At 63.4% G+C, this 115,343-nt stretch carries 96 protein-coding genes, 1 tRNA gene, 1 other RNA gene and 1 riboswitch (2 of these 99 only partly in view); of the genes, 42 read left to right on the plus strand and 56 right to left on the minus strand.

The window, feature by feature from the left end:
* The 3 genes in view from ABV518_RS00820 to argS are tightly spaced (at most 5 nt apart) and all read right to left on the minus strand, a layout consistent with a single transcriptional unit that may run on beyond the window.
* Window positions 1-803, minus strand: the 5' portion of a protein-coding gene (locus ABV518_RS00820; RefSeq protein ID WP_367764961.1) for a homoserine dehydrogenase. It extends 514 nt beyond the left edge of the window; 803 of the gene's 1,317 nt are visible here — the first part of the coding sequence; its start codon is at window positions 801-803; the stop codon falls past the left edge of the window.
* The gene (gene lysA / locus ABV518_RS00825; RefSeq protein WP_367764962.1) at window positions 796-2,271 is read right to left on the minus strand and encodes a diaminopimelate decarboxylase; all 1,476 of its coding nucleotides are present in this window, start codon (window positions 2,269-2,271) and stop codon (window positions 796-798) included. The genes ABV518_RS00820 and lysA overlap by 8 nt, the downstream gene beginning before the upstream one ends.
* 5 nt (window positions 2,272-2,276) lie before the next feature.
* Complete coding sequence (gene argS / locus ABV518_RS00830; RefSeq protein WP_367764963.1) at window positions 2,277-3,926, minus strand: arginine--tRNA ligase; 1,650 nt, start codon at window positions 3,924-3,926, stop codon at window positions 2,277-2,279.
* Between the two features lie 183 nt (window positions 3,927-4,109).
* Here argS and ABV518_RS00835 point away from each other — a divergent pair, with 183 nt between their 5' ends.
* From ABV518_RS00835 to ABV518_RS00850, 4 genes are all read left to right on the plus strand, one after another.
* Window positions 4,110-4,601: an FMN-binding protein gene (locus ABV518_RS00835; protein WP_367764964.1), complete on the plus strand. Its 492-nt coding sequence runs from the start codon at window positions 4,110-4,112 to the stop codon at window positions 4,599-4,601.
* A 3-nt stretch (window positions 4,602-4,604) separates the two neighbouring features.
* On the plus strand, window positions 4,605-5,477 hold the full coding sequence (locus ABV518_RS00840; RefSeq protein ID WP_367764965.1) for an FAD:protein FMN transferase: 873 nt from the start codon (window positions 4,605-4,607) through the stop codon (window positions 5,475-5,477).
* Window positions 5,474-7,027, plus strand: a complete 1,554-nt coding sequence (locus ABV518_RS00845; RefSeq protein ID WP_367764966.1) for a ferredoxin--NADP reductase — start codon at window positions 5,474-5,476, stop codon at window positions 7,025-7,027. The genes ABV518_RS00840 and ABV518_RS00845 overlap by 4 nt, the downstream gene beginning before the upstream one ends.
* Window positions 7,028-7,106: 79 nt before the next feature.
* Window positions 7,107-7,179: transfer RNA gene (locus ABV518_RS00850), tRNA-Arg, on the plus strand.
* A gap of 97 nt (window positions 7,180-7,276) precedes the next feature.
* On the opposite strand, the gene ABV518_RS00855 is transcribed toward ABV518_RS00850, so the two are convergent.
* The 3 genes from ABV518_RS00855 to ABV518_RS00865 form a co-directional block, all read right to left on the minus strand.
* Complete coding sequence (locus ABV518_RS00855) at window positions 7,277-7,873, minus strand: hypothetical protein (protein ID WP_367764967.1); 597 nt, start codon at window positions 7,871-7,873, stop codon at window positions 7,277-7,279.
* A gap of 330 nt (window positions 7,874-8,203) precedes the next feature.
* On the minus strand, window positions 8,204-8,860 hold the full coding sequence (locus tag ABV518_RS00860; RefSeq protein ID WP_367764968.1) for a DUF6318 family protein: 657 nt from the start codon (window positions 8,858-8,860) through the stop codon (window positions 8,204-8,206).
* Between the two features lie 378 nt (window positions 8,861-9,238).
* The gene (locus ABV518_RS00865) at window positions 9,239-10,750 is read right to left on the minus strand and encodes a DUF222 domain-containing protein (RefSeq protein WP_367764969.1); all 1,512 of its coding nucleotides are present in this window, start codon (window positions 10,748-10,750) and stop codon (window positions 9,239-9,241) included.
* A 202-nt stretch (window positions 10,751-10,952) separates the two neighbouring features.
* On the opposite strand from ABV518_RS00865, the gene ABV518_RS00870 reads away from it, so the two are divergent.
* Together ABV518_RS00870 and ABV518_RS00875 are read left to right on the plus strand one after the other, a co-directional pair.
* Window positions 10,953-12,011, plus strand: a complete 1,059-nt coding sequence (locus tag ABV518_RS00870) for a M4 family metallopeptidase (protein ID WP_367764970.1) — start codon at window positions 10,953-10,955, stop codon at window positions 12,009-12,011.
* 60 nt (window positions 12,012-12,071) lie between these two features.
* The gene (locus ABV518_RS00875; RefSeq protein ID WP_367764971.1) at window positions 12,072-12,377 is read left to right on the plus strand and encodes a protealysin inhibitor emfourin; all 306 of its coding nucleotides are present in this window, start codon (window positions 12,072-12,074) and stop codon (window positions 12,375-12,377) included.
* Window positions 12,378-12,426: 49 nt separating this feature from the next.
* Here the strand turns inward: ABV518_RS00875 and ABV518_RS00880 are convergent, their stop codons facing one another.
* Window positions 12,427-13,395, minus strand: coding sequence for a GlxA family transcriptional regulator (locus tag ABV518_RS00880; RefSeq protein WP_367764972.1), 969 nt, complete (start codon window positions 13,393-13,395; stop codon window positions 12,427-12,429).
* A gap of 81 nt (window positions 13,396-13,476) precedes the next feature.
* Between ABV518_RS00880 and ABV518_RS00885 the strand changes: the two genes are divergently transcribed.
* Window positions 13,477-13,644 (plus strand): hypothetical protein, encoded by a 168-nt coding sequence (locus ABV518_RS00885; protein WP_367764973.1) that lies wholly within the window; start codon window positions 13,477-13,479, stop codon window positions 13,642-13,644.
* Between the two features lie 273 nt (window positions 13,645-13,917).
* Complete coding sequence (gene hrpA, locus ABV518_RS00890; RefSeq protein ID WP_367765315.1) at window positions 13,918-17,877, plus strand: ATP-dependent RNA helicase HrpA; 3,960 nt, start codon at window positions 13,918-13,920, stop codon at window positions 17,875-17,877.
* A gap of 40 nt (window positions 17,878-17,917) precedes the next feature.
* Here hrpA and ABV518_RS00895 read toward each other — a convergent pair whose 3' ends face one another.
* The 3 genes from ABV518_RS00895 to ABV518_RS00905 all read right to left on the minus strand — a co-directional run bounded on the left by ABV518_RS00895 (window position 17,918) and on the right by ABV518_RS00905 (window position 20,396).
* Window positions 17,918-18,349, minus strand: coding sequence for an HIT family protein (locus ABV518_RS00895; protein WP_367764974.1), 432 nt, complete (start codon window positions 18,347-18,349; stop codon window positions 17,918-17,920).
* Window positions 18,346-19,494 (minus strand): NAD(P)-dependent alcohol dehydrogenase, encoded by a 1,149-nt coding sequence (locus ABV518_RS00900; protein ID WP_367764975.1) that lies wholly within the window; start codon window positions 19,492-19,494, stop codon window positions 18,346-18,348. The genes ABV518_RS00895 and ABV518_RS00900 overlap by 4 nt, the downstream gene beginning before the upstream one ends.
* Before the next feature lie 62 nt (window positions 19,495-19,556).
* Entirely contained in the window at window positions 19,557-20,396 is an 840-nt protein-coding gene (locus ABV518_RS00905; protein WP_367764976.1) for a sulfurtransferase, read from the minus strand.
* 86 nt (window positions 20,397-20,482) lie between these two features.
* Here ABV518_RS00905 and ABV518_RS00910 point away from each other — a divergent pair, with 86 nt between their 5' ends.
* Entirely contained in the window at window positions 20,483-21,562 is a 1,080-nt protein-coding gene (locus ABV518_RS00910; protein ID WP_367764977.1) for a PLP-dependent cysteine synthase family protein, read from the plus strand.
* A gap of 10 nt (window positions 21,563-21,572) precedes the next feature.
* On the opposite strand, the gene ABV518_RS00915 is transcribed toward ABV518_RS00910, so the two are convergent.
* Complete coding sequence (locus tag ABV518_RS00915; RefSeq protein ID WP_367764978.1) at window positions 21,573-22,229, minus strand: MBL fold metallo-hydrolase; 657 nt, start codon at window positions 22,227-22,229, stop codon at window positions 21,573-21,575.
* 111 nt (window positions 22,230-22,340) lie between these two features.
* On the opposite strand from ABV518_RS00915, the gene ABV518_RS00920 reads away from it, so the two are divergent.
* Complete coding sequence (locus tag ABV518_RS00920; RefSeq protein WP_367764980.1) at window positions 22,341-22,820, plus strand: Fur family transcriptional regulator; 480 nt, start codon at window positions 22,341-22,343, stop codon at window positions 22,818-22,820.
* A 43-nt stretch (window positions 22,821-22,863) separates the two neighbouring features.
* Here the strand turns inward: ABV518_RS00920 and ABV518_RS00925 are convergent, their stop codons facing one another.
* The 5 genes from ABV518_RS00925 to ABV518_RS00945 all read right to left on the minus strand — a co-directional run bounded on the left by ABV518_RS00925 (window position 22,864) and on the right by ABV518_RS00945 (window position 28,062).
* Window positions 22,864-23,739, minus strand: a complete 876-nt coding sequence (locus ABV518_RS00925; RefSeq protein ID WP_367764981.1) for a metal ABC transporter permease — start codon at window positions 23,737-23,739, stop codon at window positions 22,864-22,866.
* A complete protein-coding gene (locus tag ABV518_RS00930) occupies window positions 23,739-24,554 on the minus strand; it encodes a metal ABC transporter ATP-binding protein (protein ID WP_367764983.1) in 816 nt (271 codons plus the stop codon). Before ABV518_RS00930 ends, ABV518_RS00925 begins: the two co-directional genes overlap by 1 nt.
* Entirely contained in the window at window positions 24,555-25,544 is a 990-nt protein-coding gene (locus tag ABV518_RS00935; RefSeq protein WP_367764984.1) for a zinc ABC transporter substrate-binding protein, read from the minus strand.
* Between the two features lie 110 nt (window positions 25,545-25,654).
* Entirely contained in the window at window positions 25,655-26,725 is a 1,071-nt protein-coding gene (locus tag ABV518_RS00940) for a hemolysin family protein (protein WP_367764985.1), read from the minus strand.
* Window positions 26,722-28,062 (minus strand): hemolysin family protein, encoded by a 1,341-nt coding sequence (locus ABV518_RS00945; protein WP_367764986.1) that lies wholly within the window; start codon window positions 28,060-28,062, stop codon window positions 26,722-26,724. Before ABV518_RS00945 ends, ABV518_RS00940 begins: the two co-directional genes overlap by 4 nt.
* 526 nt (window positions 28,063-28,588) lie before the next feature.
* Here ABV518_RS00945 and ABV518_RS00950 point away from each other — a divergent pair.
* The 4 genes from ABV518_RS00950 to ABV518_RS00965 all read left to right on the plus strand — a co-directional run bounded on the left by ABV518_RS00950 (window position 28,589) and on the right by ABV518_RS00965 (window position 34,697).
* Window positions 28,589-32,392, plus strand: a complete 3,804-nt coding sequence (locus ABV518_RS00950) for a multifunctional oxoglutarate decarboxylase/oxoglutarate dehydrogenase thiamine pyrophosphate-binding subunit/dihydrolipoyllysine-residue succinyltransferase subunit (RefSeq protein WP_367764988.1) — start codon at window positions 28,589-28,591, stop codon at window positions 32,390-32,392.
* Window positions 32,393-32,560: 168 nt separating this feature from the next.
* Complete coding sequence (locus ABV518_RS00955) at window positions 32,561-33,160, plus strand: GDSL-type esterase/lipase family protein (RefSeq protein WP_367764989.1); 600 nt, start codon at window positions 32,561-32,563, stop codon at window positions 33,158-33,160.
* Window positions 33,161-33,255: 95 nt separating this feature from the next.
* Window positions 33,256-34,083, plus strand: a complete 828-nt coding sequence (locus ABV518_RS00960; protein ID WP_367764990.1) for a DUF4097 domain-containing protein — start codon at window positions 33,256-33,258, stop codon at window positions 34,081-34,083.
* Window positions 34,083-34,697, plus strand: a complete 615-nt coding sequence (locus ABV518_RS00965) for a PadR family transcriptional regulator (RefSeq protein ID WP_367764991.1) — start codon at window positions 34,083-34,085, stop codon at window positions 34,695-34,697. Before ABV518_RS00960 ends, ABV518_RS00965 begins: the two co-directional genes overlap by 1 nt.
* A 270-nt stretch (window positions 34,698-34,967) precedes the next feature.
* On the opposite strand, the gene rsrA is transcribed toward ABV518_RS00965, so the two are convergent.
* Both rsrA and ABV518_RS00975 read right to left on the minus strand, forming a co-directional pair.
* Complete coding sequence (gene rsrA, locus ABV518_RS00970; protein ID WP_131131627.1) at window positions 34,968-35,228, minus strand: mycothiol system anti-sigma-R factor; 261 nt, start codon at window positions 35,226-35,228, stop codon at window positions 34,968-34,970.
* Window positions 35,225-36,052 (minus strand): sigma-70 family RNA polymerase sigma factor, encoded by an 828-nt coding sequence (locus ABV518_RS00975; protein ID WP_367765316.1) that lies wholly within the window; start codon window positions 36,050-36,052, stop codon window positions 35,225-35,227. The genes rsrA and ABV518_RS00975 overlap by 4 nt, the downstream gene beginning before the upstream one ends.
* A 241-nt stretch (window positions 36,053-36,293) precedes the next feature.
* Between ABV518_RS00975 and ABV518_RS00980 the strand changes: the two genes are divergently transcribed.
* The 11 genes from ABV518_RS00980 to ABV518_RS01030 all read left to right on the plus strand — a co-directional run bounded on the left by ABV518_RS00980 (window position 36,294) and on the right by ABV518_RS01030 (window position 45,043).
* Window positions 36,294-36,842, plus strand: coding sequence for a DoxX family protein (locus tag ABV518_RS00980; RefSeq protein ID WP_131131624.1), 549 nt, complete (start codon window positions 36,294-36,296; stop codon window positions 36,840-36,842).
* Window positions 36,843-36,848: 6 nt separating this feature from the next.
* Entirely contained in the window at window positions 36,849-38,231 is a 1,383-nt protein-coding gene (aroA, locus tag ABV518_RS00985; RefSeq protein WP_367764992.1) for a 3-phosphoshikimate 1-carboxyvinyltransferase, read from the plus strand.
* On the plus strand, window positions 38,231-39,346 hold the full coding sequence (locus ABV518_RS00990) for a ribosome small subunit-dependent GTPase A (protein WP_367764993.1): 1,116 nt from the start codon (window positions 38,231-38,233) through the stop codon (window positions 39,344-39,346). The genes aroA and ABV518_RS00990 overlap by 1 nt, the downstream gene beginning before the upstream one ends.
* Before the next feature lie 98 nt (window positions 39,347-39,444).
* On the plus strand, window positions 39,445-40,257 hold the full coding sequence (gene hisN, locus ABV518_RS00995; protein ID WP_131131618.1) for a histidinol-phosphatase: 813 nt from the start codon (window positions 39,445-39,447) through the stop codon (window positions 40,255-40,257).
* A gap of 161 nt (window positions 40,258-40,418) precedes the next feature.
* Window positions 40,419-40,532: riboswitch (SAM riboswitch) on the plus strand.
* 35 nt (window positions 40,533-40,567) lie between these two features.
* Window positions 40,568-42,010, plus strand: coding sequence for an aminotransferase class V-fold PLP-dependent enzyme (locus ABV518_RS01000; RefSeq protein WP_367764995.1), 1,443 nt, complete (start codon window positions 40,568-40,570; stop codon window positions 42,008-42,010).
* Window positions 42,011-42,078: 68 nt separating this feature from the next.
* The gene (locus tag ABV518_RS01005) at window positions 42,079-42,837 is read left to right on the plus strand and encodes a class I SAM-dependent methyltransferase (protein WP_367764996.1); all 759 of its coding nucleotides are present in this window, start codon (window positions 42,079-42,081) and stop codon (window positions 42,835-42,837) included.
* 31 nt (window positions 42,838-42,868) lie between these two features.
* Complete coding sequence (locus ABV518_RS01010; RefSeq protein ID WP_367764997.1) at window positions 42,869-43,582, plus strand: metal-dependent transcriptional regulator; 714 nt, start codon at window positions 42,869-42,871, stop codon at window positions 43,580-43,582.
* The gene (locus ABV518_RS01015; RefSeq protein WP_367764998.1) at window positions 43,583-44,002 is read left to right on the plus strand and encodes a CrcB family protein; all 420 of its coding nucleotides are present in this window, start codon (window positions 43,583-43,585) and stop codon (window positions 44,000-44,002) included.
* Window positions 43,999-44,409: a CrcB family protein gene (locus tag ABV518_RS01020; protein WP_367764999.1), complete on the plus strand. Its 411-nt coding sequence runs from the start codon at window positions 43,999-44,001 to the stop codon at window positions 44,407-44,409. The genes ABV518_RS01015 and ABV518_RS01020 overlap by 4 nt, the downstream gene beginning before the upstream one ends.
* A 44-nt stretch (window positions 44,410-44,453) precedes the next feature.
* A complete protein-coding gene (locus ABV518_RS01025; protein ID WP_367765000.1) occupies window positions 44,454-44,822 on the plus strand; it encodes a hypothetical protein in 369 nt (122 codons plus the stop codon).
* Window positions 44,823-44,905: 83 nt separating this feature from the next.
* Window positions 44,906-45,043 carry a hypothetical protein gene (locus ABV518_RS01030; RefSeq protein ID WP_310161748.1) on the plus strand — a complete coding sequence of 46 codons (138 nt, stop codon included), beginning with the start codon at window positions 44,906-44,908 and terminating at the stop codon, window positions 45,041-45,043.
* Between the two features lie 8 nt (window positions 45,044-45,051).
* Here ABV518_RS01030 and ABV518_RS01035 read toward each other — a convergent pair whose 3' ends face one another.
* From ABV518_RS01035 to ABV518_RS01100, 14 genes are all read right to left on the minus strand, one after another.
* Window positions 45,052-46,032 (minus strand): S1C family serine protease, encoded by a 981-nt coding sequence (locus ABV518_RS01035; RefSeq protein ID WP_367765002.1) that lies wholly within the window; start codon window positions 46,030-46,032, stop codon window positions 45,052-45,054.
* A 235-nt stretch (window positions 46,033-46,267) separates the two neighbouring features.
* Window positions 46,268-46,636: a transfer-messenger RNA gene (gene ssrA, locus ABV518_RS01040) on the minus strand.
* A gap of 89 nt (window positions 46,637-46,725) precedes the next feature.
* The gene (smpB, locus tag ABV518_RS01045) at window positions 46,726-47,196 is read right to left on the minus strand and encodes an SsrA-binding protein SmpB (RefSeq protein WP_131131597.1); all 471 of its coding nucleotides are present in this window, start codon (window positions 47,194-47,196) and stop codon (window positions 46,726-46,728) included.
* An 87-nt stretch (window positions 47,197-47,283) separates the two neighbouring features.
* Entirely contained in the window at window positions 47,284-48,687 is a 1,404-nt protein-coding gene (locus ABV518_RS01050; protein ID WP_367765004.1) for a peptidoglycan DD-metalloendopeptidase family protein, read from the minus strand.
* 27 nt (window positions 48,688-48,714) lie between these two features.
* Window positions 48,715-49,629, minus strand: coding sequence for a permease-like cell division protein FtsX (ftsX, locus tag ABV518_RS01055; protein ID WP_367765005.1), 915 nt, complete (start codon window positions 49,627-49,629; stop codon window positions 48,715-48,717).
* The gene (gene ftsE / locus ABV518_RS01060) at window positions 49,626-50,420 is read right to left on the minus strand and encodes a cell division ATP-binding protein FtsE (protein ID WP_367765006.1); all 795 of its coding nucleotides are present in this window, start codon (window positions 50,418-50,420) and stop codon (window positions 49,626-49,628) included. The genes ftsX and ftsE overlap by 4 nt, the downstream gene beginning before the upstream one ends.
* 180 nt (window positions 50,421-50,600) lie before the next feature.
* Window positions 50,601-51,716, minus strand: a complete 1,116-nt coding sequence (gene prfB / locus ABV518_RS01065; protein ID WP_310161735.1) for a peptide chain release factor 2 — start codon at window positions 51,714-51,716, stop codon at window positions 50,601-50,603.
* Between the two features lie 76 nt (window positions 51,717-51,792).
* The gene (locus ABV518_RS01070) at window positions 51,793-52,239 is read right to left on the minus strand and encodes a Tad domain-containing protein (protein ID WP_367765007.1); all 447 of its coding nucleotides are present in this window, start codon (window positions 52,237-52,239) and stop codon (window positions 51,793-51,795) included.
* Entirely contained in the window at window positions 52,236-52,757 is a 522-nt protein-coding gene (locus ABV518_RS01075) for a hypothetical protein (protein ID WP_367765008.1), read from the minus strand. Before ABV518_RS01075 ends, ABV518_RS01070 begins: the two co-directional genes overlap by 4 nt.
* A complete protein-coding gene (locus ABV518_RS01080) occupies window positions 52,738-53,184 on the minus strand; it encodes a TadE/TadG family type IV pilus assembly protein (protein ID WP_367765009.1) in 447 nt (148 codons plus the stop codon). The genes ABV518_RS01075 and ABV518_RS01080 overlap by 20 nt, the downstream gene beginning before the upstream one ends.
* Window positions 53,185-53,186: 2 nt before the next feature.
* On the minus strand, window positions 53,187-53,423 hold the full coding sequence (locus ABV518_RS01085; protein ID WP_367765010.1) for a hypothetical protein: 237 nt from the start codon (window positions 53,421-53,423) through the stop codon (window positions 53,187-53,189).
* Window positions 53,424-53,539: 116 nt separating this feature from the next.
* Window positions 53,540-54,484: a type II secretion system F family protein gene (locus ABV518_RS01090; RefSeq protein ID WP_367765011.1), complete on the minus strand. Its 945-nt coding sequence runs from the start codon at window positions 54,482-54,484 to the stop codon at window positions 53,540-53,542.
* Window positions 54,481-55,335 (minus strand): type II secretion system F family protein, encoded by an 855-nt coding sequence (locus ABV518_RS01095; protein ID WP_367765012.1) that lies wholly within the window; start codon window positions 55,333-55,335, stop codon window positions 54,481-54,483. Before ABV518_RS01095 ends, ABV518_RS01090 begins: the two co-directional genes overlap by 4 nt.
* Window positions 55,335-56,558: a CpaF family protein gene (locus ABV518_RS01100; protein WP_367765013.1), complete on the minus strand. Its 1,224-nt coding sequence runs from the start codon at window positions 56,556-56,558 to the stop codon at window positions 55,335-55,337. Before ABV518_RS01100 ends, ABV518_RS01095 begins: the two co-directional genes overlap by 1 nt.
* A 411-nt stretch (window positions 56,559-56,969) precedes the next feature.
* On the opposite strand from ABV518_RS01100, the gene ABV518_RS01105 reads away from it, so the two are divergent.
* Window positions 56,970-58,565, plus strand: coding sequence for an FG-GAP-like repeat-containing protein (locus ABV518_RS01105; protein WP_367765014.1), 1,596 nt, complete (start codon window positions 56,970-56,972; stop codon window positions 58,563-58,565).
* A 185-nt stretch (window positions 58,566-58,750) separates the two neighbouring features.
* Window positions 58,751-60,097, plus strand: a complete 1,347-nt coding sequence (locus tag ABV518_RS01110; RefSeq protein WP_367765015.1) for a hypothetical protein — start codon at window positions 58,751-58,753, stop codon at window positions 60,095-60,097.
* Between the two features lie 666 nt (window positions 60,098-60,763).
* Here ABV518_RS01110 and ABV518_RS01115 read toward each other — a convergent pair.
* Complete coding sequence (locus ABV518_RS01115; protein ID WP_367765016.1) at window positions 60,764-61,516, minus strand: hypothetical protein; 753 nt, start codon at window positions 61,514-61,516, stop codon at window positions 60,764-60,766.
* 183 nt (window positions 61,517-61,699) lie between these two features.
* Here ABV518_RS01115 and ABV518_RS01120 point away from each other — a divergent pair, with 183 nt between their 5' ends.
* On the plus strand, window positions 61,700-64,825 hold the full coding sequence (locus tag ABV518_RS01120; RefSeq protein WP_367765017.1) for a chitobiase/beta-hexosaminidase C-terminal domain-containing protein: 3,126 nt from the start codon (window positions 61,700-61,702) through the stop codon (window positions 64,823-64,825).
* 241 nt (window positions 64,826-65,066) lie between these two features.
* Here the strand turns inward: ABV518_RS01120 and ABV518_RS01125 are convergent, their stop codons facing one another.
* Complete coding sequence (locus ABV518_RS01125) at window positions 65,067-65,459, minus strand: hypothetical protein (RefSeq protein ID WP_367765018.1); 393 nt, start codon at window positions 65,457-65,459, stop codon at window positions 65,067-65,069.
* Here ABV518_RS01125 and ABV518_RS01130 point away from each other — a divergent pair.
* The 4 genes from ABV518_RS01130 (at window position 65,452) to ABV518_RS01145 (ending at window position 70,886) form a co-directional block, all read left to right on the plus strand.
* Window positions 65,452-67,635: a GH25 family lysozyme gene (locus tag ABV518_RS01130; RefSeq protein ID WP_367765019.1), complete on the plus strand. Its 2,184-nt coding sequence runs from the start codon at window positions 65,452-65,454 to the stop codon at window positions 67,633-67,635. The genes ABV518_RS01125 and ABV518_RS01130 overlap by 8 nt on opposite strands.
* A 201-nt stretch (window positions 67,636-67,836) precedes the next feature.
* The gene (locus ABV518_RS01135) at window positions 67,837-69,429 is read left to right on the plus strand and encodes a DUF2142 domain-containing protein (protein WP_367765020.1); all 1,593 of its coding nucleotides are present in this window, start codon (window positions 67,837-67,839) and stop codon (window positions 69,427-69,429) included.
* Window positions 69,422-69,916 (plus strand): GtrA family protein, encoded by a 495-nt coding sequence (locus ABV518_RS01140; RefSeq protein WP_367765021.1) that lies wholly within the window; start codon window positions 69,422-69,424, stop codon window positions 69,914-69,916. The genes ABV518_RS01135 and ABV518_RS01140 overlap by 8 nt, the downstream gene beginning before the upstream one ends.
* Complete coding sequence (locus tag ABV518_RS01145) at window positions 69,909-70,886, plus strand: glycosyltransferase family 2 protein (RefSeq protein ID WP_367765022.1); 978 nt, start codon at window positions 69,909-69,911, stop codon at window positions 70,884-70,886. Before ABV518_RS01140 ends, ABV518_RS01145 begins: the two co-directional genes overlap by 8 nt.
* A gap of 92 nt (window positions 70,887-70,978) precedes the next feature.
* Here ABV518_RS01145 and ABV518_RS01150 read toward each other — a convergent pair whose 3' ends face one another.
* Together ABV518_RS01150 and rfbB are read right to left on the minus strand one after the other, a co-directional pair.
* On the minus strand, window positions 70,979-72,388 hold the full coding sequence (locus tag ABV518_RS01150; protein WP_367765317.1) for a sugar nucleotide-binding protein: 1,410 nt from the start codon (window positions 72,386-72,388) through the stop codon (window positions 70,979-70,981).
* Entirely contained in the window at window positions 72,385-73,383 is a 999-nt protein-coding gene (gene rfbB, locus ABV518_RS01155) for a dTDP-glucose 4,6-dehydratase (RefSeq protein ID WP_367765023.1), read from the minus strand. The genes ABV518_RS01150 and rfbB overlap by 4 nt, the downstream gene beginning before the upstream one ends.
* Window positions 73,384-73,440: 57 nt before the next feature.
* On the opposite strand from rfbB, the gene rfbA reads away from it, so the two are divergent.
* Window positions 73,441-74,310, plus strand: coding sequence for a glucose-1-phosphate thymidylyltransferase RfbA (gene rfbA / locus ABV518_RS01160; protein ID WP_367765318.1), 870 nt, complete (start codon window positions 73,441-73,443; stop codon window positions 74,308-74,310).
* A gap of 1,463 nt (window positions 74,311-75,773) precedes the next feature.
* Here rfbA and ABV518_RS01165 read toward each other — a convergent pair.
* Window positions 75,774-78,017 (minus strand): hypothetical protein, encoded by a 2,244-nt coding sequence (locus tag ABV518_RS01165; RefSeq protein ID WP_367765024.1) that lies wholly within the window; start codon window positions 78,015-78,017, stop codon window positions 75,774-75,776.
* Window positions 78,018-78,255: 238 nt separating this feature from the next.
* On the opposite strand from ABV518_RS01165, the gene ABV518_RS01170 reads away from it, so the two are divergent.
* The 4 genes from ABV518_RS01170 to ABV518_RS01185 all read left to right on the plus strand — a co-directional run bounded on the left by ABV518_RS01170 (window position 78,256) and on the right by ABV518_RS01185 (window position 81,733).
* Window positions 78,256-79,311 carry a glycosyltransferase gene (locus ABV518_RS01170; RefSeq protein ID WP_367765025.1) on the plus strand — a complete coding sequence of 352 codons (1,056 nt, stop codon included), beginning with the start codon at window positions 78,256-78,258 and terminating at the stop codon, window positions 79,309-79,311.
* Window positions 79,301-80,260: an NAD-dependent epimerase/dehydratase family protein gene (locus tag ABV518_RS01175; RefSeq protein WP_367765026.1), complete on the plus strand. Its 960-nt coding sequence runs from the start codon at window positions 79,301-79,303 to the stop codon at window positions 80,258-80,260. Before ABV518_RS01170 ends, ABV518_RS01175 begins: the two co-directional genes overlap by 11 nt.
* A gap of 109 nt (window positions 80,261-80,369) precedes the next feature.
* The gene (locus tag ABV518_RS01180; protein ID WP_367765027.1) at window positions 80,370-80,876 is read left to right on the plus strand and encodes a GtrA family protein; all 507 of its coding nucleotides are present in this window, start codon (window positions 80,370-80,372) and stop codon (window positions 80,874-80,876) included.
* Window positions 80,873-81,733: a glycosyltransferase family 2 protein gene (locus tag ABV518_RS01185; protein ID WP_367765028.1), complete on the plus strand. Its 861-nt coding sequence runs from the start codon at window positions 80,873-80,875 to the stop codon at window positions 81,731-81,733. Before ABV518_RS01180 ends, ABV518_RS01185 begins: the two co-directional genes overlap by 4 nt.
* A gap of 77 nt (window positions 81,734-81,810) precedes the next feature.
* Here ABV518_RS01185 and ABV518_RS01190 read toward each other — a convergent pair whose 3' ends face one another.
* From ABV518_RS01190 to ABV518_RS01225, 8 genes are all read right to left on the minus strand, one after another.
* Window positions 81,811-84,009 (minus strand): hypothetical protein, encoded by a 2,199-nt coding sequence (locus tag ABV518_RS01190; protein WP_367765029.1) that lies wholly within the window; start codon window positions 84,007-84,009, stop codon window positions 81,811-81,813.
* Window positions 84,006-84,788, minus strand: coding sequence for an ABC transporter ATP-binding protein (locus ABV518_RS01195; protein ID WP_367765030.1), 783 nt, complete (start codon window positions 84,786-84,788; stop codon window positions 84,006-84,008). The genes ABV518_RS01190 and ABV518_RS01195 overlap by 4 nt, the downstream gene beginning before the upstream one ends.
* A gap of 1 nt (window position 84,789) precedes the next feature.
* On the minus strand, window positions 84,790-85,659 hold the full coding sequence (locus ABV518_RS01200; RefSeq protein ID WP_367765031.1) for an ABC transporter permease: 870 nt from the start codon (window positions 85,657-85,659) through the stop codon (window positions 84,790-84,792).
* Entirely contained in the window at window positions 85,660-87,651 is a 1,992-nt protein-coding gene (locus ABV518_RS01205) for a glycosyltransferase (RefSeq protein WP_367765032.1), read from the minus strand.
* The gene (glf, locus tag ABV518_RS01210) at window positions 87,648-88,835 is read right to left on the minus strand and encodes a UDP-galactopyranose mutase (RefSeq protein ID WP_367765033.1); all 1,188 of its coding nucleotides are present in this window, start codon (window positions 88,833-88,835) and stop codon (window positions 87,648-87,650) included. The genes ABV518_RS01205 and glf overlap by 4 nt, the downstream gene beginning before the upstream one ends.
* 95 nt (window positions 88,836-88,930) lie before the next feature.
* A complete protein-coding gene (locus ABV518_RS01215; RefSeq protein WP_367765034.1) occupies window positions 88,931-89,917 on the minus strand; it encodes a Gfo/Idh/MocA family oxidoreductase in 987 nt (328 codons plus the stop codon).
* Complete coding sequence (locus ABV518_RS01220) at window positions 89,917-91,008, minus strand: DegT/DnrJ/EryC1/StrS family aminotransferase (RefSeq protein ID WP_367765035.1); 1,092 nt, start codon at window positions 91,006-91,008, stop codon at window positions 89,917-89,919. The genes ABV518_RS01215 and ABV518_RS01220 overlap by 1 nt, the downstream gene beginning before the upstream one ends.
* On the minus strand, window positions 91,005-91,595 hold the full coding sequence (locus tag ABV518_RS01225) for an acyltransferase (protein ID WP_367765036.1): 591 nt from the start codon (window positions 91,593-91,595) through the stop codon (window positions 91,005-91,007). The genes ABV518_RS01220 and ABV518_RS01225 overlap by 4 nt, the downstream gene beginning before the upstream one ends.
* Before the next feature lie 187 nt (window positions 91,596-91,782).
* Between ABV518_RS01225 and ABV518_RS01230 the strand changes: the two genes are divergently transcribed.
* Window positions 91,783-95,910 (plus strand): FtsK/SpoIIIE domain-containing protein, encoded by a 4,128-nt coding sequence (locus ABV518_RS01230; RefSeq protein ID WP_367765037.1) that lies wholly within the window; start codon window positions 91,783-91,785, stop codon window positions 95,908-95,910.
* Here the strand turns inward: ABV518_RS01230 and ABV518_RS01235 are convergent.
* Window positions 95,871-96,272 (minus strand): hypothetical protein, encoded by a 402-nt coding sequence (locus tag ABV518_RS01235; RefSeq protein WP_367765319.1) that lies wholly within the window; start codon window positions 96,270-96,272, stop codon window positions 95,871-95,873. The genes ABV518_RS01230 and ABV518_RS01235 overlap by 40 nt on opposite strands.
* A 339-nt stretch (window positions 96,273-96,611) precedes the next feature.
* Here ABV518_RS01235 and ABV518_RS01240 point away from each other — a divergent pair, with 339 nt between their 5' ends.
* Complete coding sequence (locus ABV518_RS01240) at window positions 96,612-96,860, plus strand: WhiB family transcriptional regulator (protein WP_003804966.1); 249 nt, start codon at window positions 96,612-96,614, stop codon at window positions 96,858-96,860.
* Window positions 96,861-96,963: 103 nt separating this feature from the next.
* Here ABV518_RS01240 and ABV518_RS01245 read toward each other — a convergent pair whose 3' ends face one another.
* Genes ABV518_RS01245 through ABV518_RS01260 form a run of 4 tightly spaced genes read right to left on the minus strand, consistent with a single transcriptional unit; the run spans window position 96,964 to window position 105,318 of the window.
* Window positions 96,964-98,433, minus strand: a complete 1,470-nt coding sequence (locus ABV518_RS01245) for a sensor histidine kinase (RefSeq protein ID WP_131131515.1) — start codon at window positions 98,431-98,433, stop codon at window positions 96,964-96,966.
* Between the two features lie 28 nt (window positions 98,434-98,461).
* Entirely contained in the window at window positions 98,462-103,315 is a 4,854-nt protein-coding gene (locus ABV518_RS01250) for an NAD-glutamate dehydrogenase (RefSeq protein ID WP_367765038.1), read from the minus strand.
* 57 nt (window positions 103,316-103,372) lie between these two features.
* Entirely contained in the window at window positions 103,373-104,677 is a 1,305-nt protein-coding gene (locus ABV518_RS01255; protein WP_367765039.1) for a CpaE family protein, read from the minus strand.
* Window positions 104,674-105,318 carry a hypothetical protein gene (locus ABV518_RS01260; protein WP_367765040.1) on the minus strand — a complete coding sequence of 215 codons (645 nt, stop codon included), beginning with the start codon at window positions 105,316-105,318 and terminating at the stop codon, window positions 104,674-104,676. Before ABV518_RS01260 ends, ABV518_RS01255 begins: the two co-directional genes overlap by 4 nt.
* Window positions 105,319-105,473: 155 nt before the next feature.
* Between ABV518_RS01260 and ABV518_RS01265 the strand changes: the two genes are divergently transcribed.
* On the plus strand, window positions 105,474-105,689 hold the full coding sequence (locus tag ABV518_RS01265) for a helix-turn-helix domain-containing protein (protein ID WP_367765041.1): 216 nt from the start codon (window positions 105,474-105,476) through the stop codon (window positions 105,687-105,689).
* Between the two features lie 33 nt (window positions 105,690-105,722).
* Here the strand turns inward: ABV518_RS01265 and ABV518_RS01270 are convergent, their stop codons facing one another.
* Complete coding sequence (locus ABV518_RS01270) at window positions 105,723-106,295, minus strand: hypothetical protein (RefSeq protein WP_367765042.1); 573 nt, start codon at window positions 106,293-106,295, stop codon at window positions 105,723-105,725.
* Window positions 106,296-106,442: 147 nt separating this feature from the next.
* Between ABV518_RS01270 and ABV518_RS01275 the strand changes: the two genes are divergently transcribed.
* Together ABV518_RS01275 and ABV518_RS01280 are read left to right on the plus strand one after the other, a co-directional pair.
* Entirely contained in the window at window positions 106,443-107,231 is a 789-nt protein-coding gene (locus ABV518_RS01275) for a LysM peptidoglycan-binding domain-containing protein (RefSeq protein WP_367765043.1), read from the plus strand.
* A 42-nt stretch (window positions 107,232-107,273) separates the two neighbouring features.
* On the plus strand, window positions 107,274-107,738 hold the full coding sequence (locus ABV518_RS01280) for an Rv3235 family protein (protein ID WP_367765044.1): 465 nt from the start codon (window positions 107,274-107,276) through the stop codon (window positions 107,736-107,738).
* 76 nt (window positions 107,739-107,814) lie between these two features.
* Here the strand turns inward: ABV518_RS01280 and secA are convergent, their stop codons facing one another.
* The 5 genes from secA to ABV518_RS01305 form a co-directional block, all read right to left on the minus strand.
* A complete protein-coding gene (gene secA / locus ABV518_RS01285) occupies window positions 107,815-110,553 on the minus strand; it encodes a preprotein translocase subunit SecA (RefSeq protein ID WP_367765045.1) in 2,739 nt (912 codons plus the stop codon).
* Window positions 110,554-110,599: 46 nt separating this feature from the next.
* Window positions 110,600-111,868: a winged helix-turn-helix domain-containing protein gene (locus ABV518_RS01290; RefSeq protein WP_367765046.1), complete on the minus strand. Its 1,269-nt coding sequence runs from the start codon at window positions 111,866-111,868 to the stop codon at window positions 110,600-110,602.
* 32 nt (window positions 111,869-111,900) lie between these two features.
* Window positions 111,901-112,629 carry a ribosome-associated translation inhibitor RaiA gene (raiA, locus tag ABV518_RS01295; protein ID WP_367765047.1) on the minus strand — a complete coding sequence of 243 codons (729 nt, stop codon included), beginning with the start codon at window positions 112,627-112,629 and terminating at the stop codon, window positions 111,901-111,903.
* A gap of 143 nt (window positions 112,630-112,772) precedes the next feature.
* Complete coding sequence (locus ABV518_RS01300; RefSeq protein WP_367765048.1) at window positions 112,773-113,714, minus strand: ComF family protein; 942 nt, start codon at window positions 113,712-113,714, stop codon at window positions 112,773-112,775.
* A gap of 73 nt (window positions 113,715-113,787) precedes the next feature.
* A protein-coding gene (locus ABV518_RS01305) for an LpqB family beta-propeller domain-containing protein (RefSeq protein WP_367765049.1) crosses the window boundary here: on the minus strand, window positions 113,788-115,343 show its 3' portion. It continues 163 nt past the right edge of the window; 1,556 of the gene's 1,719 nt are visible here — the last part of the coding sequence; its start codon lies beyond the right edge, outside the window — the gene reads right to left on this strand; the stop codon is at window positions 113,788-113,790.

Genomic DNA, 115,343 nt, shown 5'->3' on the forward strand with positions numbered 1-115,343 from the left:
CGCACCGAGACGCCTTCGCCGCCGTCGGAATCGGTGAGCTTTTCGGCGATGGCCAGCAGCTTGATAACAAAACCGGCGTCCTTGGCGGCCGCGATGTCTGCGGCGCTGACGGACGTGATGCCTTCACAGTGGACGTTCTCCAGGGCGAACCGGGTGTGGAACGACAGCGAGGCGAGGATGGCTGCCTTGGCGGCGGCGTCATGGCCTTCGACGTCGGCGGTGGGGTCGGCTTCCGCGTAGCCGAGGCGCTGGGCTTCGGCGAGGGCGTCCGCGAACTGGGCGCCGGTGGAATCCATCTGGTCCAGGATGAAATTGGTGGTGCCGTTGACGATGCCCAGCACCCGGGTGATCCGGTCGCCGGCGAGGCTGTCGCGGATGGGGCGCAGGATGGGGATGGCACCGGCCACGGCTGCTTCGTAGGACAGCTGCACGCCGGCCTTGTCCGCCTCTTCATAGAGGGTGGGGCCGTCCTGGGCGAGCAGGGCCTTGTTGCCGGTGACCACGCAGGCACCGTTGCGGAGCGCCGAGAGGATCAGGGTGCGGGCAGGCTCAATGCCGCCCATCAGCTCGATCACGAGGTCGGCGTCCTTGACCAGGGTCTCGGCGTCGGTGGTAAACAGTTCCTGCGGAAGCTCCACGTCCCGCTTCGCATTGACGTTGCGTACGGCGATGCCACTGAGCTGCAGGCGCGCACCGGTCCGGGCGGCAAGGGCGTCGGCGTCCTCAATGAGAATCCGCGCAACCTGGGCCCCAACGTTGCCACAGCCCAGCAGGGCTACTTTCAGGGTTCGCAATTCAGTCATTCGGCACTCCCATGTCGCGGTTAAGCAGATCTTCTTCGGTTTCCCCGCGGACAATCAGCCGGGCAGATCCGTCGCGCACCGCGACAACGCCCGGCCGGGCCAGATAGTTGTAGTTGCTTGACAGGGCCCAGCAGTAGGCGCCGGTACCCGGTACAGCAAGCAGATCACCGGCTGCCACGTCCTCGGGCAGATATACATCTCTAACAACTATGTCGCCGCTCTCGCAATGTTTGCCCACTACGCGGGACAGCTGCGGGGACGCCGCCGACGTGCGGGAGGCGACAATCGCCGAATAATCAGCGTCATAGAGCACCGGGCGGGCGTTATCGCTCATCCCGCCGTCCACTGACACATAGCGGCGAGGATACGTAACGTTCTCCTCACCGTCCGCCGCGGCCGGGGCGTCGACGCGGACGGTTTTCAGGGTGCCCACCTCGTAGAGCGTGAAGGTGGTGCTGCCCACGATGGCGCGGCCCGGCTCGATGGAGATCCGGGGTGCCGTGATGCCCAGTTCGGCGCAGGTGGAACGCACGACGGCGGCCATCGCCGTCGCGATGTCGGCTGCGGGGCGGGGGGTGTCAACGGGGGTGTAGGCAATGCCGTAGCCGCCGCCAAGGTCCAGCTCGGGCAGTTCGATGGAGTATTTCTCCTGCATCGCCGCGAGGAACCGCAGGAGCTTCTCGGCGGCCAGCGCGAAACCGTCGGGCTCGAAGATCTGCGAGCCGATGTGGCAGTGCAGGCCCAGCAGGTCGATGCCGGGGTGGGCGGAGGCAGCCGCCACCGCCTCCTCAGCCGCGGAGAGGCCCGCCTTGTCGGTGGAGTCTCCTGCCATGGACAGGCCGAATTTCTGGTCTTCGTGGGCCGTGGCAATGAACTCGTGCGTGTGGGCGTGGACGCCGGGGGTGAGCCGGAGCATGACCTTTGCCTGCTCGCCTCGGCCGTGCGCGATAGCGCCGACGCGGACGAGTTCGTCGAGGCTGTCCACCACGATGCGTCCCAGGCCCATGTCCAGCGCCCGGTTGATTTCGGCGTCGGACTTGTTGTTACCGTGCAGGGCCACCCGCTCACCGGCGATCCCTGCGCGCGCGGCCACTGCCAGTTCGCCGCCGGAGGCGGTGTCCAGGCGCAGGCCTTCTTCCTCCACCCACTTAACGACGGTGGTGCAGAGGAAGGACTTGCCGGCGTAGTAGACGTCCACTCCGCCGCAGATGTCCTGGAAGGCGGCGTCGAAGGAGTCCTTGAACGCGCGTGCCCGGGCACGGAAGTCGGCTTCGTCCATCACAAAAAGCGGCGTTCCGAACTGTTCCTTCAGGGCGGTGACGTCGAGGCCGCCCACCGTGAGGACGCCGTCGTTGTTCCGCTGTACGCTGCCGGCCCACATGGGTTCGTGCAGGGCGTTAAGGTCCGCCGGCACCGTCAGCCAGTCTGGAGCAAGCGGGGACGCTGCATTTCCGGTCTGCACTGGCATGGGAATCACATCCGTTCCGGCGCGGAAACGCCAAGGAGGTCAAGGCCGTTGGCCAGCACCTGGCTGGTGGCGTCGTTGAGCCACAGCCGGGTGCGGTTGACGTCGGTAACCGGCTCGTCGCCCATGGGGGCGATGCGGCAGGCGTCGTACCAGCGGTGGTAGGCGCCGGCAATGACTTCGAGGTGGCGGGCCACACGGTGCGGCTCACGCAGCTCCGCGGCCTTGGCCACGATGGAGGGGTAGCTGCCCAGATAGGAAAGCAGCTCATTTTCCGTGGCGTGGTCCAGCAGGGAGGCATCGAACGCGGTCCGGTCCACACCGGCAGCGACGGCGTTGCGGGCCGCGCCGCGGGTACGGGCGTGGGCGTACTGGACGTAGAAGACCGGGTTCTCGTTGCTGTGCTTCTTCAGCAGGTCCGGATCCAGGGTGAGCGGGGAATCTGCAGGGAAGCGGGCCAGGGAGTAGCGGACGGCGTCCTTGCCCAGCCAGGAGATCAGGTCCTTGAGCTCGATGATGTTGCCGGCACGCTTGGACAGCTTGGCGCCGTTGACGGAAACGAGCTGGCCGATCAGCACTTCGATGTTCACCTCGGGGTCATCGCCCGCGCAGGCCGCGATGGCCTTGAGACGGTTGATGTAGCCGTGGTGGTCCGCGCCCAGGAGGTAGATCTTTTCGGTGAAGCCGCGGTCCTTCTTGGACAGGTAGTAGGCGGCGTCGGCGGCGAAGTAGGTGGGCTCGCCGTTGGCCCGGATCATCACCCGGTCCTTGTCGTCGCCGAAGTCGGTGGTGCGCAGCCAGACGGCACCGCCGTCGTCAAACACGTGGCCCTGCTCGCGAAGGCGGGCTACGGCACTTTCGATGGCGCCGGCGTCGTGCAGTTCCTGCTCTGAGAAGTAGACGTCAAACGCCACGCCGAAGTCCGCGAGGGTGGTCTTGATGTCCTTCATCTGTGCCTTGTAGGCGGCGGAGCGGATGACGGGGAGGGCTGCCACCTCTGTCAGCTCGCGGATGTCGGGGTGCTCGGTCAGCACGTCATGGCCAAGGTCCGCGATGTACTGGCCGGGGTAGCCGCCGTCGGGCACGGGGCGTCCGTGCAGGCGCGAGTAAACGGAGTTGGCAAAGACGTTCATCTGCGAGCCGGCGTCGTTGATGTAGTACTCGGCGGTGACCTCGGCGCCGGAGGCACGCAGGACCCGGGCGATCGCGTCGCCCAGGGCGGCCCAGCGGGTGTGGCCGATGTGCAGCGGTCCGGTGGGGTTGGCGGAGACAAATTCCATGTTGACCACGTGGCCGGCGAGCGCGGTGTTGGTGCCGTATTCCCGTCCGGCCTCGACGATGGCCTTCGCCAGGGCGCCGGCCGCGGCGGCGTCCACGGTGATGTTCAGGAAGCCTGGACCGGCGATGTCCACGGCTGAGACGCCGTTGATGGACTTCAGCCGGGCGCTGAGGATGGTGGCGAATTCGCGCGGGTTGGTGCCGGCCTGTTTGGCGAGCTGGAGGGCGATGTTGGTGGCCCAGTCGCCGTGGTCCCGGTTCTTCGGTCGCTCCACGCGCACCTCATCAGGGACAGCTGATGCGGAAAGCGCGATTTCGCCAGCGGCGACGGCGTCTTTCAGGCAGGCGGATATGGCGAGGGAGAGTTCTTCGGGAGTCACCCCTCTAGCCTACCGGGGGGCGCCACGTGGACGAATTTGAGCGTTGCCTGTGACCGGTCAGCCGGGCAGGTCAGGCGTTGACCGTGCCACAGGAGGTGCTGGGCTGAATCACAGGCTGAACCATTACGCTGAATCCGACGTTGAGTACACCGTAAGCACCCAGCCCACGAAACGAGACCGTTCATGAGACCGTCAGTCCGCAAGAGTGTTTTCGCCGGAATCGCCGGCCTTTCCCTCGCAGGAACGGTGGCCGGCTGCGCGCCGTCCGCCACCCAGACCACCCCGGCCGCCACCAGCGGCAGCTCCACTGAAACATCGGCCGCCGCGCCGTCCACAGCCAGCCCCACAAGCACTTCGTCAACGCTGGCCAGCAGCGGTTCCGTCTACCAGGACGGCACATACAGCGCCGATGGCACCTATGTCTCCCCCAACGGCACCGAAACTGTCGGCGTAGAACTGACCCTTGCTTCAGGCACGGTCACTGCAGTTAACATCACCCAGCATCCCTCCAACCCGAACACCCGCAAGTTCCAGGGCGAATTCGCCGGCGGGATCGCAGCGCAGATCGTTGGAAAAAGCATCGACGAGCTGAACGTCTCCAAGGTGGCGGGGTCCTCGCTCACCAGCGGCGGCTTCAACAAGGCCGTGGAAAAGATCAAGGCGGAGGCCCAGTAGGCCGTGCCGCAGCCGGACCGGGACGGGTTCAGTTTCGACGGGATCGGCACCCGTTGGGAAATCTCCACGCCCCGGCCCCTTGATGCCGCCCTCCGCGGCCGGCTGCTGGCGGTGGTGGAAAGGTACGACGGCGAGTGGTCCCGTTTCAGGTCGGATTCGACGGTCAGTGCCATGGCCAGGCAGCCCGGCCGGTTTAAGCTTCCGGCGGAGGCCGCCGCCCTGGGCCGGCTGTACCGCAGGCTGTACGACATCACGGCCGGGGCCATGACCCCGCTGATCGGCGGCAGCCTGGAACGGCTGGGGTACGACGCCTCGTATTCCCTTCAGCCTGCAGGTTCACCGGTTCCGGCGCCCCGCTGGGAGGATGCCCTGGACTGGGACGGCAGCGAACTCACCACCGCTGTCCCCCTGGTCCTGGACATAGGAGCCGCCGGCAAGGGCCAGTTGGTGGATCTCCTGGCAGCCGAATTGCGCTCCCATGGCGAGGAGACCTTCCTGATCGATGCCAGCGGTGACCTGCTGCACAGCGGCCCTGAACCCGTGACCGTGGCACTGGAGCATCCATACAATCCGTCCGAGGCCATCGGCACTGTGTCACTGGCGGGCGGCGCGTTGTGTGCGTCGGCCTCGAACCGCCGGGCGTGGGGCGACGGCCTGCACCATGTGCTCGACGGGACCACAGGGCGTCCCGTTACGACGGCGGTGGCCACCTGGACCATGGCTGACAGCACCATGGTGGCCGATGCGCTGGCGACGGCGCTGTTCTTCGCACCGGGCGCTGTGCTGGAAGAGTCCTTCGACTTTTCCTGGCTGACGGTGTTTTCTGACGGTAGTGCCGCCTATTCGACCGGATTTGAAGGGACACTGTTCACATGAGCCCCGTTGACGCACCCAAGAGAGGCACAGCCATTTCCCCTGCCGGGCGGCTGGACACCCTGCTGGGCAAGTACACGATGTACCGCCTCATCCTGCTGGTGCTGGCCGCCCTTGCCGTGTACAGCCTCCTGCTCAACGCCCTCGGCTGGCTGACCTTCGGCATTCCGCAGATGCTGGTCCACCTGGTGCTGTGCCTGGGCCTGACCTACGTCTCCAACCGCGGACTGGCCGCCCTGTTCCATGTGCGTCCGCATTCGGAGTCTTCACTCATCACCGGCCTGCTCCTCTACTTCCTGTTCTGGCCCACTTTTGCGCCTATGGACATGGCAGGGGTGGCGCTGGCGTGCGTGCTGGCCTCAGCTTCCAAGTACGCGCTCGCCTGGCGCGGCCGGCACATCTTCAACCCGGCGGCAGCGGGCGCGTTTGTCACCGGGCTGACCGGTTTGAACATCGCGACCTGGTGGGCGGCCACCCCGGCCATGCTGTGGCTGCTGGTGCCCGGCATCCTGCTGGTGCTGTACCGCACCCGCAAATTTTTGATGGCTTCGGTATTCCTGGTGGTTGCCACGGCGATCATCAGCGCCGAGCTGCTGCAGGCGGGGCTGTCCTTCGGCAGCTCACTCTGGCAGGCCCTGGCGCAGCGGCCCCTTCTGTTTTTTGTGGGCTTTATGCTGACCGAGCCGCTGACCCTGCCGCCGCGCCGCTGGCAGCAGCTCGCGCTGGCCGCGGTGGTGGGCGTGGTGTTTGCGGTGCCGTACAACTTCGGGTTTATCGCCAACTCGCCGGAACTGGCCTTGCTGCTGGGGAACCTGCTGGCGTTCCTGGTGGGCCAGCGGGGCGGGCTGAAACTGCGCTTCACCGGTTCCCGGCCCCTGACGCCCAGCACCACAGAGTTTGTTTTCGAGCCGTCCCGGCCCGTGCGATTTGTGCCGGGCCAGTTCATGGAGCTCGATCTTCCGCACGCCAAGTCGGACGGGAAGGGCCGACGCCGGACGTTCAGCCTTACGAGCACGCCCGGGTCTTCCGCCGTGAAGTTCGGGGTCCGGACGGCGGAGCCGCTGTCTGCTGCCAAGAAGGTGCTCCTGGCCCTGAAGCCGGGCGATCAGGTGAGGGCCACGTCCGTGGGAGGCGACTTCGTCCTGCCGCGGGATCCGGCCCAGCCGCTGCTGCTGATGGCTGCCGGGATCGGCATCACGCCCTATCTGGCGCATCTGTCCTCCGGTGCAGCGCAGGACCGGGACGTGGTTCTCCTGCTGCTGGCCAGAAATGCTGAAGAGATTGCCTACGCCGAAGAGCTCCGCATGTCTGGGGCGCGGATCATTGCCCGCCTCGCTGACGGTTCCGTCCCGCCGTCGTTCATCACGGCAGCCGGAACCGGGGTTGGCGGGGGCGCCCGGCTGGACGGGGCAGCGCTGCAAGCCCTCGTGCCTGACATTGCGGCCCGCACGGTCTACGTCTCCGGATCTCCCGCCAGCGTGGCTTCACTCCGCCGCGCGGCCAGGAAGGCCGGGGCACGTCGCGTACATGTGGACTCTTTTTCCGGCTACTGAGGCGAGCCGTTTTTCATTGCAGGCCACCTTCCTGCTAAGCTCTAGGACGTCCCGCTGGCAACGGCAGGAACCCTGGATTGCCCTCGTAGCTCAGGGGATAGAGCGTCTGCCTCCGGAGCAGAAGGTCGTAGGTTCGAATCCTATCGAGGGCACAACAAAACCCCCGCCACTTGGAAAAGCGGCGGGGGTTTTTGCGTTTTCTCCCCTACCCCCTTGCGCGAACGAACACTTGCGGCCCGGGCTTCGGCTTTATGGGACCGACGGCACTCCTGGGCAGCCTTGGCCTTGGGGATTCTGGTTGCAGTCGTCGGCGTAATTACGGGTGACGGACCGCCAGACGCTGATGGTCTGGGGCGGAGCGCTGAACTGCCCCTGGCCCGGGATGGGCAGCGGCGGCCCGCTGTTCACGGAATACGTTCCTTGAAATGAAGTGGTCAGGATGACCTGGAAATCGCCGGTTTGCGTGTAGGCGTGGCTGGTCCGTGTCTTCTCGCCCCAACGTTCCTGTGGAAGCGGTCCGCCCATGGACGGCTGGGGGCCAAAGACTGTGCCGTCGCCATAGTTCCACGTGTACTGGACCGGCGTGGCGACAACGTGGACTTTCTGGTCGAACATCGTGACATCGAACTGCTGCTCTGCGGCGTCGGCGTAAAAGTTTGTTTCAGCTCCGCGGAGCGTGTGCGGGCTTGGCTGGGCGACGACCGAGCCGGCGTTGACCGGCAAGTTCTGAAACTGGCGCTGGATGTCGGCGGCAATGCGGGGCAGCAGGTCTTCAGGCTTCGCGTCGTACAGGCACGTCGGGCCGGAGTGGTACGACCAGATGGCACCTGGAACACCTCGGGGCATTGATAGCCAGATGACTGGGATGCCTTCTTCTTTGCCTTCTGGACCGTTCTTGCACTCAACTTGCCTCGCGAGACAGGGTGTGTCGAAGTCTCCGCCGCCTAGATGGCATTGAAGTTCGTACTTATATTGATTGGGGTCACTGGGAGTCTGCCCCGCTAGTACCGGCACAAGTTCTCCGGAATCCTTGTCAACGGTCCACTCATCCGCACCAACACCCAGGCCCTTCTCCTCATACCCCACTGCGATTTCAGCGTGCGCGATCGTGGGACTGACAGCAAGAAAGAACAGGGACAAACAAAAGACTCTCAGTGCACGGGGGGTCAACTCTTGCTACCTAATTAAGCCGAGATCAGTGACTATCCATCCCGTGGCCCCGTAAGTAGCACCTGCCCGGCTTCCAGTATTCGTGGCAGCCGTAGGAGCTTGGTAAAGACTCCCGTCCGGGTTTCGGATCTCAATTGTTTGTTGTAAAACCTGGATCACTGCGTACGGCTGAGTTCCGGGCTCTAATGTCGCCGTGATGGCCGGCGTCTGAATTTGACCGCCCGATATCCACCGGCCCTCCTTCCATGCCTCCTTCACCACGTCTTTCAACCCTGCGCAAAAAACGCAATCGGGGCCACTGAGTCTTTCCAATCCCTGGGCATCACCGGTCTCGTACGCATAGCTAAGAACGGCGTACCAGTGATGCACGAACGCTTCCAGCCCCTCCTTCGTCTCCGTTTTGGCGACCTCCGGCAGGACAGGGACGGGGACATTCTGCGCGGGGCCTGTCGCGTCAGCGGGCTTGTAGGCAGCGGTAGGCGTCGGCTTCGCTGTGGCGCTCGGTGTTGCCGACTCGGTGGCAGTTGAGGCTGGCGATGTTTTACCGCCGGAGTTGGGATCGCCGCCGGCGTTGCAGCCAGAGAGCGATAAGGCAGCCGCGAGGACCACTCCAACTGCGGTCACGCGTATGGGCCGGGACGCAAACAAAATGTGCGATGTCATGGGCAGCTAATCCCCCGATAGTTTCAAGACGCCTCGCTCCGAACAATTCCTTAAGGGTAGCCCAGGTCACATTTCAGCGCTAAAAGTTATCCACAGCCACAGAGGTCGGTTCTATCACCGACCCATTCAGATTGAAAGTCACATCCGCATGGACGAAAGCCGTTATTCGCCGTGCGATTGCAGCGTCCAATTCGTCCACTCACGCCCACAGGCAGGAGCCGGCAAGGGCGCGACTCGAACCCGTCGATGAGGGCACGGCGACACAATTCTCCCATCACGACACCTGGTACGAACGATTCACGTCCTGGGCGACCGACCTATCGACAGCCGGCAAACGTGCAGATTGCTCGTGTTGGGCGGCGCTGCACCCGCCGTGAGCTAAGGGGGCGTCGTGTTCCAGCCCACTGGTGTTAACTGCGCCGGCAACAAGGGTGGTTCCCAGTCCTGGTGTTCACTGGCGTATCGGCGGCCGGTGGGCGAGGTCCATCCGGGCGGTTCGTCTTTGGTGGCCGAGCAGGGCGTCCAGGCCGTGCCGTGTTTCAGCCGGTGGTGTTTGCGGCACAGTGACTCGAGATTGGTGATACCGGTGTTCCCGCCGTCGGCCCAGGCGAGGATGTGGTCGGCTTCGTTGTCCAGGGAGTGGTTGTTGCAGCCGGGGAAGGAACATTTACCGTCCCGGAGTCTGAGCCATCGCCGCATCGCCGGTGGGATGCGGTAGTTGGCCCGTCCGATTTCCAGCGGTGCGCCATCCCGTGGATCAATGAGGACCCGGCGGAATGAGGATGCCCCGTCGGCTACGAGTTTGCGGGCCATGGAGGCGGGGATTGGCCCGTAGCCGTCGAGGTCGGCCGGTTCGTCGGTGAGGCCCATCAGGGCGAACACCGGCACGGTCACGAGGACCTGGGCCGCCGGCGAAGGCACACGGCCCGAATCGACCCCGTCAGGGGCCGGAACCAGGCCGGCCACGGCATCATTGCTGGTGCTGGTGGTCGCTACATCTGTCTTGCTGCCGGCGGCGGTGTCTGTGTTGCCGCCCGTTGGGTTGCTGGTGGTGAAGCCGGCGCTGAGGAGTAGTTTGGCGGCGACGTCTGCCCGGAGCTGGGTCAGTGTCCGGTCCTCGGCGGGGCTTTGGAGGGCCCGTGCTGTGGCGGTGACGCCGTTCCAGATCCCGGCCGCCTGATCGGCGGGCAGGTAGGCGGAGAGCCAGGCCATCCCGTCCCGGTCCGGGGCGTACTCCAGCCTCCGGTCCAGGACACTCCTGGCGTGGCGTTTTTCGATGCTGACCGGGTGGTGCCGTTCCCGCCACGTCCGGGCCTTGTGCCGGAACCGGGACGGAACCATCTCCCCGGCCGGGCACGTGGCGGGGTTGGGTGCGTCCGGGTCCAGGAAATGCGCCTCCAACGCCGCCGCCCCGGCTGGATCCAGACTTGCAGCCTCGTCCACCATGACCCGGGCGTGCTGCCACGACAGGTCCCCGGCCTGCAACGCGGCCAGCGTCAGCGGCAGCGTGGTGGTAAGTTCACGGGACTGGGCCAGCAGGGCCGAGGCCGAGCGTTCACTGACCGTCAAGGCACACGCGACCTCCGACACGACGCCCATCTCCTGGGCTGTGTGCTGGCCCGGACTCATGGCCGGCGCTGCCATGGCCTCGGACGTCCCGGCGAACCCGGAAACCAGACGCACCCTCAATCCAGCCACCATGGCATCAACCCGCGCCGAAACGGCCAGCCCGTCCAGGCACGCATCCGCCTGCTCCCGCAAAGGATCCGCACCGCCGTAACCCGCACCGCCCGAACCCCGACTGCCAACCCCGCGGCGCACACAGTCAGCCAACTCCGCAGCCGACGCCAAGAAAGCCCCCACCGCCTCCTCAACTGCCCTGCTTTCCATACCCAAATCATCCCGCGAGGGTCCGACAAAAACGGCGAAGCAGAAGACCTATGTGGATAACCTCCGACCATCCGGGTCTCCACTTCGGTCAAGCGTTTCAGGCAAGGGCCACAAACTGTGCGTTCGCGCCAGGGAGGTGTGGCTGCAGTACTTTGTCGGTGGCCCCTCGTAGGCTGTTTCAACCAACTCAAGGGGGTAGGCCATGCATACTTCAGCCACATTCTGTTCCATCATTCCGCCCTACATACTGCGCCGGCTGGCCCGCCAGGACGCGCCGCAGTTTTCCGCCGCCGCCCGGGCAGCGAAAGAGGCCCTAAGCCATGTCCGGTCGGTCCAGGCGTCCCGTGCGCAGCCGTCCGCGGTCACTCCCCCGGGGCTCCGGCAGGTCCAGCCGGGGCCGTCCAACCGAAGCGTCTACGACACAGCCGGCAGCGAGAACCTACCCGGCCATCTTGTCCGTAAAGAGGGCGAACCAGACTCAGGCGATGCATCGGTGGATGAGGCCTACGACGGCCTGGGCCACACGCACCGGCTCTACGCGGAGGTCTTCGGCCGGAATTCGATCGACGGATTGGGGCTTCCCCTCGACGCCACAGTTCATTTCGGAAAGCTCTACGACAACGCGTTCTGGGACGGCAACCAGATGGTTTTCGGCGACGGCGACGGCGAAGTCTTCGAGCGCTTCACCCGGTCGCTCAGCGTTATCGGCCATGAACTGGCCCACGGCGTCACCCAGTACTCGGCGGGGCTGGCGTACCGGAACCAGGCCGGGGCCATCAACGAATCCATGTCGGACGTCTTTGGCGCGCTGGTGGAACAGTACGTGAAGCAGGAGTCTGCAAAGGAAGCCAGCTGGCTCATCGGCGAGGGGCTCTTCACGGAGCGGGTGGAAGGTTCAGCCCTCCGATCCATGAAAGCTCCCGGCACAGCGTACGACGACGACGTCCTCGGCAAGGACCCGCAGCCGGACTCCATGGACTCGTACGTGCGCACCAGTGCCGACAACGGCGGTGTCCATATCAACTCCGGCATTCCCAACCGGGCGTTTTATCTCCTCGCGGAGGCCCTCGGAGGCAACGCCTGGGAGTCCCCCGGCCGGATCTGGTACGAGACGCTCACCGGCGGCTCACTGCCGCCCACAGCCACCTTCAGTGTTTTCGCGAGGGCGACGGCGGCATCCGCCGTCGAGCTTTTTGGCACCGGTTCCCCGGAACATGACGCCGTGCGGCAGGCGTGGGAAACTGTGAAGGTCAAGCTTTAGTTGAATGCCTGGCCGCTGTCCCTTCAGCGGCCAGGCTGCAGGAAAGCCCGGGATCCGGCCATGAAGATCAGCGTGGAGCGCAGCGGCGGCGTCGCCGCCATGACTCGAGTATGGACAGTGCACGCCCAGACCGAGAGCGCCAAAAGCCAGTGGCAGCCCATTGTCGAAGCTTGCCCATGGGACGCCGTGCCCAAGACCGTCAGGGCAGCAGCCGCGGAAGCGGCGGGGAACCAGGCTGACCGTTTTATCTACGCGATCAAGGCCGGCCAAAGAAGGGCGGCGCTGCCCGAGCAGGCCGTTACCGGTCCTTGGCGTGTGTTGGTGGACAGCGCCCGGGCAGCCTCCGAGGACCACCCGGGCCAGTAGGAACCAGCCGCCAGTAGAGCGCCAGGCCCGCCTAACCCGCCGACCCCGCCTAGCCAGCCGTCGCCAGCTGCCCCCGGAATGCGCGGCGGTAGGACTGCGGGCTGGTATCCAGCACCTTGGCGAAGTGGTGCCGGAGCAGCACCGGGTGGCCAAATCCGGCCTCCCGGGCCACTTCGTCGATGTTGAGGTCCGTGGATTCCAGCAGTTCCTGGGCCCGGAGGACGCGCTGGGAATTGAGCCACGCGGCCGGTGTTGCCCCCGTCTCCGAACGGAAGCGGCGGGCGAATGTCCTGGCCGACATGTGCACGCGGGCGGCGAGCTCATTGACTGTGTGCTCGCGGTCCAGGTTCTGCACCATCCAGCGCAGCAGAGCCTCCATCGGCGCGGATCCGCACGTGGGCATGGGCCGGTCGATGAACTGCGCCTGACCGCCGTCGCGGTGCGGCGGAACCACCATGTCCCGCGCAATGGTGGCGGCTACGTTCGCGCCAAGCTCCACGCGGACCAGATGGAGGCAGGCGTCAATCCCCGCTGCCGTGCCTGCACTGGAGATGATGTTCCCGTCCTGGACATAGAGGACGTTTTCGTCCACCTGTACGTCCGGGTACCGGCTCGCGAGCTCATGCGAGTAGTGCCAGTGCGTGGTGCAGCGCCGGCCGTTGAGCAGGCCGGCGCGGGCCAGCGCAAATGCTCCGGAGCAGATGGACATCACCCAGGCTCCCCGCTGGTCCGCGGCGCGCAGCGCCTCCATCACGGACTCGGGAACGTCATTATCCCGCCCGTACGGAGCCATGATCACCAGGTCCGCGTCCGCAGTTGCTTCCAGGCCCAATGTGACGTTCATGGACAGGCCCGATTTGAGCCTGACGTCTCCAGGCTCAGGCGTGCAGACCCGGAAGTCGAACGCCGGCACGTTGCCGCCGCGTTCAGATCTGTCGATGCCAAACACCTCGCAAGCGGTGGCGAACTCGAAGATCGAGAAGTTGGGAACCACGATGACTGCCACTGATTTCAGCATGCTTCCATTATGGCAGGAATTATAGTTTTTTGGGCATTTCTGCCACTGTTTGTTGAGGCGGCACCGGAGCAGCATTGAGGCATGGAAATCTTCGGAATCATCATCGCGGTACTGCTCCTCCTCGTCCTCGCCGCCACCGTCTCCGCGGTCCTGCGGGACGGCCTCGGCCACACCCCTCCTGCCAACTCCCACCAGGCCTGGTCCGCCCTGGACCTGCCCAGCACCAGCTACACACTCCGCATCTTCTGACCAGGACCCCAACCCAGCATCATCCAACCGGCAAGGACCCGGCTCGCCAGAGCCGGGTCCTTTTATGTGCGGCGGCCGGCGGTGGCCGGCGGTGAGCAGCGGTGTGCGGCGGCCGGCGGTGGCCGGCGGTGAGCAGCGGTGTGCGGCGGCCTGCGACACCCGGAGTGGGGCACGGTGCCCCGCGGCAGATCCGCAAGGAGATTACGACGGCGTCATCCGCACCCGGGTGCCTGGCGTAACAGCGTCACAACGGCCGGCGCGGCCCACAGTAGACTGGTTCGAGCCATGACCTTTCACATCTCCTACCCCGCAGAGCTGCCCGTTTCAGAGCGCCGCGAGGACCTGATGGCCGCCATCGCCGCCAACCAGGTGACCATCATCGCCGGCGAGACCGGCTCCGGTAAGACCACCCAGATCCCCAAGATGTGCCTGGAACTGGGCCTGGGAGAGAACGGCCTCATTGGGCATACGCAGCCCCGACGGCTTGCCGCCCGGACGGTGGCCGAGCGCATCGCGGAGGAACTCGGCGTCGAAATCGGCCAGGAAGTTGGCTTCCAGGTCCGGTTCACGGGCGAAGTCAGCCGTTCCACCAAGGTCAAGCTCATGACCGACGGCATCCTGCTGGCCGAAATCCAGCGCGACAAGCTACTGCGCAAGTACAACGCCATCATCATCGACGAGGCCCACGAGCGAAGCCTCAACATCGACTTCATCCTTGGCTACCTGAAGCGCATCCTGCCGCAGCGGCCGGACCTGAAAATCATCATCACCTCGGCAACGATCGATCCGGAGCGCTTCGCCAAGCACTTCGGGTCCGAGGACGAGCCCTCCCCCATCATCGAGGTCTCCGGCCGGACGTTCCCGGTGGAAATCCGCTACCGGCCGCTGTCCCAGCCTGCCGGCGGACCCGCCGACAGCGAAGATGCAGACGCCTCCGACGACGAACTCGAAGAGGACCGCGATCCGCTCGACGCCGTCTGCGACGCCGTGGACGAACTCGCCACCGAGGCTCCGGGCGACATCCTGGTCTTCTTCTCCGGCGAGCGTGAAATCCGCGATGCAGCCGAGGCGCTCAACGCCAGAATCCAGTCAAACCGGCGCCTGGCCGGCACCGAGGTCCTCCCGCTGTTCGCCAGGCTCAGCCTGCAGGAACAGCACAAGGTCTTCCACCCGGGCCGCAACCGGCGCATTGTGCTGGCCACCAACGTAGCGGAAACTTCCCTCACCGTGCCCGGCATCAAGTACGTCATCGACACGGGCACCGCCCGCATCTCCCGCTACTCCCACCGCACCAAAGTCCAGCGGCTGCCGATCGAACGCGTTTCGCAGGCTTCCGCGAACCAGCGTTCCGGCCGCTGCGGCCGCGTCTCCGACGGCATCGCCATCCGGCTGTACTCGGAGGAGGACTACGAGTCCCGCCCGCAGTTCACGGACCCCGAGATCCTGCGCACCAACCTCGCGGCAGTCATCCTGCAGATGACAGCCATGGGCGTGGCCCGCGGGCCCAAGGACGTGGAGAACTTCCCGTTTGTGGAGCCGCCGGACTCTCGCGCAATCAACGACGGCGTCACGCTCCTGCGCGAGCTCGGCGCTTTGAGTGCCGTTCGCCCAGGTGACGCGAAGAGCGGCGGCCTGACCGCCGTCGGGCAGCAGCTTGCCCAGCTGCCCGTCGATCCCCGGCTCGGCCGGATGATTGTCGAAGCCGGCAAACGCGGCTGCGTCCGCGAAGTGATGATCCTCGCAGCGGCGCTGACTATCCAGGACCCGCGCGAACGTCCGACGGACAAGCAGCAGCTGGCCGCCGAGAAGCACGCCCGATTCCGCGACGAGAACTCGGACTTCACAGGCTTCCTGAACCTGTGGAACTACCTGCAGGAGAAGCAGCAGGAACTCTCCTCCACCCAGTTCCGCCGCCTGTGCCGCACCGAGTTCATCAACTACCTGCGGGTCAGGGAATGGCAGGACCTGTTCGCCCAGCTCCGGCAACTGGCCCGACCGCTCGGCATCAGCCTGGACAACAAGCGCCTGGCCGACCCCGTGGGCAACCACGAGGGCATCCACATCAGCCTGCTCTCGGGCCTGCTCAGCCACATCGGCATCCTTGACGAACGCAAGCGCGAGTACGCCGGCGCGCGTGGCAGCCGTTTCGCGATCTTCCCGGGCTCGTCGCTGTTCAAGAAGTCACCGACCTTTGTGATGGCTGCCGAGCTTGTGGAGACCAGCCGACTCTGGGCACGCGTGGCGGCAAAGTTCGATCCTGTCTGGGCCGAGCAGGTGGCACCGGACCTCGTCAAACGCAGCTACAGCGAACCGCACTGGTCCACCAAGATGGGCGCGGTGATGGCGTACGAGAAGGTCACGCTGTACGGCGTGCCCATCATCCCGCAGCGCCGGGTCAACTACAGCCGCGTGGATCCGGTGCTGGCCCGCGAGCTCTTCATCCGGCACGCCCTGGTGGAAGGCGACTGGAAAACGCACCACAAGTTCTTCCACCGGAACCGCGCCCTCCTCCTGGAGGTTGAAGAACTCGAGGCCCGGATGCGCCGCCGCGACCTCCTCGTGGACGACGAAACACTGTTCGAGTTCTACGACGCCAGGATCGGGCCCGACGTGGTGTCCGAGCGGCACTTCGACAAGTGGTGGAAGGACGCGCGGCAGAAGAATCCGGACCTCCTGGACTACGACAAGTCGCTCCTGCTGAATGACGACGCCGATGACTTGGACGAGGCCGCATACCCCAAGACGCTGCTGCACAAGGGTTTCGAGCTGCCGCTCAGCTACGAGTTCCACCCCGTGGCGCCCGGCTCACCGCCCAACCCGTCCGACGGCGTCACCGCCGAAGTGCCCGTGCTCTTCCTCAACCAGCTCGATGATGCCGCCTTCCGCTGGCTGATCCCTGGCCAGCGCGCCGAACTCGTGGCAGCCCTCATCAAGTCCCTGCCCAAGCAGGTCCGGAAGAACTTTGTTCCAGCCCCGGACGTGGCCAGGCAGGCCGTGTCTGCGCTGGAATCCGACTTCGACCCTGCCCGCGACGAGCTGGAAGCATCGCTGGAACTGGCCCTGCGCCGGATCCGCGGCCATGTCATCCCGCCCGGGTCATGGAACTGGGATGCTGTGCCGTCCCACCTGCGCGTGAGCTTCAAGGTGGTGGACAGCAAGGGCAAGGTGCTGGACGAGGGCAAGGACCTGGCCGCCCTGCAGGAGCGGCTCGCTCCGGCGACGCGCCGGGCAATCGCGGAATCCCTGGGGGCAACGCCCGGAACCACCGCGCTGAAGTCGGCCGGCAAGGCTGCCGGCAAGGCCTCCGGAGCCGCCGCTGCGACGCCGGGAACAGGAAACGCCAACGGCGCAGCCCCGGGCTTCCGGGAGCAAAGAGGCCTCACGGCCTGGACGTTCGGCACCGTGCAGCGGCAGGTGAGCAACACCGTCAAGGGCCACACGGTGACGGGCTACCCTGCGCTGGTGGATGAAGGGACCTCGGTCGCGCTTCGCGTCTTCCAGACCTCCTCGGAACAGCTGGAGGCCATGCGGGGCGGCGTGATCCGGCTCCTTGCCCTGCGGGTTCCGGCACCGGACCGCTACGTGCTGGAGCACCTTAACAACACCGAAAAACTGACCTTCAGCCAGAACCCGCACGGTTCAGTGTCAGCCCTCATCGCCGACTGCGCCCTGGCCGCCGTGGACAAACTGACCCCGGCCGAACTCCCCTGGGACCAGGCATCCTTCGATGCGCTCTACGAACAGGTCCGCGCCGAACTAATCGACACCGTGTTCAGCGTGACGGCCGTAGTGGAGCGCATCCTGGCCAGCACGCGGCGCATCGAGAAGCAGCTGAAGGGCACCACGAGCCTTGCCCTGATCAGCGCCCTGAACGATATCAAAAGCCAGCTCGAGCAGCTGGTGTTCCCGGGTTTTGTGGCCCGCACTGGCTACGCCCAGCTGAGCCAGCTGCCGCGCTACCTGGCTGCCGTCGAAAAACGGCTGGAGCGGCTGCCGGGCAACGTCCAGCGCGATGCCCTCAGCATGGCCGCCGTCCAGCGCCTTGAAGACGATTACGACGACGCCGTGTCGGCCCTGTTGCCGGGCCGGCGGGCGGGTGCGGAGCTGGCGCAGGTGCGCTGGATGATCGAGGAGCTCAGGGTGAGCCTCTTCGCCGTCGAACTCGGGACCGCGTACTCCGTGTCCGAAAAGCGCATCCGCGCCGTGCTCAACAAGGCACTCGCACCGGCCTAGCCAGCGGCGCAGGTGCCGGGGCAACGGTGCTGGTGCCGGCCTAGGCGCTTTCCGGCACGAACTCCGCGTACCCGGCGGTCCGCAGCCCCTCACGCAGCCTCTCCGCGTTGGCGTCCAGTACCGCAGGGTCGGGGTGCTGGTCGGCCGAGGCGAAATCGAAGTCGGCCATGCTCCTGGACGGCCACACGTGGACGTGGAGGTGGTTGATTTCGTAGCCGGCCACAATCAGCCCTGCCCGTTCGGCCGGGAAGATCTCCAGCTGCACGGCGCCGATCCGGCGCGCTACCTCCATGACCTTGGCGAGCGTCTCGGGCCGCGCATCGGTCCAGCGGTCCACTTCCTCGGTGGGGACCACGAGGGTGTGGCCGTCGGCCAGGGGCCCGGTGGTGAGGAACGCGGCGACGTCCGGCTCGCGCCAGACAAAGCGTCCCGGGATCTCGCCGTTCAGGATCTTGGTGAACAGGGTGCTCATGCGTCTGCCTCCTCGGCCGCGGCCTGCAGGGTGCTGGTGTCCAGCACAAACCGGTATTTAACGTCGCCTGCCACCATGCGGTCGTAGGCCTTATTCAGCTGGTCAGCCCGCACCAGTTCGATGTCCGCCACCACTGCATGCGCGGCGCAGAAATCAAGCATCTCCTGGGTCTCGGCGATTCCGCCGATGAGCGAACCTGTGTAGCTGATCCGCCGCCGGATCAGGGCGCCCGGATTGACGGGCGGCATGGCGTCCGACGGCAGCCCCAGCTGGAAGAGGGCCCCGTCCCGGCGAAGGGTGCGGAAGAACGGGTTCAGGTCGTGCGGAGCAGCTACGGTGTCGATGATGACGTCGATGCTGCGGTCGGCGGCTTCCATGGCCTCAGCATCGCGGGACAGCACCACTTCATCGGCTCCCAGCTCAAGCGCGGCGGGGACCTTTGACTCGGAGGTCGTGAACACCACCACCCGGGCGCCCATGGCTTTGGCGAGCTTTACCGCCATATGCCCCAGGCCGCCGAGGCCCACGACACCTACGGAGTCGCCTTCCTTGACGCCGAAATGGCGGAGCGGCGAAAACGTGGTGACGCCGGCGCACAACAGTGGCGCCACGGCAGCGGGGTCCAGGTTTTCCGGCACCCGGAGCACGTACCTGCGGTCCACCACCACCGACGTCGAGTAGCCGCCCTGGGTGATTGCTCCCCCGTTGCGGTTATCCCTCGCCCCGTAGGTCCCGGTCAGGCCGTTTTCGCAGTACTGTTCCTGGCCGTCCAGGCAGCTCCGGCATTCCCGGCAGGAATCGACCATGCAGCCGACACCCACCAGGTCCCCCGGTGCGAGATCATCCACAGCGGACCCGACGGCGCTGACCCTGCCCACGATCTCGTGCCCGGGAACCAGGGGGTAGTGCTGGGTGCCCCATTCGCCGCGGGTGGCGTGCACGTCCGAGTGGCAGAGCCCGCAGAATTCGATGGCAATCTCGACGTCGTCCGCTTTGGGTGCCCGCCGGGCCACGGTCAGCGGCACGAGACCGCTGTGCCCGGACGTTGCGCCGTAGGCGGCCGCCATCCGGTCAGTTCCACGTGCGGCGGGGGCTGGCGGGAGGGGGCGGGCAAGGGGCGGCGGTACGGGTCGTCCAGGGGTCATACTGCGACGCTACCCCCGCGCTGCCGGATATTTCCACTTGGCGGCGTTTCCACCCGGCAGGCTCAGCCGGGCTGGCCGCCCGTCACCACAGGCAGTTCCGGTTTGTTGGACCACTCGGAGAACGAGCCCGGATAGAGTGCCGCCCGGATGCCGGCGATCTCCAGAGCCGCGACTTCGTGGGCGGCCGTGACACCGGAACCGCAGTAGACCGCCACAGGGATGTCCCCGGACACTCCCAGCTTCTCGAAACGGCGCCGCAGCTCATCGGCTGGCAGGAACCGCCCTGATTCGTCAACGTTCTCCGTTGTCGGGGCGCTGACGGCTCCGGGGATGTGGCCAGCGCGTGGGTCCACGGGTTCGAATTCGCCGCGGTACCTTTCGCCGGCCCGCGCGTCGAGGAGGATTCCGGTGCCAGCCCAGCTGCCGGCGGCTGCCGCATCTATGGCGGGCATTGCCCCCTCGCGAAGGGAGACATTGCCCGGGACTGCCTCGACGTTGCCGCCCTGCACCGGCAGTCCGGCGGCGCGCCAGGCGGCCAGGCCGCCGTCGAGCAGGTAGACCTCCGGGAAGCCGGCGTTCCGCAGCATCCACCAGAGCCGGGCAGCGGCCATGTTTCCGCTGTCATCGTAGGCAACCACGACGTCGCCCTCGTTGATGCCCCAGCCCCGCGCGGACGCCTGGAACTGGTCGAGGGTCGGCAAAGGGTGCCTGCCTCGTTCCGGTGCGGCGGGGGCAGCCAGTTCCGAAGCCAGTTCCACGAAGACGGCCCCTGGCAGGTGCGCCTCAAGGTAGTGTTCCCGGCCGTGCGGATCGCCCAGCTTCCACCGGACATCCAGCAGCACCGTGGACTGTCCGGCCTTGACCCGGGCTTCCAGTGCGGCCACATCGATAAGGGGTCCCATGAGGCTCCTTGGGGTTGGTCTTGATCGGGCCTGTGCCCCGTTTACTCTAGCCCTTGCCACGAGATCGGCGCGGGTAGGCTGGTGCGGTGAAGAACGCGCGCGCGGACAGGGCCTGGGCTGACCGGGCCATCAGGAAAATCACCGCTGAAAACAACCGGTCCGCCGATACGCATCTGTACTCGGTGCCGCTCCCGGAACACTGGGGCGTCCAGCTCTACCTCAAGGACGAATCAACCCACCGTTCCGGAAGCCTCAAGCACCGGCTGGCCCGTTCCCTGTTCCTCTTTGGCCTGGTAAACGGCTGGATCCGGGAGGACACCACCATAGTGGAGGCGTCCAGCGGCAGCACCGCCGTCTCCGAAGCGTATTTCGCGCAACTGCTGGGCCTGCCGTTCGTGGCAGTGATGGCACGCACCACGAGCCCGGAAAAGATTGCCCTGATCGAACAGTTCGGCGGCTCGTGCCTGCTGGTGGACCATGCCTCCGAGGTTTACGCGGCTGCGGAGGAGGTGGCAGCCACAAGCAATGGGCACTACATGGACCAGTTCACGTACGCGGAGCGGGCCACGGACTGGCGAGGCAACAACAACATCGCCGAGTCCATCTTCGACCAACTGGGCATGGAGGAGCACCCGGTCCCGCGCTGGATCGTCGTCGGTGCCGGGACAGGCGGAACCAGCGCCACGATCGGCCGCTACCTCCGGTACCGCTCCCATGACACGGCCCTGGCAGTGGTTGACCCGGAAAATTCCGCTTTCTACCCCGGCTGGCGGGACGGCGTACCGGGATTCACCACCGGGATGCCTTCACGGATCGAAGGCATCGGGCGGCCGCGGATGGAACCCAGCTTTGTCCCGTCCGTCATCGACCGCATGATCCAGGTCCCCGACGCCGCCTCCGTCGCCGCCATGCGGCATCTGCGCGAGCTCACGGACCTGCACGCGGGTCCCTCCACCGGCACCAACCTGTGGGGCGTCTGGCAGTTAGTCGCGGAAATGGTCGCCGAAGGCCGGCGCGGCAGCATTGTTTCGCTAATGTGCGACGGCGGCGAGCGCTATGCAGGCAACTACTACAACCCTGCGTGGCTGGCCGGCCAGGGTCTTGACCCCGAGCCGCACCACGCAGTCATCGGCCGGTTCTTTGAAACGGGCGTCTGGCCGGCCTAGAAGCCGGGGATCAGACGTCCACCGATTCGCGGACCGCCAGGTGGGTGAATTCGGTGCCGTATTTGGCCCCGATCCGAATCACATGCGATTCCACGATCTTCAGGCCCATCTCGTTGAGGAGCCCGTCATGGATCTGGAAGGCCCGCGGTGCCCGGACGCCGATGACGAAGTCGACCACTTCACTGGCCTTGTTCCACGGTGCGTGGATGGGAACCAGCAGGGTCTTTACGCTGATGCCATCCGGGACGATGAAGGAGTCGCCCGGGTGATACACGTTTTCGTTGACGAGGTAGCCGACGTTTGCCACCACGGGAACCTGGGGATGGATCAGGGCATGCTGGCCACCGAAACTGCGGACGCCGAACCCGGCCGCGTCGAAGGAAGACCCTGGTTCAACCGTGTGGATCCGCCCCGCCGCCTGAGGCGCTTCCTCGCGCAGGTGGCCCGCCACCCCCGCGGGAGCGAACACCGCCAGATCACCGTCACCCCGCAGGGCATTGACCATGGCGGCAACGTCGACGTGGTCGCCGTGCTCGTGCGTGATCAGCACGGCCTGCGCGCCATCCAGCGCTTCCTTCGTTTCGGAGAATGTGCCAGGGTCGAGGACCAGCACACGTCCGTCCTCTTCGAGCCGGACGCAGGCGTGGGTGTACTTAGTCAGCTTCATAGCGCCAGCCTAGGGTCCGGTCCGCGGAGGTGTCCACGCAACTCCTGCCAGCCAGGGTCCGGCTGGTAATCTGGATCTTTGCCACCATCCCTCAGGGAAGCGAGTCCATCCATGCCGTTAGGCACCAAGGCTGACGAATCCACACCGTCAACCCCCGCGCCGGGTTCAGGCACCGGAGCGGTCAAGGAGCAGCGCGTCACCAAGCAGCGGCTGGCCGTCAGTGCTGCCCTGGACGAACTGGATGACTTCGTCAGCACGCAGGAGCTTTACCGCATCCTGCAGAACCAGGGTGTGTCCGTCTCCCTCGCCACGGCGTACCGGATCCTGCAGTCGCTGGCAGACGAGGGGCTGGTGGATGTGCTCCGCAACGGTGAAGGCGAGGCCGTTTACCGCCGCTGCGCGGTCACCGGCCACCATCACCACCTCCTGTGCCGCAATTGCGGGAAGGCAGTGGAGGTCGAGGCTCCGGCAGTTGAAACCTGGGCTGCCAGGACGGCCAAGGAGCACGGCTATACCGAGGTGGCGCACACCGTCGAAATCTTTGGGCTGTGCCCCGACTGCACGGCACGCAAGGCGGCCGGCCTGCTCTGACGCGGCCCGCCGTCGAACGCTGACCGGAGCCCGCTCCAGCCAGTCAGGCCGCGTGCAGCAACCTGCCGTTGAGCCCACGTTTGGCGCGGACCGTGCCGATGACCCGGCACACGACGTAGATCAGGAATGACAGCGTGGTGACGTAGGGGCTGATCGGAATGCGGCCGCCGAGGGCCAGCAGGATGCCGCCCACGGTCGCAACCATCGCAAATGCCACGCTCAGCACCACCACAGTCACCGGTGAGGACGTGACCCGCAGGGCAGCTGCCGCGGGGGTAATGAGCAGGGCCAGGACCAGCAGGGCACCCACCACCTGGATGGACAGCGCCACGCTGACGCCCAGCAGGACCATAAACACCAGGGCCAGCGTCCGCACCGGAACCCCGCGGGCTTCCGCGAGTTCAGGGTCGACGCTGGCAAAGTTCAGCGGCCGCCAAATGATCACCAAAGCCACCATGACAACCACGGCTGTCCCGGCGAGGGCCTGCAGCTGGACGGTGTCAACGGAAACGATCTGGCCCGTCAGCAGGCCGAACTTGTTGGCGGCCCGGCCTTCGTAGAGGGACAGGAACAGGATGCCCAGTCCCAGTCCGAACGGCATGATCACGCCGATGATTGAATTCTTGTCCCTGGCCCGGACGCCCATCAGCCCGAGGAGCAGCGCGGCCGCCACGGACCCGATGAGCGAACCGAAGACGATGTCCGCGCCGATGAGCAGTGCGAAGGCCGCCCCGGCGAAGGAGAGTTCGGAAATGCCGTGGACTGCGAAGGCGAGGTCCCGCTTCATCACAAACGTCCCCACGAGCCCGCCCAGCAGGCCCAGGACAGCCCCGGCCCAGATGGAGTTCTGGACCAGGACGAGGAGTTCGCCGTAGTTTTCGAAGCTGAAGATTGACCCGATGATGCTGTCGGCGTCCATCACGCCACCTCGCCGGCGGTGGCGTGGACATCGGCATGGTGGTGTGTGGTTGCGTCCGGAAGCCCGACGACGACGATGCGTCCGTTTGCGTGGATGACTTCCACGTGGCTGCCGTACAGGTCGGAAAGGACTTCCGTGGTCATGACTTCCTGCGGAGTTCCGACCCGGAACCGGCCTCCGGCCAGGTACAGCACGCGGTCCACGTAATCGATGATCGGATTGATCTCGTGCGTAACAAAGACCACGGCGCTGTTCTGTTCGCGGCACTGCTTGTTAATGAGGGCACTGACCGCTTGCTGGTGGTGGAGGTCCAGGGACAACAGCGGTTCGTCGCACAGCAGTACCTTCGGGTCCGTCGCCAATGCCTGGGCGACGCGGAGGCGCTGCTGTTCACCGCCGGAGAGCTGCCCCACCGGAACCTTGGCATAGTCGGCGGCACCGACGAGTTCCAGGAGCTCATCGATCCTGCGGTTTGCCCTGCCGGACCCGAGCCGCAAGCCCCAGCGGTGGCCGTCGACGCCAAGGCCCACCAGGTCCCGGGCCCGCATTGGAGTGTCCGGGGCAAACGACTTCTGCTGCGGGATGTAACCGATCATCCGGCTCCCCCGTTCCACCGGATGGGCTCCAAGGCTGGCGGTGCCGGAGTGCAGCTGCTGGAGGCCGAGCAGTACTTTCAGGAAACTGGTCTTGCCGCTTCCGTTGGGCCCCAGCACGGCAAAGAATTCACCGGGCCGGATGTCCAGGTCGAGATCCTCCCAGAGCGCCCTCTTACCGAACTGCAGGGACGCCCCGCGGAGGCTCACAACCGGTTTCAACTACTTTTTCTCCAAAACTTTGCTGATGTTCTCCACATTGTCCGTCATCCACTGCAGGTACGTCTTGCCCTCAGGCAGTGTTTCGCTGAAGTCGACGACCGGAACACCCGCTGTTTCCGCCGCTTTTTTCAGCGCCTCGGTCTGGGCGCCTTCGGTCTGCAGGTTGTACGCCAGGAAGCCCAGGTCCTTGGAACCGGCAAGGTCGGTGGCCGCCTTCAGAACGGCGGGCGGCACGTCCGTGCCTTCTTCGATCGCAGCAGTGTAGTCCGCCGGCGTTTTGTTCTCCAGCCCGGCCGCCTCAAACAGATACAGCGGGACGGGCTCGGTCACCGCCACGGGAGTTCCGGCCCCCGCTGCGGACAGGGCTGCCAGCTTGCCGGTGAGTTCCTCCAGGCCGGACTTGAACGTGGCAGCGTTGGCCTCGAACGTGGCCGCTGAACCCGGCTCCGCTTCGCCGAACTTGGCAGCGAGTTCATCTGCCAGTTTCCCCATCGCTGGAAGGCTGTACCAGACGTGTTCGTTGAAGTCACCGTGTTCATGCGTATGTCCGTGATCGTCGGCCGGTGCGCTGGATGCGGCTGTGGAGGACGCCGAGGCGTCCTCCTCCGGTGCCAGTCCCGATATTTCCACGGCACTGACAATGCTGCTGTGCGGGATGTTGCTGTCGTCGGCCAGCGTGTGGATGAACCCGTCGTACCCGCCGCCGTTCTCGATCACCACTTCGGCCTTGGACACCAGCAGCCGGTCCTGGGCCGTGGCCTCGTAGGAATGCGGGTCCTGGCTGGTCTTGTTGATGATCGCCGTGACGTTGACCTTGTCGCCGCCGACAGCTTTGGCGATGTCGCCGTAGACGTTCGTTGAGGCAACAACGTTGATTCCGCCAGCCGACGAGGAGGTGCCCGAGGGCGAACCCTCAGCGGAACAGGCGGACAGCAGCAGGCCCAGTCCAGCGAGGGCGGCCAGGGATGTACGGACGGCAGGACGGCGCACGGAAACCTCAGATCATTTCAGGAATGGAAGCAAAGCAACTCCGGAAAGTCTAACCCTAAATGGGAATGATTCCTATTTAGAAAAGTCCCCGGCGCCTCCAGGGAGACGAATCAGTCGCCGTTGGGCTGGCCGAGCCGCCGGATGCCGGTGGCCTGCGTTGCGTCCCGGATTTCACCGACCAGCTGCTCGATCACGTCCTCCAGGAACAGCACTCCCTGCGTCTGGCCGTCCGGGCCGATGACGCGGGCGAGGTGCGAACCGGTGCGCTGCATCACGGACATTGCCTTTTCGATCTCGTCCCCCAGCGCAAGGTTGGCCAGCGAACGGATCCGGCTTTCCGCGATGGGATGCTGATAGTCCGTGTCAGGGATGGACAGCACGTCCTTCACGTGAAGATAGCCGTAGAGCATGTCATCGTCATCCAGCATGGGGAACCGGGAAAAGCCGGTTCTGCTGACTGCCTTCTCGAAGTCCACCGGCGTCGTGGCAGCCTTCAGCATGACCAGCTTCTCCAGCGGCACCATGATGTCGGAGGCCGTGTGTTCGGAAAATTCCAGCGCACCGGTGATCAGCCCGGCGTCGTCATCCACCAGCCCGTGGCGGGTGGACTCCTGAACGATCGACTGGACTTCCTCGAGGGTGAACGATGAGTTCACCTCGTCCTTGGGTTCAATCCGGAGGAGCTTGAGGATGTGGTTGGCCGACCAGTTCAAGGCTACGATCACAGGCCTGACCAGGCGGGCAACAAACATCAACGGCGGCGCCAGAAAGAGTGCAGCCTTGTCAGCCACGGATACCGAGATGTTCTTCGGCACCATCTCACCGAAGGTCACATGGAGGAAGGTCACCACCATCAGGGCAACCGCAAAAGCCGCCACATCCGCAATTTCCATCGGCAGTCCGACGGTTTCCAACGGAGCAGCCAGCAGGTGGTGGATGGCAGGTTCGGCCACCAGCAGGATCAGCAGCGAACAGACTGTGATGCCGAGCTGGGCGCACGCCAGCATGAGCGACACGTTCTCCATGGCCCGAAGGGTGGTCTGCGCCCGCTTCGAACCGGCGTCGGCCAGCGGTTCAATCTGGCTGCGCCTGGCCGACATCACCGCGAACTCGGCAGCGACAAAAAACGCGTTGCCCAGCAGCAGGACGATCAGCCAGAAGATTCCGGCCCAGTCACTCATCGTTCGGTCCTGTCATTCGGGGCAGCTTCAGCGTCTGTGTCGGGCGCGGCCGGGCGGAAACAGATCCTGTCGATCCTGCGCCCGTCCATGCGGGTGACGCTGAGGGTTCCGCCGCCCACCGCAACGGTATCCCCGACGGCGGCGATGCGGCCCAGTTCGCTCATGACGTAGCCGCCCACGGTTTCGTAGGCCGCTTCGTCGGGAACGGTCAGGCCTGGAATCTGCTCCGACAGTTCGTCCGGACGCAGGAGCCCGGGGAAGTACCAGTCCCCCGACGCGCTCTGGAGGAGCCCGGGCCGGACCTTGTCATGTTCGTCCGCCACCTCGCCCACGATTTCCTCGACCAGGTCTTCGAGGGTTGCAATGCCCGCGGTACCGCCGTACTCGTCGAGGACGACGGCGAGCTGGAGGTTTCCCTCGCGAAGTTCCGCCAGGAGGGCGTCCAGGTGGATGGTCTCCGGGACCCTGAGGACGTCGGTCATGATGGCGCCGGCTTCCAGGTTGGGCCGGCGGTCCGAGGGAACCGCCACCGCCTTCTTGACGTGGACCAGGCCCCTGATGTCATCGGCCGATTCGCCGATGACCGGGAACCTCGAGTATCCCGTGCGCCGGGCGGCGTCCACGATGTCCGAAACGGGCTGGTCGGCGTCGATGGTTTCCACGCGGATCCGCGGGGTCATCACGTCCGCCGCGGTCCGGGCCGAGAAGTTCAGTGTCCGTGCCACGAAGTTGGCAGTGCCGGCGTCGAGCGTTCCCATGGCAGCGGAACGCCGTACCAGGGAGGCGAGCTCGGCAGGGGTCCGGGCACCGGAAATCTCTTCCTTGGCTTCAAGGCCGAAAACGTTGAGCACCTTGTTGGAGAACCCGTTGAGGACCACGATGGCCGGTCTGAAGATGGCCGTGAACATGAGTTGCGGCCTCGCGAGGGCCCGTCCCACACGGAAGGACAAAGCGATGGCCATGTTCTTGGGCACCAGTTCGCCCAGCAGCATGGACAGCAGGGTAGCCAGCACCATCGCGATGACCAGGGACACGGACGCGGCCGCCGTTGCAGGAATCCCGACGGCGGTCAGTGGCCCCTCGAGGAGCTTGCCGACGGACGGTTCCATGACGTAACCGGTCAGGAGAGTGGTCAGCGTGATGCCAAGCTGGCAACTGGAGAGCTGGGTGGAAAGGGACTTCAGGCACTTGAGCAGCGGAACGGCACGGGTATCACCGTTGTCGATCGCGCGCTGGACAGTGGCCTGGTCCAGGGCAATAAGGGAAAATTCGACGGCGACGAAGAAGCCGGTGCCGGCGATCAGCAGGAGTCCTGCCGCGAGGAGCAACCATTCCATTCAGCATCCCGCCCGGTGATGCTGGGGCGGATTGCTGGCGCAGGTCACTGTCGCAGGATGGATCCGGGGCCGACTGCCCGGCGGAGGATGGTCCGCCGAAGCGGACGCTGTTTCCTTGAAGGCTCCGGCGGCGTGGAGCGACGGAGTGTGATGGGCGCGTGTTCGGGGTTTGCCGGCTCGGCGGGTCGGCTGCGCGGTGCTGTACTTCGTGCTCCGCTGACAGCCCCCAGGCCGGCACCTAGATTTACTGTCCATAAGAATTTCAGTCTACAGGAGCAGATCCCGGCCTCCGGAGGGGCTGCCAGCCGCAGGCATCCATCAGCCTCCGGCGAGGTTCACCGCCGCCATATTTGGCATTCTGCGCGTCACTTCATGATTTGGGTCACCCTTATTGGCAGTTAATACAGAATGCTCATTAGACTGGCAAAGGTCTGGGTTCAGAGGACGCAGAGACTGGTTCGGATGTTGTGCTGAGGCACCGTGGCGGCCAGAGAGAAATCAAACTCATGGAAGAGGCGTATTTCAAGTGCCAGAGCAGCCTAGCCACCGTCTACCAGAGGAATTTGGCGGAAACGAGTGGCTCGTTGACGAACTGTACGAGCAGTATCAGCAGGACAAAAACGCGGTGGATGCCAAGTGGTGGCCCCTGTTCGAATCCTTCGACTCGGGCAGCGGTTCTTCCTCCAACGGGAATTCGGCCCTCGCGGTTGCACATCCCGCAACCCGCGAAATGCCCGTCGTAGCCCAGGCCTCCGCAGCTCCGGCAACGTCGCCGGCAGCGCAGCCGGCCGCACCTGCCGAAGCGGCACCTGCCCCCGCTGCTCCCCCGGCACCCGTTAAGAAGGCACCGGCCACCGTGGCGCGCGACGGCGCGAAGAAGACCGAGCCTGGAACCGGATCCCAGCCGATCCCCGCCCAGCTCCCCAAGAATGTCAAGGCACCCACCGCGCCTGAGGAAGACGTCATCTCCGTCCTTCGCGGCCCGGCCAAGGCCATTGCCACGAACATGGTGACCAGCCTTGAGGTCCCCACTGCTACCAGCGTCCGTGCGATCCCGGCCAAGCTGCTGATCGACAACCGCGTGGTCATCAACTCCAACCTGGCGCGTGCCCGCGGCGGCAAGGTCTCCTTCACGCACCTGATCGGCTACGCCGTCATCCGGGCCCTGTCCCAGTTCCCGTCCATGAACGTGTACTACGACGAGGTGGACGGCAAGCCCGTCGCGGTCCAGCCGGCCCACGTGAACTTCGGCATCGCCATCGACATGCCCAAGCCCGACGGAACCCGCCTGCTGATGGTTCCGAACATCAAGAAGGCGGAGACCCTCAACTTCTCCGAGTTCTGGCACACGTATGAGGACCTCATCAAGCGTGCCCGCAACGGCAAGCTGACCGCTGACGACCACCAGGGCACCACCGTCTCCCTGACGAACCCCGGCGGCATCGGCACCGTCCACTCCGTGCCCCGCCTCTCCAAGGGCCAGGCCGCCATCATCGGCGTCGGCGCGCTGGACTACCCGGCCGAGTTCCAGGGTGCGAGCGAAAAGATCATCGCGCACAACGCGATCAGCAAGGTCCTCACACTGACCTCCACGTATGACCACCGCGTCATCCAGGGAGCCGGCAGCGGTGAATTCCTGAAGCTCGTGCACCAGCTGCTGCTCGGTGCACAGAACTTCTACGACGAGATCTTCGAAGCCCTGCGCATCCCGTACGAGCCCGTCCGCTGGAGCCCGGACCTGCAGGTTGACCCCGCCGACCAGATCAACAAGGTCGCACGCATCCAGCAGCTGATCCACTCCTACCGTGTGCGCGGCCACCTGATGGCTGACACCGATCCGCTGGAGTACGTCCAGCGCAAGCACCCCGACCTTGACGTCCTCACGTACGGCCTGACCCTTTGGGACCTGGACCGCGAGTGGCCCACCGGTGGGTTCGGCGGCAAGCCGATGCTCAAGTTCCGCGACATCCTCGGCGTCCTCCGCGATGCCTACTGCCGCACCACCGGCATCGAATACATGCACATCCAGGAGCCTGAGGAACGCAAGTGGTTCCAGGACCAGCTGGAGCACGCGTACTCGAAGCCGAGCCGCGAAGAGCAGCTGCGCATCGTATCCAAGCTGAACGCTGCGGAGGCCTTCGAGACCTTCCTGCAGACCAAGTTCGTGGGCCAGAAGCGCTTCTCGCTGGAAGGCGGCGAGTCCCTGATTCCGCTGCTTGACGCGATCATCTCCGACGCCGCTGATGACGGCCTCGACGAGGTAGCCATCGGCATGGCCCACCGCGGCCGCCTGAACGTGCTGACCAACATCGCCGGGAAGACCTACGCCCAGGTCTTCCGCGAATTCGAAGGCACCCAGGACCCCCGCTCCGTGCAGGGCTCCGGTGACGTGAAGTACCACCTCGGCACCGAAGGCACCTTCACCTCGGACAACGGCAAGGAAACCAAGGTTTACCTCGCCGCCAACCCCTCGCACCTTGAGGCCGTGGACTCCGTGCTCGAAGGCATCGTCCGCGCCAAGCAGGACCGCCTGGACCAGGGCGAGGCCTTCCCGGTCCTGCCCATCATGGTCCACGGTGACGCCGCTTTCGCCGGCCAGGGCGTGGTTGCAGAAACCCTGAACCTGTCCCAGCTGCGTGGCTACCGGACCGGTGGAACCATCCACGTTGTGGTAAACAACCAGGTCGGCTTCACCACGGCTCCGTCATCCTCGCGCTCGTCCACGTACTCCACGGACGTCGCCAAGATGATCCAGGCCCCCGTGTTCCACGTGAACGGTGACGACCCGGAGGCAGTGGTCCGCATCGGCCAGCTCGCCTACGAGTTCCGCCAGCGCTTCCACAAGGACGTTGTGATCGACATGGTGTGCTACCGCCGCCGTGGCCACAACGAGGGCGACGACCCCTCGATGACCCAGCCGCTGATGTACAACCTGATCGAAGCCAAGCGTTCCGTACGCAAGCTGTACACCGAGTCGCTGATCGGCCGTGGCGACATCACCGAGGAAGAAGCTGAGCAGCTGCTCCGCGACTACCAGGAGCGCCTGGAGCGGGTCTTCGCCGAGACCCACGCCGCCCAGACCTCCCCGATCCCGATCATCACGGCGGACTCCGCAGCCGTCTCGGATATCGAGCGTCCCATCGCCCAGCAGTCCGACTTCGGCACCAACGCACCGGCGTCCACGGCCATCTCCCCGGAGACCCTGGCCCGGATCGGCCAGGCTCACCTTGAAATTCCCGAGGGCTTCACCGTCCACTCGAAGCTCAAGCAGCTCCTCGAGAAGCGCGAACAGATGTCCCGTGAAGGCGGCATCGACTGGGGCTTCGGCGAGATCGCAGCCTTCGGTTCGCTCATCATGGAAGGCGTTCCCGTCCGCCTCGCCGGCCAGGATTCACGCCGCGGAACCTTCGTGCAGCGCCACGCCGTGTTCCACGACCGTTCCAACGGCAACGAGTGGCTGCCCCTGGGCAACCTCTCAGACAGCCAGGCCAAGCTGTGGATCTACGACTCCCTGCTGTCCGAATACGCGGCAATGGGCTTCGAATACGGCTACTCCGTGGAGCGTCCGGACGCCCTCGTGCTCTGGGAAGCGCAGTTCGGCGACTTCGTCAACGGCGCGCAGACCATCATCGACGAGTTCATCTCTTCCGCGGAGCAGAAGTGGGGCCAGCGTTCGTCGCTGGTGCTGATGCTGCCGCACGGCTACGAAGGCCAGGGACCGGACCACTCTTCAGCCCGCATCGAGCGGTTCCTGCAGATGTGTGCCGAGGAGAACATGATCGTGGCCAACCCGACGACGGCCGCATCGCACTTCCACCTGCTGCGCCGCCAGGCCTACAGCCGGCCACGCAAGCCGCTGATCATCTTCACGCCGAAGCAGCTGCTCCGCCTCAAGGGCGCCGCATCCTCGGTTGAGGACTTCACCACCGGCAGCTTCCGCCCGGTCATCGCGGACCACGAGCAGCTTGCGGCAGACGCCGTCGAACGCGTGCTGTTGGTGTCCGGCCGCCTGTACTACGACCTCCTGTCCACCCGGCAGAAGACCGAGGACAAGACCACGGCGATCGTCCGCGTGGAGCAGCTCTACCCGCTGCCCGCGGCGGAAATCGCGGCAGAGCTGGCCAAGTACCCGAACGCAGAGGTTGTCTGGGCACAGGACGAGCCCGCCAACCAGGGGCCGTGGCCGTTCATGGGCCTCAACCTCCCGGGCGAGCTTGACCGCAAGGTCCGGCTCGTGTCCCGTCCGGCGTCGGCATCCACTGCCGCCGGTTCCATGAAGCGGCACGCCGCCGAGCAGGACACCCTCCTGAAGCAGGCATTCGCCCGTTAGTGACCACCATGGCTGCCCGGCCGGACGTCGAAATACCAGACTCCGGCCGGGCAGTTCTGTTTAATGGGGTGCGAGGGTATCCAACGGGCAGTGTGCCCGGCCCGTCCCGCGCTGCCGGCATTGCCACCGGCACGGGACGCCATTCAGTACGGAAGTAAAGAGGAACTTGTGGAAGACAGGAAGCTGCGCATCGCAGCTGTTGGAGATGAACTGCTGGCCGGGCTGGGCGACCCCAGGGCCCTCGGCTGGCTGGGCCGCGTCCTGGCCCGCACTCCGCACGACGGCATGGCGTTGGAAAGTTATGCCCTCCCCTGCCCGCAGGAAGGAACCGAGGGCCTGGCTGCCCGCTGGCTTGAGGAAGCCGGCCGGCGGTTCAGCGACCACCACGAGAACCGGCTGGTCATCGGACTGTCCGGCCGCGACATTGAGTTCGGCCTCTCCACCGCACGCAGCCGCCTGAACCTGGCCAACATCTTGGATTCAGCGTCACAGAACCGGATCGAAGTGTTTGTCGTCGGCCCGCCGCCAACCCTGGATCCCACCCAGAACCGCAGGCTGGGGGAACTCAACACCGCCTTCGCCGACGTCACCACCAGGCGGAAGCACCTTTACGTCGACACCTTTTCACCGCTGCTGAACCACGAGCAGTGGCGCCAGGACCTTGCAGCGAACGGCGGCACGCCCGGCCAGTCCGGCTACGGCCTGATGGCCTGGCTGGTCCTTCACCGGGGCTGGTTCCAGTGGCTGGGAATGGACGCCCCCGAATAGTCCGCGTTCCCCAATTCGCGATATATCTTGACCGTCCCGCCGCGCCGTTGTACCGTGGGGTATCAAACACGATATATCTCGATCTTGGAGGATCCATGGCAGAGACCAGCTGGACGGTCACCGTCCCCCGGGTAATCGACGTTGACGGCGTCACGTCGCTGAAGCTGGGAATGGTCCGCGGACGGTTCGACGTCGTGACCCACTCCGAGGCCGTTGCGCGGGTTGAAGTATCCGACGTCCAGGGCGACCCCGTCGCCATCAGCGTTGTGGACGGCCGGCTGGAGGTCCGGCACCAGCTGCACGGGCCGCAGGGGTGGTTCAAGAACCTCATGGGGACGGTCAACCACAACAGCAACAACTCGGCTGTCATCAGCATTGCCCTGCCCGAAGGCGTTGACGTGGAAGCGGGGACGGTCAGCGGTGACGGCCTGGTGTCCGGCATCAGCGGGCACACCCGGCTGAACACCGTGTCCGGCTCTGTGATGGCGGATGGAACTGCCGGCGACCTCCACGTCAACACCATCAGCGGCGAAGTGATCGCACGCAACCACGACGGCGTCCTGACCGCCAAGAGCGTCTCAGGCGAAGTCACCGCTTCGGGCAGGTTCACCAACATCCGGGCGAATACCGTCTCCGGAGAGATGAGCTTCGACCTCCTGGGTTTTACCCACGACTTCGGCGCCAACTCCGTTTCCGGCGACCTGACCATCCGGCTGCCGCACGACGTCGGCGTGGACATCGTGGCCAAGTCGGCCAGCGGGACCCTGATCATCGACAACCAGCAGTACTCCCAGCCCGGCGGCAAGGTGGAAACGATCGCCGGCCCGGACGGCAAGCTGATGATCGTCCGGACCAACTCAGTCTCGGGCAAGACCTCGATCTTCCACAGCCAGCCCGCCGGGACCCCGGAAACAGGGCACTGATGCCTCCTGTCTTCGCCCACGGCGCCCTCCGCCTCTACCTCCTGGCCCTCCTGGAGTCCGGGCCGAAGCACGGTTATGAGCTCATTAAGGCGCTCAACGAGCGGTTCGGCGGCACTTACTCCCCCAGCGCCGGCACCATCTACCCGCGGCTGGGGAAGCTGGAAGAGGAAGGGCTCGTGGCCACGGAATCGGCCGGCCGCCGCACCAACTACCACATCACCCAGGCCGGCCTTGCTGAACTGAACACGCGCCGGGCTGAGCTCGCCGGCGTCGAAAATGACATCTCCGCCTCCGTCCGGCGGTTGGCGGACAACCTCCGCGACGATATCCGCACCAACATGCGCGGCCTGAGGGCAGACCTCGCCGCAACGGCCGAGGCAGCGAGGGCATCGGTCCGCAACGGCGAGTTCAGCACAGCAGGCGCCCGGCAGTCCCCCGAGGGACACCGGACGCTCAAGGAGGCCGAGATGCTGCTCCAGGCGTTCCGTGACGACCTCCGCGTCGAGCTGCGGCTGCAGGCAGGCAGGCAACCGCTCAGCCCGGTGGCACTCGAAACGGTCCGGACGGTGCTGGACCAGGCGCGCATTTCCATCCGGAATTCCCTGACCGGCTGAGCCGCCGCTTCACAGGCGGTTCCGGTTCGCGGCCTGTGCCTTCATGTGGGAGACTTGAGGGCAGCTCTTTTGAGTACCAACATTAAGGAGGCCAGCTATGAGCAAGCGTGCACGTAAACGTCGTGACCGTAAGCGTGGCGGCGCGAACCACGGCAAGCGCCCCAACGCCTAAGCAAAAGCTTTGGTATGACGGTTCAAACGAAGAACCCCGGAAGTCACATGGCTTCCGGGGTTCTTCGTCTCTTACGGCGTGTGGCCTGCAGCCGGCCCTTAGGCCTCGACCGGGCGGATTGAGTGGATCCGGTCCAGGATGGCGTTTTTCAGGTTCTCCGGAGCGGCTTCCGTGCAGGAGCGCTTGACCATGTTGCGGATGACACATTCAAGGTCATACTGCTGGGTGCACTCCGGGCAGTCGTCAAGGTGGTGCTTGATGTCCGTGATGTCCTCACGGGTCAGTGCCCCATCAAGATATTCGTAGATGCGTTGCATCCGGGCGTCATCGCAGTCGCCCAATCCCTGGCAGTCGCTCATTTCCTGTTCTCCTGTTGTGTGCTTCCGGCCGTGTCCTGAGGATCAACGGCGGTTTTGAATCCCCGCTCGGCGGCATACTCCGCCAGCATGTCCCGCAACATTTTCCGGCCGCGGTGGAGCCGGGACATCACCGTGCCGATGGGGGTGTTCATGATGTCTGAGATTTCCTTGTACGCGAAGCCTTCCACGTCAGCGAAATACACTGCCAGTCTGAACTCTTCGGGAATGGCCTGCAGCGCCCTCTTAACGTCAGTGTCCGGCAGATGGTCCAAAGCCTCGGCTTCGGCTGACCTCAGCCCGCTGGACGTGTGGGACTCCGCCCTGGCCAGTTGCCAGTCCTCGATGGTGTCCGAATTCGACTGCAGCGGCTCGCGCTGCCGCTTGCGGTACAGGTTGATGTAGGTGTTGGTCAGGATGCGGTATAGCCACGCTTTGAGGTTGGTGCCGGGCTTGTACTGGTGGAACGCAGAAAACGCCTTGGTGTAGGCCTCCTGGACGAGGTCCTCGGCATCAGCCGGGTTCCGCGCCATCCGCATGGCCGCCGAGTACAGCTGGTCGACATACTGCATGGCATCGCGCTCGAAGCGGATCCGGCGTTCTTCCGTGCTTTCGGTGGCAACGTCCACCGCCTGCTCAGCCTGCTGCGGGCCTGGCTCCACCGCGCCCGATTGCACGTTGGTGGTCTTGGCGTCGCTTCCGGAGGCCTCATACATGGCCTCGAGGGCCGGATCCAGGGTGCTCATTGCCCTCAAGTCTACTGTCAGGCCCTGCGCACGCGCTGACCCATACTCCGGGGCACCGGATTCCAACGCGTCCATCGCCACGGGGCCTGCCACTTCCATACCGTCCTTCACCAACCCCAAAGGCCAACTCCGTTCCCTGTCCTGTTCAGCGCGTCCGGGCCTGCTGCCCGCCGCCGAGGGGGCGCGCCGTGCGCCGCATTTGTCCGGCACTGCCGGACCCGCAATCCATAACCCCTGGCGGCAGGCAAATATTCCCCAAAAGTGCAAGACTAGAACCGACTCCGCCGCATTCGACGCGGTTCGTCCACCCAGGAGGAAATCCATGTCCTTTGTCCGTACTCTCGCCCGGCCTATGCTGGCATCCAGCTTCGTACTCGCCGGACTGGACAAGCTCAGGAACGCCGACGACACTGCCCAGCAACTGTCGCCGCTCCTGCGCAAAGCCACAGCCTCACTGCCTTTCCGTACCGAGGAGAAGACACTGGCACGGGTCATCGGCGGAGTGCAGGTGGGCGCCGGTGTGCTCTTCGGCCTCGGCAAGTTCGCGCGTCTCTCGGCAACGCTGCTCACTGTCATCTCGGCCCTTAATACTTTTGTGGAGTGGCGCAGCGCGGACATCAGCACCAAGGACGCCCGCCTGGCCCGGCGCAACCAGCTCCTGAAAAACCTCTCCCTGAGCGGCGGGGCCCTCCTGGCCTCGGTGGATACGGCCGGCAAGCCCGGCCTGGCCTGGCGCGCGGAACACCTCGCCGCCGACGCCAGGAAGGGTGCTTCACACCTTGCGGCGGACGCCCGGAAGACCACCGGCAAGAAGCTCCACAAGGCTGACAAGGCCGTGCGCCGTGCAGTGGACCAGGCAACGGGGGCATAAGGACGCATGACCGGATCCACCACCGCCGTTTCGCAGCCTGACGCCGTCGAAGCAGTCCCGAACTGGCCCGCCCCGTTCGCCACCAGGCCCATCAACGCCACCGTCACCGTGCCCGGCTCCAAGTCCCTGACCAACCGGTTCCTGGTACTGGCGGCGCTGGCTGACGGCCCGTCCAGGCTCCGCGCCCCGCTGCATTCGAGGGACTCGGCCCTGATGATCGAGGCCCTGCGGCAGCTGGGCGCTTCGATCACGGAAGTCCCGGGGGATGGCGCCTTCGGCCCGGACCTTGAGGTCATTCCGCTCAGCCAGGACGCGCCGCCGTCGCGGACCCGGATTGACTGTGGCCTGGCCGGTACGGTGATGCGTTTTGTTCCGCCGCTCGCTTCGCTGCGGAACGGGGTCAGCACGTTCGACGGCGACCCGCATGCCAGGAAGCGTCCTATGGGGACGATCATCGAGGCGCTGAAGGCGCTTGGCGTGGACGTTGCGGCGGAGGACGGCGGCACGCCGGCTTCCCTGCCGTTTGAGGTTGCCGGAACCGGGGAAGTCCGGGGCGGCCACCTGGTGATCGATGCCAGTGCTTCGTCGCAGTTCGTCTCGGCGCTGCTCCTGGTGGGCGCGCGGTTCACCGAGGGTCTGCACCTCGAGCATGTGGGCAAGCCGGTGCCCAGCCTGGACCACATCAACATGACGGTGGCGGTCCTTCGCGGTGTGGGCGTCTCGGTGGACGATTCCGTCCCCAACCACTGGGTTGTGGCGCCGGGAACCATCCGGGCGTTCGACCAGCGCATCGAGCAGGACCTCTCCAACGCCGGTCCTTTCCTCGCCGCTGCCCTGGCGTCCGGCGGCACCGTCCGGATCCCTGACTGGCCCACTCACACTACGCAGGTGGGCGACCTCTGGCGCAGCATCCTGACGGACATGGGCGCCACGGTCAGCCTGTCCGACGGCGTCCTCACGGTCACCGGAGGGCCGGAGATCAAAGGTGCGGACTTTGCCGAAACCAGCGAACTCGCCCCAACCGTCGCGGCCCTCTGCGCCCTCGCCAGCGGCCCTTCCCGGCTCAGCGGCATCGCCCACCTTCGCGGCCACGAGACGGACCGGCTCGCCGCCCTGGTCACCGAGATCAACCGGCTCGGCGGCGACGCCGAGGAAACCAGCGACGGCCTGGTGATCCGCCCGGCCAAACTGCATGCCGGCGTCGTGCACAGCTACGCGGACCACCGGATGGCGACCGCAGGCGCCATCCTGGGCCTGGCAGTGGAGGGCATCGAGGTGGAGGACATCGCCACCACGGCCAAGACCATGCCCGACTTTCCGCAGCTGTGGGCAGACATGATCGCGCAGGGCCAGGAACCCGGCACCGCGGTACCGGTTGGTGCCGAGTAGTGGCACGCAGCACTGACTCGTGGGACGAATCCGACGTCCGGATCCGCCCGAGCAAGAAGGGCTCCCGCCCCCGCACCAAGGACCGCCCCAGCCACGATGACGCAGTGACCGGGCGGATCATCACCGTGGACCGCGGAAGGTACACGGCGGTTGTCGGCGAGGATTCCGGTGAAGAGCGGATCATCATCGCCGCCAGGGCACGGGAACTCCGGCGGAACCCCGTCGTCGCCGGTGACTTTGTCTCGCTGGTGGGCGACGTCTCCGGTGAACCTGACACATTGGCCCGGCTGGTCCGGATCCAGGACCGCAGGACCCTCCTGCGCCGCAGTGCTGACGACACCGACCCGATCGAGCGGGCGGTTGTGGCCAACGCCGACCAGCTGGTGGTGGTGGTGGCTGCCGCCAATCCCGAGCCCCGCACCGGCTTCATCGACCGCGCGCTGGTGGCCGCGTACGATGCCGGCATCGAGCCGCTGCTCCTGGTCACCAAGGCGGACGTCAAAGACCCCGCCGAGCTGCTGTCCAACTACGAACACCTGGACTTCCCGGTCATCATCAGCCGCACGGCCGACTCCGAAGCGTCCGGCATCGACGCCCGCTCCGACGACGGGCTTTCTGCACGCCTCGACAGCGATGCCGTCGCCCAGCTCCGGGCCCACCTCGACGGCAAGGTGACGGTCATGCTGGGGCACTCCGGCGTCGGCAAGTCCACCATGGTCAATGCCCTGACCGGGGCGGAGCGTGCCACCGGCGGCGTCAATGCCGTGACCGGCCGGGGACGCCACACGTCCTCCTCAGCCCTCGCACTCAAACTGACTGACGCCCCTGCAGGTAGCTGGATCATCGACACCCCCGGCATCCGCTCCTTCGGCCTGGCCCATGTGGACCCCGACCGCATCCTCCGGTCCTTCCCGGACCTGGAACCGGGCACCGATGCCTGCGAGCGTGGCTGCAAACACACCACAGGCGCCGTCAACTGCGGCCTCGACGCGTGGGTCACCGAGGGCCATGCCGGCCCGACCGGACCGGCGAGGCTTGGATCGCTGCGGCGCCTGCTGGGCACCGACCCCCGGATGGTGGGGCAGGAAACCAAGGAACTGGGCAGCGTCAACTGACCCTGACTGGCCCGGCTGGAGAGGCACCGGGCGCTTTCCGGACGGTTCCAGTGGCCGGGGTCCCCAACCACACGGCGCTTTGACGGTAGTTTGGAACCATGATCCAACCCGCTTCGAGCTACAACGATGACCTGCGCCTGGCCCACGTGCTGGCCGATTCCGTGGACGACCAGACCATGAGCCGCTTCAAGGCCCTGGACCTCCACATCGAGACCAAGCCGGACCTGACGCCGGTCACTGATGCGGACAAGGCCGCCGAGGAAGCCATCCGCGGCCAGCTGTCCCGTTCCCGCCCCCGTGACGCCGTCCTGGGCGAGGAATTCGGCAGTTCAGGCCACGGCTCCCGCCGCTGGATCATCGACCCCATCGACGGCACGAAGAACTTTGTCCGTGGTGTCCCGGTCTGGGCGACCCTGATTGCGCTTGTTGACGAAGGCGAGCCCGTCGTCGGCGTTGTCAGTGCCCCTGCACTGGGCAAGCGCTGGTGGGCCGCCAAGGGCGCCGGCGCGTACATGGGCCGGTCACTGGCCGCTGCCACCAGGCTGAAAGTATCCGACGTCTCGAAGCTCTCGGATGCGTCCCTGTCCTACTCCAGCCTGAGCGGCTGGAAGGACCGCGGGAACCTTGATGACTTCCTTGGCCTGACCGAAGACGTCTGGCGCACGCGCGCGTACGGCGACTTCTGGTCCTATTGCATGGTGGCAGAAGGCTCCGTGGACATCGCCTGCGAACCGGAGCTCAATCTCTACGACATGGCGGCGCTGGTGCCGATTGTGGTGGAGGCAGGCGGCCGGTTCACATCCCTCGAGGGAGAGGACGGCCCGTTCGGCGGCAACGCCCTGGCCACCAACTCCATCCTGCATTCGGAAGTCCTCAAGCGGCTCAACCCCGGGCTTGACGACCTGCTCTAGCGGACTCTTATACCGAATTATCAGCGGCGGACGCCTCCGGAAGGGGGGGGTCCGCCGTCGTATCTTCGGACAAATGCGACAATTCCGGGCCCCGCGTAACAAAAGCCTTAACATTCGGACCGGCTTCCTGCCCGCCCCGCCCATGTTCTACGCTCTTAACAGGTCACGAGTGCCAGCGCGAAACCCCGGTTTGCTGGCCGGCAACCCTCCATTCGCGGTGGGGTGCCCCGGGTGACGACCAGGCCGGTCCGGAACGGACCCGGCAAGCGCGGATTCCCGGGACAGGGAGTCCCTCTAAAGTGAGGTCTCTGTGACAACAGCCACCGTCTCCCCCAACACCGCCGTCCGCCCGCAGTCCGCAGCCGGCACCGACACCGCAGCCCTGTTCAGCGAACGGCTTGCCGTTGCCGGCCGGCCGCTCTCCGCCGTTACCGGCGCCGAAATCCAAGCCCCGCTGATCCAGGGCGGACACGTCCGCTACGCCAACCTCGACTACGGTGCCTCCGCCCCGGCCCTCTCGGTGGTTTCCGCGTACCTCAACGAAATCCTGCCGTTCTACGCCAGCGTCCACCGCGGCGCAGGCTACGCATCCCAGATCAGCACGTCGGTCTACGAGAACGCCCGGAACATCGTGCGTGACTTTGTGGGCGGACGGGCCGGCGACTCCGTCATCTTCACCAGGAACACCACCGATTCGCTGAACCTCCTGGCAGGCTGTCTCCCGACGGTGGACGGCCGCCCCGCCGGCGACGTCCTGTACCTCGACATCGAGCACCACGCCAACCTCCTGCCGTGGCAGGGCGTCCCGCACCGCAGCGTTATTGCCGCCGACACCCTGGCCGGCACCGTTGAGGCCCTCCGCGCCGAGCTTGAACAGGGCGGGGTCAGCCTGCTCGCCGTCACGGGCGCCTCCAACGTCACCGGCGAAATCCTGCCCATCCGGGCACTCGCCGCCCTGGCGCACGAGCACGGCGCCCGGATCGTCGTGGACGCGGCGCAGCTCGCGCCCCACCGCCGCATCAACATCAGCGCCGACGACGTCGACTACCTCGCCTTCTCCGGGCACAAGCTCTACGCTCCGTTCGGCGCAGGCGTCCTCGTGGGCCGAACGGACTGGCTCGACGCCGGCACGCCGCACCTTGCCGGCGGCGGCGCGGTCCGTGAGGCCAGGCTCGACGGCGTCAGCTGGGCCACCGGTCCCGCCCGGCACGAGGGCGGCTCCCCCAACGTCCTGGGCGCCGCCACGCTGGCCCGCGCCACCCAGGTGATCGCGGCACTGGACCCGGACCGCTGGCACGCCCACGAGTCAGCCATCCGTTCCTTCCTGGTCGAGGGACTCCACAAAATCGACGGCGTCACCGTGCACCAGATTTTCCAGGACACGGACCCGGACACGGACACCATCGGCGTGGTGAACTTCTCCGTCGAGGGCTACGACGCCGGTTTGGTGGCCGCCTACCTGTCAGCTGAACACGGAGTGGGTCTCCGGGACGGCCGATTCTGCGCCCACCCGCTGCTCAAGCGCCTGGGCCTTCCGTCCGGGTCCCTGCGGGCGAGCTTCGGCCTGGGGTCACGGCTCGAGGACGCCCAGCGGCTCCTGGCCGGCATCGAGGAACTCCGCCGGACCGGCCTGGGCTGGGACTATGTGGTGGATTCAGGCCGCTGGGTTCCGGCCAACGACACCCGCACCTACCCGGACTGGGCACCCAACACGCCCGGCACGGCCGGCGCAGCCCCCTGCACCGACGACTGACCTGAGTCGCCCTTTACATGCGGTAAATTCGAAGGATACCCAAGGGCATCTGGCGAAGGAGACCGCACGTGGCACGGGGTGGCCCCAAACTTGACCACGGGCGCCGTCAGGAGCTCGGACAGAGCTTCCAGGACGGCGGCGAACACTACGAACGCGTCCGTCCCGGATACCCTGCCGAATCGGCAGACTGGCTGATTCCTGCCGGGGCTCGCGACGCCCTCGATGTTGGCGCCGGCACCGGCAAGTTCACCGCCCTGCTGCTTGACCGCGGCCTCGCTGTGGCCGCCGTCGACCCTTCCACTGACATGCTTGACCAGTTGCGGGTCCTGCTCCCCGGTGTTCCGGCGGCCGAAGGGACCGCAGAGGCGACTGGACTCGCGGACTCCTCGTTCGACGTCGTAAGCGTTGCACAGGCCTGGCACTGGTGCGATCCGATCGCTGCAAGTACCGAACTTTCGCGGGTCCTCCGCACCGGCGGCACGCTCGGGCTGGTCTGGAACCAGCTGGATACTTCCGTTCCCTGGGTTCACCGGCTTTCCCGCATCATGCACGCGGGGGACGTCTACCGGCCGCACTTCCGGCCGCCCGTGGGGCCGGAGTTCAAAGAGCTGGAAAGCCATGTGACGCACTGGGAGGACGCACTCACCACCGAGGAAATCATGGAGCTTGCCAAGTCGCGGAGCTACTACCTGCGTTCTGGTGAGGCCACGCGGGCCAAAGTCCTCGCGAATCTCGACTGGTACCTCCACGACCATCTGGGGCATGCGGCCGGCGCCCCCTTGGGACTCCCCTACCTGACACTGACATGGCGGGCAGTCAAGGCATGACGCCGTCCGCCCACCGGGTAGGCTTGGTGTCGTGAAGACCAGCGCGCCCTCCTCCTCCATCGAGGACTACGTCAAGGTCATCTACTCCTTCACGGAGTGGCAGGACAAACCCATCACTTCGTCCCAGCTGGCCCAGCGGCTGGGTGTGGCCAACTCCTCCGTGTCTGAGATGGTCCGCAAGCTCAAGGACCAGGGCCTGGTGGACCACAAGCCGTACAGCGCCATCACCCTCACCGTTGACGGTGTGCGGCTGGCGCTGTCCATGGTCAGGCGGCACCGGCTGATCGAAACCTACCTGGTACAGCAGCTCGGTTACAGCTGGGACGAGGTACATGATGAGGCCGAACAGCTGGAACACGCGGTCTCGGACACCTTCATCGAGCGGATGGCGGCGAAACTGGGCAACCCGCTCCGCGACCCGCACGGCGATCCCATTCCAGGCGCCGACGGCACAGTCCGGATGCCGCACGCCCACCTGATGAACGAACTGGACCAGGGGCACACCGGCCGGATCACCCGGATCAGCGATGAGAACCCTGATTTGCTCCGGTACCTGTCGTCGGAGGAAATCGATCTCGACTCCGAGGTCGAGGTGGTTGGCCGCAAGCCCTTCGGCGGTGCCCTGGTGGTGCGGATCAGTTCCGAAGGCAAGACCCGCGAATATGACCTCGCCGATGAGGTCACCTCCGCCCTGTGGGTGGACAGCGACACCCCGCACGCCGGTTGCGTCCTCGGAAACGGCTGAATGGCCAGCTCCGGGACGCCCGGTTCGCGTGCCTGGCTGGCCGTGGCCGCCGGAGGACTCCTCGGATCGGAACTGCGGTACGGCCTTGGCCTGGCGTTCCCTGACCACGTGGGATCGCTGCCCTGGACCACGCTGTGCATCAACGTCGCCGGCAGCTTCATCCTCGCAACCCTGACCACGTTCTGGATCGCCAGGCCACGCACCGCTTTCTGGCTCCGGGCGGGCCTGGGGCCTGGACTCCTGGGTTCCTTCACCACGTTTTCAACTGTGGTTTTCTCGGTGGATCAGCTATGGCGGGCCAACTATCATCCGGTCTGGATCGCCTATCTTGGGCTGTCGCTGCTGCTGGGGCTGGGCGCTGCCGCCCTCGGCTGGCGGGCCGGTAAAAGGCTGGCCGACCGCTCCGGGGCCGCCACGTGATCGCCGCCCTCCTGGTTGGCGTCTTCGGCGTGGCCGGTGCCCTGCTGCGCTTCGCCGTGGACAGCTGGTTCGCCCGCCGCGCGGCCGCACTCCCCGGCGTAAGCGCCGGGGGCGCGGCCGGACATGCGCCACGGCACTGGCCGTGGGCCACGCTGGTGGTCAACGTTGCCGGCTGCCTGGTTATCGGGCTGTCCGTGGGGATTTCCGGGCGCCTCGGGCTGCCAGGAGAACTGCACACCGCCGTCGCGACCGGCCTTGCCGGCGGCCTGACCACATTCAGTTCGTGGACCACCGCCACCATCAGGCTGCTCAGTGAGTCACGGTTGGGCGCGGCAGCCCTGAACGTGGCAGCCAACCTGCTGGTGGGATTCGCCGCGGCCGCGGCGGGCATCGCCATCGTGTCCTAGGCCGCGGACGCTGTCATGGATGCAGTCCCGTATCGTTGACTGTGATGATTAGCAGACGTGACGCGGCAATTGCCCTTGATGTACCCATGGAAATGGCGCAACGCCACGGCATCCCCAAGAGGCTCACGGAAGCCGAGCTGGGTGAGATCCTGGACAACCCGCCGCCGTGGCTCGTCCAGTCCCGGGCAAACCGGACTGGAAAGCGACCGGTGTGGGTCCACCTGGAGTGCGCAATCTGCGGCTATGAGGAAGCGGCGCGGCCCAAGAAATGGTGGCCCGACTTCACCTATGTCAGCTGCGGCCACCATCCCCCGGGTGAGCTGCCGCCCCCGCGCCCGGGCTTTGTCCGCAGCGAGTTCGACGGCGTTGGGACGCGTTTTGTGGGCATTGCGGACGTCGCCGTCCCCGACTGAGTCCGGGCATTTCTTTAAGGGCGAATCAGGCGTAATTTACGAGGTGGGACGCATGTCGTCCCGCTGAGTAAAGGGAGCACGCCATGCCGGACAAAACACCCCACCAGAATCTGTCCAAGAAGCCGGTGAAAACCATCAAGGAGAAACGCGCCGAAAAGAAGGCCAAGAGCCCGATTGACGGCCCACAGGATCCTGTCGCACACCTGAAGAAGCGCAGGTAGGCGGGCTTTTACCCGCCAGCAGCCATCTCTTCAGGTACGGCCACAAGTTCCGTTTCCTTCCCGTCCCTCAGCACGTCGATCCGCAAGGGCTGCCCGATAGCATCGGCAAACAGCAGCTTCTGCAGGCTTTCGGCGTTGCTGACGGGGCGGTTTCCTGCTGTCAGGATGATGTCGCCCGCCAGCAGGCCTGCCCGGTCCGCGGGTGAACCGGCCAGGACCTCCACCACGCGCAGCCCGTCCCGCTGGCCTGTCCGGACCACGGCACTCGCGTTCAGGCGGATGGGCGTACTGACCACGCCCAGGTAAGCCCGGCGGACCCGCCCGTCAGCCAGGAGCGCGGCGATGATCCTGCGGGTAGTGGTGTTGATGGGCACTGCAAGTCCCAGCCCGGCCCCGGCTACGGCTGTGTTGATGCCGACGATCCGGCCATGGGTGTCCGCCAGCGCACCGCCGGAACTCCCGGCATTCAGGGCCGCATCCGTTTGGATGACGTCCTCAATCACGCGCCGGTTGCCGCCTGCCCATACCGGGATAGCCCTGCCGAGGCCGCTGACGACGCCGGCTGTCACGGACCCGGCCAGCCCCAGCGGGTTCCCGACGGCGACAACAAGCTGTCCCACACGGAGAGTCTCGGCGTCACCGAATTCGGCGGGCGGGACTTTCGGCGCGCGGCCGCGGACAACGGCGAGATCAGACAACGCATCGGCGCCTACGAGTTCAAGGTCGGTGCGGCTGCCGTCCGCGAAAACAGCGTGGCCCTGATGGGTGCCGGCCACAACATGGGAGTTTGTCAGAAGGTAGCCGTCCGCGGTGAAGAGCACCGCCGACCCGGCGCCCACTCGGAACCGGCCGTTGCGGCGGTTCCCCGTCATTTCAATGGCCGCAACGTGCGGTGTGACTGTCTCAGCCACGCGCATGACCGTCTCCGAATACGAGTCCAGCGGCCCGTCGTCGGACGCTGGTGAACCGGGCTTCAGCACCTGGTCCATGGCCCACCTCCTGGTGTTAAGGCAGCCTCTCCGGCCCCGGACGACTGCTGGTCCTATCTGTCTCAACCATTCCGCCCGCCGTCCTACTCCCTGCACGGCTACGCCGTGGGTGAACGGGGCGCGGTTTGCCGGAGGCGTCCGTTCGGGGACAGGTGTCAATTTCGGGGACGGGTGTTAACGCAGAACGGCCCGGACCAGGGTCCGGGCCGTTCTGCATGCCTTGCAGCATTGCAAAATGTGGAGATGGGGGGAATTGAACCCCCGTCCGATGTCGTGTTGTCAGGGCTTCTCCGGGCGCAGTTTGCGTCGGATTTTCTCGGCCCCGGCCATGCTGCAAACAGCTGGCTGATCCGGGCCCAGTCATCTAAGAGTCCCGTTTACCCCGATGACGGGGGCAAACAGCAGTGGCTATCTAAATGACGCCAGCATCCGGGGCAATAGCAACCTCGGGCTGACGGACTGTCTTACTGCTTAGGCAGCGAGAGCGAAGTCAGTGCGGTTTGATTTGGCACTTATTGTTTTGCAGACAGCGTTTACGAGATAATTCTGCATCCTCGGCCCGCTTCACCTGTCGCGACTAACATCGTCGAAACCGATCATCCCCGTATTTTGTTACCAACCCGGCAGGTCAGGTTTTGCGTCCCAATGCCTGCCGGACTACCAATCATAACGCATGGCAGGTGGAAATGATTCCTACCTGCGGTTGCGTTCCCGGACCTCGCGCAGGGCCTCGCGCGTGTCCTGCTGCTCACGGAGGGTCTGGCGCTTGTCGTACTCCCGCTTGCCGCGGGCGACGCCGATCTCCACCTTCGCCCGGCCGTCAACAAAGTACAGCTGCAGCGGCACGATGGTGAAGCCGGATTCCCTGACCTTGTGGGAGATTTTGATGAGCTCTTCCCGGTGCAGCAGCAGCTTCCGGCGCCGGCGGGCCGCGTGGTTGGTCCAGGATCCCTGGTTGTACTCCGGGATGTGGATGCCCTCCATCCACAACTCGTCGTTATAGAAGGTGCAGAAGCCATCCACCATGGATGCGTGGCCCTCCCGGAGCGATTTGACCTCTGTGCCCATCAGGGCGATGCCGGCCTCGTAGGTATCCAGCACGTGGTAGTCATGCCGGGCCTTGCGGTTGGTGGCCACCACTTTACGGCCACTTTCTTTGGGCACGGTGGAACTCCTCGGTTCTTGGATCGTCAGTGGCTCCGGCCGGTCCGGCGCGAAGTCATACCAGTGTACGGCAGGCGCGGAGCGGCGTTACAGCAGCCGCATCGGATCAACGGCCGCGCCGTTGAGCCACGTCTCGAAGTGTGCATGGCACCCGGTGGAATTGCCGGTGTTGCCCGAGTAGGCAATGAGCTGGCCCTGGGAAACCCGCTGGCCATTCGAGACGACAATGCTGCTGTTGTGGTAGTAGATCGTGGTCAGCGAGTTGCCTTCAACAACACCGTGCGACAGCTTGACCCGCCACCCGCCGCCGTCGGCCGAGTTCCAGCCGGAGGAAAAGACTTCGCCGGCAGCGGCTGCGTAAACAGGGGTTCCGCAGGCTGCTCCGAAGTCGATGCCGGTGTGCAGGTAACCGCCGGTGCCATAGAAGTCGATGGTTCCCGGCGGCGTGGCACGCCAGCCGAACCCGGATGTGATGGGCACGTCACCGGAGAAGGGGTGGCGCAGGCCAAACGCCGACGGCGACCCGGTCACCGGGGCGTACGGCTGCACAGCCTGCCCTTGGGCCCGGGCCGCTGCAGCAGCAGCCTCCGCCAGGCGGCGCTGTTCGGCTTCCCAGGCTTCCCGCAGCCTGCGGTCCCGTTCGGCGATTTCGTTGGCAACGGCGTTCTGGCTGGCCTCAACGGCCGCCAGTTGGCTCTGGATACCCGGCTTTGCCGCCTGGAGTTCGGCGTCGAGGCGGATGGTGTCTGCGATCAGCTGGTCAACCTGCGCCTTCTTGGCTTCGGCTTCGTCGCGTGCTGCCTTCTCCCGCTCCAAGGCAGCGTCCGCCTTGGCCTTGAGGTCCTGGATCTCCGCTTCAACTGCCGCGAGCCTGGCCTGCGAGTTGACGTTGGTGGCGTTCTGCTGCGTCAGCTTGTCCATGGCCGAGTTCTGGCTCCGCATTGCCTGGTCGGCGAGGTCCATTGTGTCGGTGAGGCTGCCGCCAGCGTTGGATCCGAAAAAGAGCGTGAGGTTGGAGGGGACGCCGCCGGACTTGTACGCCTGGGTGGCAATCTGGCCGATGAGCTTCTTCGTGTCGGCTATCTTTTGCTTGTCCGACTCAAGCTGCTGCGTGATCTTGGCCTTGTTCTGCTGCGCAAGGTCCACGCGGGCTGAGAGTGCTTCGACTTCCTTGACCGCAGTTGCGACCCTGCCCTGGGCTTCGAGCAGTGCCTGCTGGGCGCCGGGAAGCTGACCCTGGTAAATCACCAGGTCGCCTGCGGCTTTGGCGATCCGCGAGTCGACAAATTCGAGGGATTGCTGGACCCGGGCGGCCTCGGCTTCGAGGGCTGCCTGCTTGTCTTCCAGTTCATCGGCGAAGGCTACCGGCGTTGAGGCGCCAAGGCTGGCTGCAAGGACCAGCGCCAGGACACCGCTGATGATGCCAGTACGGCGCGCATGGTGGGTGCGGTTCTTGCGGGGCAGGCGGGAAGTTCGATCGAGACCAGTCATAAGCTTTCCTTGTTCGGTTTGCACAGCCTAGACCCTCAAATATCTGCGCAAGGTCAAGAGAGACGAAATTCCTGCCAAAGATCCGCCAAGGATTAGCAGGGCAGGCGCAAGGATGAGTGTCTGTCCTGGCGAGATGAAGGCCGTGTCCGGGTACTGCTTGGACAGGTATTCACCCAGGAAGAAGTGCGCCACCGCCCACAGGGTCCCGGACGCCAGCGCTGCACCGATGACGGCGGCAATGACGCCTTCGAGGATGAACGGCAGCTGGATCACTGTTTTCGAGGCGCCCACGAGGCGCATGATGCCCGTTTCGCGGCGGCGGCTGAAGGCGGAGAGCCGGATGGTGGTGGCGATCAGGAGAATCGCGCAGACAATCATCACGCCGGCAACGCTGACAGCCACGAGGGACGCGGCATTCATGGCCGAGAAGAGCCGTTCCAGCAGCTGGCGCTGGTCAATCACGGTCTCGACGCCGGGCTGCGATGAAAACGTCTCGCTGATGATCTGGTACTTCTCGGGGTCCTTCATGTTGATCCGGAAGGAGGCCGGGAGCTGGTCGGGCGTGACGGAGTCAACAATCGGGGAATTCGAGAACTGGTCCTTGAAGTGCTTGTAGGCCTCGTCCTTGGACTCGAACTGGAAGTCGTTGATGTACTGCGAAACTGCAGGTGACTCCAGGAGGCTTTGCAGGTTGTCCTGCTGCTCCGGGGTGACCGGACCGGTGGCGCACCCGGTCGCCGTCGAACCGTCACTGCACAGGAAGATCGCCACCTGGACTTTGTCGTACCAGTAGCCCTTCATCTGGTTGATTTGCAGCTGAAGCATGCCCGCGGCGCCAACAAAAGTCAGGGACACAAAGGTCACAAGGATGACCGACACAACCATCGAGACGTTCCGGCGGAGTCCGCTGCCAATCTCACCGAGGATAAAAGCGAGCCTCATCGCTGGCCCTCCCCTGCGCCGTCGACGCGGCCTTCAGGGCTGGCCGGCGGTATCTCTTCCCGGCCGCTGGCGTCCTTGAGCCGTCGCGACTGCCCAACAATTGGAATCATGGAGGTGTACAGGGCCTTCGCTTCGTCGCGAATGACGACACCGTTCTTCAGCTCCACCACGCGCTTGCGCATTTCGTTGACAATGTCGTCGTCGTGGGTGGCCATCACCACTGTGGTGCCATTCTGGTTGATCTTGTCCAGCACGCCCATGATGCCCATTGAGGTGGTGGGGTCCAGGTTTCCCGTCGGCTCGTCGGCGAGGAGGATGCCGGGCCGGTTGACTACCGCCCGGGCGATGGCCACGCGCTGCTGCTCACCGCCGGAAAGCTCGTGTGGGAGCCGGTTTTCCTTGCCTTCGAGCCCGACTGTCTTGAGTACCTCGGGCACCGTGTCGCGGATGACGCTGCGGCTCTTGCCGATGACCTGCATCGCGAAAGCGACATTGGCGAAGACGTTTTTCTGCGGCAGGAGACGGAAGTCCTGGAAGACAACCCCGATGCCGCGGCGAAGCCGGGGCACGCGCCAACTGGAGATTTTGGCGACGTTCTGGCCTGCCACGTACACAGCACCGGAGGAGGCCCGGTCCTCTTTGAGCACAAGCCGCAGGAAGGTCGACTTTCCGGACCCGGAGGCGCCTACAAGGAAGGCGAATTCGCCGCGGTCGATCTCAAGGTTGACGTCGTCCAGCGCGGGCCGTGCCTGCTGGTCGTAGACCTTGGTGACATTTTCGAATCGGATCATGACCCTAAGTACCCTGCAGGCATGACTGATGGTACGCAGCCCAGATCTGCAGCCGGTGCGCGGGCTTCTGTTTGGGGGAAGTAGAGCTCCGGCTCCTCGACTATACGCAGTCCCTATGCCTTATTTACGCCGCTTCCGGGGGCGTGTCGCGGGATCAGTCCCGCGGGGACGGCCGGATGTTTACTTGTCGGCGTTGCGGTTGTCAGTACGCCAGCGGATGCCGGCGTCGATGAAGTCGTCGATCTCGCCGTCGAAAACCGCTGAGGTGTTGCCGACTTCGTGGTCGGTCCGCAGGTCCTTGACCATCTGGTACGGGTTGAGCACGTAGGAGCGCATCTGGTCACCCCAGGATGCCTTGACATCCCCCGCAAATGCCTTCTTTTCGGCGTCCTCCTGCTCCTTCTTCAGGAGCAGGAGCCTGGACTGGAGCACCCGCATGGCGGCCGCCCGGTTCTGCAGCTGGGATTTCTCGTTCTGCATCGACACCACCGTGCCGGTGGGGATGTGCGTCAGGCGCACGGCGGAGTCCGTGGTGTTGACCGACTGTCCGCCGGGGCCCGATGACCGGAACACGTCAACGCGGATCTCGTTGTCGGGAATGTCGATGGAGTCTGTCTGTTCGATCAGCGGGATCACTTCGACGGCGGCAAAGGAAGTCTGGCGGCGGCCCTGGTTGTCGAAGGGGCTGATCCGGACGAGGCGGTGCGTTCCGGCTTCCACGCTCAGCGTTCCAAACGCGTAGGGCGCTTTGACCTCAAAGGTGGCGGATTTCAGGCCGGCTTCCTCAGCGTAGGAGGTGTCCATAACGGTGGTCGGGTAGCCGTGCCGTTCGGCCCAGCGCAGGTACATCCGCATCAGCATCTCGGCGAAATCAGCGGCGTCGACCCCGCCGGCGCCGGCACGGATGGACACCACGGCTTCACGTTCGTCGTACTCGCCGGAGAGCAGGGTGACAATTTCGAGGTCCTTCAGCGCCTTCCTGATGGACTCGAGCTCTGCCGCGGCTTCGCCCATGGAATCGGCGTCGTCCTCATCCTGGCCGAGCTCCACCAGGACTTCGAGGTCGTCGATCCGCGCGGTCAGCTTGTTGAGCCGCTCCAGTTCCGACTGGCGGTGGGAGAGCCTGGACGTGATTTTCTGGGCCGCGGCGGGATCGTCCCACAGGTTCGGCTCGCCCGCCCGTTCGCTGAGTTCAGCGATGTCCTCCTTCAGGGCCTCAACATCGCTGACTTGCTCGATGGAGGTGTAGGTGGCGCGGAGGGCGCGGATTTCTGCGGAAAAATCAATATTGGCCATGGTTGTTTAAGCCTACGCTATCCAGCCGGAGGCCCGGACTCCCTGTTGTCGGTCACCCCGTCACCTCAGGTGTCGCTCACCGCGTCAGGCGGGAACGGGCCGTGGATGAGGCTTCGATCCTGATTCCGTCGGGCACCAGGAAATTCACCACCGGCGGATGGACAGCTGCGGTCAGGACAACGACGGCGGTGGAACCGTCGGGACTGCCTGTCGCCATCGAGACCTCCAGACGGTCGAGGCGCTGGGCTCCCGGATTCCGGCGGACGAAGTCGCTGGCAACATTCCTGACGCGCTCGGAGCCGAGAACGGCGGCGGGACTGCCGCCGTCGGATCCGACATCACCCAGCGTGAAGCTGTCTGCTGCGGCCAGTGACGCTCCGTCTGCCAGGGACAGCAGCCGCTTGTGCTCGAGGTAGACGCTGGAAATGCCAACGACGACGCCAGTCACCAGGAGTGCCAACAGGACGTAGCCGATGATCAGGACAAGCATCTGGCCTTCCTCTGCTACTTCGTTGGGCTTCACCGGAACCTCCCGACCATCTGGGTGGAAGAGGCTTCAACTTCGCTGGCATTGAGCCGGAACCCGTCGCCGAACGGCACAAACGGCAGCGGCACGGTGAGGTTGACGGTCACCGTGACTGCGGTTCCGGCTGCCTGGCAGTCGGAGGGCTCACAGCTCGTGGAGATTTGTGCGTTCCCGGCAGGATGGCCGTAGTCCGCGAGCGCAATGAGGGCCGCCTGCTCGGCCGCTACCTGCGCTGACTGCGTATCCGCCTGGGCAACATACACTTTCGCGGCCTGGTCGGCTGCCCCTACGACGGCAAAGGACCCGCCCTGGATCTGGCCCATGGTGATGATGAAGTACACCAACGGAACCATCAGGAGCAGCGCGAGGAACGTAAACTCCACAACTGCACTCCCCTGTTCCCCGGTGGCCGGTCCGGCCTTGCCGGGAGCCGGACCGGTATCGACCGGGAGGCACAGTACCACCCGGAGCCTCGTGAGGAACGGCTGCACGGCGTTAGGGCTGGACGGCGGCATGGCCCTTGACCTCCAGCATGCCCCGGGGCCCGATCAGCCCGATCACCGGCATCGGCGCCTTGATGGTTACTTCCAGCGTTCGAAGTCCCTGGAAAGTCACTTCTGACGTGCTGATGTCCTGGGCGAAGTCCGCGTTGAGGGCCATTCCAACCAACGCCCCGGCGCGCTCCTCCGCATCTGTTGCTCCCCGGTCGGCCAGCGTGCCGTAGCGTGCACCCGAAGCGGCGGCGTCGATCAGGGTGTTGCGGACGTGGAGGACAAGCGTGAGCTGGATGATCGCAAGGAAGAACATGGTGAGCAGGCCTCCCACCATAACGAAGTCCACCACGGCGGATCCGCGTTCCCCGATGGCTGAGTCCCGGAGCCGGTCCCTGCCCGCGACGGGATCGCCATCGTGGAGGAGACGCCGCCCGCGGCACTGAGGCATTGCTAGTTTCCGACCTTGTCCATTGCCTGGTTGAACATCGACTCCAGTGCCGGTCCTGCCAAAGCCAGCAACGCCGCAACGAGGACGGCCGACATCAGCGTGATCATGACCCAGCCGGGGACATCACCGCGCTCCGGGTGGTCTGCAGGCCGCGTGCCAGGCCCCGTGCCATGGCTGATCAGGTCGCCGGCAGTGGCCCACAGGCCCGCCAGTGTCAGCGACCAGGAGAGTGCCACCATGCCCCTGAGCTGTAATCCGCTCCGTAATCCCAGGTTTTTCATTTTCTGTCCCATTCATTAGTCACGTTCTCCATGCCGGCGGTCCGGCTGGTTGTCTCTGCCAGATGCACGTTCGTCTACAGACCCAGGCTGATTGCCGCTATGCCGGGGTAGACGGCGAAGACAACAGTCAAGGGGAGGACACCGAAAACCAGTGGCACCATCATCCCGATCTCCTTCCTGCCGGCTGACTCCATCAGGTCCCTTTTGGCGGTATCCCTGACGTCCTGGGCCTGTGCGCGGAGCACATCCGCCAAGGGGGTACCGCGCTCGACGGCAACGATAAGGCCGTCAACGAACCGGACCAGCGGACCCAGGTCTGTCCGGGCGGAGAAGTCCTGCAAAGCCTCCACGAGCGGTTTGCCGGCCCTGGTTTCGGCCAGGATTCTTGAGAATTCCTTGGAGAGTTCTCCCCGCGCGCTGCGGCAGACGCGGTCCAGAGCGCCCGTGGCGCTTTCACCAGCGCCGACCGCGAGCGCCATCAACTCTGCCAGGCTAGGGAACTCGGCCATCATCCGGGCTTCGCGGCTCCTGATCTGGACACCTAACCAGTAGTCGCGGAACAGGAAGCCGCCAAACGCGCTGCCGATGACCGCCACAACAGCCAGCAAAGGACTGAACCGGCCTGCAAAGGCACCAATGACCACCAACCCCAACGAAACAGTAAATCCGGCCGCGGCCCAGAGCAGCTGTTCCGCCCGGAAATCGATCGGCGACTTGTGGATGCCCGCCTGGGCAAGCCGTCGTGCCAGGCCTTTGGAGCCCAGGTTCAACCTGCCCAGCGCGGTTACACCGTCACGGATCATCGGCCTCACGATGCGTTCCAGCGCGCCGAACGGCGTGACGTTCTGTGTTCCTCCGGCCCGCAATAGCCTTGACTCAAGGTTCTGTGACTTCAGCTGCGGTTCGATGCGCTCGGTCAGGGTGGTGGCACGCATCAGCGGCAGCCGGACAAGGATCAGCCAGAGCCCCACTCCGAGGACGATTCCGCAGACAGTGCCCGCGGCTTGTGTGCCTGTCACCGGAGCACCCTTTCGTCCTGCGGAAGGGCGCCGATCCGCAACATGATCGAGTAGCAGACAAGGGAAACCACCAGACCGCCCAGCAACACTGCGGCACCCACCGGAGTGTTGTACGCCTGGACCGCTTCCGGCCTCGTGGCAAGTAGGACCATGACGATCCACGGAGCCGCGACGGCGAGCCTTGCAGCGTTGATGGTCCACGACTGGCGGGCTTCTAGCTCGCTCCTGGTTCGAGCATTTTCGCGGAGGAACTCCGCGAGGGTTCCGAGCAGCTTCCCTAAGTCGGAGCCTCCAACTTCACGTGTCAGCCGCAGTGCCTCGACGATCCGGTCGGCCACAGGATCGGCCAGACGGTCCTTGAGCTTGTTAAGGGAGGCATCGAACTGGCCACCGGCGCGGTAGTCCGAGCCGAAGTCCCGGAATACGTGCCGCAGATCCTCCGGCCCCTTCTCCCCCAGCTGGATGAGGGCCTCCGGCAGCGACAGTCCTGCCCGGATGGCTGACCGGAGGTGGTCCACTACATCTGGCCACAGCTGGCGCAGCATTGCCGTTCTCTTTCTGGCCCGCCACCTCAGCACACTGACTGGAAGCCAGGCCCCGAAGAGGCCGAAGCATCCCGCCATCGGCCACGAGCGGCTGACCGCGAAGAATACGAGGGCCACAAAAAGACCGAGTCCCAGGGAGCTGGCAATCAGGCCCGTCGCTGTGACCTTTTCGATTCCGGCGGAAGCCAGGAGGTCTTCCAGCCGGTTTGTCCTGACCGGCCGGTCAGCCCGTTGGGGATTTTCCCAACACGACCACCAGATAAGGAAGAACCCGGTACCGGCAAGTACCCCCATGAGCGGTGCCATCAGCGCGGTTCCAGCAACGCCGCGACGTCGTAACCTGCACGGCCAAATTTTTCCGCGGCAGGCATGGAGTTGGCCCGGGGTTGCAGTTGCCCGTCATCCATGGCGAAGACCATTGACGACTCGATGATGCCGTTCTCGACTCTCCGCCCCAGCGAAAGCACTTCGGTGACCTGTCTGCGCCCGTTATTCTGGCGGCTGCAGTGGACTACGAGGTCGATGCAGGAGGCGACGGTAGGTACGACGAAGGCGGAGGAGATGTTCTCGCCGGCGAGCAGCGGAAGTGTACAGATCTTGGTCACGGCATCATGGGCTGAATTTGCGTGAACCGTGCACATCCCGGGGAGGCCGGAATTGAGCGCAATTAACATGTCCAGGCTCTCGGCTTCGCGGACTTCCCCCACCACCAGGCGGTCGGGCCGCATGCGGAGGGCCTCCTTCACCAGGCGGCGCAGCGGGATCTCGCCTTCCCCTTCCAGGTTGGGTTGACGGCACTGGAGGCCCACGACATCCCGCAACGGAAACTGGAGCTCGAAGATCTCCTCCACTGTGATCACCCGTTCCCGGCTGCCGATGCTCGCGGCCAGGCAGTTCAGCATGGTGGTCTTTCCGGCCTGGGTGGCACCTGACACCAGAATGTTAAGGCCGCTGGCAACTGCCGCGCCGAGGAACCGGGCGGACTGCGGCGTCAGCGTACCGAGCTCCACGAGGTGCTCGAGCCTGCTCGCCTTCACCACGAATTTCCGGATGTTCACGGCCCAATGGCGGCGTGTGACATCCGGGATGACCACATGCAGCCTGGATCCATCCGGCAGTGCTGCGTCCACAAAGGGCGATGACATGTCCAGGCGTCGGCCGGAGCTTTTGAGCATCCGTTCCACCAGGTCACGGACTTGCTGGTCGGTGAGGCTCAGGGACGTCAGTTCGGATTCGCCGTTCCGTGCGACGTAGATTTCGTTCGGGGCATTGAGCCAGATTTCCTCAATGGTTGGATCGTCCAACAGCGGCTGAAGCACACCGAAACCGGCCACCGCATCAAAAACGAACCTGCGCGCAGCCTCCAACGGACCGATCGGAGGGAGGGGGCCCATCAGCGCCCGCTCGTCGTAGTCGGACACGGCGGCTTCAACCAACCGCCGGACCTCTCCGGCCTGCCGCGACGGGTCCAGGCCACGACGACGGATCAGCTCGCGGACTTCATCCTCCACGATTTGCACAGCGTCCATGTATCCCCCAATACAACTGCCGCCCCCGGCGGAGGCAGTGCAACTGGGGTTAAAGCTAGAGGACCTACCACATGGTGCCAAGTCATATGAGCGGCGATGTGGATAACACCAATCACGAAATGTCCGGGTGGGCGTCCGCTCGACTCTTCCTGAGCTCGGATTGAGCGTCGTCGTGACTTTACGCAAGGGCAAAAAACCAATGGCAACCAATGTCACCCGGTGCTATCTTGATTGAGCACGAGCGGCTCTGAATCTTAGCTGGGGAGAATGTTGAGTGGATTTCGCCGCAGCCGGAATCGCCACGCCCTGCGCGGGGCGTGGCCGCAGCAAAGCAGGCAAGAAATCATGAACCGACACGGACACATCGCCTGTTCTCTTCGAAATCGATGGGAACGAGGACTAGCCGCAACTGTGCTGGGCTTTCTTGCGGTTCTTTTAACGCCGGCGTTGGCGGTCGCGTCCGGCGGCGCAGGCGCAATCCCCACTCTCTCCGTTGAAGCGTCAGATCCGCCCTTGAAGTCCGCTGCCGACGTTCTGACAGTTGACGCCGCGGGGCAGCTCAAGGTATTTCATTCCGACGGCGCGGGGCACCTGGGCTTCCCCGTGACCATTGGTTCGGGCTGGGCCAATGCGAAGTCGTTTTACGTCGTGGACTGGGACGCAGACGGCCTCCAGGACATTCTGTCGCAGTGGAGCGATGGGCGTCTCAAAGTCCACCCGGGGACGGACAATTCGGGTTTCGGGCTCCCAATCGAAGTGGGGACCGGATGGCAGGAGAAATCCATAACGGTTGGCCCCTGGAACAACGCTGACGAGTACCCGGGGATTCTGGCGAAGGACACGGAAGGGGCGCTGACCTACTACCCGAATGCCAGTGGGGCGAAACTGGATTCAGGCCGTCAAGTCGGGCAAGGATTTGTTGGCTATCAAATCACGCAAATTGACTTCGACGGTGATGGAAATCAGGACATCGCCGCGCGGAACACCAGCGGCACCATGCTCCTTTTCCGATCCGCCGGCGAAGGTGACTTCATTGATGAACCCCGTCAGGTCATCGGATCCGGGTGGAACGTGATGACTCACGTCAGCCCCATAGACGGTTTGGCGGGGTCAGGAACAAGCGGCATCACAGCACGCACTGGAGCCGGCGAATTCTTGTACTATCCCGTCGACCACGGGGCCTGGGGTTCAGTCAGCCGCATCGGAAGCGCGTGGCACGAAACCGCAATGATCAGCGGCGCCGCACTTCCCTCGGAACCCTCCGACGAAATAAATCCGGCGGATATCATCTCCGCTGACCCGGAGTTCGATCTCCTCAGATACAGATCAACGGGGTCGGGGGCCTTCTTTGACGGAGAACAGGTAGGAACGGGCTGGATCGGGCTTCGCGCTGGCTTTGTCACAGACTGGAATGCTGACGGTGTTCAGGACCTCGTGGCGCATTGGGCAGATGGGCGTCTCAGTATGTATCCCGGAGCCAAGGGCGGCGGTTTCAGCAGCCCGATAAGCATGGGTTCGGAATGGCAGGACTGGACCCTGACCGTTGGATCATGGGTTAACTCGGACCGCTTTCCTTCGCTTCTGGGCTACGACAGCCAAGGCAGGCTTTTCCAGTTTCTCAACCTGGGCGGAAGTTCCGTCTCCGAGGGCACGCAGATCGGCACCGGCTGGAATGGCCTCCACATAGTACTGGCCGACCTCGACAAGGACGCCCGGACGGATATCGTCGCCCAGACCCCTGACGGGGCACTGTGGCTGTACCGGTCCAGCGGCGAGGGCGCCTTGCTTGACGCACCTCCGCAAATCATCGGGAGCGGATGGCATGCCATGACCGGGATGCTCCCCACATCCGGTTTTGCCGGTGCGAACACCACCGGAATCATAGGGCGGACTCCAGAGGGCGACCTCCGCTACTACCCGATGGGCGACAGCCTTGAATGGGGAACGCCGACTATAGTCGGCCGCGGTTGGAATGGTTTCACATTGTTTGGTTCGCCAACGTCCTAGCTCAACACCATGTGTTGGGCCTGCCCTCGCTTAGCGGTCGCATCAGTTAATGACAGCAACAGGTCGGCGCACGTGGTCTAATGAAGCATATTTTACCTACTTGCCGCGTTGCGCACCTTGGATCCTGGTCCTGAGTACTGGGACCGACGTCCACCGGGAGCGCCGATACAAGGAGCGATCCGGACATGGCGTTTAGCGTTTCAACGGCCAAGGTCGACATCACGCCGACACTCAGCACCAATCCCTATATGGCCGGCTATGGAACAATAGACGGGGGACGGATCGCAACCAGCAGCACGCCTTACCAGCCGCTATATGCCCGGGCCATTGTCCTTTGGGAAGACACTTTCCCGCATCTTATTTTGAGCGCGGATCTGCTTGCTTTCCCCCGTGCGATGCACCAGAGAATCCGGACCCGGATACTGGGCCTCGCTAGCTGGCAGAGCAGCGAGATACTTTTGCAGGCCACACATACCCACAACGGCCCGGCTCTGATCGACTCGCTTCAGCCCTACATTTCCTACGGCCTGTCCGACCTCACGCTCATCAGAAGCTACTGCGCTGCTCTGGAGGACAAGATCGTGGCTTTGGTCGGAACTGCCCTTGCGGCTCCACGGACCGCAGTCACCCTGGACTACAAAGTGGCCAGCCAGAATTTTGCGACCAACAGGGTTGGGCTCCCTTACACCGAGACGGCCGTCCCGATCCTTGTAGCCCGGCGCAGCAACGGAGTTCCGCGGGCAGTTATTTTCAGTTACGCGTGCCATCCGGTGAGTGCCGGTTGGCGCACGCTGTTCGATGGCGACTTTCCCGCCGCCGCATGCAACTACCTTGAAAATCAAACCGCCGGTTGCTTCGCCCTTTTCCTTCAGGGAGCAGCAGGTGATCAGGATCCGCTCGGGGCCCGCGGCTGGGCCTTGCGGGACCAGCACGGGAACTCCTTGGGAACTGCCGTGAGTTCGGCCATGTCCAGCCCAGGCCGAACGATAGCTGGGCCCTTGCTGACGTATTATCAGGAAGTCCAACTCCCCCTCGATATCACTCTGACTCCGGCAAATCTCGTCGGCGTCCGAGCAGCGTTCGTCGCAAGGCTTGGTAATCCTGAAGGGCAGCCACTCTGGTACCAAAGGCATGCGCAGGGAATGATTGCACGGATCGACAGCAACAACCTCCCCACCGCTGTCCCTTCACCCTTCCAAGTATGGAAGCTTTCGGGCAGCCCTCAATTAAAGATTGCGATGGTTGGCGGGGAGCTTGTGAGCGGCTATGCTGCCTACTTCCGGGCAGGGCACGGCGGCGCGAACGGCATTGTCGTGGGTGGTTATGCCAACGAATCCTGCTGTTACATCCCGAGCAACGAGTTCCTGCCTCCCTATATGCCCTACGGAAGCTATGAAGGCGGATGGGATCCCGATCAACCCGGCATTGGTGGCGGGTCAATGACCGTCTACGGGCATCTGGCCCATTTCAAGGGAGGAAGCAATGGGGTGGAGGCCACAGTGGTCAATGCCATGAATGCCCTACTGGGCTAGTCACAACGTCACGCGTGGCGAGCCGCAACGGCCGGGCACAGCCTGGATGCGTCCCGAGTTTCAGGCGCTCTGTAGCCACCGTTCCAGCAAGACGGATTGTGGCGCCAAAGGGGCAAACGCCAGCGCACCCTTGATGGCTGGAGCTCCGAGCTCTGACAAGCGAGTGTCCAGCTCCCGCGGATCGGTGCGAATGCACGCCTTCAAAATACGCAGGAACAGGGCTGACCTGTCGTCGCTTGGAGCACCCGCCGCAATTGCAACTTGCACTGCCGTTTCCTCTTCTGGGGTGAGGATATGGGGACCGCCCCCTATGTAGGTGACCTCGCAATGCGCTATGCGCATGTATCTCGTCGAAGCCCACACTTCCTCCAGGCTGGAGAGCGTTCCAATCCGGGAGCCCCCGGCCTCGAAACAATCGAACTGATACCGGGCCTTTGGCTCAGGCTTCTCAGGCGGTATTCGGTATGCAGCCTCACCTCGTGCTCCGGCCGACGCCGCCACTTGGACGGGTTCAAGATAGGCCGCGGTGGAACAACTGGTTAGGACTAAGGTAGCAATAGCCATCTGAACGACGGTACGCCTGCGGATATCCACAATGGAGCCCCAATTTCTTTGGGATGCTCCCCAGCTCCGCATGCAATTCCGAGTTCGGCCGGTTAGGCCAAGTTAGTCAATTTTCCCCCAAATTCCGCATTTGTCACTAGTGAAAATTTCTCCATCGTCCAGGGTCACTTCATCCAGCCCCGATGACGCGCTGTTTTGGTCGCTCACCAGGCCCTCAGCACCGGCAACAGCCCAGGTGCATTCTTCTCCTTCAGCCCGTGCCCTGCGCTTCTCCAGGACGTACCTTCCTGGTTCTATGGAGACACCCGCGATATGCCGACCGTCGCCCACCCGCGTGCCGTCAGCCCACGCCTGGATAATTTTTCCTTGCGGACCATCAGGACAAATGTGGGCGGCCGCGCGCAGAATCTCTGACCGGTTGTCAGCAAAGCCGCCGGGAGCTGTCTCGTCGCTGACGCGCGTGCAGAGCTCGACGGCGGTCAAATAGGCTTCGAGTCCAGCCGAAGCGTCAGTGCCTCCTGAATTCGCGATCTCAATGGCAGCGGCTTCCTCGACCGTAGGCCGGAATGGTTGCGGACCAACGTAGGTGACCACACATGATTCCATCCGCAGGTAATTGCTCGCCGCCCAGACCTCCTCAAGGCTCGATAACTGAACATTCGGCGAATCGTCGAGACTTGTGCAAAAGAAAGCCAGCCGCTGGTCCTGTTCACTTGAACGTACGCCAGACGAAACAGCCGGCGTGGGCGCGCTTTGCGGCGGAGCGGATGGCGGACTCACGGAGCAGCCAGAGAGGAGGATCGCCAACGTCCCCATCAACAAGAACTTTTTCACGCCGGCCTCCTGTTCCATCATCGATCGCCGTCGCCAAGCGGTCAACAAAACGCATCTGATTGGTATCGAAAGAAATCGAAAAGTGGGAAGGACCACCCGGCCTCGTCGCGGCGGCCAATACCTATAAATTCGGCGCTGAGTGGCGATTTATATGAGTACCACTACTTATTCACTTGGTCCCCTGCTCGGTCTAGCATTCAGCTCATGCAGGAATACCGCTCCCGGAGCGGCGTTGGATGGGGACTTCGACGACATCGGATTACGGCATTTATTGCTTCGGTTGGCATCGCAGTGGCGGTACTCACCGGAGTGTTTTTCTCTGCACCAGCGACCGCAGACCAGACCCGCCACACCCTGGCCGTTGGCCTGACGATGCCCGCAGGATCGGTTCAGGATCCAGCGGGCAGGATTTGGATTTCTGATGCCACGGCAGGTTTTTGTCGCGTTCTTGAAACCTCAGGCAGCACGGTCGGCAGGATCGAGCACCCACTGACAGCAACGGATCCGGCAGCAAAGACCTGTCTCGGAGGCACTTTGCCTTACCGCGGAAAAGGACCGGCGCTTGCAGCGAGTCCCGCTTTGCTCGATCCAACCCCCACTTCCCCGGGCAGCGGGGATGAAGTCGTGTTCATTCCAGATGCAGCTGCAGGAAGCGCTGAACTGATTCGCGCGAAGTGGAATCCAGCCACGGGTAAGTTTGAATACGTTGACCAGCTCACGGTCATGGATGGCGACCTCAGACCCAACGCTGCGAGCGCGGGTCCAGACAACAACATCTACCTATCTTTTGCGAGGGCACGGTCGATCGTTAAGATCACAAGACCTACAACGAACCAACCAAGTATCGAACAGATAGCTTCGGTCAATTCGGCCGCATTGGGTCTTTCCGCGACCACGTTCAACAGCCAGGGACGAGTCACCGTCTTCGTGGCCGAGGCCGCCGGGCTGACAACTTTTACGGCTCCATCCGACGGAAGCCTGACAGACTACGTTCCCCTTGCCGCCTACAACGTCGGGAAGCCAACACGAGTCTATTTCGATAGTGCTACCAAGATGCTTTATACCGGAACTTCCGGAGGCACATCGGCGGCCAACGCAGGCATGGACACAATTGCCCGCATCAATCTGCAGACCGGCGTGGTTGAATCGCAGTGGGCGCTTGGTTTCAGCATGGTCAGCGGCCTCGGCATGAAGGCCGGAAAACTCCTGGTCATGGACGACGCAGGCCAGCTGGAAGCGAATAAACCCGCAGGACAGGGCAAACTCTACCTCTTGTCAAATACAGCGGCCCAGATCCTGACAGGCCCCACGGCGGCAGATGGGACGCAGGCCGCAAACCCCGGGATAACCAACGATCCAACACCAACGTTTACGGTAGGAACGGTTCCGGCAGGCAGCCAGATTGAATGCAGCCTCACCGGGGCAGGACAGACTGAGGTTTGGCAGGATTGCACCTCTGGGAGCTACACCCCCTCGTCGCCCCGGGCCGATGGCTCGTATTCATTTGCCGTTCGCCCCATCCCGGGAATCGCAGCGACCCGTGACTTCCAGATCGATACCGTTCCTCCCGCAGTGCCAGCCATCACCGCCCCAACCGCCGCCCAGATCGTCACCGGCAATCCCGTGCTCGCAGCCTCCTCCGAGTCTGGAAGTTCACTGCGCTGCTCTGTTGATTCAACGGCGGACAACAGCTTCATCGCCTGCGCCTCCGGCCAGCCCTTCGCGTTGACGAAGGAGGGGCCCGTGACCCTCCGAGTTAAAGCTATTGATCTCGCCGGGAACGTGAGCGCCGCTGCTTCAGTCAATGTCACCGTCGACCGGACCCCTCCGCTCATCACGATCACGGAACCTGCGGAAGGTGCGACCGTTACGGATCCCACATCCGTACAGTTTTCGTCGACGTCAGCTGACGTCTCCGGGTTCAGGTGCAGTCTTGATGGCGACGCTCTGTCAGCTTGCACTTCTCCGAAGGCGTATAGCGGCTTGGGGAACGGCCAGCACCGCGTTGACATTGAGGTTTCGGATGTCGCCGGGAACAAGAGCCTCGCCACCCGTAACTTCACTGTCCAGGTCGCTGACACTGCTCCGCCCGTCGTCACGGCGTCACCCCAGTCCGGAACGTACGGACCCGGTACGACCATAACGTTGTCGGCGAACGAGCCTGCCTCGATTTATTACACAACTGACGGTTCAACCCCCACGGCCGCAAGCACCCGGTACGCCGGGCCCATCCTGCTCGGCGCCTCGATGACTGTTAAATATCTGGGAGTCGACTCGGCATCGAATGCCTCGGACGTTGGGCAGCAGGCCTACGTGCTTGATGCCACACCTCCGGGAGTGGTCGCCTCGCCGGCCGCCGGCACATACCCGATCGGGCAGCAGATCACGCTGACGGCCAATGAGCCCTCGACGATCTACTACACGACCAATGGTTCGACGCCCACGACCGGCAGCACGAAGTACACAGGGCCCATCACCCTGTCTGCGGCGATGACACTGAAATACCTTGCCGTTGACAGTTCCAACAATGCGTCACCGTTGGGAACCCAGGCGTATACGGTTATTCCCCCCGTTTCCGGACTCTGGAAGGACTTCAACAGCGACTCCAAGGCGGACGTCATTGCCCGAGACAGTGGGGGTACGCTCTGGCTTTACCCCGGCACCGGAAAAGGCGGCTTCCTGGCCCGCAAAAACACCGGTCCTGGCTGGAATGACATGTCGGCCATAGTGCCGACTCCGGACTTCAGCGGGGACGGCCGCAGTGACGTGCTTGCCCGGGATACCAGCGGAGACTTGTGGCTCTACGCAGGCACCGGCACGGGTGGCTGGCAGCCCAGAGTCAAGAATGGTGAAGGGTGGAACGGAATGTCCGTGATTTTCTCGCCCGGCGACTTTGATGGCAACGGCAAGGCCGACATTCTGGCGCGGGACGAGGCCGGTGCCCTCTGGCTGTACCCGGGCAACGGTTCTGGAGGGTTCCTGGAGCGCGTTCAGGTGGGTAGCGCCTGGAACGTCATGAGCTTCATCTTTAGCCCGGGCGATTTCAACGGTGACGGCACAAACGATGTATTGGCGAGGGATTCCGGAGGAAGCCTTTGGCTCTATCCGGGCGATGGCAGTGGTGGCTGGCTCGCGCGGCAACAGGTGGGTAGTGGATGGAATGCCATGAGCGCCATGCTGGGCCCGGGTGACTTCAACAGCGATGGAAAGCCGGACGTCTTGGCGCGCGATGCCGCCGGGCGCCTCTGGCTCTACCCCGGCAACGGCAAAGCAGGCTGGCTGCCCAGGAAGCAAACCGGTACAGGGTGGAATGGTTATCTGATCCCCTAGCCTTCGATATCTTCGCCTTGGCAGGCAACACATCGATAACAGTGCCGCATCTTTCACTTTGGCAACATCAGGATCACTGGTTTCACAAGCTCCTACGGTGTTAGTGTGAGCGCGTTAAGTCTCAGCAACCCCAGTTCGGTGTCTCCTGACCGGATTTCACTGGAAACTGAAACCCTGATGTTGCGCTATGGGGAGCGCCTCATGTCACCGGAGCCAAAATGAAGCGGAACCAGTTAGTCAGCTATCGTCCCCTTCTGCGGGTCTTGGGCACAGCCGCCTTGGCTGCGGCCCTTGTTGCAGGCCCAGGGCTGGCAGAAACTTCCGTAGCGTTGGAACACAGCCCGACGCCGGCGGCGCCCACGGCGGATCCGGGTCCCCAGCCTTCTGCTTCGGCTCCAACGGTATCCGCGCCGGCGACAACGCCTCCAACCCTGACCGCGGAGCAGCCGGCAACGGCTGCCACATCGGCTGCTGCAGTCTCCACACCCACAGAAGAATCGATGGCCGAAGCCGTGGGCGGAGGCGGGGCGGAGATGGGCCAGCGCTCCACCCGGGTGACTGCGTCGGCTACTTCTGACTCCTTGAAGAAACTCAGCACCGAATCCCTGGCAACCGAAGGTACTTGGATGCCCACGTTTGGTGTCCAGGGCCTGGACGTGAGCGGCCATCAACCCAGCGTGGACTGGCAACAGCAGTGGAATATGGGCGCAAGGTTCGCCTATGTCAAAGCAACAGAAGGAAGTTACTTCACCAACGACTACTTCAACTCCCAGTACCAAGGATCGCGCAATGTCGGGATGATCCGCGGCGCTTACCACTTCGCAATCCCGAACGGCTCCTCCGGCTCCGACCAGGCGCGATTCTTCGTGCAGAACGGCGGCGGCTGGTCCGGGGACGGTTACACAATGCCGCCAGTGCTCGACTTTGAGTTCAACCCCTATGAGGGCCGAACCATCAACGGGTTCTATTTCGGCAACACTTGTTACGACATGTCACCCACGCAGCTGGCGGCCTGGGTCCGCGACTTTGGCAACACGATGCTGTCGCTGACGGGTCGTCTGCCAATGATCTACACGAACACAAACTGGTGGAAGCAGTGCCTGGGGGATCCTTCCGGCTTTGGCGACTACCCGTTATGGGTGGCAGCCTACCCCCTGAACCCAACCAACAACGCTGGCGCCGTTCCCTCAAGCTGGAGCACATACAGCATCTGGCAATACAGCAGCACCGGGCCGTTCGCCGGCGATTCGAACGTGTGGAACGGCAGTCTGGCGCAACTGAAAGAATTCGCTGCCATAGGAGACTCCGGGCATAGCGGACCGTCGATTAAGTCCGATGCCGACATTCTGGCCGCTGACGCAGCGGGCAACCTGTTGAACTATGCCTCGAACGGCGCGGGCGGCCTCCGCGCGCCAAGAACCATCGGCTCGGGCTGGACGAGCCTGCGATCTGCCACTACCACTGACTGGGACGGTGACGGCGTCCGCGATATCTTTTCGCAATGGGATAACGGGGACCTCCTTGTCTACAAGGGGCTGTCCTCTGGAGGGTTTTCGCCACCAACCCGGATTGGCCAGGGCTTTCAAGAAAACCTCATCACTGTCGGTGCCTGGCGGACGACCGATTCGCGTCCTGGTGTAATGGCACGGAAACCGTCGGGCGACCTTGTGTACTACGCAAGGTCGGGTGAGGGGTTGCAAGCCGGGATCGTTTCCGGGACTGGCTGGGGAAATATCAACGTCACGATGCTCGACTTCGACGGCGATGGCAATCAAGACATCCTGGCCCAGACCGGAGCCGGCGAAATGAAGCTCTACCGTTCAAACGGCGGCGGGGCGTTCATTGCCGAGTCACGGACCGTGGTCGGAACGGGATGGAAGGCCATCACCGCGGTTTCGCTGAGTGGCGGCTTCACCGGAAGTGGATCACGTGGCCTCGTCGTACGCCGCGACGGCGGAGCCTTACAGTATTTTCCGTTCGGACAAGGAACTTGGGGACAGGCTTCGACAATCGGCACAGGTTGGAATCCGCTGCTGATCCTTGGCTCCGGTGACCAGACCGGACCTCAGCCGTGGGCCACACCGGCTGACACGCTGGCCGTTACGGGTGAAGGAAGGCTACTTCTGTACCCTGCCGAAGCCGGCGGCCTATTGTCAGGGCGGACGGTCGGCACAGGGTGGACAAACGTCCAAGCCATCTTCAACACGGATTGGGACATGGACGGGAGGCTGGATCTGTTGGTCCAGTGGAAAGATGGAGCTGTGACCCTTTATAAGGGCCTCGCGGGAGGTGGATACTCGGTTCCTGTCGGACTGGCCACTGGATTCCAGGACAAGACCCTGACGGTTGGCCCATGGAATAGCAAGGATAAGAGGCCCGTCATAGTGGCGAAATCCGCGAACGGCGACCTCTTGCTCTACGCCCGCGGGAGCGCGGATGTGCTGAAGGCTGCTGTTCCCATTGGTTGGGGCTGGAGCGGACTCGACATCACCATGTTCGACTTTGACGGAGATGGCAACCAGGACATGCTCGCCCGGCGCTCCGATGGTCAACTGCTCCTTTACCGAACGGATGGAGCGTCCAATTTCCTGAACGAGAACCGGAGGCCAGTGGGCAGCGGATGGGGCCCGGTGGACGCCGCGACCTCCACTTTGGGATTCCAGGGGACCGGCACGACTGGTCTTACCGTCAGGTTCAAGGACGGCACCCTTGCCTATTATCCTGTTGTCGGTGGGGCATGGCGGGCGCCCGTGACGATCGGTTCCGGTTGGACGCCGCTGACTATTGCCGGATCTGCGCGCTGGCCATAGCTGGGGTCGCTAAGACCAGGGAAGACTCCTGAGTCACGCCGCTCCAGCCGGAGCACGGCCACTGGCCGTGGCAGGGCGCCGGCGTCGCGTCAGGAGACCAGACACCCAGGCGGGCATGCCTTCTGCTGTAGAATTGCACACCGGGTGCGTTCACTCAGGGCCCTTTCGGCTCAAGACACAAAGCAACAGGAGGCTTCTTCAGTGATCTCTGCCCGGATAACCGGTTTCCGTGCGGCCCAAGGCAGATCCTGGTTTTTGCCATCTTTCCTGGTCTTGCTCTTCCTGAGCTGGTCGTGGGCCTTCGCATCGCCAATTGCTGCTATCCCTGACGAGCCGGCCCATGTCACTAAGGCCGCCGCCGTCGCCCGCGGTCAGCTGGGTGGTACACAGGTCGGTACCGATGGGCCGCTGCTCGCGGTCGATGTCCCGCGTTACATCCGATACGTGGATGCTATGACCTGTTTCGCGAGGCATCTGGATAAAACGCCAACGTGTGCTCCCAACCTCGATGGGGACCCTAACGATACGGTCAAAGCACTAACCACCGCGGGACTTTACAACCCGATTTACTACGCAATCGTGGGATGGCCGTCGCTTGCCGCATCGGGGTTCCCCGCAGTGTATGTAATGCGTTTCGTCAGCGCCTTGTTGAGCAGTTTCTTTCTCGCCGCGGCATTCAGCGCGGTAAGCCAGTTGCGTCGCAACAAGTGGGCCCTCATCACTCTGTCGGGCGCGATTACGCCAATGATCCTGTTTCTCAATGGATCAGTTAACCCGAACAGTCTTGAGTACGCGACAACGGCAGCCATAGCGGCCAATCTGCTCTTGCTTCTCCAGAAGTCCTCATCGGAGCGCCTGCCAATTCTTCCAATAGCAATAACCACAGCCGCCGCTGCGCTGCTTGCCAATACCAAAGCTCTATCCTTGGTTTGGCTGCTAATAGTCGTCCTGGCCGTCATGGTCACGGCGACCGGCGTCCAACTGAAACGCCTAGCCAAGACCCCTGCAGTCCTCGCTGGTGCCGGCGTCATTGCTCTTGCGTGCGCGTTCGCTGTCAGGTGGATCGTCCGGCACGACAGCCTGAGCAGCAAACCATTTGAGGGCGCCGGCCTGGAGCCCGCCGATGGGGTGGAAATCATGCTCGATAAAACATTCAGCCACATGATCGGGTGGATAGGTCAATTCGGCTGGTTGGAACTCGATGCCCCCGTAGGCGTACTTGCCTTTTGGATGGCGATCATTTTCGTAACCACCTTCTCTGTCCTGCTATTTACTCGGGGACGAGCCCGCATCGCCGCCCTGCTCTTGGCGCTCAGCCTTATCGTCCTTCCCATGGCACTTCAAGCCCAAGTCATTTCCGAGCAGGGAATCATCTGGCAGGGGCGCTACATCCTCGCCCTATTCGTTCCGTTCATGCTTATGGCCGGCTTCGCACTTGACAGGTCGCTGGCTGGGCAAATCCCGGCACCGGGGCGGAGGGCTCTCGGCGCCGTAGTCAATATCGCGGTAGCTGCACAAATCATCACCTTCGTATGGGTGCTCCGGCGGTACACGACCGGTCTTTCGCTGGACGTTCGGTGGGGTGACATGCTTGGGGCCCCCGAATGGCAGCCGCCGCTTGGCATTGTTGGTGTCGTGGTCATCTTCTCGGCGACTTCGGTGGTGGCCGCGGTGCTTCTCAAACGACATATTAATAGCCCTGACGGTTTGCTCGCCGCCGGTAACACCACCGAACCGGTCTCAGCAGGAAGCGCATGCGCGTATCCTGCGGACAGGACGACCGATCATGCATGATCATCAACGGGATAAGAACATTGACGAGCGCAAGCCGAACCGGCCTCTACGGCGAGCCATAAATCATAGCGCCTTCCGATACCTGTTTTTTGGGGGCCTGTCATTTTTGGTCGACTTGGGTCTTCTCGTTCTATTCCGGGAGGTCTTCCAATGGAACCTCTCCGTGGCCACTGCCACCGCGTTCCTGCTCAGCTTCGCCTTCAGCTACACAGTACAGAAGCTCTTTTCCTTCGATTCCGCCCACAGAACACACGTTAGTCTCGGCCGGTACACCCTCTTGGTTGGCGCAAACACAATAGCAACCGTCTTCATCGTGCAGCTTTTATCCCTCACCGGCCTGGGTTATGGCGGAGCAAAAGTGGTTTCCACGGCCGCGACCACTGTATGGAACTATTTCCTCTACAAACACTGGGTATTCGGAGGCAAGCAGCCGACGCGGGACCATGTCGAGGAAGACAATCGAAAGGACCCCATCCACAATGTATAACGGCGCCCGAATCGCTGCAGTCGTTCCCGCTTATAAAGAGGAGAGAATGATCGGGCAAGTCATTGAAACCATGCCCGACTACGTGGACCACATTGTTATCGTTGACGACTGCAGCCCGGACAACACTTCTGCGGCAGTCCGTGCAATGTCAGACTCCAGGGTGGAGCTCATTCGTCATGACGTCAACCAGGGTGTTGGAGGTGCCATTATTACGGGGCACCGAAAAGCCATGGAGCTCGGCGCCGATGTGAATGTCGTGATGGCCGGCGATGCCCAGATGGACCCTGCTTATCTTCCCGATCTCTTGGAGAAGGTCGTGGACGACGGCTACGGATTCGCCAAGGCGAATCGGTTCTTTTCCGCAGGCTCGTTCTCGGGGATGCCCAAGTACCGTATTTTTGGCAACATCCTCTTGTCCTTCATGACCAAACTTGCGTCGGGCTACTGGCATCTCTTTGATCCTCAGAACGGTTATACCGCCGTCCGGACTGAGATTTTACAGCGATTGCCCTTGGATTCGATCTCCAAGCGCTATAGCTTCGAGAACGACATGCTCCTCAACCTGAATATCCTCCAGGTGCCCGCCATAGACGTCCCCATCCCAGCGGTGTACGGCGACGAAGTTTCCAGCATCAGGCTCAGCAAGGTTGTTCCCGAACTGCTGCATATGCTTGGGACCGGATTCTGGAAGCGGATTTGGTACCGCTACGTACTGTGGTCCTTCTCCCCTGTTGCCCTCATGCTCTTCCTCGGAATGGCCCTGTTTGGGGTGGGCACCGTCATCAGCATCTGGGTTTGCTTCCAGATCCTTTCCAGTACTGTGGCAACCGCGGCCACCGTGATGCTTGCGGCCTTGCCATTGATGCTTGGAACCCAACTACTGATTAGTGCGCTGCAGCTCGACATACAGGCCAGTCCCTCTGCACCCAGTCTCCCGCACATTCGAAACCACGGCCGAACAATGCGCTAAGTGAAAGGGAGGCCCGGGCTGGTTCAGCCCGGGCCTCGCTTTTTGTGTTGCCCCGCTATGGTCGGGGAGGGATCCTGCCGATTTGCTGTTGGTTACTTGCTGTTCTGCAGGTAGCCCTTGAGGCGGGTATCCGCGAGTTCAGGGCGGAAGCCCGTGCCGTTGATCTTTGCAAGGTCCAGCACGCTGTTAGAGGGCCGTGGCGCGGCCTCTTTTCCGCGGAAATACTCGGCTGTGGAGACGCCGGTGACGTTGCCCCGCGGGCGGCCCGAAAGTTCGAAGACGTCGGCCGCGACGTCCGCCCAGGACCGGGGCTCGCCGTCGTTCGTCAGGTTGTACGTACCAAACGGTGCCCCGACATCCAGGAGGTGCTTGATCCCGGCGGCAAGGTCTTCCGAGAAGGTCAGACGGCCAATCTGGTCGTTGACGACCGCGGGTGAAACTCCTTTTTCCGCGAGGGAGGCCATGGTTCGGACAAAGTTCGGCCCGTCACCAATGACCCAGCTGGTCCGGATGATGTAATGCCGTGGAACCACACTGACGACGGCGTCTCCCGCAGCTTTGGTCTGGGCATAGACTCCCAGCGGCGACGGGCCCTCGGTCTCATCATGTGAAGGACGTGAACCGTCAAAGACGTAGTCGCTGGAGACCTGCACCATCACCAGGCCATGGGCAACGGCGATCCTTGACAGTTCCGCAACCGCGGTGACGTTCAGTGCCCACGCCGCCTGGCGGCCTTCCTCCGTTTCAGCAGCATCAACCGCCGTGAAGGCAGCAGCATTGATGATGGTGGAATACTTCCGCCAGTTCCGGCTGCCAAACGACGCAGGATCCAGGAGATCAAAGCTGCTCCGGTCCGCGAACTCCACGCTCGGATCGCCCGCGTACGCCGACCGCAGCGCCTTCCCAAGCTGCCCGTCAGCCCCAAGCACCAGCGTTTTCTTGGCCGCCATCGGCGTGACCCCCGCCAACCGCGGGTGAGCCATGTCCTTCTCGGACAACTCCGCTTCCTCCAGCGGAATAGGCCAGGAGATGCCCACGGTTTCGTCAGCGAGATTCACGAACGTGTACTCCGCATCGGCTGACCAATGATCATTCACCAAATATACGTAGGACGTGTTGTCCTCCAGCGTCTGGTACGAGTTCGCGACGCCGCGGGGAATGAAGATCGCCTTGCCGGCATCCAGCTCAGCCGTGAACACAGAACCAAAAGTCGGACCTTCGCGAAGATCCACCCAGGCACCAAAAATGCGGCCAGTCGCCACGGAAACAAACTTGTCCCACGGTTCGGCATGAATCCCCCGGGTCGTACCGGCTTTGTCGTTATACGAAATGTTGTTCTGCACCGGGCTGAAATCAGGCAACCCGAGCGCCATCATCTTCTCCCGCTGCCAGTTTTCCTTGAACCAGCCACGGTTGTCGCCATAGACCGGGAGGTCGAAAAGCAGCATGCCAGGAATGGGCGTCTCCGTGGCAGCGAGCTTTTTCTGGAACTCCATGCCTATTGGCCCTGCACTTTGTATTTAGCCTCAGTTGCGGCTTTCTGCGGCCGCCACCAGTCCTCATTGTCCCGGTACCAGGCGATGGTGTCCTCAATGCCGGCATCGAAGTTCGAAAACTGCGGTTCCCAGCCCAGCTCATCGCGGAGCTTCGTGGAGTCGATCGCGTACCGCAGGTCATGGCCCGGCCGGTCAACAACGTGGTCGTACGCGTCCGGGGACTGGCCCATGTGCTTGAGGATCAGCTCCACGACGTCCTTGTTGTTCTTCTCCCCATCAGCACCGATCAGGTAGGTCTCCCCGATCCGGCCCTTGGCAATGATCGCCAGGACAGCCGAGGAATGATCGTTCGCGTGAATCCAGTCACGCACGTTCTCGCCCTTGCCATAGAGCTTGGGGCGGATCCCGTCGATCACGTTCGTGATCTGACGCGGAATGAACTTCTCCACGTGCTGGTACGGGCCGTAGTTGTTCGAGCAGTTGCTGATGGTCGCCTGCAGCCCGAAGGAACGCACCCAGGCACGGACCAGAAGGTCAGAACCGGCCTTCGTGGACGAATACGGGCTGGACGGGTTGTACGGGGTCTGCTCAGTGAACCGCTCCGGGTCATCAAGCTCAAGGTCCCCGTAGACCTCATCAGTGGAGATGTGGTGGAAACGCTTACCGTGCTTCCGGGCCGCCTCGATCAGCGTGTACGTGCCGATAATGTTCGTATCCAGGAACGGCCGCGGATCGTGCAACGAATTGTCATTATGCGACTCAGCAGCATAGTGAACAACAACATCATGAGCCGCGACCAGCTCGTCCACGAGCGGCTGGTCGCAAATGTCACCCTTGACGAACTGGAACCGCTCGGCCGGAAGGTGCGTCAGCGACTCCTCGTTGCCTGCGTACGTCAGTTTGTCAAGGACGGTCACGTGGTGGTCCGTTGTGGACATGACGTAGTGGACAAAATTGGAGCCGATGAAGCCGGCGCCGCCGGTTACTAATAGTCGCTGCATAGTTTCAAAGGTTACCGGATTTGGATGATGCACGAGTCAGCAGGAAAGATAGGCTATATGCGCGGAATCATTCTGGCCGGCGGTACCGGCTCACGGCTCCATCCGATCACTCTGGGCGTCAGCAAGCAACTGATGCCTGTCTTCGATAAGCCGATGATCTACTATCCGCTCTCCACCCTCATTTTGGCCGGGATCCGGGACATCCTCATTATCACCACGCCCCACGACGCCGAGCAGTTTGAGCGCCTACTGGGGGATGGCTCGCAGTTCGGTATCAACTTGAGCTATCTTCAACAGCCGTCTCCCGACGGACTGGCCCAAGCGTTCATCCTCGGAGCCGAGCACATTGGCAACGAGCCAGTGGCGCTGGTACTGGGCGACAACATCTTTTACGGTCAGGGTATGGGAACCCAGCTTCGCCGTTTCGAGAACATCGACGGCGGTGCAGTCTTTGGATACTGGGTCGCTGACCCGAAGTCATACGGTGTTGTGGAATTCGACGCCAGCGGCAAGGCCATCTCCTTGGAGGAGAAGCCGGAAAAACCCAAGAGCCACTATGCCGTTCCCGGGCTGTACTTCTATGACAATGACGTCGTTGAAATTGCGCGGAGCCTCAAGCCATCGCCCCGCGGCGAGCTGGAAATCACAGACGTGAACCGGACATACCTGGACCAGGGAAAACTTCAGGTTGAGATACTTCCCCGCGGCACGGCTTGGCTGGACACCGGTACTTTCAATGACCTCAACGATGCTTCCAACTTCGTCCGCACGACCGAGAACCGGCAGGGCCTGAAGATCGGGGCACCGGAAGAGATCGCATGGCGGCTAGGCTTCCTTAGCGATGACGACCTTCGGCAGCGGGCCGAACCCCTGCGCAAGAGCGGCTACGGAACTTACCTTCTGGGACTCTTGGAAAACGGCCACTGATCCCAATGCGGCTCCGTCACAGCCGGGATACGTTCCTCGAACGGATCCGAAAGGATAGTCGGAGTTAGCCGCGGTGAGGATTCCGGAGGGCGAACGTTCTCGCTGACACTGCTTTGGATCGGACTCTTCAACTGTGTGGACTGTGGCAGCGCCGGCGCCGGAGTCGACGCGTTCCGAGGGCCGATCACAGGCATCGCGATGACGTGGTTGAGGTACGCACCTTGGCAGGAACTACAACCCCGTCTATGACGCTGTAGCAGGTCTCCCGTCCCTGTTCAGCAGCGACCCTGGAGTCGTCTATGCAATGCGGCTCGGCAGCTCCCTACTGAGTTGCTTTTTCCTGGCCCTCATGTTGCCGCACTCTCGCAAATTCGCCGCCCGAAGTGGGCCATTGTCGCGACAGCTGTCTCTGTTACCCCAGGTCCCTTTTCGCCAACGGCGTCGTAAATCCAGATGCACTTCAATACGCGACCGCGGCCGGTCTGCTGGCCAACGTCGCGTGGCTCTGGAACGTTTGTTGGAGCCAGCGGTTTACGCCAACCGAACATAGGTGTTAACAATTGGGCCATTAGTGCCTGTAACAGGTTTCCGGATAGTGCTCAGTCGCACCTTGAATATTCAGCAGCCTACGTCGGCCAGTTCGGTTGGCTGTAAGGACACCATCGTTGGGGGCGGTTGTACTCTGACTGGACCTCGCGACAGCGCTGTGCTGTCCGCTATCGTGCGCGCCAAGGGCGGTCCGTGTGCCACTACAGTCTTCCTGGTCACAGCACTCCTGCTGCTCCCGCCGCCTCTCCCTGCAAATGGCCGCGGGAGCAGCAGGGAACAGCCGTGCTGGTGGCATTTTCACGTCTGGACGTTTGAGCAGACCCTGCTGCGCTGTCAGCAGGTAGGGTGCGGACTGCGACTGGACCGGTGTGTATGCCAATACGTCCTGGCAGCCGCCAGGCCGCACCCCGCTGTCCCCTGCATTCTTCGCTGTCATGCTGGTTTTCGGTTGGTGCCTGGTCTGGCGCGCTGTTGTTGCGGAGCACGGCCCCGCAACATAGTCCCCCAAACCCAGTGACTCAACACAGTAGCTGACAGCGTGGAACATGCCCAGGGTTTCCGCTGCCTCGTCATTGCTGCGGCGAAGCCACGACGTTAGGCCACTCAGGACGCGCCCAAAGCTCGGAGGCGGACCACCGACATGTCGGCGGACTCCTGACTGACCGCCACGACGCCGGCGGCAGGCGCCTGCCGATCATCAGGCCAAGGCGCTGCGACGGCCATCGTGGACATCGACTGGCTCGGTCAAGTCCGGCGGCCCGACTTTTCGCCGCACCAACGTCAAGGCCTCAAGGTCGTGAAAACGTCCCACGTCATGAAGCGCCCTAGCCTCGATAGAAATGGACCGACCCTTCAGTGACAGGCCAAACGAAGATGCCGGGGAAAGCATGACCCTCCCCGGCCCGTGTCATCGTCTACCGTATTCCCTCGTAGGCAGGTGCCGGCTGTTTGGAACCGTCGTCTGCTGGTTGGGGCTGCAATGGACCGTCCGACCGCCTTCGCCTGATAGTCAAGAGGCTCCAGAGCAGCATCCCCGCAACTGCGACGGCCCACAACGCGATGCCTATGCGCCACCCCGGCGGTTCGAAGCTGATGGTGATCAGCTTGCCCTTAGCGTCGGCGGGAATGGCCAGGCCAAGCAGATATCCGCCGATGGGGCGACTGGTAAATTGCGCGCCTTCCACACTGTATCCGGGCCAGGGAAGGCGGCTCAAAGCGGCACGGCCGCCTTCGGCCGGCACGTCCTCGACCTTGAGTACGACCTTGGTGTCGTCCCGCGAGACCTCGCTCAACTCGGTGCCAGGCCGGGTCCAGGTAACGCCTCCGGCAGGACCCAGGGGCACATCGCGGCTCCACAGGACGGTGTCGTCAGTCTCCGTTGCGACATGCCATCCGTCAGGAACAGCAGGTATCTCTACTTCTTCATCCCGTGACACGTAATTGTTGGAGGCCATGGCCACTTGCGGTTTGTCGAATGACCTCTTGAGGATCTGCACGTTGTCGATGTGGAGCTCATCAACGAGCAGCAGGCCGGTCTCTGCCCGGCGATCGAAGAGTTTCTCCGCGAGTTCAGGGCAGGTTCCGCCCAAGTACCGCAGACAGAGCAACTCATTGAGCTTGGAGAATCCGACCAGCTGGTAGCGGTTCACGACGTTTGCGTCGCTGAGGTACCACGCGTTCGCCATGAGCGTCTGTTCCCATGTCTCCTTATCCTGGGGGTAGTCCAGCGGATCCCCCACAACGATGACGTCATTCTGGACGCCCTCCAGCACACCTTTATACGTGGAGACGTCTTCGGGCTGGTTGGCGATCGACAAGCCACTTCGGGCAGTCGTGCGGTGTTGAAGGACGGTCGTCGCTGTCGTGGCCAACAAGACACCGATAGCCAACAACGATATTGCGGGAAGGCCAAACTTATTCCACTTGTGCCTTGCGACCTCGGGGTGATTCAACAGCCATCGCATACACACCAGGCCTGCGACGATCAAGGCAGCGCACAACGCGATAGTGAAGTAACGCCACGGGGCCTGGGACCAGCCGAGGTAGGAACCGAGCACTACAAGGCCGAGTGCAAAGAAAAGCGACTCTCGACTGATCGAAGCCTGCCTGGAACGGGCCAGTGCAACGACGACCAGGAGAACAGCAGCCAACGCCACATAAGGCATAAAGCGGGCCGGATAGCGCAGGGGGCCTATCGTCGTCGGAAGCAAGACAAACGCCGCGGACGCTGCGAGGAAGAAGAAAAGGTCCCGCAGATCGGATGAAAGCTTCTTGAACTGAACCCAGCTCACGAACGCAATGGCGGGCAGGAACCACGCAATATAAGCGGCCGGGCTTGTTGCTGCGGTTCCGGACCACCACCAAGAAAGGAGCTGCGGGTAAGCGGTGGCGATCGGTGCCAACAACAGGCTGGTGAAGTCAATGCTCATGTAGTCGTCGTTCCAGATGCCCGTTGTTCCACGCGTGGTGACGGCGGCTGTCAAAACCCCAGGCAGGAAGACGACAACGGCGACAAGCCCAATAGATACGCCGGTGAGCGCAATCCTGGCGGCCGGCCACCACGCCTTGCGGATCAGTGTTTCAATACCAACGGCCAGAAGGATAAACCCGATAGCGACGGTTCCAGCGACGTAGCCTACTGTGACTATCAGGTACCCCGTGACGAAAGCCCAGAACGGGTTTCGTTTGCCAAGCATCAACTGACGTAGCTGCGCCCAGAAAAACGGAAAGATTGCCCACACGAGCGCTCCCGTTACCCATGACGGGGCATCGAAGTACATCGTGAATCCGTTCAACGGCACGGCTATGCCTGCAATGAAGGCCCACTCCGGCGAAAGTGTGTAGCTTCTGGCTAGAACGAACGTGCCAACGCCGGCAAGGACCAGCATGGCCACCTTCAGCACGGTGGTGAGCACAACCGCGTTCGGGCTGACGTAGGCGAGGAGACCGAACAGCATGACCAGTGGGTTCCAAGTGCCCCACTGCCCCTCCGCGATGTAGTTTCCACTCGACCAGACTGAGGGATTCAGGACCGGCACTTTCCCTTGGAGCAGACTCTCGCCAAGGTGATACCACACGCCGTATGCACCGTTCTCGGTGTCATCCTGGAAGTAGAAGCGGCCGTGGAAGATGAGCGGGATAAGGCTGAGCACCAACACCGATCCGGCGGTTGACAGTAGCCACTTCCTGTTGCGTGACGACGGCGATAGGGAAGGCTGCAATTCTGGTTCCGTTCAGTTTGGGCATGCGTCCGCCGCATGACAGCGCGCGAGGGACAGGTTCATAATACCTGAGGGTCAATTCCTCGCGCTCGAGAAGGGGCCCTCGCGCCGCTCAGGGGCGCTGAGGCAGGCTTCGGCCCAACAAAGCCAGGCTGAGCCGGTAGAATCTCCTGACATGACACTGGCTCAACCCGAGACTAACTTGACGCCCCACCGCATATCTGTGGTCATACCCGTCTACCAAGGCGAAAAGACCCTCGTTGGTGTAGTTAACGAACTCCTCCCCTATCGGCAAATGTCAACGAGTAAGGGCGGCCACGATTTCGTCATCTCGGAAGTCCTGCTGGTCTTCGATCACGGCCCCGACAACTCTGCTGCCGTGATCCGCTCATTGACCCAGTCCATTGACATCGTCCGCGGCGTCTGGCTGAGCCGGAACTTCGGCCAACATGCGGCTACGTTGGCGGGTATGGCTTCGGCAGGTGGGGACTGGATCGTCACCATGGACGAGGACGGCCAGCACGACCCCGCAGCAATCGCCGACCTGCTGGATACAGCCATGGAGCACAACGCCTCTGTCACTTACGCAATGCCAAGCAACCCGGCCCCGCATGGCTTCTTGCGGAACGTCGCGTCGAAGGGCGCCAAAAAAGCAGTGCGCTTCTTGCTGTCCAGCGACGACGCCACGAGCTACCAGAGCTTCAGGCTGGTCACCGGAGAAGTAGCACGCTCCGTGGCCGCCTACGCCGGGCACGGCGTCTATCTGGACGTCGCAATGGGCTGGATTGCTGACAAGACAGCGACTTGCCCTGTCCTGCTGAGGGAAGAAGGTGACCGCCGCTCCGGATACCGGTTGCGGTCGCTGCTCTCCCATTTCTGGCGGATGGTGATTTCGAGCGGGACGCGTGGGCTTCGAATGGTTAGCCTGATAGGTGCAATCTTCGCCTTGGCCGGGATCGGACTGGCCATCTATTTTGTCATCGCATACCTGACCGGCCATGGCGCAGGCCAACAGGGCTGGACGTCGACGATGGTGGTCCTCCTCGTCAGTACCGGCGCAATACTCTTCGCCCTGGGGGTCATCGCAGAATACGTCGGGGTCAACGTCAACATGGCCATGGGCAAACCGGCGTACCTCATTGTGAGTGACCCCGCCCTGGGTCCGCTCGGCAAGACTGTCCACAAAGCACCCGCCCAGATGCCCTCGGGCCCGGTGGCTGATGCAGGCTAGGCCCACGTGGGTCATCGGTGCCGGCGGCCTCCTCGGTAGAGCCGTTGTCCGAGAGCTCGAGTCACGCAAAACACCGGTCTTAACAAGCAAGATCTCGTGGGCTGACCCGGAGGCCGCACTCCGCGAATTCCGGCTCGGTGCCGAGGAGTTGCGGATCGCGGCGGCTTCCGGTCCGTGGACTATCGCCTGGTGCGCCGGCGCGGGAGTGACCGGGACCTCTCAGGCCGCCTTAGATGCGGAACTTTCGTTGTTCTCCCGTGCCCTGGGCGTGTTTGAGGAGACCCTTTGTGCCGACGGTGACGGGCGGATGGGTGCGATGTTCCTTGCTTCTTCGGCCGGCGGGGTCTATGCCGGTTCAAGCACGCCGCCGTTCACTGAGGAGAGCCCCGTACAGCCATTGGCACCTTATGGTTTCGCCAAATTGAAGGCAGAGGCGGCGGTAACGGATTTTGCGAAGCGGACAGCGGTCCGGACTCTCATCGGAAGGGTCAGCAACCTCTACGGACCGGGACAGAACCTCCGGAAGCCGCAGGGCCTTATCTCAGTTTTCGCCAAGGCTCACCTCACTGGCGCCCCTGTTTCGGTCTACGTGTCATTGGACACGCTGAGGGACTATCTGTTCGTTGACGACGCCAGCCGGTTGGTGTCCGATGGAATCGGCAGGCTCGGACTCCCAGACGTCCTCCCTGGCGAGACCATCGTGAAGATCCTTGCCTCCCAGAGGGCGGATACGATCGGCAACCTCATTGGTGCATGCCGCGCTATCTTCAAACGCCGTCCGTTGATCATCCTTGGCGCCTCGCCCTTCGCTAAAGCCCAGGCACACGACCTCCGGCTACGCTCTGTGGTCTGGCCTGAGCTGGACGAACACCCTGTGACTCCGCTTGCTGTTGGAATCAATTACACCGTGCAGGAAGTCCAGCGGCTGGCGGTATCAGGAAAGCTCTGATCTGCTCCCACACCCGGCCCGCGGGCACGAGGATTGTGAAGCCACTTGGCGTCTTCGGTAGTCTAGGGTGTGAAGTTGCCGGTTACCGGCCCTAAAGTTCGGAGATTATGTGGCTTCCACGAAGCAACCCGATTCCCCAGTGGAAGTTGTGAAGGGTATCCATGATGGTCCCCCCGGCCCTCTGCTGAGAATCATCAAGGATCAGCGGATCGCTTTCGTGTTGGTTGGAGCCAGCAATACTGCCTTCAGTACCGGATTGTTCGTGGCGATCGCCTGGGCCTATCCTGCGCTACCCTCGCCAGTCGTGCTGAGTATCGCATTTGTCGTTTCCCTTGTTGCAGTCTTTTTTGTCTATCGGAAGCTTGTTTTTCGGGTGAAGGGCCACTTCTGGCTGGACCTCGGGCGTTTCACGTTAGTCAATCTAACGATGTTCTTCACGAACATGGCGCTGCTCCTGGTTGCCCACGAAATTCTGGGCTATCCGAAGATCCCGGCCCAGATCGCGATCACGTTCGTGACAGTTTTCATCAATTACTTCGGGCACAAATATTTCTCGTTCCGCAGACGGCCTGAACCCGCTTCCCCCACAAAAGACACCGAGGAAAGTGCACCATGAGTCCCAAAGTCTCCATCGTCATTCCGGCCTACAATAACGTTCAGTACATCGAAGAGACGCTCCAGTCCGTCTTGAACCAGACCTTCGAAGACTACGAAGTGGTTGTCGCCGACCACTCCTCCATTGACGGCACGGCTGAAGTCATCGCCCGGTTTAAGGAACACCCCAAGGTCCGGGTGCTGACCCCCACCCCGACAGGCGGCGGCGCCCAGGCCAACTGGAACCGTGTCAGCCAGGCTGCAACCGGTGAATACCTGAAGCTCGTGTGTGGCGATGACCTGATTGCGCCCAATGCCCTCACCCTGCAGGTTGCAGCCCTCGAGGCGAATCCGGGCGCAGTAATGGTCTCCTCGCATCGGGATCTGGTAGATGCGAACGGCCGGCTGTTCCTGAAGGGACGTGGGTTGCAGGGCGTAGACGGACTGGTCAGCGGCCGCCAAGCCATCCGTGCAACTGTGCTTGCAGGTTCGAATATCTTCGGCGAACCAGCGTGCTCCTTGTTCAGGCGGGACCTTCTTGCCCAGGAAGGCTGGTGGGACAACACCCATCCGTACCTCATTGACGAAGCGACCCTTGTGCGGATCTGCCGCCATGGTGACTTCGTAGCGCTCCGGGAATCCTTGGCGTCGTTCAGGATCAGCGCCAGCCAATGGAGCGTCCGGCTGGCCCGTCAACAGTCAGACCAGGCGATTGCTTTTCACCAGCAGCTGCGAAGGGACGATCCGACGCTACTGAGCTGGCTCGACGTGACGGTAGGTAACGCCAAAGCTATCGCCATGTCCTACGCACGGCGCCTGGCTTACGTCCGCCTGACCCACCGCATGGGGCACCAACACGCCGTAGAGAGTACTGTCTGACAGCGGAGCTTGGCGACTCCCGGGCACCAATGGTGTAAACGTTCGGAGGGGTTAGGCCCCTCCGAACGTTCTTCACTTTAAGGGGAGATGGCTGCGATCGGCGAAGCGCCGGTCATTTTCCGGGGCCGCCGTCGAACCGCTAGTGCCTCGGCGACACTCCAGAACAAAGTAACAACAACGGCGAAAATAATGCTTCCAACGACAACTGGCCAGCCGGGTGGACTGAAGCGGAGGACGATATCCTTGCCCTCGGAGCCGGCGGGAATGTCGAGACCCACAAGGTAGCCCCGTAGCGGCGCTGCCAGGCTGGCACCTTCCGCAGTGTAGCCGGGCCACGCCAGCCTGCTAAGAACGGCATTTCCTGCGCCGTCGTCCAGCCTGTTCACCCTGATCACCACTTCCTGGCTGCTTTCTGAGACCACCGCCAGGTCCGCCCCAGCGGAAGCCCAGACAACCTGGCCCGTGTTCAGCAGTGGCATGTTCCGGACCCACACGACAGAATTTTCTGACCGGCTGGTTTCATGCCATCCCGCGGGCGGGGTGTCCCGAAAGGCGTCGTTGGCTTGAGGCTGCGGATCCCGGAGTATCTGGACGGTATCCAAGGACAGGAGATCCGCGAGTACATCGCCCGTGGTCTCATCGGTTTCGAACAGCTTCCTTCCAGCAGCCGCGCAGGTCCACCCGTGGCTTGAGATGCAAAGATCCTCTGCGTATTCGGCAAACATGATGGGCGAGTACAGGTTTTGAACCTCCGCCGGATTCAGGTACCAGGCGTTGGATGCCAGGGTCTCGTCCCAGATTCCAACACCGAGCACGGTGGGATCTCCCACCACAAAGGTGCCGCCTTTGGCACCTGGAAGCTGTTGGGTGTATCCGGCCGAAGCGTCGGGCATCCGGTAGTCAGGCAGCGGTGAGCCTTTGAACGCCGCATGCTGCCCACCCGCTATTACGAGGCTGATGAGAATGGGAACGGCAGCTGTGAGTGCCGGCGTCCTGAAACGACCCCTAACCCGGCCCGAGTAGAGGAAGAAGTACAGCACTGCGATGCCCGCCACGGATAGCAAGCCGAATGAAGCGGCCAAGCGGAAGGACGGAAACTGGGTCCACGCCAGATAGAGGCCGGAGACAACAATAGCCGCAGTAATCACCAATCGTGCCCGGCTCAAAGCTGCGACCCGGTAGCGTGAAACGAGAATTGCAGTACCTATGAGCACAGCCAAGGAAACGTAGGGCATGAGCCGGACAGGAAAACGGAGGGGTCCAAGGTCACTGGGTGCCAAAGTCAGCCCCAGCGACAGCAGCCCGAAAACACCGATTGCAGCGAACTCCTTGATGCCACCCCTGACACGACCGTAATCAACGAGGACGAGTGCGGGGAGGAACCATGCCACATACAGAAGGGGCACCGGGGCAAAACCGCCCCACCAGCCTGTGACCTGAGGCAGGCTCCCAGGCACCCACGCTGTTGCCAGCCCAGTCAGGTCGGGGGTCAGGAACCCGCTGTTGCCGATGCCTCCGGTCCGCGCCGTTACGGGGGCCGTCAGGACACCGGGCAGATAGACCGCCAGCGCCACAGTGCCACAGACCAGACCTGTCAGCAGGAGCCTGAGGGCGGCGCGGCGTGACGCGTGGACCCAGGCTTCCGTCAGAAGCCCAAGGAAAAGGATGGCCAGCATGAGCGTTCCGTGGACATAGCCGATAGTTATCAGCACATAAGACGTCGCTAGTGCAAGGATGGGGTTGGCCCCCGCGAAGGCCATCCGATGCAGGCCAAACCACGCAAGCGGTAAAAGACTGAACACCATGAGCCCGGTGACCCACGAGGCGGCATCCATGTATACGGTGAAACCGGTCAAGGTCACGGCAACGCCCGCGATGGCTGCCCACTCCGGACTGGCTTTGTAGCTGCGGGCCACCCAGAAGGTCCCGGCCGCCAGGACGCAAAGGAATGAAATCTTGAGAATCGTGGAAAAGACGACGATGTTGGGTGATTTGCTCGCTATCAAGCCGATCAGGAGAATGAGCGGATTCCAGATCCCCCATTGCCCCTCAGCCGCATAGTTGCCCGCTCCCCAGGCGCTGTCGCTAAACAGGGGCCACTCTCCTGAGCTGATTTTGGCTCCGATTTCGAACCAGATACCAAATGCCCCGGCTTGCGTGTCGTCGTAGTAGTAGAACCTGTTGTTGGTGACGAGCGGGATCAACGATCCAATCAACGTGGCGCCTACAGTTGCCGCGGTCCAGGCAAGGTCGCGGCGCATTGGCACGTGGCTCACAAACTGCCTTCGGCTTCGGCTTTCGCTTCGGCCTCGGCCGAACGCCGCCGCAGCTCTTTGACCACGCCATGCACTTCGCCGTCCATCACCACTTTGCCGTGCTCCAGGAGGATTCCACGTTCGCAGACGGTTGCCACGAGATCCAGGTCATGGCTGACGACGAACAACGTCTTCCCTTTGGCCGAAAGTTCCTTGATCTTCGCGATGCACTTGCGCTGGAATGGTTCGTCTCCAACAGCAAGGATTTCGTCGATGAGGAAAACTTCGGGGTCGGTGTGTACGGCGATGGAGAACGCGAGCCGGAGGTACATTCCGGATGAGTAGAACTTAACCTCCGTGTCGATGAACTCCCCGATCTCGGAAAATTCCACGATCGAGTCGAACATCTCGTCAATCTGTTTTTCGGTCATTCCGAGGATGGCGCCATTGAGGTATACGTTGTCGCGGCCGCTGAGGTCGTGGTGGAAGCCCGCACCCACCTCGATCAGCCCGGCTACCCGCCCTCGGGTGCGTACTGTTCCGCCGTCGGGCTGCAATACCCCTGAGATGAGCTTGAGGAGTGTCGACTTTCCGGAGCCATTCAGGCCCAGGAGCGCGACAGTCTCCCCCTGCTTTACTTCCAGCGATACGTCCTTCAAAGCCAGGAACTTCTTGGACAGGTCGCCTTTTCGTCCCTTGACCAGCCACACGAGGGCCTCCTTGAGGGACCTGGTGTGGCGAAGGACGAACTGCTTTCGTAGGTCGATGCAGCTGATCGCTACATGGCCAATCGTCGTCATGTCAGAGCTCCTGTGCAAAGTGGATGGCGAGACGACGGAACGTCAGCTGTCCGACGAAGAGGACAACCAACGTGGTCAACATGGCGACCGGAAGCCACAATGTCAGCAGGTCCGGTGGCATCGTCCCGTCGACGAGCTGATCGGACTTCAATGACGGTTCCCAGAATGCCCAATGAAAGACTTCCACTGCGACCGTCATGGGGTTCAGCTGGTAGATCCAGAACCAGGGGCCCATAACACGTTCAACCATCGACCACACGTAGAGCACCGGAGAGGCCCAGGTGACGACCATGACGATCATGTCAACGATATTCTCCGAGTCGCGGAAATAGACGTTAATCGCACCGAATATCAAACCCAGCCCTGTAGCAAGAACGGCAACCATCAGGAATATCAGCACAACAGCCGCCAGCTGGAGGATCGACGGCGTCCAGCCAACCACAAGACAAGCCCCGACGAGGACCAGCAGTTGCGGGAGAAAATGCGCCGCCGAAACCCATACAGTCGCGACAGGAAAGAGTTCGCGCGGCAGATAAATCTTCCGGATGAGATCGCGGTTGTCCACGATCGAACGCGTTGCGTTGGACAGCGATTCCGTGAAGAAGTTGACCAAAACGATTCCGGCAAAGAGGTAGATCGCGTAGTTGGGCGTTCCGCGCTGGAGGTTGAGGAAGATGCCCAGTGCCACAAAGTAGATCAGGAACTGCACGAGCGGTTTAACGTACGACCACATCAGCCCGAGCACGGAGCCCCGGTAGCGAACTTTGATTTCCTTGCGGACCAGCAGTTTCAGGAGGAAACGGTCCCCGTAAACATCGAGGAGACCGCGTCCACTCCCCGGCTTTATAAGCTGGTCGATTTGGCCTACCATCTAACTTTTGTCCTCGGAATTCGCTTCGAAAGTCTTTTTCCACGACTCGAGCGAGCTGATCTCGGCAACAGCGTCCCTGTACTGCTTGGCGAGCCTGTCCCACTCACGGAAGAGCTGCAGATGCAGCCGGGTTGCCTCCGTCAGCATCGATTTCAGCTTCTTCGGGTCACGTTGGTACCACGAAGCTCCTGTTCCTTCGGCATTGGACACCACCACGCTGTCGTAGTGGGCAACCCGGAACCAGCGGTTGTCCCGGTGGGCAAGATATCCTTGCGGCCGCTCGCCGCTTTCTGGGCCCGGTGCCTTGATCAGCTGCCGCGCAACTGTCTTGATCCCCCAGGGAATGAGCTCCTTCTTGCTGGGCATTCCGACGACGGTTCCCCCCATCGGACCGCGGCCCAGTTTCGGTGCGGGAAAGTCGTTGACGTCATCCTTCAACTGCGCGTCCGGGTAGGAGGCCTTCAACGCGTTGATTTCAGGCAGCTTGGTGCCGAGCACCCGGTGGAGCTCCCCGGGCCCTTTGAAGAGGTCTTTCAAAGCCTCGATTCTGCCATGTTCGGTGAAGTACTGCATGGACACGAGGTGTTTCACGTCAGCCTGAACCGATTCCCGCAGGACGCGGCCGCCCTTCGGGTACGGGCTGTGGATCAAGGTGGTGATCAAGCGGTTGCGTTCGTGGAAGTACGCCTGCCATCCCACGAGGTCGTCCTTGTCGATCCAAGAGACGTGCCACACCGCAGCACCGGGGAGGGAGACCGTCGCGAAGCCGGCTTCCCGTGCCCGAAGCCCGTATTCGGCGTCGTCCCACTTAATGAAGAGCGGCAGGGAAAGGCCGATTTCACGGATGACCTCAGTAGGAATCAGGCACATCCACCACCCGTTGTAATCCACGTCGACGCGCCGGTGCAGCCATGCCGTCTGGCGGAGGTTGGCGATGCTGAAGTCGTGCCGGGTTTCCATGTCGGCGTGCGGCAGAGCCGGAACGATCCGGAAGGGATCCACAACCTCGCCGAAAGTGTGGAGCACACTGCGGTTGTAGAGGTCGAACATATGGCCGCCGACGATGGTCGGCTTCCTGCAGTGGTCAGCGAAGGTCAGCAACCGGACTATGCTTTCGGGCTCGACCACAATGTCGTCGTCCAGGAGCAGCACGTAGTCACTGCCGTTCTCCACGGACTCGTACATCCCGCGGGCGAAGCCACCCGACCCGCCCAGGTTTGCCTGGTTAATGACCCTGAGTTTTCCGCCCAACGAGTCTTTGACGGCGCCGTAACCGTCCTCCGCCTCGACCTTTTGTGTGCCCTGGTCCACGATCAGGATCTCTTTGACGTTCTCCAGGACGGTGGGATTCTCTGCCAGGATGCGTGCATTGTTCAGGCAAAAGTCGGGTTTATTCATAGTGGTGATCTGAAGTGTCACCTGGCCCTTGGAAAGACGGCTGCCCCCGGCCTGCCATTCTCCGCTCTCCAGGAGAAGTTCGCCCGTACTCGCGGCGAGGTCGAACCAATACCAGCCGCCGTCGCCAAAAGGCTTCAACGTGAGGTCAAAGACAGACGTCGCAGTGCCGTCGACGTGTTTGCCATCCACGCGCTGAACGGACCCTCGCGCGTTGGACTTGTAGACGGTGACAGTTCCGGTGCCGTTGGTCCTGACCACCAGTCGAACGTCACGGACATCAGTCCAGCGCCGCCAGTAGCTGGCCGGAAAAGCATTGAAGTATGTGCCGAAGGATATCTGCTCACCCGAACGCACCCGCATTGAATGCCGCGTCAGCAGATCTTCGAAATGAGCCTCACGGCTTCCCGAACTGAACATCTGCAGTTTTTGCTCGGGCAGCTTAGGGGTGCGGGCCAGCTCGTCATTTTCGCGCAGCCGGATGCCGCTTGCCGTTCCCGCATCGACGTACAGGGACACTGTGTCTGGCTGGTCCTGCGATGGCAGGATAACGCGCTGGATTGTCGCCCAGTCTGTGGTTACATCGTGTGCGCTCATGCGTCCACTCCTCCACTTTCAAGCTTGGCGCCGCTTTCGAAGTGCGGCCGGATCTTGTTGTCGAACATGGTCAGGGCTGAGCCAATGGCCATGTGCATGTCCAGGTACTTGTACGTTCCCAGTCGCCCGCCAAACAACACGTCCTGTTCAGCGGCGGCGAGATCACGGTATTTGAGCAGCCTCTCCCTGTCCGCGGCCGTGTTGATCGGGTAGTACGGCTCATCGCCCTTTTCGGCAGCGCGGGAAAACTCGCGCATCACAACTGTCTTGTCGGTCCGGTAGTCCCGCTCGGGGTGGAAATGGCGAGGTTCGATGATCCGCGTAAAGGCCACGTCGGCGTCGTTGTAGTTCATCACGGACGTACCCTGGAAGTCCCCGACATCCAGCACTTCTTCCTCGAAGTCGATGGTGCGCCACGAAAGGTCGCCTTCGGCGTAGTCGAAGTAGCGGTCTACAGGCCCCGTGTAGATCACCGGAATCCTGCCGACCACCTTGCCCTTGCTGTACTCGTGCGTTTCATCGAAGAAATCGGTGTTGAGCCGCACTTCGATGTTCGGATGCTCCGCCATCTTCTCAATCCACGCGGTATATCCGTTCGTGGGCAGGCCCTCATATGTGTCGTTGAAGTACCGGTTGTCGTAGTTGTACCGAACCGGGAGCCTGGAGATGATGCCGGCAGGCAGGTCCTTCGGATCCGTCTGCCACTGTTTGCCGGTGTAGTGCTTGATGAATGCTTCGTACAGCGGCCGGCCGATGAGCTGGATGCCTTTGTCGTTCAAGTTCTGCGGGTCCGTCCCGGCGAGCTCTCCGGCCTGCTCCTGGATCAGGGCCTGGGCTTGGCCTGGTGTGAGGTTCGCGCGGAAGAACTGATTAATTGTGGCCAGGTTGATGGGCAGGGAATAGACCTCGCCCTTGTGGACGCCATAGACCTTGTGGACGTAGTTCGTGAAGGTGGTGAACCGGTTGACGTATTCCCACACCCGCTCATTGGACGTGTGGAACAGGTGCGCACCGTACCGGTGCACCTCGATCCCCGTCTGCTCTTCTTTTTCGCTGTAGGCGTTCCCACCGATGTGGTGTCGGCGGTCGATGACCACCACCTTCAAGCCGAGCTCAGTCGCGGCCTGCTCTGCGATTGTCAGGCCAAAAAAGCCCGACCCTACAATGACGAGGTCAGCGTTCACGACTCTCCTGTGTGGTGGATTGCAGGCACAGCTATGCCCGGGTTTACTGGTCAAGGTTACCGCGAGGAAGCCGCCGGTGTTCCGCCCTGCCGGGTTCAGAGCCTGACGACGTTGCCCGTCCTCGCGGACTCCAGCACCGCTTCTGCGACGCGGAGGGTCTCCAGCCCCTCGGCCATTGTGACAATGTTCATTGACTTTCCCAATACGGCATCCCGGAACGCTTCATGCTCCATTTTCAGGGGTTCACGCTTAGCCAGGGCGAATCGGATACTGGATCCCTCGGATACGCCCCGGAACGCCGCCATGGATTCCCACTCGGTCTGGAAGGTTCCGTTTTCGACAAAAGTGAGGTCGGCCGAGATCGTATCTGCGATGAACGCTCCCCGCTCGCCCAGGACAATGGCTGTGCGCTCCTTCATCGGAGAGAGCCAGTTCACTATATGGTTCGTGACGACGCCGCCGCTCAAGTGCCCGATGGCTGTCACCATATCCTCGTGCTCGCGCCCGCTCCGGGAGGTGGTGTGGGCCACGACATCGACGTAATTCTTCTGGGCAAGCCAGGCGGTCAGGTCAATATCGTGTGTCGCGAGGTCCTTGACCACTCCCACGTCTGCGATCCGTGCCGGGAACGGGCCCTGCCTTCGCGTGGATATCTGGTAGACATCGCCAAGGTCCCCGGCCTCGAGGCGCGCGCGCAGGCTCTGAAGCGACGGATTGAACCGCTCAATATGCCCCACGGCACCAATCAGCCCCCTGCTTTCGAAGGCGGACGCAATCCGGCGGCCAGCCTCAGAGTCACCGGCAATAGGCTTCTCCACCAGGCAATGGATGCCGGCTTCTGCCAACTGCACCGCCACGGCCTCATGGAGGTTGGTCGGAACTGCCACTACGGCCAGGTCGATGCCTTGGGCGATCAGGTCATCGACACCGCTGCAGACGGTCAGGCCGTCCGCCACGCCGTGCGGATCGCCGAAAGAATCTGCCACGGCGACAAGGTCCACTCCGTCCAACTCCCGGATTACCCGGGCATGATGCCTGCCCATCATCCCGAGTCCAATGAGTCCTGCACGCAAGTTTGGCATCAGCTTCCTGCCTTCGCGACTGCGTTCACGGCAGCAACGATCCGCTCGAGATCGTTCTGGCTCAAAGAAGGGTGGACCGGAAGGGAAAGAACCGTCCTGGCCGCCTCATCGGTGGCCGGCAATTCGTCGTTCGTCTGGAATGGGGCCAGCCGGTTATTCGGAATGGGGTAGTAGACGCCACAGCCAACGTTGTACTCCTCCCGCAGGGCTTTGGCGAAGCCGTCCCTGTCCTCGCTGACCCGAATGGTGTACTGGTGATAGACGTGCTGGCAGCCTTCGGCCACGGTCGGAGTGATGACATCCTCAAGATGGGCATCCAGGAATGCCGCGTTGTCCTGGCGGATCCTCGTCCAATCCAACACCTTTGTCAGTTGAACGCGACCGATGGCGGCGTGAATGTTGGTCATTCGCGCGTTGAAGCCAACGAGTTCATTTTCGTACTGGCGTTCCATGCCCTGGTTGCGAAGCAGACGCAGCCGACGCTCGACATCCGGAAGGCCGGTGCTGACCATCCCTCCCTCCCCAGACGTCATATTCTTCGTCGGATAAAGGCTGAACATGGCAAAGTCACCGAAGGTTCCCACCCTCTGTCCGTTCACCGCAGCTCCGTGTGCTTGCGCTGCATCTTCAAAAACCTTGATGCCGTGCTTCGACGCGAGGGCGCCGATGGCGTGGACGTCAAATGGGTGGCCGTAAAGGTGCACCGGCATGATGCCGGCCGTCTTATCAGTAATCCTTGATTCAACGGAGGCTGGGTCCAGGGTGAAGTGTTCCAGCTCGATATCCGCGAACACCGGAGTTGCACCTGTAAGGGCGACAGAGTTGGCTGTCGCGGCGAACGTGAACGAGGGGACAATGACTTCATCCCCCGGCCCGATCCCGGCCGCGAGAAGTCCGAGGTGAAGCCCGGACGTTCCGGAGTTGACAGCCACGGCAGCGCGCCCGTCGAGCAGGACGTTGGAGAACTCCTGTTCGAAAAGGGCCACCTCCGTTCCCTGGGCCAGCTGGCCCGTAGCCAGCACGGCATCAACTGCCCTGCGCTCGTCGTCGCCAATGATGGGCTTGGCGGCGGGGATGAATTCCTGGCTCATACTTCAACCTCTCGAAGAACTTCGTCGTTTTCGACATACAGGGCACCGGTCTCAGGGCAGACCCATTGCTCGCCGACTCGCTCCAACGGGAACCCCGCCTTTCCGACCCAACCGCGACGCTTGGCGGGAACGCCTACCATGAGTGCAAAGTCGGGAACGTCGGTGGTGACCACAGCGCCGGCCGCAATCGTTGCCCAGCGGCCGATTGTCAGAGGTGCCACACAGACTGCCCTGGCTCCGATAGATGCGCCGTCCTGGATGGTTACGCCGACAGGTACCCAGTCATGTGCGCTCTTCAGCTCACCCTCGGGCGTGATGGCCCGAGGATACGTGTCGTTAGTCAGCACGACCGCAGGTCCGATGAAGACCCCATCGCCCAATTGGGCTGGTTCGTACACCAGCGCATAATTTTGAATTTTGCAGTTGTCGCCCATCGTGACTCCTGTCCCGATGTAGGCGCCACGGCCAATAATGCAGTTTGCGCCTAGCAGGGCCTTTTCGCGTACTTGGGCCAGATGCCAAATTTTGGAACCCTCCCCAACCACCGCATCAGCTGACACATCGGCGTTATCCGCAATTTCTACCACCCGTGGACGTCCTTCCTCATAAGCACTCGACAACGTCATTCATCCTATCTGGCGGGATGGTTGCCCCCGACACGCGGTGCACCACGTGGCCGTCGTTATCCACATGGCATATGCCCGTCGAGACAAGCGTCGGATGCCGTGGCTAGCGTGGACATGTAAGCCAGCCAACCGTTAGGAATTCAACATCATGCCGCTGGAGTGCACGCTCGTCCGCAGCCCCGGCACTGGGCTGGTCCAGACACCACTGGAACTTACGGTGGACGCGTCCATTGGCACGGGCGGTGCGGACCTTCAGGCGGAACTCGGGGCCAGGTTCGGCACCGGCGTTCTGTCGGTGGACGGCCTCACGCTTGCTTCCCTGACGGTCGGCGAACCGCCGCTGGTGAACGGTGCGGTTATCGTCGACGGCGGGAGGCGGAGCCTGGGCGGCAGGCCGCGGTTCGCTGCCGACCTGCCGGCGCCGTTGGCCCTCGCAGTTCTGAGCGGTGCCGGCGCCGGGACAGTGGTTCCGCTGCGGCGCGGAACGTACAGCATCGGCCGAAGCAAAGCGGACGTCGTCATCCCGGATCCTGAACTGTCCAGGCAACATGCCCGCCTTCTGGTTTCCGAAACTGCAATCACCATCGAGGACCTGGACAGTGCCAACGGTACGGAAGTCGACGGCGAACGGGTAAGAAACACTGTTGTGGCCACCGGATCCATCATCCATTGCGGCAACTCCACGATGTCGCTGATCTTCGTGGATGCTCCCGGCATGAAGCTGGAAGAAGCAGGATCAGACGTCCACGAGCCCCTGGTGATCCAACGGCACACGGACCCCGTTAACCGTGCCGCACTCGTGCTGACGGCCGTCCTGCCGCTGGTCATCGGCGTCGGGCTGGCTGTCATGACGGGTATGTGGATGTTCCTCGCCTTCACCGTGGTCTCCGCCGTCTCCGTTCTGGTGCCTGTCGTCTCCGGGATGCGCCAACGCAGGGACTTGGCCACAGCGGTGGCGACCGCAGTCCGCCACGACCAGGAGCGGCGGCGGCGCGCTGCTCCACCGCTGTCCGCTCTTGTGGTCGGCGGTGCGCCGTCCGGCGCTTCGCATGAACGGGCTCCCGGCGAACAGAGGATCTGGCTACGCCTCGGCTTGGCAGCCCAACGTGCAAATATCCGATTCGAGCCGGCCGCGCCTGGACTGGACGTCCCGTCGGCCGGAGTTGTTCCGCTGGTCCTCGACCCGGCCAATTCCTTGACCACAGTCAGCGGCCCGGCTGCGTCCCTCGACGGTCTGATGCGGTCGCTCATCATGCAACTTGCGGGTTACCCGCGGGCCGTCCGCACCCGCGTGGTGGTCCATGGCCCGGCCGGTCAACTTCCACTCAGTGCCCGGTTCCTGTCCAGTGTCACGCTGACGGCCACGAAGGCCGCTGCAACAGCCGCGCTGGTAGGGGGACACGGCCCCACCACCGCACGGGGCGTGCTGCTGATGATCAATGCCGGCGACCCGGCGGACGACGGGATCAAAGCTCTCGCGGCGGAAAACCACTGGCAGGTCATCGATTTCCGGTCCCGGCCTGGTTCCATGGCATCAGCGGACATCGAACTGGGTGAACGGGTGGCCGAGCTGCACAGACCGGAGGGGTCCATTCGTTTTGTGCCGGACCTCGCTCCGGAAGCGGTCTTCGGCAGCTTTTGCCGCATGCTTTCCCATGATGCCGCGCCCGTTAACACCAGTGCGACAACTGTGCCGCAAACCTGCCTGCTCCGCGACCTGCTCAACCCCGGCAAGTCTGAAACGTCAGCGCGCTGGGCAGCATCCCGCAACGAACCGGGGCTCGCAGTGCCCATCGGTCAAACCGCTGACGGCAACCGCTATCTGGACCTCCAAACCGACGGGCCCCATTTCCTGGTGGCCGGGACCACCGGCTCGGGCAAATCCGAACTGCTGCGCAGCATCACCGCGGCGTTGGCGCTCAGCCACCCTCCAGACCGCATTAATTTCCTGTTTGTCGATTTCAAAGGCGGCTCGGGGCTGGCGCCCCTGCAAGGCCTTCCACACTGTGTTGGGATGCTCACCGATCTGGCCAGCCACGAGCTCGACCGGTGGCTGGTATCCCTTCGGGCGGAAATCCGGCTCCGTGAGGAAATACTGGCGTCCGCCCGGGCGCCGGATCTGAATGCGTATCGGGCTTCCCGCACGGATCGGGATGCTCAGCTCCCCAACCTTGTGGTGGTCATTGATGAATTCCGGATGCTGGTCGAGCAGGCACCGGCAGCCCTGACCGAACTCATGAGGATCGCCGCTATCGGGCGTTCCCTGGGCATCCACCTGATCATGGCGACGCAGCGGCCGCAGGGCGCCCTGACGGCCGACATTCGGGCGAACGTCACAACCAGCATCGCTCTCCGCGTCCAGTCCGACATGGAGTCGATGGACATCATCAATGCCGCGGCCGCTTCAGCCATTAGCCTGCATACGCCTGGGCGGGCTTTCCTGGCGCGGGGCACTGAAGGACCAGAGGAGTTCCAGGCCGCCTCCCTGACGGAACCGACTGACAGGAGCATTCCAGGCCGCCTGCGGGTACGTCTAGCCTCGGAATCGCTCAGGAACCCCACCGGAAAACTGCCCGCGGCGGACGACCACGAAGACCTGACACCGGCGATGGCGGCCGCGCCCATGGTCGACATGATGTCGAGCCTTTGGGTCTGTATGGATGGGCAGCCGGCAAGGCCACCCGTGGCTGCGCCGCTCCCGCACGTCCTGCAAAGCCCGGCGGCGCCCTTTGCCGCCGTGACCGGCCCCGCGTTCGAGCCCGGGCATGGGAACCCACAAGGGTGGGCCATAAGCCTCGGAATGATGGACCTGCCCGACGAACAACGGACAGCACAGCTCGACTGGCACCCGGCCCAGCACGGGCACTTGGGACTCGTTGGTACTCCCGACGCGGGCGTGCCCGACGCCCTGAGGGCTACGGTCAAAGGTCTCGTGTCCCATCAGTTCGAAGCGCATTTCTACGTCCTCGACGCCGACGGTTCCTTGGACGGCATCGAGTCGAACTGCCGCGTTGGCGCCAAGGCCGGTCCGCAAGACCTTCGACGTGCCGTCCGAATCCTCGAACGCCTCAAACAGGAGCTGTCACTTCGGCTGGGCGGCTCCCCCGACCATCACCGGACTCCCCTGCTGCTGATCATCTCGGGTTGGGGAACGTGGGCTTCGTCCTTCCGGGCCGGACCGCTGGCCTGGGCGGAAGACCTGGTCCACGATCTTCTGCGGGATGGCAGCCGCGCAGGAATCAGTGTCGCCATTTCGGGACAAAGAGAGCTGGTAACCGCCAGGTTCTACGCCTCGGTGCCTAATCGTTTCTACTTTCCGTGCGGCTCAAACGACGACAGCCGCCTCGCGTGGCCGAAAATGCCCGCCACGGCTGAAGTTCCTGGCCGGGCGGTGGCCTTCGGACCGCTCGCGGCAGGCAAATCTGCCGTCTGCCAGTTCTTTGCCGAGTCCGACGACGAAGAATCTCTGTGGACTGTCGCAGGAAAAGCTGGCGGCCATGCGGTTATCAGACGGCCCTTCCGTGTGGATTCGCTGCCCGCCAAGGTATCGATAACAGAAATGGCGGAACTTTTGATGCCGGACAAGGGAGAAGTGGCGGCACAGCCGGGAACCCATGGTCCGAAGGTTCATCCAGACCCTCCTGGACTACGGACCTTTGTCATTGGGCTGGGCGGAGACGAACTCGCGCCTGTCTTCGTCCGAATTCCGGCAGGTGGAGTTCTCGCCGTGCTCGGAGGGCACGGCTGCGGCAAGACCAACTTTCTGCGCCTGTTACCGGAGCTGAACGCCGGGACGGCAGAGTGGCTGGCACCGGATGCAGGCGGTGACGCCTGCGAGTACTGGTCCGGTGCGCTTCAGAGGGCTGCTGCCGGCACAGTGGGCCAACATGCCATCGCACTGGTTGACGACGCAGACCTTCTGCCCCAGTCAGCACACCAGGACCTGGCAGAACTGAACAACAGGGGGATCGGCGTGGTTTTCACTGCCGGGTTCAGTCCGCTGCTGGTCCAGCGCGTGCCCCTGGCGCTCAGCGCCCGGGGTTCGGGGACCGGGCTGCTGATCGCACCGCGCAGCCTCATGGACGGCGACCTGTTTGGCATCAGGTTCGACGCGGAGCCAAATCCGCCCCCGGGCCGCAGCGTCCTGGTAACCAACGGCAGGCCGATGCCGGTCCAGCTGGGCTGGGTTCCGGACACGTCGAAAGCCCCTGCCCATGAACAGGACGCGGCGGGACCTCAAACAGCCGGCGGGGAACCGCCCGTTCGTGACGCATAGGCAACAACACGTTTGTCGAACAGCAGGACAATGGCGAGGAGCGCGGGAATGAGCATTGCGAGCCCGGCCCAGACGAGGCCCCCCGTCAGGGTGGGGACGCCCACTGTCAGGACAAACAGCTGGGCCACCAGGGAAGCGGCCCGTGTCCAGCGGTAGCCGCGGAACAGGAAGTGCCCCACCGCGAACAGCCACGCCGCGAAGGCGAGGAGCAACGCCATCGTGAACACGGCGCCCCAAAAGGAGAGGACAGGCGCACCTATCGCAAGTTCATATCCGTACCAGGCGGCCGCGCCAAGCAATGCTGTGGCTTCAGCGGCGACAACCAGGGCAATGACGGTTACGCCGCGCGGACGTCCGGGCAGCTGGCCGGTGGGAAGTTCCTGGCCGTTCTGCGGCCCCGATCCGCCCGGCGAAGGGTCCGGGGAACCGTCAGGGGAGGTGTTCGAGGGGGGTACGGGGGGTCTTGACACACTGGCACCCTACCGGACATAGTCGGACAGTGGTGAGGGCCACCAACGCCGATGTGATGTATCGCTCAGCTTTCCGGGGATTTCAAGCCTTATTACCCCTTGTTTACACAGCGTTAACATGACAGGCTTAATTCAGATGACCAAGGGGGCCCCGAAGGGCCCCTTTCCTTTGTAGCTACTAGTGAATAATTTCACAAAGAGCTCTTCCCAGAAATGGAGCAACTGATCAGCATGGATTGGCGTAACCGCGCAGCGTGCCTTGACAAGGACCCGGAACTGTTTTTCCCGGTCGGAAACACGGGCCCCGCCCTCCTCCAGATCGAGGAAGCCAAAAGCGTTTGTCGCCGCTGCCCCGTTGTTGATACCTGCCTCCAGTGGGCGCTGGAGTCCGGCCAGGACGCCGGCGTCTGGGGCGGCATGAGTGAGGACGAGCGCCGGGCCCTGAAGCGCCGGGCAGCACGCGCACGACGGGCTTCGTAACCCGGGCCAAGGCATAACAGACGGCAATGGCCGCAACCCACCGGGTTGCGGCCATTACTTTTTGCCAAGGTTCGGATGATTCCGGCGGCGCCTGATTCCCGGGCTACTTCGGCATAAGGCTCAGCCGGATCCGGACGGCCGTTCCCCCGCCTTCCCGGGGCTGCCACGCGATGGTGCCGCCGAGCTCGCTGGTTACCAAAGTGCGGACAATCTGAAGACCCAGGCCCTCGACATGGGGAGTCTCCGGCAGGCCCACCCCGTCATCGGCCACGGTGACCGTCAGGAGCTCTTCGCCGTCGTCCTCCTCGGACCGGTCGGCCAGGAGCCATACCGTGCCGGTGCGTCCCTCGAGACCGTGTTCGACGGCGTTGGTCACCAATTCATTGATCACCAGCGCCAGCGGGGTTGCGAAGTCGCTGGGAAGTTCGCCGAACAGTCCCGCCCGTTCGGTCTTGACCTGCTGCGAAGGCGAGGCAACCTCCGCTGACAGCCTGAACTGGCGCCCGATCAGTTCGTCGAAATCGACGCTCTGTGCCAGCCCCTGGGACAGAGTTTCGTGGACAAGGGCGATCGTGGCCACGCGGCGCATCGCCTGTTCCAGGCCCTGCTTGGCTTCATCGCTGACCATGCGACGCGACTGCATCCTCAGGAGCGCCGCCACGGTCTGCAGGTTGTTTTTAACCCTGTGGTGGATCTCGCGGATGGTCGCGTCTTTCGTGACGAGCTCCATCTCCCGCCTCCGCAGCTCGGACACATCGCGGCACAGGACCAGGGCCCCGAACCGGTGCTGCTCATCACGAAGCGGAATTGCACGCAGGGAAAGGCTCACGCCGCGGGACTCGATCTCGCTGCGCCATGGCATCCGGCCGGTTACCACTAGTGGCAGCGTCTCGTCGACCATGCGCCGGTCCTTCAGCAGGCTCGCGGTTACTTCGGCCAGAGACCGTCCCTCGAGGGACTCGCCGTCGCCAAGCCGTCGGAAGGCGGATACACCATTGGGGCTCGCGTACTGCACGATGCCCTCGGCGTCGAGCCGGATGAGTCCGTCCCCCACACGGGGCGCCCCCCGGCGTGAGCCCGTTGGCGAGGCAAAGTCCGGCCACAGCCCCAAGGTGCCCATCCGCAGCAGGTCATAGGCACACTGCCGGTATGTGAGTTCCAGCCTGGAGGGCATACGCGAGCTGGAGAGGTCCATGTGCGTCGTGACAACGGCCAGGGTCCGGCCGTTGCGAACCATGGGAACGGCCTCGACCCGCAGGGCCATGTCGCTGCTCCAGTTTGTTTCGCTGGACCGTTCGATGGCACGGCTGGCCCAGGCCTTGTCAACCAGCGGCTGCAGGTCCGACCGGATGCCCTCGCCCACAAAGTCGCCGTGGAAAACGGTGTGCGTGGTTGAGGGCCGGACGTGCGCCAACGCCACGTAGCCGTACTCCGGGTGGGGGAACCACAGAGCGAGGTCGGCAAACGCGAGGTCGGCAACCATCTGCCAGTCCCCCACCAGGAGGTGCAGCCATTCGGCATCGCCCGGCCCAAAATCAGCATGTTCCCTGATGGGGTCCGTAAAGATTGCCACTGCACCTCCAGTTACGACGCCGGTATCCCTAGCGTCGGACGATTGACCTCAAGAGCCTCAATGCTACCGACAGTGACGCCATATCGTCCGCTTCGAGGGAATTGACCTCGTCGAACATGCTCTTGGCCCGGCCCAGCTGTTCGGCGTTCTGGCTCTCCCAATCCTTCAGCCTGTCCGCCGGGGAGAGCCCGGAATCCGTGGATTCGAGCACCGCCATCGTCATGTCCGAGACCGTCGAGTACAGATCGTCACGCAAGGCCGCCCGTGCCAGCGCCTGCCACCGGTCCTGCCTCGGCAGGCTGCTTATCCGTTCGAGCAGGGAATCAGCGTGGAAGCGGTTGAATACGGTGTAGTAAACGGATGCAATCTGCTCAACGGGATCCGTGCGGACCTGGGCGATCTTGGCTATGTCGAGCAGGACGAAGCTTTCAAACAGTTCAGCCCACCGCAGTGCCAGGCCTTCGGGCAGCTTCCATTCCCGCGCTTCCTCGAGCCAGGCAGCAACCCGCTCGCGGTCGTCGCCGCGCACGTAATCGAGGAGGCGGGCACGCATCGGATCCATCACCGGTTTGAACTCGGCGACGACGTCGGCAATGGGCCGGCTGGCTCCGCCTTGGCTGACAAGCCAGCGAACGGCGCGGTCCAGCAGTCGCCGGATGTCCAGGTGGACGGTGCTCCAGTGCTCCGTGGGGAACGATGCGGGGAGGCTGTTCAGCTCATCCACCATGACGTCGAGTTCGTAGATCTCCCGGAGAGCGACAAACGCCTTCGCCACGGCCACCTCGGTGGCTGACGTCTCCTCAATGGTCCGGAACGCGAAGGTGATGCCGCCCATGTTGATCATGTCGTTGGCAACAATCGTGGCAATGATCTCCCGCCGCAGCGGATGGGTGTCGAGCTCGGCATCAAACCGTTCCCGCAACTGCTGCGGGAAGTAGGCGCGGAGGGTCTGTCGGAACCACGGATCGTCGGCGAGGTCGCTGTCCCGGAGGGCCGAGGTCAGCTCGATCTTGGCGTACGCCGCAAGCACGGACAGTTCCGGGGACGTCAGGCCCTGGCCTTGGCCCAGGCGTTCCCGCAGGGTCTCGGTGGTAGGCAAGGCTTCCAGATCGCGTTTGAGGTCAGCTGATTTTTCCAGCCAGTCCATCATCCGTTCGTAGCTGGGGCTCCACTCGGCAACGCGCATGCGGTCGTTGAGGAGCAGGATGTTTTGGTCCACATTGTCCTGCAGCACCAGCCGGCCCACCTCGTCGGTCATCGACGAGAGGAACCCGGAGCGTTCCTCCGCGGAGAGTTTGCCGGCAGCCACCATCCGGTCCACGAAGATTTTGATGTTGACCTCGTGGTCAGAGCAGTCCACGCCTGCCGAATTGTCGATGGCGTCCGTATTGAGGATCACTCCCTGCAGTGCTGCCTCGATGCGCCCGCGCTGGGTCATCCCGAGGTTGCCGCCTTCACCGACCACCTTGACCCGCAGGTCACGGCCGTCCACGCGGATGGTGTCATTGGCCTTGTCCCCCACGGACGCATTCGACTCGGTGCTTGCCTTGACGTACGTTCCGATCCCGCCGTTGTACAGCAGGTCGGCGGGGGCCAGCAGAATCGCCCGGAGAAGCTCCGGCGGGCTCAACTGGGTTGTCGATTCCGGCAGCCCCAGGGCCGCACGGATCTGTTCCGAAACGGGGACAGTCTTGGCCTGCCGGGCGAAAACGCCGCCGCCCTCGCTGATGAGGGATTTGTCGTAGTCATCCCACGAGGAGCGGGGCAGCTCGAACAGCCGCTGGCGCTCCGCAAAGGATGATTCCTCGTTTGGATTCGGATCCAGGAAAATGTGGCGATGGTCGAAGGCCGCGAGCAGACGGATGTGGCGGGACAGCAGCATGCCGTTGCCGAACACGTCGCCTGACATGTCGCCGACGCCGACGACGGTGAACGGCTGGGTCTGGGTGTCCAGGTCAAGTTCGCTGAAGTGCCGTTTGACAGATTCCCAGGCCCCGCGGGCGGTGATGCCCATGGCTTTGTGGTCGTAGCCCACGGAACCGCCCGAAGCGAAGGCATCTCCGAGCCAGAAGCCGTACTCGGCGGCGAGGCCGTTGGCGATGTCGGAGAACGTGGCCGTGCCCTTGTCCGCGGCAACCACAAGGTAGGAATCGTCGTCGTCGTGCCGCACCACGTCCGACGGCGGCACCAGGCTTTCGCTGTCGGGCAGGGTTACCAGGTTGTCCGTGAGGTCCAGCAGGCCGCGGATGAACGTCTTGTAGCTTTCAATGCCCTCCGCCATCCAGGCAGCGCGGTCCGCCGCCGGATCCGGGAGCTGCTTGGCGAAGAAGCCGCCCTTGGCGCCGGTGGGGACAATCACCGCATTCTTGACGGTCTGTGCCTTCACGAGGCCGAGGACCTCGGTGCGGAAGTCTTCGCGCCGGTCGGACCAGCGAAGCCCGCCGCGTGCCACCTTGCCGAAACGCAGGTGTACGCCCTCCACCCGCGGTGAATACACCCAGATCTCGAACTTTGGCCGCGGGAAGGGCAGCCCGTCGATGTTGGTCGGATCCAGCTTGAAGCTCAGGTGCTGCTTGTACTGGTAGAAGTTGGTGCGCAGCGTGGATTCGATCAGGTTCATAAACGTACGAAGGACGCGGTCTGCGTCCAGGGTTGCGACCTGGTCGATCGATTCGCGCAATGCTGTCCGGACGGCGTCCTGGGTGGCGCCACGCTGGTCGTCATCAACTGACGGATCGAACCGGGCCGCGAAGAGCGCGCTGAGCCCCTTGGTAACTTCAGGATTGGCAAGCAAAGTGTCGGCGATGAAACCGAACGAGTTGGTGTTTCCCATCTGGCGCATGTAGCGCGCGTAGGCACGGAGAACAGTAATCTGGCGCCAGTGCATTCCCTCCCGGAGCACGAGCCGGTCGAAACTGTCGGATTCAATGGCACCGGACACCGCAGCCCCGAAGGACTCGGCGAGCAGCTGGCCGGTGGCTACCGGATCAACACCGGCCGGGTACTTAAGCCCCAGGTCATAAAGGAAGAAATCACGCCGGTCAGCCGTCTCGATCTCGAAGGGCCGCTCGTCCAGTACCTCAAGCCCCATGTTGTGGAAGTACGGCAGGATCTGGCTGAGGCTTTTCGGCTCCAGCATGTAGAGCTTGACGCGGGCATCCTCCTCCAGCGTGGCCCCCGCGCCTTCCGGAAGATAAACATGGACACCGGGACGTTCCTGCTTTGCCCCGACTGCACGCTCCGCTTCGGCTCCGTACTTCTCGAAGCGGGAGATATCCTCCAGGGCCTCCTCAACTTCATAGTCCACGCGGTAGCTCGCCGGGAACGCTTCGGACCAGATGGCTGCCAGTTCCTTGGCGTGATCGTCCTCACCGCTCCCCCGCAGGACCTCTGAGATCCCTTCGCTCCAGGACCGCGCGGCCCTGACCAGACGCTTTTCAAGGTCTTCGGCATCAACGTGGCTGACGTCAGCGCCTTTGGGGAGACGGATGCGGAAGAACAGCCGGGCCAGCGCGGACTCTGTCATCCGGGCCTCGTAGTCGATCGAGACGGCCTGGAACGTTTCCCGCAGCTCATCCTCAATACGGAGCCTGACGTTGGTGGTGTACCGGTCACGCGGGAGGTATACGACGGCGGACATGAACCGGCCGTAGATATCCGGGCGCAGGAACAAACGGGTCCGGCGGCGCTCCTGCAGCCGCTGGATTCCCAATGCGGTGGACGCAAGGTCCGGGATCTCAATCTGGAACAGTTCGTCGCGCGGATAGGTCTCCAGGATTCCCAGCAGGTCCTTCCCGGAGTGCGAGTCAGGCGGGAACCCGGCATTCCGCAGCACGGCGTCCACTTTTTCCCTGACGATCGGGATGTTCCGGACAGACCCGGCATAGGCGCTGGTGGCAAACAGTCCGATGAAGCGACGCTCCCCGTTGACGTTCCCGGCGGCGTCAAAGCTTTTCACGCCAATGTAGTCGAGGTACGCCGGCCGGTGCACGGTGGACCGCGAGTTGGCCTTCGTGATCACAAGTGCGCGCTTCTCCCGGGCCTTCTTCCGGCCTGCGTCGGTCAAGTGCTGGACATGGTGGGAATCCACTGCTGCCCTCAGGAGCCCGAGCCCACTGTTGTCCCGGAGTTCAAGGACATCTTCGCCATCGACGTTAATGAGGTCGTATTCGCGGTAGCCCAGGAAGGTGAAATTTCCATCATCGAGCCAGCGGAGCAGGTCCTGGGCCTGGCGCAGCTCCGCAATCTGGGCCGGGTGGGCCACCTTGTCCAGGCTTTCCGCGATCTGCCGGGCCTTGTTCCGCATTTTCGGCCAGTCCTCGACCGCCGCCCTCACGTCACCCAGGACCCGTTCCAGGCCGGCAAGCAGTGCCGCCCTGGCGTCGTCGGTGGTGCGGTCGATCTCCACAGCGATCCACGACTCCATGTGGGAGGTGTTATCCCCTTGGGCGATGAGGTGCGACATGCTGGGCATTGCCGCGGTGTCGCCGCTGGAAATTCCGAACTGGGACGGAACGCGGTCCACTTTGACCAGCTGCCCCGATTCGCGGTGCCGGGTGACCACAAAAAGAGGGTGGTTTACCAGGTGGATGGCCGCGTTCTGCCGAACCAGCTCGGCGTTGACAGAGTCAACGAGGAAGGGCATGTCATCCGTAACGACATAAACTACGCTGCTGTCTGCCTCCGTGCCAATGGATATTTTAGCCTGGCCAGGCAGCCGCACGGCGGCGACGCCACGGTGCGTCTCGGCCCTGGCCGCCAGCACATCCTGCGAATAGCTGCGCGCGTCCTCCTCGGCTAGATGCTGATAGTAGTCCCCCAGGAAACCTTCACGGTCTCCAATAGCAAGGGGTTGATCCTCCACACTGGATCCAGACGACATCGACAAACGCCTCCATCACAAGATTGGTGCTGCACCTTTGCAGCTCTTATGGTGAGCCTAACCCTTTAGACGACGCCTCGCTGTGGAAGAAAATACAGAGGATCTGCGTTTTTGCTGGACAGATGCACAGACTAATTCGGCGATCGCGGCCCTGAGCTTCGACTCCGGCGCAACTTCGAGGAGCAATGAGCCTCCCAGCATCGCCGAATCGGCAGCGGGACCATCGGCCGGCAGAAACGCGCTGATTCCTGCGGCCGGACCATACCGGTCCCATGCATCCCGCAGCTGACGTTCAGGGGCCCTGCCCACCGCGCCGGCGCGGACCTTGTTCATCACCACCACCGGAGAGACATGCGGCACCGCAATCTCGAGTTCGGCCAGCCCACGGACCAGCCGCGGAACTCCGACCGGATCCGCCGAACCCACGGCATAGACGGTGTCCGCCAATTCCAGCGTCCGCAGGGTCGCCGCATTGCGTCGCGGGGCCATCGTGTCAAAGCTGATCTCTTCATCCGCCTCGAGGCAGAATCCGGTATCGACGACCACCACATCCGCGATTTCCCGGGCGCGCTCCAGCACCAGGGACAGGGCTGCCGCCCGGAGCTCCGTCCATCGGTCCGCGCGGGTAATGCCGGTGAGGACCCGGAATGTGCCGAGCCTGGTTGCTACCGCAGCCGCAATCCTGAGCAGCGCGTCGCCGTCGAGCATGCCCTGGTCAGCAAGCCGGCAAGCCTGCGCCAGCCCGGCCGATTCATCCAGCAGGCCAAGGACTGCCGCGATGCTGGCCCCATAGCTGTCGGCATCAACCAGGAGGACGGATTTCCCCTCAGCAGCCAGTTCCCCCGCCATGTTCGCCGCGACCAGGGTCCGCCCGGGAGATCCCGCCGGACCCCAGACCGCTATGACGCGCCCCGTGCCGGAAGCCGCAGGAACATCCTCCGGCGCCGCTGGCACGGGCCTGAGCGCGGCGGCGGGATCGGCCAGGCCGGCTGCGGGACGACCAGGCTGCCTGCCCACCAACTGGGCAACGGCCTCGGAAATCCTTGCCGCCAGGGCTGCAGCCTCAACACCCACCAAAGCCGACGGTACGCCGATCCCCCGGAGCCGGGATGCCTCGTCCGGATTATCGGTGAGCGCTATGACCGCCACGCCGACCGCACCCAGCCGGTCGACAAGTGAAGCCGTCAATTCCTCACACCCGTCAGCGACCACGGCAGCGCGGGCAAGTCCGCTCTGGCAGGCAGCCAGCAACTCGGTCAGCTCGGCGCACCTCCGAACCACAGTCACAGGGCCGTGCAACCGCTCAAGGCCGCCCACAATATCTTCCTGGGCCTGGCCGACAGTGACTACCGGGATGCTCACGAAGCGGCCCCACCAGGATTCCAGACCACGGATATCTTGGCCTGATTAGCCTGTGCTCCCAGCAACTCAGGCATTTGGCTGTCGGCCACGAGGACCATCAGCACCGTGCTTCGTGACGAACCCAGCGCTGTGGATCCGGAGGTGATCTCCGCAATTTCCGCGCCGGGAAGAAGGAGCTTCGGCTCGCTGAATCCGTTTTTCGCATCCGGCAGGGCAACCCACACGTCCACCCGGGTCCCGGCCATCGCCTGGGACGGAAGCGCTTCCTCGACAGTCACTGCGACTGGCTTGCGGTCCAGGGCATCCACAGTGCCGAGACTTTGACGCGGCACCAGCTGGTCTTTGCCGATTCGCTGAACAGCCACCACCCCCTCAGGCAGGCCGCGCTCTACAGGGATGTACTGCTGCTCCGTGTCACCCAGCCGGACTTTGGCGTGGACCACGTTCTCCTCCGTCAGCATTTCGCCCACTGCGATGGCGTCCCGGGCCGCATAGACCTCGGTGGTCCTGTCAGCGCTGCCGACAAGTGAGATAACCCCGGCAACGGACGCAAGAACGAGCAGTATTCCAACGAGCAGCCGCGGATCTTTCCACGACGGCCGCTTCAGCCTTGCGGCCGCAGTTGCATCAACAGTTGTCACGCGCAGTCTCCCCCTTGCTCCGCACCGGGCCTCAGGCGGCGCCCGGACACCCTCATTGTTACGCCATGGAAGCCTGAACGGGAAGTCAAAAAACCAAACCGCATCAAACTGTGGATAAACGCATCAAATGGTCCCTGAAGTGGCAAAATAGGAGCATGCCCCGATTCCTCACCCTCGCAGACGTCGCAGAGCAGCTGCAGATCAACTCGCCGGCGGCGTACGCGCTCGTCCGCAGCGGAGAACTCAAGGCCATCCAGGTCGGCGGCCGCGGCCAGTGGCGCGTTGAGGAGAAAATGCTGGAGCAGTACATCGAAGAGCGCTACGCCGAGGCGAACCGGATGATCCAGGAATCCAGGTCCAAGTCCGTCTGAGCGGGCCCTGACCGCCGCATGGCTGCGATACGGCTACAAGTCTTGTGTGAATACTGACCTGATGGCGGCAAGTGCGGAAAATGGAACCGTACAGACGTGGCCGACGTGCGGAGCGCGGCGGGCTTCCCCGGGCCTGAGGGCAGCCAGGTCAAGGTAGTCGCGGCCCACCTTGTCGATGACACCGGCCATGCCGGAGTCCTGCGCACTCCCGCTTCTCAACAGAACCGTCAGCTCCGACCGGTCCCGGGCCAGTCCACGAAGCGCATTCGACAGCCCGATACTCCTCCGCACAGCAGATGGCTCACTGACGGAAAACCGCCCCAGTCCGGTATAACTCTCAACGGCAAAGTGCGGAACCAGTACCTGATGGCGCCTGTCGTTCAGGACAAACGCGTCGACCCCCGCATACACGAGGGTCCCTTCAAAAACCGCACCGGACACGAGGTGTACTTTCACGTGCGTTCCCAAGGAACCCCGCAGCCGGTCGGCCAGGCTTAGTCCGGCCGCGTCCACTCTTGCACGTTCCGAAATCTCGGCTTCCATCGACAGCCTGCCGCCTTCGGCAAACTGTGCCTCCATGTCACTGAACAGGGCATCCCAACGCATTCGGCCAGCGTAGGACGCGCCTTCCTCACGGTCAATTCATATAACCAATATCCCTCCAACGTCTGGACAAAATTCGATGAGGTAGGGCAAACTGATTTTACTTTCATCAAACTGCATCAAACAACATCAAACGCGATGGAGATGGCAATGACAGCGCATGGCAAGCACAGGGTCGGGTCCGACGCCGCGATGGCCGCAGCCATCCTGTTGTTGGGCGGCTTCCTGTGGTCCTCGGGCCTGCAATTCGCGGATCGCTGGATCCTCAGCGACGCAGGCCGGGGGGCACCGGATTTCGACCAGCTTTTGGGCGCGGCCACAACAGCAGCGGGATTGGCAATCGCTGCATGGTGGGTGCTTTCCATGCTGTCGGCCTTTATAGCGGCGGTCCTGGAACGAACCGGACGGAAACGCGCGGCCGCCACGGCGGGTAAATTGTGTCCTGCATTCATGCGCCGGCTGGCGCTGGCCGTGCTTTCCGTCCAGCTCGTTTCCGCTCCACTGGCCCATGCTGAAACGCCTTCCGGTCCGGTTTGGCTGCCTACGCAGGGTGCCGCGGCTCCGGCTGCCTGGGAGCCCACGGGCGGCAGCGCCGCCATGGAATTGATTGTCGCGGCAAGTTCGGCGCCGGAGGAACAGGGCTCCCCGTCGGAGCTTCATCCGGACTGGCGGCCCACTGCCCCGGTGCCTGATCCTGGCCTCACTGTTGCCAGGCCCTTACGGGCCGGGCAAGCGCCACCATCATCGCGGACTGAGGTCACGGTGCTTGCCGGCGACACACTCTGGGACATTGCGTCCCGGGAACTGGGGCCCGCAGCCTCGGATGTCGAGGTGGCACTGCACTGGCCCCGCTGGTACCAAGCCAACAAGGCTGAAATTGGCGAAAACCCGGACGTCCTGCTCCCGGGCCAAATCCTGAAACCACCCGCCGCGGCCTAGCCGACAGATCGACGGACAGCATTAACTACCAAGGGGGAAACCATGAGTGCCGTTACACCTATCCGCCCCGTAGCGCCCACGCCGAACCGGCCTGCAGCCGGGCGGCAGGCTCTGGATGGGGTGGGGCTTACTGCCCGTCCGCTCCGGGCCGTCGACGAGAAGACCGAGGTCATCGCCATCACCCGAACCACAGTCCAGGCCGCGATGGAAGTCCTTGCAGGCATCCGGCCGGTTCATCAGCTTGCCCGGCGGCTGGATCCCCGCTGCCTGGCAACGCTGCAGCACCGCGCGTCGTTGATCCGGCGTGAGCTTGCCCGCTCGTCGTCACCGTCGCTGGCACGTCTGCACAAGAACTCCGTAGTGCGGTCGGTCCGGCTGTGCGACGTCGCTCCCGGTATCTATGAGGCCAGTGCCGTCGTGGTTGATGACGTGCGGGCACGGGCCGTGGCAGTCCGGTTGGAACGAAGCAAGGAGGTGTGGCGCGTTACGGAACTCGTGGTCGGCTGATCCCCCGTCCAGCCGATCACAGAAAGGGCCCGGAACTTAGGTTCCGGGCCCTTCCCTGTGGTTCATGTCGCTGGTATCAGCGGCGCTTCTTCTTGGCAGGCTTCTTGGTGCCGTCCTGTGCCGCCGCTTTGGCCGGGTTGCCCGAACGCGCGGAAGATCGGCTCTCCACGCGCGTCTGGCTGGCGCCGTCTTCCCCCGGAGCCGTGTACTGAAGCTGCGCAGGCTTCTCGGGCGCCTCCAGGCCGGCCGCGTGGATCTGTGGTTCAACGTGCTCCGTGTGTCCGCCGGCGGCATCGGCCACCACAACATCCTGGGCCGGCGTCACCTCGACCTCAAGGTTGAACAGGAAGCCCACGCTTTCCTCCCGGATGGCTTCCATCATGCTCTGGAACATGGTGAAACCCTCGCGCTGGTATTCCACGAGCGGGTCACGCTGGGCCATGGCGCGTAGGCCGATGCCTTCCTTCAGATAGTCCATCTCATACAGGTGTTCCTGCCATTTGCGCCCGATAACCGACAGGACAACGCGTCGTTCCAGTTCGCGCATGCTGTCAGAGCCGATGGCCTCTTCACGTGCCTGGTAGACCAGCCTGGCATCGGAAAGGAGCTCTTCCTTCAGGAATTCAACAGTGAGCCGGGATTTTCCGCCCGCTTCCTCAATGATTTCGTCGGCGGTAACACTGACCGGGTACAGGGTTTTCAGGTTGGTCCACAGCTGGTTGTAGTCCCAGTCGTCGCCATTGCCTTCCGCGGTTGCGGCGTCGATGAGGGCCGTGATGGTGTCCTCGATAAAGAACTGCACTTTTTCGTGCAGGTCATCACCCTCAAGGATTCGGCGGCGGTCGCCGTAAATGGCTTCGCGCTGGCGGTTCAGGACGTCGTCGTACTTCAGGACGTTCTTGCGCTGTTCAGCGTTGCGGCCCTCAACCTGTCCCTGGGCGGAAGCGATGGCGCGGGAGACGAGCTTGGATTCCAGCGCAACGTCGTCGGGCACTGAACTGTTCATCAGCCGTTCGGCCGCACCTGAGTTGAAGAGCCGCATCAGGTCATCGGTCAGGGAGAGGTAGAACCGCGATTCACCTGGGTCGCCCTGGCGGCCGGAGCGGCCCCTGAGCTGGTTGTCAATGCGACGGGACTCGTGCCGTTCGGTTCCAAGGACATAGAGCCCACCAAGGCTCAGTACTTCCTCGTGCTCATCCTTGACCGACTGCTTGGCTGCCTCGAGGGCGGCGGGCCACGCGGCCTCGTACTCCTCGGAGTTCTCCTCAGGGTCCAGTCCCTGCCTGGCGAGCTCGGCGACGGCGGTGAATTCCGCGTTGCCGCCAAGCATGATGTCAGTTCCGCGGCCAGCCATGTTCGTTGCAACCGTGACGGCGCCCTTCCGGCCGGCCTGGGCGACGATTGCGGCCTCACGGGCGTGGTTCTTGGCGTTCAGGACTTCGTGCCTGATGCCTTCCTTGGCCAGCAGCCGGGAGAGGTACTCACTCTTCTCGACGCTGGTGGTGCCCACCAGGACCGGCTGGCCCTTTTCGTGGCGTTCGGCAATGTCTGCCACCACGGCGTCGAACTTGACGGCTTCGTTCTTGTACACGAGGTCGGACTGGTCGATGCGCTGCATGTCCCGGTTGGTGGGAATCGCGACCACCCCGAGTTTGTAGGTTCCCATGAACTCGGCGGCCTCGGTCTCCGCGGTGCCGGTCATGCCCGAGAGCTTGCGATACATACGGAAGTAGTTCTGGAGCGTCACCGTGGCCAGGGTCTGGTTTTCAGCCTTGATCTCGACGCCTTCCTTGGCCTCGATCGCCTGGTGCATGCCTTCGTTGTAGCGCCGGCCGGCAAGGATACGGCCGGTATGTTCGTCAACGATGAGGACTTCGCCGTCCAGTATGACGTAGTCCTTGTCGCGCTTGAACAGTTCCTTGGCCTTGATGGCGTTGTTCAGGAAGCCGATGAGCGGCGTGTTGGCCGATTCGTAAAGGTTCTGGATGCCGAGGTAGTCCTCGACCTTTTCGATACCGCTTTCCAGGACGCCGACGGTGCGCTTCTTCTCGTCGACCTCGTAGTCGTGCTCGGGCTGGAGGCGAAGCACAACCTTGGCAAATTCGCTGTACCAGCGGTTCGTATCGCCCTGGGCCGGCCCGGAAATGATCAGCGGGGTGCGGGCCTCGTCAATCAGGATGGAGTCAACCTCATCCACGATCGCGAAGTGGTGGCCGCGCTGGACGAGCTCTGAACTGTCCCACGCCATGTTGTCGCGGAGGTAATCAAAGCCGAATTCGTTGTTGGTGCCGTAGGTGATGTCGGCGGCGTACTGCTCCCGCCGGACCGACGGGTCCTGGTTGGACAGGATGCAGCCGCTGGTCAGGCCAAGGAAGCGGTAGACGCGGCCCATCAGGTCCGACTGGTATTCGGCCAGGTAGTCGTTCACGGTAATGACGTGGACGCCGTTTCCGGTGAGGGCGTTGAGGTAGGCCGGAGCGGTGGCCACCAGGGTCTTTCCTTCACCGGTCTTCATTTCGGCGATGTTGCCCAGGTGAAGGGCGGCGCCGCCCATCATCTGGACATCGAAGTGGCGCATGCCCAGGGTGCGTGATGAGGCCTCCCGCACGGCGGCGAAGGCTTCGGGCAGCAGGTCGTCCAGCTTCTCGCCGTCCTGGTGGCGTGCCCGGAGACGGTCGGTTTCTTCCCGGAGTTCGGCATCCGTGAACGTCTTGAACGAGTCTTCGAGGGCATTGATGGAGTCGGCATAGTTCCGCAGTTGCCGCAGGGTTTTTTTGTCACCCGTACGGAGAAGTTTTTCAATAAGTGATGCCACGTGAAGATGCTCCCAGTCTCTGCCGCCGAATTCTGGCGTTTTTAGTCTACGGGAGAGACACAGGCCACGATGCCGGTGTTCCCTGAGAGCGGATAGCACTTCCGCCCGCTCCGACCGCCGCTGCGAGGTCCCCGGCCAGGTCTCCCACCGGGCTCACCACAACGTCCCCCAGGCCCAGCCACTCAGCCATGAGTTCGAGCTCGGCGGCAAGTTCGACGGCGGTCCGCGGCGGAGCGCCCGGCTCGCCATAGGCGGAGCGGACCAGCAGCTTTCCGGCGGCGCGGTCCGCTTTGAGGTCCACCCGCGCCACGATGGCCTCGCCCAGGAGGAACGGCAGGACGTAGTAGCCGAAGCGCCGTTTGTCCTCAGGCGTATAGATCTCGATCCGGTAGTGGAACCCAAACAGTTCCTCAAGCCTGCGCCGCTCGAAAACCAGTGAATCGAAGGGACTCAGCAGAGCCCGTCCCACCGCCCGGCGGGGCATCCTGGCGTCGGCGTGGCGGAAAACCATACGGTCCCACCCGGCCACGGTCACGGGCTCCAGCCTGCCGGTGGCCAGGAGGTGGTCCACTGCGGCTGCTGCGGGCTTGATGGGCACGCGGAAATAGTCGGCGAAACACCGCACGGTGCCGATGCCGTGGGCCTGCGCGGCAGCATCGATCAGCCGGTGCATGGATTCGGCAGGGTCCCGCGGATGCCCTGCCGGATCCAGCCGGTCGGGCAGGACCCGAGGGGTCAGCGCGTACCTGCGCTCGAACTGCTCGGTGCGCGACGCTGCGGAAATGAGGCCAGCTTCGAACAAGTGCTCCAGTACCCTTTTGACCGCGTTCCAGTTCCATCCCCAGTTGTCGTCCCGGCGGTCTTCCACGTGCCCTATTTCCACCGTCAGTTCGGCGGCGGTCATGGCCCGTCCGCGGGCAAGGATGTCAAGGATCTTTCCGGCCACTGATTCGCGCAGCTCCGGATCCATGGCGGCAGCCCCCACCCATTTCCGCTTTTGCCACTGCACCAGGTCATGGAAATGCTCCGGCCGGATGTAGCTGGCTTCATGGGCCCAGTACTCCACCATGCGCCGCGGGTGGGTGCTGGACATGCGCTTCAAAATATTGCGGTCGTAGTTGCCCAGGCGCGAGAAGAACGGAAGGTAATGGCTCCGCGAGACCACATTAACGGAATCGATCTGGACCAGCTGAAGCCGGGCAAAGGTACGGCCCACCGTCCGTGAAGTCACGGGGCCGGAGGGCCGTCCTTTGTCCAGGCCTTGGGCTGCCAGTGCGATCCGCCGCGCCTGTTCGAGGCTCAGCGTAGCCGCCACATCAGTCCTTTCGATGGATGGTTTTCACCACCCTAGACCCTGGCAGCCTCATCGTCGGAGCGATAGGCGAGGATCTTTTCTTCAACAACTGTTTCCCCGGGTTCGCACTCATGGTCCAGGGTGATGACGCCATAGGTCCAGCCACGGCGGCGGTATACGACAGACGGCGTGTTGGTTGCCTTGTCCACGAACAGGTAGAAATCGTGGCCCACCAACTCCATGTTGTCCACGGCGTCGTCAAGGGAGAGGGATGCTGCAGGGAAGACCTTGCGCCTGATCAGCACGGGTGAGTCCCCGGCCGGAATGTCGTTGTCTACGTCGTAGGGTGATTTTTCCGATGCCACGGCCGCCACGGGTTCGCTGCGGTGGCTTGCCTCGACGTAAATGGGTTCATGGGCACTTGCGGGCTCCAATGACGCGGTGGCTTCGCGGACCGCCTTGGGCGTGTGGCGGCCGTGATGGACCTTCTTGCGGTCTTTCGCTCGGCGAAGCCGTTCAAGCAGCTTGTTATAGGCAAGATCGAATGCAGCGAATTTGTCTGCGGCGCTTGCTTCAGCGCGGATCACGGGCCCTCGTCCCAGGACAGTCACTTCAACGGTGAGCTGGTCGCCGGCCTGGCGGGCGTTGGTTTCCTTCGAGACCTTCGCGTCCACCCGCTGGACCTTGTCGCCAAGTGATTCGATCTTCGAGATCTTCTCACCGGCATATTCGCGGAACCGGTCAGAGACCGTGAGATTTCGTCCGCTGATCATAAACTCCATGGTGCCCTCCAAATGACTTCGGTGACACGACGGCGGCACTTCCTAGGGCCGATCTGCTTGACAGTCGAGCCCCTTTCCGAGCCGCTATCGACAGGTACATCTGTTCTTGGTACCCACAACCGACGTTAGTTCATCGCCACACGTTATTCATCCTTTCTTGGTTTATTTTTTTCTAAGTCAGGCCCCTTTCCGCCAGCTTCCGCGGATGCGGTTCCGCCGCCAGCTGAATCGGGCGGGCGTGTCACGGCGAGGACCACCGCGCCGGCCACAACGGCCCCGCTTTCGTGCAGTGCACGGGCCGCTTCGGCGAGCGTTGCACCGGTGGTCAGGACGTCGTCGACGATGACGCACCGGCGGCCGGCCACGCCGTCGAGCTTCCGCCGCGGAACCCGCATCGACCCCCGGACCCGGCTGGCACGGGCACCGCGTCCAAGGCCCTTCTGACCGCCGGGGAGGCCGCCCGCTCCTTGCCGCCGATGCGACTTCCGCAGCACATCCAGCACCGGCGCGCCCGCCAGCAGGCTCCCCGCGGCGGGCGAGCCGAGCAGGAGGTGCACCGGGCTGAAGCCCCGCCGCACGAATGCACCGGTGCCGCTGGGGACCGGCACCAGGCAAATACCGGGGTTGTTGGGCACCGCAGCATGGACCGCACGGGCCAGTGCCCGTGCCAGGACCCGCCTCAGCTGGTACTGGCCGTGGCTTTTGAACGACAGGACAGCCTGGGCAAGCTCGTCCCGGTAGACCCCTGCCGCGACAACGGGAAGTATCGCGCCGCCGCCGACATCCATGAGGGCCGGCGCCTGAGCTTCAGCCCTGAACGGATGCTTCGTCAGGTGCCTGACCCGCCGCTCGCAGGCTACGCAGAGGGACAGATCCTCCACGCCGCAGCAGACGCAGTCAACGGGCACCGCCAGCGCCAGCAGCTCAGCGGCGGCCGCTGCCACCTGGTCGGTTGCACGCAGGAGCACCCGGCGATGCACACCCCTGTGCTTTGCAGGCTGCAGCGACGGCGGCCGGAGGTCTGGGTCGCCAGCCAACGGGTCAACGAAGGCGACGTGGTCCTGGGGACGTGCTGCAGCAGTCACCCGCTCATCCTCCCGCCCCGCGTACGGTCGGCGAAGGCTCAGGGCCGGTTATGTGGAAAAGTCCGGCACCAGGCTAGCCCGGAAACGAGGGGTCGACCGGGCCCTTGAGCTGCGGCGACCAGCCGTTGCCGAGCCGCTGGAAAATGCCGTCGGAGGATTGGCCGTAGATCTCCTCGGCGCCGTTGCCTGCACTGAGCGCCACGAGACCGGGCCACGGTGCCAGCTGCTGCGGCTGCCCGGAGGTCAGGGACAACAGCTCAGGTGTCACGTTGGCTGCTGCCGAGCCCTTCATCACCGCCACAACGGTGTCGCTTACCCATACACCCTGGTCCGGGTCAGTCCCGGTTGCGAGCGTGACCGGCGTCGTCAGTTCCTTGGGTGTGCCGTCGGCGCCACGGATGATGCCGGCGACCTGGACGCGGGTCTTTCCGTTCTGCTCGGAGATCACCAGCACGCGTACACCCTCACGAGAGACCCTTAAGTCCTTCACCGTCCTGCCGGCAAGCCACGGCGGCGCAAGGGTGACAGTGGGAACCGCCGCGCCTTCCGCCACGCCGACGGGCCGATAGGCCACGATTTCCGTGCCACCGGCAGCTCCGGGCCCGGCAGTCCAGACCCAATCCTGGAGGCTGAATGTTGGATGCGTGAGTGTGCTGCGCGTGGTGAGCGCCCGGGCGGGCTGCCCGGGAACCATGCTGTAGAGAGTAGTCCGGCTTTCATTCAGGAACGCCACGGTCTGTGACACCGGAGATTCGGCCGGGTAGCGGGGCCCCAGGGCGGACACCGGCTGCATATCGGGCAGCGGAGAAATACGGTTGTTCTCGTAGCGCACCAGCTCGTTGCCGCTGACGGCAATCTGACGTGCCGGGACGCCTTTGTTCTGGACAGGTGGCAGCACCGAACCGTTGTCCTCGACCCGGACCAGGTCCTGGTTGGCACGCAGCTCAACGTTGACCACGTCCGGCTGGCTGCGGAAGGTCAGCGCCAGCTGGGTCTGCATCCGCAGCCTGTCCTCCGTGGAGGCCTCTGACAGCTCTTTTGCCGTGAGGTCCACCTGCGCGGCGCCGGACACCACAGGAACGGATTCCCTCGCAAGTTTGATGCCCGACGGGAAGGCACTGACCACGGCGCCCCGGAGATACGGGGCGGGCCCGGCAAGAAGGGCGCTGGTCATTGCCTTGACGGTCTTGTTCTTGATGAACCAACGGACGTCGGGAATAGCGTAGGTGAAACTCGGATCATAGAAGTAAATCGGATACGCGCCGTAGATGACCTTGAAGGTTTCTTCCGGGATGGCTGTTCCGTCCGGAATAGCCGAGATCCGCCACTCACCGTCCACCTGGGTTAACGTGGCCGGGATATTCTCGGTGGTGCCTTCGGGTGCCTGCGTGGCGATCCCGTCGGCGTCGACCGTATAGGCAACATCCAGCTCGTAGTTGTAAACGTTTTCGACGGCGGTGCCCACCACGCGTGCCTCGCGGTACACCAGGGCGCGCTGGTCAGGTTTCCAGGCCACGGAGGACGCCTGCGTCAGGTATTCGCGGGCTACAGCGTAGTCGTCCTCATAGCCGCTGCCGGCACGGTAGAAATCCTCAATGATCGTCTCGGGGGCTGCGCCGGGCTGGGGCG

Origin of the sequence: Arthrobacter sp. HS15c (genome assembly GCF_040812005.1) — a bacterium.
Classification (GTDB): Bacteria; Actinomycetota; Actinomycetes; order Actinomycetales; family Micrococcaceae; genus Arthrobacter.

Coding starts and splice junctions, on each gene's coding strand:
- lysA (WP_367764962.1), bottom strand. CDS start 2,271: ATGCCAGTGCAGACCGGAAATGCAGCGTCCCCGCTTGCTCCAGACTGG.
- ABV518_RS00835 (WP_367764964.1), top strand. CDS start 4,110: ATGAGACCGTCAGTCCGCAAGAGTGTTTTCGCCGGAATCGCCGGCCTT.
- ABV518_RS00845 (WP_367764966.1), top strand. CDS start 5,474: ATGAGCCCCGTTGACGCACCCAAGAGAGGCACAGCCATTTCCCCTGCC.
- ABV518_RS00855 (WP_367764967.1), bottom strand. CDS start 7,873: ATGCCCCGAGGTGTTCCAGGTGCCATCTGGTCGTACCACTCCGGCCCG.
- ABV518_RS00860 (WP_367764968.1), bottom strand. CDS start 8,860: ATGACATCGCACATTTTGTTTGCGTCCCGGCCCATACGCGTGACCGCA.
- ABV518_RS00865 (WP_367764969.1), bottom strand. CDS start 10,750: ATGGAAAGCAGGGCAGTTGAGGAGGCGGTGGGGGCTTTCTTGGCGTCG.
- ABV518_RS00870 (WP_367764970.1), top strand. CDS start 10,953: ATGCATACTTCAGCCACATTCTGTTCCATCATTCCGCCCTACATACTG.
- ABV518_RS00875 (WP_367764971.1), top strand. CDS start 12,072: ATGAAGATCAGCGTGGAGCGCAGCGGCGGCGTCGCCGCCATGACTCGA.
- ABV518_RS00880 (WP_367764972.1), bottom strand. CDS start 13,395: ATGCTGAAATCAGTGGCAGTCATCGTGGTTCCCAACTTCTCGATCTTC.
- ABV518_RS00885 (WP_367764973.1), top strand. CDS start 13,477: ATGGAAATCTTCGGAATCATCATCGCGGTACTGCTCCTCCTCGTCCTC.
- ABV518_RS00895 (WP_367764974.1), bottom strand. CDS start 18,349: ATGAGCACCCTGTTCACCAAGATCCTGAACGGCGAGATCCCGGGACGC.
- ABV518_RS00900 (WP_367764975.1), bottom strand. CDS start 19,494: ATGACCCCTGGACGACCCGTACCGCCGCCCCTTGCCCGCCCCCTCCCG.
- ABV518_RS00905 (WP_367764976.1), bottom strand. CDS start 20,396: ATGGGACCCCTTATCGATGTGGCCGCACTGGAAGCCCGGGTCAAGGCC.
- ABV518_RS00915 (WP_367764978.1), bottom strand. CDS start 22,229: ATGAAGCTGACTAAGTACACCCACGCCTGCGTCCGGCTCGAAGAGGAC.
- ABV518_RS00920 (WP_367764980.1), top strand. CDS start 22,341: ATGCCGTTAGGCACCAAGGCTGACGAATCCACACCGTCAACCCCCGCG.
- ABV518_RS00925 (WP_367764981.1), bottom strand. CDS start 23,739: ATGGACGCCGACAGCATCATCGGGTCAATCTTCAGCTTCGAAAACTAC.
- ABV518_RS00940 (WP_367764985.1), bottom strand. CDS start 26,725: ATGAGTGACTGGGCCGGAATCTTCTGGCTGATCGTCCTGCTGCTGGGC.
- ABV518_RS00945 (WP_367764986.1), bottom strand. CDS start 28,062: ATGGAATGGTTGCTCCTCGCGGCAGGACTCCTGCTGATCGCCGGCACC.
- ABV518_RS00960 (WP_367764990.1), top strand. CDS start 33,256: ATGGCAGAGACCAGCTGGACGGTCACCGTCCCCCGGGTAATCGACGTT.
- ABV518_RS00965 (WP_367764991.1), top strand. CDS start 34,083: ATGCCTCCTGTCTTCGCCCACGGCGCCCTCCGCCTCTACCTCCTGGCC.
- rsrA (WP_131131627.1), bottom strand. CDS start 35,228: ATGAGCGACTGCCAGGGATTGGGCGACTGCGATGACGCCCGGATGCAA.
- ABV518_RS00980 (WP_131131624.1), top strand. CDS start 36,294: ATGTCCTTTGTCCGTACTCTCGCCCGGCCTATGCTGGCATCCAGCTTC.
- aroA (WP_367764992.1), top strand. CDS start 36,849: ATGACCGGATCCACCACCGCCGTTTCGCAGCCTGACGCCGTCGAAGCA.
- hisN (WP_131131618.1), top strand. CDS start 39,445: ATGATCCAACCCGCTTCGAGCTACAACGATGACCTGCGCCTGGCCCAC.
- ABV518_RS01015 (WP_367764998.1), top strand. CDS start 43,583: ATGGCCAGCTCCGGGACGCCCGGTTCGCGTGCCTGGCTGGCCGTGGCC.
- ABV518_RS01025 (WP_367765000.1), top strand. CDS start 44,454: ATGATTAGCAGACGTGACGCGGCAATTGCCCTTGATGTACCCATGGAA.
- ABV518_RS01030 (WP_310161748.1), top strand. CDS start 44,906: ATGCCGGACAAAACACCCCACCAGAATCTGTCCAAGAAGCCGGTGAAA.
- ABV518_RS01035 (WP_367765002.1), bottom strand. CDS start 46,032: ATGGACCAGGTGCTGAAGCCCGGTTCACCAGCGTCCGACGACGGGCCG.
- ABV518_RS01050 (WP_367765004.1), bottom strand. CDS start 48,687: ATGACTGGTCTCGATCGAACTTCCCGCCTGCCCCGCAAGAACCGCACC.
- ftsX (WP_367765005.1), bottom strand. CDS start 49,629: ATGAGGCTCGCTTTTATCCTCGGTGAGATTGGCAGCGGACTCCGCCGG.
- ftsE (WP_367765006.1), bottom strand. CDS start 50,420: ATGATCCGATTCGAAAATGTCACCAAGGTCTACGACCAGCAGGCACGG.
- prfB (WP_310161735.1), bottom strand. CDS start 51,716: ATGGCCAATATTGATTTTTCCGCAGAAATCCGCGCCCTCCGCGCCACC.
- ABV518_RS01075 (WP_367765008.1), bottom strand. CDS start 52,757: ATGCCGCCGTCCAGCCCTAACGCCGTGCAGCCGTTCCTCACGAGGCTC.
- ABV518_RS01080 (WP_367765009.1), bottom strand. CDS start 53,184: ATGCCTCAGTGCCGCGGGCGGCGTCTCCTCCACGATGGCGATCCCGTC.
- ABV518_RS01085 (WP_367765010.1), bottom strand. CDS start 53,423: ATGGTGGCACTCTCCTGGTCGCTGACACTGGCGGGCCTGTGGGCCACT.
- ABV518_RS01095 (WP_367765012.1), bottom strand. CDS start 55,335: ATGGCACCGCTCATGGGGGTACTTGCCGGTACCGGGTTCTTCCTTATC.
- ABV518_RS01100 (WP_367765013.1), bottom strand. CDS start 56,558: ATGGACGCTGTGCAAATCGTGGAGGATGAAGTCCGCGAGCTGATCCGT.
- ABV518_RS01110 (WP_367765015.1), top strand. CDS start 58,751: ATGGCGTTTAGCGTTTCAACGGCCAAGGTCGACATCACGCCGACACTC.
- ABV518_RS01115 (WP_367765016.1), bottom strand. CDS start 61,516: ATGATGGAACAGGAGGCCGGCGTGAAAAAGTTCTTGTTGATGGGGACG.
- ABV518_RS01120 (WP_367765017.1), top strand. CDS start 61,700: ATGCAGGAATACCGCTCCCGGAGCGGCGTTGGATGGGGACTTCGACGA.
- ABV518_RS01130 (WP_367765019.1), top strand. CDS start 65,452: ATGCCCACGTTTGGTGTCCAGGGCCTGGACGTGAGCGGCCATCAACCC.
- ABV518_RS01140 (WP_367765021.1), top strand. CDS start 69,422: ATGCATGATCATCAACGGGATAAGAACATTGACGAGCGCAAGCCGAAC.
- ABV518_RS01145 (WP_367765022.1), top strand. CDS start 69,909: ATGTATAACGGCGCCCGAATCGCTGCAGTCGTTCCCGCTTATAAAGAG.
- rfbB (WP_367765023.1), bottom strand. CDS start 73,383: ATGCAGCGACTATTAGTAACCGGCGGCGCCGGCTTCATCGGCTCCAAT.
- rfbA (WP_367765318.1), top strand. CDS start 73,441: ATGCGCGGAATCATTCTGGCCGGCGGTACCGGCTCACGGCTCCATCCG.
- ABV518_RS01170 (WP_367765025.1), top strand. CDS start 78,256: ATGACACTGGCTCAACCCGAGACTAACTTGACGCCCCACCGCATATCT.
- ABV518_RS01175 (WP_367765026.1), top strand. CDS start 79,301: ATGCAGGCTAGGCCCACGTGGGTCATCGGTGCCGGCGGCCTCCTCGGT.
- ABV518_RS01185 (WP_367765028.1), top strand. CDS start 80,873: ATGAGTCCCAAAGTCTCCATCGTCATTCCGGCCTACAATAACGTTCAG.
- ABV518_RS01195 (WP_367765030.1), bottom strand. CDS start 84,788: ATGACGACGATTGGCCATGTAGCGATCAGCTGCATCGACCTACGAAAG.
- ABV518_RS01200 (WP_367765031.1), bottom strand. CDS start 85,659: ATGGTAGGCCAAATCGACCAGCTTATAAAGCCGGGGAGTGGACGCGGT.
- ABV518_RS01205 (WP_367765032.1), bottom strand. CDS start 87,651: ATGAGCGCACACGATGTAACCACAGACTGGGCGACAATCCAGCGCGTT.
- ABV518_RS01215 (WP_367765034.1), bottom strand. CDS start 89,917: ATGCCAAACTTGCGTGCAGGACTCATTGGACTCGGGATGATGGGCAGG.
- ABV518_RS01220 (WP_367765035.1), bottom strand. CDS start 91,008: ATGAGCCAGGAATTCATCCCCGCCGCCAAGCCCATCATTGGCGACGAC.
- ABV518_RS01230 (WP_367765037.1), top strand. CDS start 91,783: ATGCCGCTGGAGTGCACGCTCGTCCGCAGCCCCGGCACTGGGCTGGTC.
- ABV518_RS01240 (WP_003804966.1), top strand. CDS start 96,612: ATGGATTGGCGTAACCGCGCAGCGTGCCTTGACAAGGACCCGGAACTG.
- ABV518_RS01250 (WP_367765038.1), bottom strand. CDS start 103,315: ATGTCGTCTGGATCCAGTGTGGAGGATCAACCCCTTGCTATTGGAGAC.
- ABV518_RS01265 (WP_367765041.1), top strand. CDS start 105,474: ATGCCCCGATTCCTCACCCTCGCAGACGTCGCAGAGCAGCTGCAGATC.
- ABV518_RS01270 (WP_367765042.1), bottom strand. CDS start 106,295: ATGCGTTGGGATGCCCTGTTCAGTGACATGGAGGCACAGTTTGCCGAA.
- ABV518_RS01275 (WP_367765043.1), top strand. CDS start 106,443: ATGACAGCGCATGGCAAGCACAGGGTCGGGTCCGACGCCGCGATGGCC.
- ABV518_RS01280 (WP_367765044.1), top strand. CDS start 107,274: ATGAGTGCCGTTACACCTATCCGCCCCGTAGCGCCCACGCCGAACCGG.
- raiA (WP_367765047.1), bottom strand. CDS start 112,629: ATGGAGTTTATGATCAGCGGACGAAATCTCACGGTCTCTGACCGGTTC.